The following is an 86,925-nucleotide window of genomic DNA, read 5'->3' on the forward strand; positions in this document are numbered from 1 at the left end:
AGGGCAACGACCGAGGGCAACGATCGTGAGGGCAACGACCGAGGGCAACGATCGTGAGGGCAACGACCGAGGGCAACGATCGTGAGGGCAACGACCGAGGGCAACGATCGTGAGGGCAACGACGGAGGGTAACGATCGTGAGGGCGAGGACCGTGGGGCCGATGACCGCGAGGGCTTCCGAGATTTGCTCACCCCGGTCGCGGCCATGGCGGACGACGGCGCCGACCGGGCGGGCCTGGCCGGTGGACCACCCCGTGGACAACGCCCTTGCCTTGGCGTGCACTTCAACTCCTAGCGTCTGACCCATGGAAACCGACAGCACCACCAGGACCCTGGGACGTTCCGGCATCCGCGTCAGCGCGCTCGGCTTCGGCTGCTGGGCCATCGGCGGCGAGTGGCAGGACGCCGACGGGCAGCCCCTCGGCTGGGGCAGAGTCGACGACGAGGAGTCGGTACGGGCCGTGCGCCGCGCCCTCGACCTCGGCGTCACCTTCTTCGACACCGCCGACACCTACGGCGCCGGGCACAGCGAGCGTGTCCTCGGCCGCGCCCTGGGCAAGCACCGGGACGAGGTGGTCGTCGCCACCAAGTGGGGCAACGTCTTCGACGAGGAGACCCGCACCCTCACCGGCGCCGACGACTCCCCGGCGTACGTCCGCCGCGCCCTCACCGCCTCGCTGCGCCGCCTCGGCACCGACCACGTCGACCTCTACCAGCTGCACCTGTCCGACGCCGACCCGGTGCGTGCCGCCGAACTCCGTGACGTCTGCGAGGAGTTGGTGGGGGAGGGGCTCATCCGCAGCTACGGCTGGAGCACCGACGACCCCGACCGTGCCGCCGTCTTCGCCGAGGGGCCGCACTGCACGGCCGTGCAGCACACCCTCAACGTGCTCCAGGACGCGCCGCGACTGGTGGCCCTGGCCGAGGAGCTGCGGCTCGCCGCGGTCAACCGCAGCCCGCTGGCCATGGGGCTGCTCGGCGGGCGGCGGGCCGCGGCGGGCGCCGGGGACATCCGCAGCAGGCCGCCGGCCTGGCTGCCCGGGTTCGGCGACGGGGCCGGTGCCGACGCCGCCTGGGTGGAGCGGATCGAGGCCGTGCGGTCCGTGCTCACCAGCGAGGGCCGGACCCTGGCCCAGGGTGCCCTCGCCTGGATCTGGGCGCGCAGCCCGCGCACGGTCCCGATCCCGGGCTTCCGGTCCGTCGCCCAGGCCGAGGAGAACGCCGGTGCGCTCGCGAAGGGGCCGCTCACCGAGGCACAGCTGGCCGAGATCGACCGGCTGCTCGGACGGTGAGCGGCCCCGGGGATCGGCCCCGGGGATCGGCCCCGGTGAGCGGCCCCGGGGAAGGCGTCGGCGCGGGCGTCAGCAGCCCTGGCCGCCGCCGTGCTGCCGCACTTAGGGCTGCCGCCCGTGCGTGCCGTGCCGCCCGTGCGTGGCCTGCTGCCCGTGCGTGCCGTGCCGCCCGTGCGTGGCCTGCTGCCCGTACTTGGCCTGCCGCCCGTACGCGGCCTGCCGCCCGTACGCGGCCCCCTGTCCCTACGCGGCCTGCCGCCCGTACGCGGCCCCCTGTCCCTACGCGGCCTGCCGCCCGTACGCGGCCCCCTGTCCCTACGCGGCCTGCCGCCCGTGCGTGGCCTGCTGCCCGTACGCGGGCCTACCGCCCGTACGCGGCCTGCTGCGGCTCGCCGTGCCCCGCATGCCGCCCGTACGTGGCCTGCTGCCTGTACGCGGGCCTACTGCCCGTACGCGGCCTACTGCGGCTCGCCGTGCCCCGCCCCCTGGGGCGCGAGGCGCCGTCCGCCGCTCTGCTCGGTGAGGGTGATCAGGCCGGCCTCGATGGTGGCCAGACGCGGGGCGCGGCGGGCGATGGAGGAGTCGTGGGTGACCATGACGAAGGTCAGTCCGTACTCGTGCCACAGACCCTCCAGCAGGGCCATGATGTCGTCGCGGGTGCCCTCGTCGAGGTTGCCGGTGGGCTCGTCGGCGAGCAGCACCTTCGGCTTCTTCACCAGCGCGCGGGCGATCGCGACGCGCTGCTGCTGGCCGCCGGACAGCTCGGAGGGCGCGTGCCCGAGCCGCTCGCCCAGGCCCACCGAGCGCAGCGCCTCGGCGGCCCGCTCCCGGCGCTCGGCGGGCTTGACGCCGAGCGGTACGAGGGCCGTCTCCACGTTCTCCTGCGCGGTCAGCGTCGGGATGAGGTTGAACGACTGGAAGATGATGCCGATCTTCTCGGCGCGCAGCCGGGTCAGCTTGGTCTCGCTGATCCGGGCGAGGTCCTCGCCGTCCAGTTCGACACTGCCCTCGGTGGGGCGGTCGAGGCCGCCGATCATCTGGAGCAGGGTGGACTTGCCGCCGCCGGTGGGGCCCTGGATGACGAGCTGGTCGCCGTCCTCGATGGTCAGGTCGATGCCGCGCAGCGCCTCGACCGTCTCCTTGCCCCGCGTGTAGCGCTTGGTGACACCGGTGAGTCTGTACATGGGTTCTCCACAGGGTGGTGAGGCCGAGGCCGCAGGTGGTACGGCGCAGGGGGTGAAGGGGGTGGGGCGCCGCGTCCCGGGGGGAACGGAGGCGGCGCCCCGGCTCGGGGGAGTCCCGGTGCTACGAGACGCTGCGCAGGGCGTCGGCCGGGCGCATCCGGGAGGCGCGCCAGCCGCCCATGGCGCCGGCGATCAGGCCGCCGGTGACCGCGAGGCCGACCGCGAGGGCGATGGTGGTGACGGAGACGGGCGCCGTCAGCGCGATCTCCAGAGTGTTCTGCGCGGACTGCCCGCCGGGGCCGCCGCCGCCCGGGCCGCCGCCCATGCCGCCACCGCCGCCGGTGGAGCCCAGCTGAGCGGTGAGCTTCGGGCTGACCGCGGTGACCGCGTAGGCCGCGCCGACGCCGATCGCGATGCCTAGGGCGCCGCCGATCAGGCCGTTCACCATGGACTCGCCGACCACCTGGCGGGTCACCTTCCGGCTCGGCCAGCCGAGGGCCTTCAGGGTGCCGAACTCACGCACCCGGCGGGACACCGCCGAGGAGGTCAGCAGGGCCGCCACCAGGAAGGCCGCCACGAGGACGGCGACGGACAGCCACGTGCCGACGCTGGTGGCGAGGCTGGAGGCGGTGGAGAGGGAACCGGAGACGGTGGACGCCAGGTCGGCGGAGGTGGTGACCGTCGTACCGGAGATGTTCGACTGGATCTCCTTCTTCACGGTGGAGATCTGCTGGGAGTCGGTCGCCTTGACGTAGATCGTGGTGACCTCGTTCTTCGCGTCGCCGAGCGTCTGGGCGAGCTTCAGCGGGATGAACAGGTCGGTGGTGGACTCGCTGCTGTCCGGGGTGGCGATGCCGATGACCGTGAACTTCGTACCGGAGATCGTGAAGGTCGAGCCGACCTTGTACTTCTTCTCCTTGGCGTACGACTTGCTGACCAGCGCGACCTTGGCACCGGTCTGCGCCGAGGTGAAGGTCCTGCCCGACGTGATCTTCATCGAGGCCAGCGGGCCGAGGCCCTGGTGAGCCACGTCGACGCCGACCACCGAGTAGCTGTTGACGTTGAAGTCGGCGCCGCCGCCCTGGACCTGCGGCTGGCCTCCGCCCGAGCCGCCGCTGCCGCCGCCCTGCTGCCCCTGGCCGCCGCTGCCGCCGGTGCTGCTGCCGCTGGTGCCGCTGCCGGTGGTGGTCTTCGCCTTGCCCTGGGTGAAGGAGCCGTCGACCTTGGTGACGTTCAGGGAGAGCGCGCCCACCGCGCTCGCCACGCCCTTCTGCCCGGCGACCTTGGTGACCAGGGCGGACTTCAGGACCTGACCGCCCTGAGTCATCACCCGGTCCGAGCTCTGCTTGGTGCTGCTGCTGGACTTGGCGCCGAACTTGAAGCTGGGGCCGCCCGAGCCACCCGAGGTGGGCGCCGCCTGCGCCTTGGTCACCGTCATGTCGGTGCCGAGGCCGTAGAGCGACTGGAGGACCTTGTCCTGAGCCTTGGACATGCCGGCCGACACGGAGCTGACCGTGATGACCAGCGCGATACCGAGCGCCAGACCCAGTGCGATGACCAGGGCCGCCTTCTTTCTGCGGCCCAGCTCGCGCTTGAGATAGATGCCAAACATCCCGTTCCTCGAAGGTTCTTGGCGCCCGCTGTGGGCGCTGGCTCACGCTAGGGAGGAACCTTTGAGTCGTACTGAGTAAAAGATGTGTCAGGGCTGAGAAAACCGGCACTCTTATCGAACTTTCATAAGACAGCAAATTCCTTTCCGGGCGAGGGGGTCCTCCGGGGAATCCGCTGTTGGACGCGGTGTACGGTCCCGGGATGCGTGATTCCTCTCGGCTGACCCGGCGTGCCGCCCTCGGGCTGACGGCCGCCGCCCTGCCCCTCCTCTCGGCGACCCCCGCCTCCGCCGCCACGGCGATAGGCGGCGAGCGGCTGGCCCGCGGCGGCGTACAGGTGAGCGGCGCCACCGGCTTCCCCAGGAAGATCACCGCACGGGCCTGGCTGCTGGCCGACTGGGAGAGCGGAGAAGTGCTCGCCTCGTACGACGCGCACCGGCGGCTGCCGCCCGCGTCCACCCTGAAGATGCTGTTCGCGGACACCGTGCTGAAGAAGTTCGAGCGCAGCGGGCGCTACCGGGTCAAGGACTCGGACCTCGCCGACGTGCCGTCCGGCTCCAGCCTGGTCGGGATCAAGCCCGGCCTCACCTACACCGTCGATCAGCTGTGGCAGGGCGTCTTCCTGCGCTCCGGCAACGACGCCGTGCACGTCCTCTCCCACATGAACGGCGGGATCGCGAAGACGGTCGCCGAGATGCAGGCCAAGGCGGTCGACCTGCAGGCCCTGGACACCCATGTGGTCAGCCCGGACGGCTTCGACCACCCGGGCCAGCTGTCGTCCGCGTACGACCTGACGCTGTTCGCCCGGCACGGGCTGAAGGACGCCGATTTCCGGGGGTACTGCGGGACGAGGACCGCGAACTTCCCGGCGGGCGGCAAGAAGACCTTCCAGATCCAGAACACCGACCGCCTGCTCACCGGCGCCTGGGGACTGGACGTCTACAAGGGCCTGTTCGGCGTCAAGAACGGCTACACCAGTCACGCCGGGAACACCTTCACCGGCGGTGCCACCCGGGGCGGCCGCACCCTGCTGGTCACCGTCATGCACCCGGCCCCCGGCACCAACGCCGTGTACGAGGAGACCGCGGCGCTCCTCGACTGGGGCTTCGGCCAGGGGAGCGCGGCGCGGTCGGTGGGGGTGCTGGTCGATCCGCTGAGCGAGGGCGGGGCGAGCGCGGGCTCGCCGGCCTCCGGCGGCAACGGGGCCACGGGGGCGGCCGGCACGGGGGCGGCGGCGTCGTCCGGTCCTTCGCCGTGGCGGCTCGCGGAGGGCGGGGCGGTGACGCTGGCGCTGCTGGGCGCCGGGGGCTGGGCGCTGCGCCGACGCCGCGCGACGGCCGCCGCCGGGGCCGATGCGAGCGCCGCGCCCCGCCGGCGCCGGCGCGCGGGGGCCGCCGCCGGGCCCGATGCGAACGTCCGGCCCGATGCGAACGCCCGGCCCGATGCGAACGTCCGGCCCGATGCGAACGCCCGGCCCGATGCGAACGTCCGGCCCGATGCGAACGTCCGGCCCGACTCGGCCGACGTCCAGGGGAGTTGACGTCTCGCGGCAGTCGTCCCACCCGCCGGTGCGTACCCGCGGTCCCACGCGGGTCCACCCCCACCCGGCCCGGTGGAACGACTGCCGCCTCCCCCCTCGGAATGGTCGGCGGAACCCCAGAGCCCCAAGTGTGAAGTTCTGGTGGAGAAGAGTCGAGCATAGGCCCGTTACCGGCCGCAATACCGCGGAGGTGAGTATTCCGCTTGTGTGGATTGCGACGGTCCTGGCTGAACGGCGGTTCAGCCCCGCCCCACGTACGGCATCGTCGTCGCCAGCACCGTCGCGAACTGCACGTTCGCCGCCGGGGGCAGCTCGGCCATGTGCCGCACGGTGCGCGCCACGTCGGCCACGTCCATCACCGGTTCCGGGACGATCTCCCCGTTCGCCTGGAGCGCGCCGGTCTCCATCCGGGCCGTCATCTCGGTGGCCGCGTTGCCGATGTCGATCTGCCCGACCGCGATCCCGTAGGGCCGCCCGTCCAGGGAGAGCGACTTGGTGAGCCCGGTCAGCGCGTGCTTGGTCGCGGTGTAGGCGACGGAGCGCGGGCGGGGCGCGTGCGCCGAGATCGACCCGTTGTTGATGATCCGGCCGCCCTGCGGGTCCTGCTCCTTCATCTGCCGGAAGGCGGCCTGCGCGCACAGGAACGCCCCGTTGAGGTTCGTGTCCACGACGTGCCGCCACGCGTCGTACGACAGGTCCTCGACGGCCACCCCGCCGGGCCCGAACGTCCCGGCGTTGTTGAACAGCAGGTCGACCCGCCCGAACCGCTCCACGGCCGTCGCGAACAGCCCGTCGACGTCCTGCGGCACCGCCACGTCCGTGCGGACGGCGACGGAGGTGCCCTCGGGCACCAGCGCCGCCGTCTCCTCCAGCGGCTGCGGCCGCCGCCCGGCCAGCGCCACCGACCAGCCGGCCCTCAACAGCTCGACGGCGACGGCCCGCCCGATCCCCGAACCGGCACCGGTGACGACCGCGATCCTCGATTGCTTGGCATCCATGGGGCCGCACCCTACGGAGGGCGGCCGGGTCAGGTCACGCTTCCCCGGGGTAGCGCACCCCGATCTGCTCCCGCAGGGTGTCCAGGGTGCGCATGACCGCCAGGGTGCCGGTCAGCGGGACGAGCGGGGACTCCTTCTCGCCGGCCCGCAGGGCCCGCATGACCTCCCGGGCCTCGTGGCGCAGGGTGTTGCGCGGGCCGTCGGCCGGGTCCATCGCGAACTCCTGCGGGTCGCGGCCGTCACGGTGCAGGACGAAGCGCTCGGGGTGGAAGAAGCCGTCCGGGATGTCGATCCGGCCCTGCGAGCCGGTGATCGAGGCGCCGTTGCCGGTACCGCCGACGATGGAGCAGTGCACCATGGCGAGAGCGCCGCTCTCCCAGGAGAGCAGCGCACCCGTCTGGAGATCGACGCCCTCCTCCGAGAGCACCGCTCGCGCCGACATCCCGTCCGGTTCACCGAGCAGCAGGTGCGCGAACGCCACCGGGTACACACCCAGGTCGAGCAGCGCGCCCCCGCCCAGCGCCGGGTCCCGCAGCCGGTGCGCCGGCGGGAACGGGCCCTCCAGGCCGAAGTCCGCCTGCACGGTCCGCACCTGCCCGATCGCACCGTCCGCGACCAGCGCCGTCAGTCGCCGCACCAGCGGGTTGCAGTACGTCCACATCGCCTCCATCAGGAAGCGGTCGTGCTCCTTCGCCAGCGCGACGAGTTCCTCGGCCTCCCGGCTGTTGACCGTGAACGCCTTCTCGCACAGCACGTTGCGCCCCGCCCGCAGGCACAGCCCGGTCGCCGCCCGGTGCGCCGCGTGCGGGGTGGCGACGTACACGACGTCGACGTCCTCGTCCCGGGCGAGCGACTCCCAGTCGCCGTAGGCCCGCTCGATCCCGAACCGCTCCGCGAAGGCCCGCGCCGACTCCGGCGACCGCGAGGCGACCGCCGTGATCTCCGCGTCGGGCAGATCCACCAGGTCCGCCGCGAACGCCGCCGCGATCCCGCCCGTCGCCAGGATCCCCCACCGCACACTCTGCTCAGCCATCCCGGCAGCCCCACCCTCGCTCATGTGTTTCCAGGCAGTCTGTACGAGCTGAGAGCATATGCGGGGGCCGACCGGGTCCAGCAAGAGCGGACCCGTACCGCGAGACCTACGCAGTGGGGGGAACATGCCCGAGCAGCCGACGCCGACGACACCAGGCGCTCAGGACACCGCCGGACCCGGACCCCGAGGCGCCGCGCCGCCCGCCGCCCGCCGCGCCGGACTCCTCCTCGTCCTGGTCCTCGGCGGGCTCACCGCCACGCCCCCGCTGGCGATGGACATGTACCTCCCCTCGCTGCCGGAGGTCACCCGCTCCCTGCACGCCCCCGCCGCCACCGTCCAGCTCACCCTCACCGCCTGCCTCGCCGGCATGGCCCTGGGCCAGCTCGCCGTCGGCCCGATGAGCGACCGCTGGGGGCGCCGCCGCCCGCTGCTGTCAGGCCTCGCCGTCTACCTCGTCGCCACCGCCCTGTGCGCCGTCGCCCCCGACGTCGAGACCCTGGTCGCCTTCCGGCTCGCCCAGGGCCTCGCGGGCGCCGCGGGCATCGTCATCGCCCGGGCCGTCGTACGCGACCTGTACGACGGGGACGCCATGGCCCGCTTCTTCTCCACCCTGATGCTGGTCTCCGGGGCGGCCCCGATCGTCGCCCCGCTGATCGGCGGGCAGATCCTGCGGGTGACGGACTGGCGGGGTGTCTTCGTCGTCCTCACCGTCGTCGGAGCGGCGCTCGCCGCGCTGGTCTGGGTGAAGCTCCCCGAGACCCTGCCGCCCGCCGACCGGCACGCCGGGGGAGCGGCCGGGGCCGCACGCGCGATGCGCGCCCTCCTCGCCGACCTCCCCTTCACCGGTTACATGCTCGCGGGCGGCTTCGCCTTCGCCGCCCTCTTCGCCTACATAAGTGCCTCGCCCTTCGTCATCCAGGAGATCTACGGCGCCTCCCCGCAGACCTTCAGCCTGCTCTTCGGCCTCAACTCCGTCGGGCTGGTGATCGCCGGGCAGGTCAACGGCAAGCTGCTGGTCGGCCGGGTCGGCCTGGACAAGGTGCTCGGCGTGGGCCTGGTGGTGACCGTCCTCGCGGCCACCGCCCTGCTGCTGATGTCCACCGGCGCCCTCGGCCCGGTCGGGCTCGCCCCCGTCGCCGTTGCCCTCTTCGTCCTGATGTCCGCGATGGGCGTCACCCTCCCCAACGCCCAGTCCCTCGCCCTGCTGCGCACCCGGCACGCCGCCGGTTCCGCGTCCGCGCTGCTCGGCACCACGTCGTTCCTGGTCGGCGCGGTCGCCTCGCCGCTGGTCGGGATCGCCGGGGAGAGAACCGCCGTGCCCATGGCGGTCGTCCAACTGGCGGGGGCACTGGTGGCGCTGGCCTGCTTCATGGGAATGTGCCGTCCTTGGAGCGCGCGGGCGAACACCCGTGCGGGAACGGAGAATGGGGGTGTCCCCGTTCGGGCGGAGCCGAGAAAGGCGGAAGAGCGCTGAGCGTGCCGAGACTGCGCGTCGAGACACCGGAACGGGCCGGTCTCGACCCAGCGGAACTCAGACACCTCGTCCGCGAGGTGCGCGACCTGACCACCGGGGAGCGGCCCTGGGCGGCCGGCGCCGTCGTGGTCGCCGGACGCGGCCCGGTGATCGCCGTGCAGCAGGCCGCGGGCTGGGCCGTGCGCTGGTCCCGGTACGACCCCGACACCGACGCCGGTGTCGAACTGCCGCCCGCCGACCGGGTCCCGATGACCGTCGACACCCCCTTCGACGTGGCCTCCCTCACCAAACTCTGCACCGCGGTCGCCGCCGTGCAGCAGCTGGAACGCGGCACCCTCGGCATCGACGCCCGCGTCGGCGCCTACCTCCCCGACTTCCACGCGGCCGCCGCCCACGGCATCACCGTCCGCCAGCTCCTCACCCACACCTCCGGCCTGCGCCCCGAACTCCCGCTGTACGACTGCCCGGACGCCGCCGCCCGCCTCGACCTGCTGCGCGCCGAGGCACCCAGCTCCCCACCCGGTGTCCACCGCTACTCCGACCTGAACATGCTGCTGCTCCAGCACGTCCTGGAGCGCATCACCGGCCGCACCCTCGACGTCCTCGTCCGCGACGGCATCACCCGCCCGCTGGGGATGACGGCCACCGACTTCGGGCCCTGCCCCGGCGCGGCGGCCACCGAGGACCAGCGGCGGCCGTGGGCCAAGACGGACCGGGGAATGCTGCGCGGTGTCGTGCACGACGAGAACGCCTGGGCGCTGGGCGGGGTGGCCGGGCACGCGGGTCTGTTCGCCACCGCGCGCGACCTGGCGGTCTTCTGTCGGGCCCTGCTCGCGGGCGGCGGCTACGGGCCGGCCCGCATCCTCGGTCCCGACTTCGTGGACCTGCTGCTGAGCCCGCCCGGACTGGGGTTCGTGGTCGACCAGCCGTGGTTCATGGGCGAGCTGGCGGGGCGGGGCGCGGCCGGGCACACCGGGTTCACGGGGACGAGCCTGGTCCTCGACCGGGCCACGGACAGTTTCCTGGTCCTGCTGGCCAACACCGTGCACCCGGTGCGGCGGCCCGCGGACAGCGCACCCCGGGCCGCCGCGGCGACCCGCCTCGCCCGGGCAGTCCATACAATCGCCGGGTGAACCACCCCGCAGCCCAGGACCCCGCAGCGAATCGCCCCGCAGCGAACCACCCCGCGGCGAACGACCTCGCGGCCCCGGCCGACCGGCTCCGTGCCACCCTCGGTCACCTCCTCGACGGACTCCCGCCCCGGCAGGCCGCGGGCGCGGTCGAGCGGCTGATCGCCAACTACCGCGGCGCCACCCCGACCGACGCACCGATCCTGCGGGACCGGGCCGACGTGGTGGCCTACGCGGCGTACCGGATGCCGGCGACCTTCGAGGCGGTACGGTCGGCGCTGGCCGAGTTCGCCGAGGCGCTGCCGGAGGGCTGGGCGCCGGACAGCCACGTGGACGTCGGCGGCGGGACGGGCGCGGCCACCTGGGCGGTGACCGACACCTGGGCCGGGGTACGGCCGGTGACGGTCCTCGACTGGGCCGAGCCCGCGCTGGCCCTCGGCAGGGAGATCGCCGCGGCGAACCCGGCGCTGCGCCAGGCGTCGTGGCGCCGCTCCCGGATCGGAGCGGCGCTCACCATCGAGAGCACCGATCTGGTCACGGTGTCGTACGTCCTGAACGAACTCGACGAGGCCGACCGGGCCGCCCTCGTCACCGCCGCCGCGGCCGCCGCGCGGTCCGTGGTGATCGTCGAGGCCGGCACCCCGGCCGGCTACGCCCGGATCATCGAGGCCCGGGACCGCCTGGTCGCGGCCGGTCTCCGGATCGCCGCGCCCTGCCCGCACAGCGCCGCCTGCCCGATCGTCCCCGGCGCGGACTGGTGCCACTTCTCGGCCCGCGTCAGCCGCTCCTCCTTGCACCGCCAGGTCAAGGGCGGCTCACTGCCCTACGAGGACGAGAAGTTCAGCTACGTCGCCGCCACCCGTCTGCCGGCCTCCCCCGCCCCGTCCCGGGTGGTGCGCCGGCCCCAGATCCGCAAGGGCCAGGTCCTCCTCGACCTGTGCGAGCCCGACGAGCACCTGCGCCGGACGACGGTCACCAAACGCCACGGCGACCTGTACAGGGCGGCACGGGACGTGGACTGGGGGGACCCGTGGCCGCCCGGCTGACATCTCCCGTACCCCCCCCTTCACGCCCAGATGGGACCATAAGGCATGCTGTCGGGACCACAGCGAGGCGAGGGCGATAGATGAGCGCGACGTTCGGCGGTCGGGGCGGTCGGCAGGGCAAACTCTCCCAGTGGCTGCTCGGACGCCGCCCGAAGGAGACAGCCGCCGACGACAGCCGTGAGGACCTGCTGCTCGCCGCCGCCGCGGCCGGCCTCCCGCTGGCCCCCGCCGCCCACCCCGCCCCCGGCTACGGCTGCTCCTGCGACCGCGTGGGCTGTCCGACCCCCGCCCGGCACCCGGTGTCGTTCGCCTGGCAGACGCAGTCCACCACCGACCGCGCCCAGATCGAACGCTGGGCCCGGCACCAGCCGCAGGCCAACTTCATCGCCGCGACCGGCATGACCCACGACGTCCTGGACGTCCCGCTGGAAGCCGGCCGGCAGGCGCTGGAGCGGCTGCTCGCGAGCGGCGTGGAGGTCGGCCCGGTCGCCGAGAGCGACGACGGCCGCATGCTGTTCTTCACCCTCACCCGCGGCACTCCCGAGGACGAGGACGAGTGGTGGCCGTGCGAACTGGACTGCCACCCCGAGACCATGGACGAGCACCCCGGTCTGCGCTGGCACTGCCGGGGTTCGTACGTCCTGGTGCCGCCCGCCCGGCTGCCCGGCGACGACGACCGGCGCGTGCACTGGGCACGCGGCCCCGAGCACGCGCTGCCCGACCCGCTGAGCCTGCTGGAGACCCTCACCGACGCCTGCGCCCGGCACGCCGGAGAGGAGCCCGGTCCGGCGGCCGCCGCCTGGCCGCTGCGCCGCTGACCGCGCCTCCCGAGCGGCCCCTCGGGGGAGCTCAGGACCCCTGTGCGGACGTCAGCCCCTGGATGCGCCCGAGGACCGACACCTTCCCGGTGCCCGCCGGGTCCAGGGCGACCTGGTTGGAGACGAACTGCATCGTCAGCGACTGCTTGATCTCCCCCTTGGTGAGGGCCTTGACGTCCTGGTTCTGGACCGGCACGGAGGTGCCCGCGGCGGCGGTCTGCTTGGCGTAGTAGCGGGTGGTGAAGAACACCAGCGCCCCGCCGTCGGCGGTGCGCAGCGCGAGCGGGGCGTAGTCGCCGGCGGTGAGCGGCTCGTCGATGTACTGGGTGGCGAGCCCCGGCTTGGTCGACTTCCGGCGGTCCGTCCGCCAGCCGCTGGTGTGCGCGCCGGCCGCGAAGACCCCGCCGCCGCTCTTCAAGTACGTGACGTAGTCCCGGGCCAGATCGCCCGGCGGGACGGCGAGTTCGGTGCTGTTCGCCGGGACGGCCTCGGCCCAGCCGTCCTTGTCGGTCCGGAACTTCGGCACGTCGCCCGGGGCGACCAGCGTCAGATACGCCACCTGGAACGGTTCGGAGAGGCTGTCGCGGGTGAAGACCAGCAGCCAGCGGTCGTCGCCGCCCTTGTTGCCGTGCGCGTCGGCGACGAACCAGCGCGGCCAGCCCGCCTTCTTGGGGATGGTGTAGGTGACGTCGTCGAACTCCAGCGCGGAGTGGCCGGAGTTGCCGCCGGGGCTGTTGACGTGCCCGGCCTTCAGACGCGCGGAGTCGATGTCGGCGAGGGCGCCGGTCGTGCGGTCCGCGTCCAGGGAACCGTCGTACGCCTTGTCGGCCTTGTTGTACGCGTCCGTGAACTGCCGCAGCGCCTTCGCCGCTTCGGCGCGGGTGGTGGTGGGGAGCACCTCGCGCTCCCCGTGCACCACCACGCAGCCGCTCGCCGTCAGTGACAGGGCGGTCAGCGAGACCGCCAGGAGCGCCTTCCGGTCACGCCCGCGGAGCCGTCGAGGGCCGTGCCCCCTGGTCGTCAGGTGCGTCATGAGGTGCCTTCACCTTCCCCTTCCCGGAGGCGAACCCTACCGGGGCGAAGAAGAGGACGAGCGTGGGGACCAGGTACAGCAGCCACACCGTGACCTGGAGCACGGTCGGGTCCGGCTGGAAGTTGAACACGCCCTTGAGCAGCGTCCCGTACCAGCTGTCCGGCGGGACGGTGCCGCTGATGTCGAAGGCCTGGTTCGTCAGCCCCGGGATCCAGTCGGCCTCCTGGAGGTCGTGGAAGCCGTACGCCAGCACGCCCGCCGCGACCACGACCAGCATGCCGCCGGTCCAGGTGAAGAACTTCGACAGGTTGATCCTCAGGGCGCCCCGGTAGAAGAGCCAGCCGAGGAACACGGCGGTGGCCAGGCCGAGCGCCACGCCGACCAGCGGGCGCGGGGTGCCGTCGCTGGCCGCGTGCACGGACGCCCACACGAACAGCGCGGTCTCCAGGCCCTCCCGGCCGACGGCGAGGAACGCGGTGGCGACCAGTGCGCCGGTGCCCATCGCGAGGGCCGCGTCGAGCTTGCCGTGCAGCTCCGACCTCAGGTGCCGGGCGGTGCGCCGCATCCAGAACACCATCCACGTCACCAGGCCGACCGCGATGACGGACAGCGACCCGCCGAGCGCCTCCTGCGCCTCGAACGTGAGCTCCTGGGAGCCGAATTCGAGCGCGCACCCGAAGCCCATGGCGATGAGCACGGCCACGCCGATACCGATCCAGATCGGCTTCAGGGCGTCCGTCCGCCCGGTCTTGACCAGGTAGGCGATGAGGATGCAGACGACGAGCGAGGCCTCCAGGCCCTCCCGCAGACCGATCAGGTAGTTGGAGAACACGGATCACGCCCCCTTGGCGGAATCGGAGAACAGCGTCCGGCCCCACCAGTCGTCCTCGTCCCGGACGCCGGGCGGAACCGCGAAGACCGCCGAACCCACGTGCTGGATGTAGTCGTTGAGCGCGTCGGAGGCGGACAGCTTGCGTTGCAGCGGGATGAACCCCTTGCGCACGTCACGCATGTAGGCGAGGAAGAACAGTCCGGCGTCCAGCCGCCCGAGCCCGTCGGTGCCGTCGGTGAACGAGTAGCCGCGGCGCAGGATGGTGATCCCGCCGTTGGAGTCGGGGTGCGCGAGGCGCACGTGGGCGTCGGGTTTCATCGCCTTCAGGAACGGCTCGTCGTGCTCCTTGGCCTTGCCGACCGGGGCACCCTCGCCCTTGTCCCGGCCGAACACGTCCTCCTGCTCCTGGAGCGAAGCGCGGTCCCAGGTCTCGATGTTCATGCGGATGCGCCGGGCGACCAGGTACGACCCCCCGGTCATCCAGGCCGGGCCGTCCCCCTCCGCCGCCCAGACGAACTTCTCCAGCCGGTCGGTCTCGGTCCCCGCGATGTTGCGGGTGCCGTCCTTGAACCCCATGAGGTTGCGCGGGGTCTGGGCGTCCGGGGTGGTCGACGAGGTCTTCCCGAAGCCGAGTTGGGACCAGCGGACGGCGACCTTGCCGAAGCCGATCCGGGCGAGGTTGCGGATGGCGTGCACGGCGACCTGCGGATCGTCGGCGCAGGCCTGGACGCACAGATCGCCGCCGGTCCGGGACCTGTCGAGGTTGTCCCCGGGGAACTTCGGCAGGTCCACCAGCGCGGCCGGCCGCTGCCCGGCGAGCCCGAACTTCTCGAACAGGGAGGGGCCGAAGCCGATCGTCAGCGTCAGCCGGGACGGCTGGAGTCCGAGCGCCTCGCCGGTGTCGTCCGGCGGCGCCTCGGCGAGCCCGCCGTACGCCCCCTCGCCGACCGCCTTCCCGGCGGTCATCCGGCGGGCCGCCGCGGTCCAGTCCTTCAGCAGCTGGACGAACGCGGCCCGGTCGTCGGTCTTCACGTCGAACGCGGCGAAGTGCAGCCGGTCCTGGACGGGCGTGGCGATGCCGGCCTGGTGGGCGCCGTGGAAGTCCACCGCGCCCCCGGTCCCGGCGGCCGCCGCCGGCGCTGTGTCCTGGCCGGCGTCGGCCATCGCCACCGCGCCCCCGGCCACCGCCGCGCCGAGCGCGAGCCCGGCACCGCCCCAGCCGATGAGCGCCCGTCGTGAGGGATTCGTCTTCTCGGTCGTCATGTCCGGCCCCTTACTTGACGACGGCCGCGGCGAGCTTGGACAGCGGTTCGGCGAGGGCGTTGACCGCGTCGGACAGCTCCTTGCGCTGGTCCTTGGTGACCTTGTCGTAGGAGACGAAGTCGTAGGACGTCCGGTCGGACCGGTACCTGTCGAGCAGCGCGTCCAGGGCGGCGAACTGCCGGTCGAGTTCGGCGGTCAGCGCCCGGTCGTTCTTCGCGGCGACCGGCTTGAGCAGCTCGTAGGCCTTCTGGGCGCCCTCGACGTTGGCCTTGAAGTCGACCAGGTCGGTGTGGGAGTAACGGTCCTCCTCGCCGGTCACCTTGCCGGTGGCGACCTCGTCGAGGAGCTCCTTGGCGCCGTTGGCCATGGAGGTCGGGGTGATCTCGGCCTTGCCGACCCGCTGCTGCCAGTCCGTCAGGTCGGCGACGAGCTGGTCCGCGAGCGCCGCCTCCGTGGCACCGGCCTTCTTGTCGGCCCACAGGGACTTCTCGAGCCGGTGCCAGCCGGTCCACTTCTGGCCCTCTTCCAGGCCGTCGGCGCGGGTGTCGGTCTTCGGGTCGATGTCACCGAAGGACTCGGCGATCGGTTCGGTGCGCTCCCAGCCGAGCCGCGAGGGGGAGTACGCCTTCCGGGCGGCCGCCAGGTCACCGGCCTTGACGGCGTCGGCGAAGGTCCGCGCGAGCGGCACGGTGGCGTCGGCCTGTTCCTGGGCGTACGCGCGGTAGTCGGCGACGGCCTTGTCGAGCGCCGGGTTGCGCTCGGCGACCGTGCCGGAGCCGGTGACGGTGAGCTTCTGCCGGACGCCGTGCCCCTTCATCCCGGGCCGGCAGGCTATCTCGTAGGACCCGGCCTTCACCTCGGCGGTCAGCGTGTACCTGGTCCCCGGCCCGATGTTCTCCTTCTCGGAGACGATCCGGTCGTCGGGGAAGAGGATCTCGACCTCGGTGGCCTTGGCGCCCTTGTTCTCGATGGCGAGGGTGACGTGCCCGGCGGGCACCGACTTCGCCGAGGTCTCGCACGTGGCGTCGGCGGCGGTCACCCGGATCGCGTCACTGCCCTCGGCGTCGCTCTTCGCCGTGCAGGCCGTGAGGGCGGTCAGAGCCGCCGCGGTGGCGGCGGCGGTGACGGTGAGTCGGACGGCACGCATGCAGGCTCCCGGCGAGGTGGTGTGGTGAGGCTGCCCTAACTTACCTGAGCCTTACCTCACTCATACCCATGCGGGGTGTGATTCACCCGACACAGGAAAATCACCGGCAGAGTTCCGGATGCTTCAATTCCGGAGTGACTGACTACGACGTGCTGCGTGTCTTCTGCGCGGCGAACGGCGGATACGGCAACGAACTCGGCGTCGTCCGCGAGGGCTCGGTGCTGCCCGAGCCGGCGGACCGGCAGGCGCTGGCCGGAAAACTCGGGTTCAGCGAGACCGTGTTCGTGGACGACCCGGAGCGCGGGATCGTCGACATCTACACCCCCACCCTGCGCCTGCCCTTCGCCGGGCACCCGTGCGTCGGCACGGCCTGGCTGCTGGACGTACCCGAACTGGTCACCCCCGCCGGGGTGGTCGGCGCCCGGCTGGACGGGGAGTTCAGCTGGATCGAGGCGCTCCCGGAGTGGGTCCCGCCGCGCACCCTGCGCCAGTACGCCACGGCCGCCGAGGTGGACGCGCTGCCGGTGCCGCCACCGGGGGAGTGGGTCTACGCGTGGGCCTGGGAGGACGAGTCGGCCGGCCGGGTCCGCGCCCGCGGCTTCCCCGGGCGCGACGACGGGATCCAGGAGGACGAGGCGACCGGGGCCGCGGCACTGCTGCTCACCGACCGGCTGGGCCGCGCTCTGAACATCACCCAGGGCAAGGGCTCGCAGATCCTCACGGCACCGCAGCCGTACGGCTGGGTGGAGATCGGCGGGCGGGTCCTCCTGGAGGGCCCGGAGAAGCAGCCGGGGGCTCAGCCGGCGGTCGGCTTCCCGCGCCGGCCGCGCCGCGCGTAGTACCAGGCCATGTTGGACGACACACCCGTCAGCAGCACCCAGACCACACCGACCGGCCAGCTGCCCTGGACGAAGGAGACGACGGCGGCGACGACGGCGAGGACGCAGACGGCCAGGGCGTAGAGGGCGAGGCGGGGCATAGGGTCGCTTTCCTGACGGGCGCGGGATCGGGCGCGGGGACACTGCTGGCGTCCACCAGTGTCCCCCATCCGCTCACACGTCCGTGACGCGGAGCCCGGCGTGTGCCTTGTAGCGGCGGTTGACCGAGATCAGGTTCGCGACCAGCGACTCCACCTGGTGGGCGTTGCGCAGCCGCCCCGCGAAGACGCCCCGCATCCCGGCGATCCGCCCGGCCAGCGCCTGCACGGTCTCCACGTCGGCCCGCGCCTCGCCCAGGACCATCACGTCGGTGTCGATCTCCTCGATCTCCGGGTCCTGGAGCAGCACGGCCGACAGGTGGTGGAAGGCGGCCGTGACCCGCGAGTCGGGCAGCAGCGCCGCCGCCTGCTCGGCCGCGCTGCCCTCCTCCGGCTTGAGCGCGTAGGCGCCCTTCTTGTCGAAGCCGAGCGGGTTGACGCAGTCCACGACCAGCTTCCCGGCCAGTTCCCCGCGCAGCGACTCCAGCGTCTTGCCGTGCCCCTCCCACGGTACGGCGACGATCACGATGTCGCTGCGGCGCGCGCACTCGGCGTTGTCGGCGCCCTCGACGCCGTGCCCGAGCTCCTCGGCGGCGGCCCGCGCGCGCTCGGCGGCCCGGGAACCGATGATCACCTTCTGGCCGGCCCGGGCCAGCCGGTAGGCGAGGCCCTTGCCCTGCGGCCCGGTGCCGCCGAGCACACCCACGACCAGGCCGGAGACGTCGGGCAGGTCCCACGGGTCCTTGGCGGGGGCCGGCTGCTGTGCACTGTCGGAAGAGGTCATGGGGCCGACTCTACGTCCGGGCGGGCGGCCGTACCCGGTCAGGTGAGCCGGTTCACCGGCACCCGGCGGAACGTGATCGTCGTGTACGCGCTGAAGTCACCGGTCTCGTACAGCAGTCCCACGGTGTCCGCGTCGACGCGGGCCAGGTCGGAGTAGGCCGCGGGCAGCCCGTCCACGGTGTACGCGGACCGCCAGGTGGTGCCGCCGTCGGTGGAGGCGCGGATCGTCATCAGGGCGCGGGCGGCCGGATCGGCGGGCCCGGAGTACAGCAGCAGGTCCGGGTCGCGGAGTTGGAGCACACTGGCCTCGCAGACGGGGGCGGTGAGCCCGGCCTGCGGCCGGAACGGCCTGACCAGGGTCCGCCCGCCGTCCTCGGAGTGGGCGTCGGCGCGGTTCCCGGGCGCCGGTGAGTCGTTGCGGGTGTTGACGTAGACGCGGCCGTCGGGGAGTTCGGCGGCGGTGGTCTCGTTCACGTTGATGTACCCGTCGGTGTTCTCGTCGACGTAGCCGAGGTACCAGGTCGCACCGCGGTCGTCGCTGAGCAGGCCGTGCCCGCTGTTGTACTTCGCCTCGGTCCCGTCGTCGCCGCCCGTGGGCGGGACGGTGTGGTTGGCGGGTACGACGACCCGGCCCGACCGTAGTTGGACGGCGTGTCCGGGGGTGGTCGCGTACCACCGCCACCCCGGCTTCTTCACGGACCCGGTGATCTCGACCGGGTCGGACCACGTCAACCCGTCGTCGTCGCTGTGCTGCACCCACACCCGCCGCCCGTCCGCGTCGGACACCTGTCCGCGCAGGACGGCGTCCTCGGTGGCAAAGGCGGCGCTGCGGACGTGCACCAGCAGGATCCGGCCGGTGTCCAGGACGACCGGGGCCGGGTTGCCGGCCAGATCGCTCCCGTTGCGCGCGGCGACCTGGAGCGCTCCCCAGGTACGGCCGCCGTCGCCCGACCTCTTCAGCACGATGTCGATGTGCCCGTGGTCGGCGGCGGAGTCCGCCCGCCCCTCGCAGAAGGCGAGCACCGTACCCGCCCGGGACACCACCACCGCGGGGATCCGGAAACCGGCGTAGCCCTCGGTGCCCGCGCGAAAGGGAATGCTCGCCGCTGCGTCGCTCATGGGGCGCCTCCTCCCCGGGTCGGGCGAACTCGGGGTGAACACCACGTCACGACTGACCGATTGCGGCAGTATGCGGGGACATGGACGCCGTACGGGTCGCGTTGCTGCGCGAAGTGCTCGCCGGAACCGAGTGGTTGCAGGCCACGCGGAGATTCGCGGGGGTGCTGCGCGGCTCGGTGGTGGCCCACGGCGGCGGACTGCTGCTGTCCGGCACCCCCGGTCACGAGCCGTGGCATCTCGCGGCGCACCTGGTGGACGAGGCGGCCTGGTCCGGTACGCCGGAACTGGCGCCGACCCTGGTACGGCACGACGCGCGCCCCACCGACCCCGCGCACCTCGCGGTCGGCCCCGGCCGCATCGAGGCCGCCCGCCGGGGCGAGACGCTGCTGCTGGTGACGCAGGGGGAGACCCAGGCCCTGCTGGAACGGGTCCACACGGCCCGCCGCGCCGGCGTCACGCTCCTGACCCTGTCCACCACCGCCGACGACGCGCTGACCGCGATGGCGCACGAGACCCTCGTCGTCCCCGAGGGCGCGGAGCTGGACCTCGACACGGTCCAGCACCTGGTCAGCGCGGCGACCGGCGAGAACGGGCCGTCCCCACGGGGGCGCCGCCGCTTCCGGGACCGCCTGGCGAGGCTGGCGGAGACGCTGCTGGCCCCGCCGCCGGCGCCCTGAGGTCAGGCCTCGTCCGAGGAGTCACCGGCCGGCGCGTCGTGCCACCGCGGGTCGTTCTCCCACTCGAGGTTGCGTTCGCGGGCGATCTCCATGGCGTGCTCCGCCTCGGCCCTGGTGGTGTAGGGGCCGAACCGGTCCTTCGCGGGGCAGTCCGGCCCCTCCTCGACCTTCTTGTGCTGCAGGCAGTAGTACCACTCGCCCGCCTTAGCGACGGTCCGCTTCTTGAACAAGGCCATGACCGGCTCCTTTCGCCATCCACATGTTCCCGCATGCCCGCTGGTTAGACTCGCTGACATGTCTGGCCAGTCGCTGCTCGTACCAGGGGAGCTCTCTCCCACCCGTTCGGTACCCGGAAACATCCGCCGACCCGAGTACGTCGGCAAACCCGCGCCGACCCCGTACACCGGGTCCGAGGTACAGACCCCGGAGACCGTCGAGGCGATGCGGATCGCCGGTCGTATCGCCGCGCAGGCGATGGAGGAGGCCGCGAAGATCATCGCTCCGGGGGTCACCACCGACGCACTGGACAAGGTCGCGCACGAGTACATGTGCGACCACGGGGCCTACCCCTCCACGCTCGGCTACCGGGGCTTCCCCAAGTCGCTGTGCACCAGCGTCAACGAGGTCATCTGCCACGGCATCCCGGACTCGACCGTGCTCCAGGACGGCGACATCGTCAACCTGGACGTGACGGCGTACATCGGCGGGGTGCACGGCGACAACAACGCGACCTACCTGGTCGGGGACGTCGACGAGGAGAGCCGGCTGCTGGTCGAGCGCACCCGGGAGTCCCTGAACCGGGCGATCAAGGCGGTCCGGCCGGGCCGCCAGATCAACATCATCGGCCGGGTCATCGAGTCCTACGCCAAGCGCTTCGGCTACGGGGTGGTCCGGGACTTCACCGGGCACGGCATCAGCTCGTCGTTCCACTCGGGCCTGATCATCCCGCACTACGACAGCCCGCACGCGACGACCGTGATGCAGCCCGGGATGACCTTCACCATCGAGCCGATGCTGACGCTCGGGACGCACGAGTACGACATGTGGGAGGACGGCTGGACCGTCGTCACCAAGGACCGCAGGCGCACCGCGCAGTTCGAGCACACGCTGGTGGTGACCGACACCGGCGCGGACATCCTCACCCTGCCGTAGCGCCCCTCCCGTCGCACCGCCGCGCCGCGCCGCGCCGCGCCCCGTCCCGCACCGGGGCGGGGTCAGGTCAGCCGGTGGCGGAGCAGTACTCGTTCGTGCCCTGCCAGAACCGGTACAGCTCCTGGCCGCAGTACTGCGAGAAGCCGTCGACGCCCAGGTGGCGCAGCAGCGCGTCGATCACGTCGAAGAACGCGCTGTTGATCGACGGCACCCACAGCAGCGCGAACACGAACAGCAGGCCGAACGGCGCGAACGGCTCCACCTGCCGCTTCACGCCGTACGACAGCCAGGGCTCGATCACGCCGTAACCGTCCAGGCCCGGCACCGGCAGGAAGTTCAGGATCGCGGCGGTGACCTGGAGCAGGGCGAGGAAGGCGAGGGCGTACCGGAAGTCGCGCGGGACGCCGTCCAGGGCGTCCAGCCAGAAGGGGGCGGTGCAGACGGCGGCGAACAGCACATTCGTCAGCGGGCCGGCCGCCGAGACCAGGCTGTGCCGCCAGCGGCCGTGGATCCGGCCGCGCTCGATGAAGACCGCACCGCCGGGCAGACCGATCCCGCCCATGATCACGAACACCACCGGCAGCACGATGCTCAGCAGCGCGTGCGTGTACTTCAGCGGGTTCAGCGTCAGATAGCCCTTCGCGCCCACCGTGACGTCCCCGCTGTGCAGGGCGGTACGGGCGTGCGCGTACTCGTGCAGGCAGAGGGAGACGATCCACGCCGCCGTCACGAAGAGGAACACGGCGACGCCGGGCTGCGCGGCGAAACCGGACCAGGTGGCCCACCCGGTCACCGCGGTGACGGCCAGGATCCCGACGAACACGGGACTGATCCGCCGGTCGCTGGGGCGGGTGGTGGTGGCGGTCATGGCGGGGGACTCCCGGGGCGCGTCGGTGGCAGGGGCGGTGGCGGTGGCGTGCGGGGTCGACCGTACAGGTGACGTGGGAAGAACGTCAGGCGCGGGGCCGCGGGTTCCGGCTCGCCGGTGCCCATCCGAAACCCACGGGCGCCGCGGGGGCGTCCCCAGGGACAATGAACCCCGTGCGCTATCGGATCCTCGGCACCACCCAGGTACTCCGCCCCGACGGTACGGCCGTCCCCGTGGGCGGGGCACGGCTGCGTGCCCTGCTGGCCGTGCTGGCGCTGCGGGCGGGCCGCCCGGCGCCCGCCGGGCTGCTCGTCGACGAGGTCTGGTGCGACGACCCGCCCGCCGACGCGAACGGCGCGCTCCAGGCGCTGGTCGGCCGGCTGCGACGGGCCCTCGGCGCGGACGCGATCGCGTCCGCCGACGGCGGCTACCGCCTCGCCGCCGCCCCCGACGACGTCGACCTGCACCGCTTCGAGAGGCTCACCGGCGACGGCCTGCGCGCCCTCGCCGACGGCGACCCGGCCAAGGCGGCGACCGTCCTCGACGACGCCCTCGCCCTCTGGTACGGTCCGGCCCTCGCCGACCTGCCCGACCGCACCGCCGAGGCCGCCCGGGCCGACGCCCGCCGCCTGGACGCCCTGCGCGCCCGCCACACCGCCGCCCTCGCCCTCGGCCAGGCCGAGCAGTCCCTGCCCGAGCTCACCGCCCTGTGCGACGCCCACCCGCTCGACGAACCGCTCCAGGCCCTGCGCCTGCGCGCCCTGGCCGCCACCGGCCGCACCGCCGAGGCGCTGGCCGCCTACGACGGCGTACGGCGCCTGCTCGCCGACCGCCTCGGCTCCGACCCGGGACCCGAACTGCGCGCCCTGCACGCCGAGTTGCTGGATCCGATACCGGCGCCGACGGCACCGGCGCCGCGCCCGGGCAACCTGCGGGCCCGGCTCACCTCCTTCGTCGGACGCGAGGCCGACATCGAGGCCATCCGCGGCGACCTCCGCGCCGCCCGGCTGGTCACCCTGCTCGGGCCCGGCGGGGCCGGCAAGACCCGGCTGTCGCAGGAGGCCGCCGAGACCGTGCGGTCCGCCGCCCGGGACGGTGTCTGGCTCGCCGAGCTGGCCCCCGTCGACGATCCCGCCGCCGTGCCCGAGGCGGTGCTCAGCGCGCTCGGCGCCCGCGAGACCGTGCTGTACGGCGCCGGTGCCGAGGGCATGCGGGCCGCCGCCGACCGGCACGACGACCCGGTCGAGCGGCTCGTCGAGCACTGCGCCCGGCGCCGGCTGCTGATCATCCTCGACAACTGCGAGCACGTCGTCGACGCGGCGGCCGACCTCGCGGCCCGGCTCCTGGAGCGCTGCCCGGACCTGACCGTGCTGGCCACCAGCCGCGAACCGCTCGGTGTCCCCGGGGAGTTGCTGCGTCCGGTGGAACCACTGCCCGATCCGGTGGCGCTGCGGCTGTTCGCCGACCGGGGCGCCGCGGCCCGCCCGGGCTTCACGGTGGACGCCGACGAGGAGACCGCGGCGGCCTGCGCCGAGATCTGCCGCCGCCTGGACGGACTGCCCCTCGCCATCGAACTGGCCGCCGCCCGGCTCCGGATGCTCACCCCGCGCCAGATCGCCGACCGCCTGGACGACCGCTTCCGGCTGCTCACCTCCGGCAGCCGTACCGTGCTGCCCCGCCAGCAGACCCTGCGCGCGGTCGTGGACTGGTCCTGGGACCTGCTCGACGCCGGTGAACGGGACGTCCTCGGCCGGCTCTCCGTCTTCGCGGGCGGCTGCGACCTGACCGCCGCCGAGGCCGTCTGCGGGCCCGCCGCCCTCGACGCGCTCGGCTCCCTCGTCGACAAGTCCCTGGTGGTGGCGGCCCCTTCGACGGTGGACGGCGGGATGCGCTACCGGCTCCTGGAGACCGTCGCCGAGTACGCGGGCGAACGCCTCGACGAGAGCGGCGAACGGGCCGCCGCCGAACGCGCCCACCTGACGTACTACCGCGAACTGGCCCGCACCACCGATCCGTTGCTGCGCGGCGCCGGCCAGCGCGGCGCGCTGGCGCGGTTCGGGCTGGAGTATGAGAACCTGCGCACCGCCCTGCGCCACGCCGTCGCCGCCCGCGACGAGCAGGAGGCGCTGTGCCTCGCGCACTCCCTGATCTGGTACTGGCAGATGCGCGACCAGCGGATCGAGACCCGCACCTGGTGCGGCGAGATCATGGCCCTCGGCCCCGACCCCTTCGCCGAACCGGTCACCCCCGCCGAACCGGTCTGGCAGCGCCTGACCGCCGCCCCGCCGCCGTACACCGGCGAGGCGCTCACCGAGGCCCGGCGCGGCGTCCACCTGGCGCACATGGCCTGCATGGACACCGAGATGGACGTCTGGCAGACCCCGGCCGCGCAGGCCAAACTGCGCGCCGTCACCCAGGTCTACGAGCCCGGTCTGCCGCAGACCTCCCGCGTCCCCGGCATGTTCTGGTTCTACGCCGTGATGCTGACCGGCGGCATGGAGCGGCTGCGCACCATCGTGGACGACGGGGTCGACGTCTGCCGTCGGACACCCGACTACGAGTGGGAGCTGGCCGCTGCCCTCCAGATGCGGGCCAACGTGCTGGCCAACCGCGCCGCCTGGGCCGGTGACGCCACCCGCGACGCCGACGAGTCGCTGGAGATCTTCCGCCGTCTCGGGGACGACTGGGGCACCGCCGAGGCCTTCTCGGCGCGCGCCGAGTCACAGGAGCGCAGGGGGGAGTTCCAGGCGGCCGCCGCGGACTACCGGTCCGCCGTCGAGCACGCCACCCGGCTCGGCGCCCACGCCCAGGTCAACGTGCTCCAGGCCCGCCTCGGCACCGTGCTGCTGGAGGCGGGCGACGCCGAGGGTGGCGAACGGCTGCTGCGCGAGGTCCTGGAGAGTACCGACAGTCCGACCAGCGAGGCGAGGCCCGCCGCGCGGCTCTTCCTGTCCGGCTGGCTCATGCTGGACGGCCGGCTCACCGAGGCGCGCGAGCAACTCCGGGTTTTGCGCGAGGAGTTCAAGATCGCGCACTTCGTCGTCTTCGACGCCCTGATCCTCACCCAGGAGGGCTGGGTGGACGCCCTGGAGGGCTTCCACGCCGAGTCCCTGGCCCGGCTCCGGCAGGCGTTCCGGCACATCGCGGACCCGCTGACCCAGGCCATCGCCCCGCATCTGCGGTCCGTCTGCCTGACCGCCGCCGCGCTCGCCCTGGCCGGGCTCGACGGTGGTGCCCGCGCCGCGGACGCGGCCCGCTGCCTGGGTGCCGCCGAAGCCCTGCTGCCGCCCGGACACGTGCCGAACGGCAGCGAGCGCACGATGCGCGAGCGGACGGAGGCCCGGGTCCGGGCCGCGGTCGGCGACGAGCGGGTCTACGCGTCGGCGTACGCCGAGGGCGGTGGCCTCTCCCTCGCGGAGGCCACCGCCCTGGTCTGAGGTCCTCCTCTGAGGTCCTCCGACGGGCCTCAGCTCTTCGTGCGGAACTTGTGGATCGCGTAGGGCGCCGCCACCGCGGTGATCCCGACCGACCAGGCCAGCGTCACCCACAGGTCGTGCGCCACCGGGCCGCCGACCATCAGGCCGCGCGCGGCGTCGGCGAGCGTGGACAGCGGGTTGTAGTCGGTGAAGGCCTGCAACCAGCCCGGCATCGAGTGCGTCGGCGCGAAGATCGACGAACCGAACTGGAGCGGGAACAGCACCAGGAACCCCATGGCCTGCACGGACTGGGCGTTCTTCAGGATCACGCCCAGGGTGAGGAACACCCACATGATCGAGGAGGCGAACACCGCCGAGAGCCCCACAGCGGCCAGCAGCCCGGCCCAGTGGTGGATGTGGAACCCGACGAGCACGGCGACGATCATCAGCACGGCGGTCGCGAACAGCATCCGCACCAGCTCCACCGAGATCTTCGCGAACAGCACCGAGCCGCGCCCGATCGGCATCGACCGGAACCGGTCCATCACGCCGGAGTTGAAGTCCTGGCTGAACCCGGTGCCGACGCCCTGCGAGAGCGTCATGCTCATCATCGCGATCATGCCCGGGATGACGTACTGGACGTATCCCTCCTGACCGCCGCCGAGCGCCTGCCCGATCGAGCCGCCGAAGACGTACACGAACAGCAGCGTGAAGACGACCGGCATCAGCAGCGCGTCGAACATCGACTCCGGGTCCTGCCGGATCCACAGCAGGTTGCGGCGGATCAGCGCTCCGGTGTGGCGCAGATGGGCGCGCAGCGGGATGGGGGCGTCGGTGGCGGGGACGGTGGTGGCGCTCATACGGCGACCTCCTGACGGTCGTCGGTGGGCTCGGGGTCCTGCGGGGCACCGGCCCGGTGGCCGGTGAGGGACAGGAACACCTCGTCGAGGCTGGGCAGTTCGGTGGTGATGGAGCTGATGGTGATACCGCGCGCGGTGACGGCGCCGACCACCGCGGTCAGCTGCTCGTCGCTGAGGATCGGCACCAGCAGGGTGCCGTTCTCCGCGTCCACGGTCGTCGAGGCGAGCCCGGTGATGCCCAGCTCGTCGATCATCTCGGCGAGCGGCCGCACCTGCAGCGGGTCGACGGGCCGCACCCGCAGCGTCCGGCCGCCGACCTTCGCCTTCAGCTCCTCCACCCGGCCGTTCGCGATGACCTTCCCGCGGTCCACGACGGTCAGCTCGGAGGCCAGCTGCTCGGCCTCCTCCATGTACTGCGTGGTCAGCAGGACGGTCACGCCGTCGCCGACCATGGTCTTGACCTCGGCCCACACCTCGTTGCGGGTGCGCGGGTCGAGACCGGTGGTGGGCTCGTCCAGGAAGAGCACCTGGGGCCGGCCGATCATCGAGGCGGCGAGGTCGAGGCGGCGCCGCATACCGCCGGAGTAGGTGGCGGCGGGGCGGCGCGCGGCCTCGGTCAGCGAGAACCGCTCCAGCAGTTCGTCGGCCCGGGCCCGCGCGTCCTTGCGGGACAGGTCCAGCAGTCGTCCGATCAGGTACAGGTTCTCCCAGCCCGGCAGCTTCTCGTCCACCGAGGCGTACTGACCGGTCAGCCCGATCACCCGGCGCAGCCGGCGGGGCTGGCGCAGCACGTCGTACCCGGCGACCACCGCCTCCCCGGCGTCGGGCCGCAGCAGCGTGGACAGGATGCGTACGAGGGTCGTCTTGCCGGCCCCGTTCGGCCCGAGCACACCCATCACGGTGCCCTCACGGACGTCCAGATCAACTCCGTCGAGTGCCTTGGTGTCGCCGTAGTGCTTCACCAGCCCCCGTACGGACACGGCGTTGTCGTCGATTCGCGTCATGGGAAGAACGGTGCCAGCCCCCACCGACAAACCGCCGACAGCCCACCGACACCCCCCCGACAGCCCACCGACACGCCACCGACACGCTCCGGCGAACCCGCCCGGCCCCCGCCGCGCACCGCGGGCACCGACAGGACAGCCCGCCGACGGGGGAAGATCGGCGGGCTGTCCTCGGTGTTTCCGCAGTGGCTCTCTAGTGGACGGAGTGCTCCTCCAGGGGGAACGTTCCGCCGACCACGTCCTCGGCGTAGGCACGCGCCGCGTCGCCCATGACCGTGCGCAGGTCCGCGTACTTCTTCACGAACTTCGGCACCCGGCCCGAGGTCAGGCCCAGCATGTCCGTCCACACCAGGACCTGCGCGTCGGTCTCGGGACCCGCGCCGATGCCGACCGTCGGGATGTGCAGCACCCGGGTCACCTCGGCCGCCAGCTCCGCCGGGACCAGTTCGAGGACGACCGCGAACGCGCCCGCGTCCTGCACCGACTTGGCGTCCCGCAGCAGCTGCTGGGCCGCCTCCTCGCCGCGGCCCTGTACCCGGTAGCCCATCGCGTTGACGGACTGCGGGGTCAGGCCGATGTGCGCCATCACCGGGATGCCGGACTCGACGAGCAGCCGGATCTGCTCGTGCGAGCGCTCGCCGCCCTCCAGCTTGACCGCGCCGACGCCCGCCTCCTTCACCAGCCGGGTCGCCGAGCGCAGCGCCTGCACCGGGCCCTCCTGGTAGGAGCCGAAGGGAAGGTCGCCCACGATCAGGGCGCGCTGCGTGCCGCGCACGACGGCCGCCGACAGCATCGTCATCTCGTCGAGGGTGACGGGCACCGTCGACTCGTACCCGAGGTGGCAGTTGCCCGCCGAGTCGCCGACCAGGAGGACCGGGATCCCGGCCTCGTCGAAGACGGAGGCGGTCATCGCGTCGTACGCGGTGAGCATCGGCCACTTCTCGCCGCGTTCCTTGGCGAGGGCGATGTCGCGGACCGTGATGCGGCGGGTGCCCTTACCCCCGTACAGCGTCCTGCTGCCGTCGGAGGAGTGGTGCTGCACAGTCTGGGCAGCCGGAAGCTGCGTCATGACAACGGCTCCTTCAAGTCATCTCGAGGCACCCTGACGGTGTCCCCGGACCGCTTCCATGGTGGCACCTCGTGCCGTCCGCGGCCAGGGGACCGCCGTGTGATCCATCGGGCATCGTGATCCGTCGGGGTCGCCGTGCGCCCGGACCGCACGGTGCGTAAGGCTTGGGTAAAGGAATTGCGATACGAGACGGTACCGTATTGAAATGGGCCTAGGCTCGACCGCATGACAACTCCTGCCGACCACGCTCCACCCGGCCCCCGGATACCCGAGGCCGTGCACCGCCGCCGCTGGGCCATCCTCGGCGTCCTGATGCTCAGCCTGCTGATCGTGGTGCTCGACAACTCGATCCTGAACGTCGCGGTCAAGACCATCTCCACCCCGGCCCCGACCGGCCTCGGCGCCACCCAGAGCCAGCTGGAGTGGGCGATCAACGCCTACACCCTGGTCTTCGCCGGACTCCTGTTCAGCGCCGGTCTCGTCGGCGACCGGCTCGGCCGCAAGAAGGTGCTGATCGGCGGCATCGTCGTGTTCGGCATCGGATCCGCGCTGGCCGCCGAGTCCGGCTCGCCGGGCGAGCTGATCGCCTTCCGCGCACTGATGGCCCTCGGTGCCGCCTTCGTGATGCCCGCCACCCTCGCCGTCCTGATGAACGTCTTCGAGCGTCAGGAGCAGCCCAAGGCCATCGGCATCTGGGCCGGCGGCGTCGGCCTCGCCATCGCCATCGGCCCGATCACCGGCGGTGTGCTGCTCGACCACTTCTGGTGGGGCTCGGTCTTCCTCGTCAACGTGCCCATCGTGATCATCGCGCTCGTCCTGATGGTGTGGCTGGTGCCCGACTCCCGCGACCCGCGGCCGGGGAGGATCGACCCGGTCGGCGTGCTGCTGTCCGTCGTCGGCCTGGTCCTGCTCGTCTACGGCATCATCAAGGGCGGCGAACTCGCCGACTTCACCGACGCCAAGGTGCTCGCCACCATCGCCGCCGGACTCGTGGTCCTCACCGCCTTCGTGGTCTTCGAGAAGCGCAGCGACCACCCGTCCCTGGACGTCACCTACTTCAAGAACAAGGTCTTCTCGGCCGCCATGGCCGCCATCGCGCTGGTCTTCTTCGCGCTGATGGGCGTCACCTTCTTCTCCGTCTTCTACACCCAGAGCGTGCGCGGCTACTCACCGCTGCAGTCCGGCCTGCTGATGCTGCCGCTGGCCGCCGCGCAGATGATCTTCGCGCCGCGGGCCCGGCTGGTCGTCGAGCGACTGGGCAACAAGGTCACCACCGGCGGCGGTCTGGTCCTGCTCGCCGGCACCCTGGCGGCGTTCGCCACCTTCCAGGCCGACACCCCCATCTGGCTCCTCGAAGTCGTCTTCTTCCTGATGGGCCTCGGCATGGCGCACGTCATGACGCCGACCTCGGTCGTCATCATGCAGGCGCTGCCCCGCGAGAAGGCCGGTTCCGCCTCCGCGCTCAGCAACACCTTCCGCCAGGTCGGCGGCGCCCTCGGCATCGCCGTCCTCGGCTCGGTGCTCTCGACGTCGTACCGCAACGGCATCGAGGGCAAGCTCGGCGCGCTGCCGCCCGGGCTGCGCGCGACCGCCGGCGAGTCCATCGAGGCCACCCTGGGCGTCGCCGGGAAGCTCGGGGCGCAGGGCAGGGCCCTGGTCACCCCGGCCAACGACGCCTTCCTGCACGCCATGCACCTCACCGCCCTGTGCGGCGCGGGTGTCGCGCTGATCGGCGCCCTGGTCACGGCCCTGTTCCTGCCGGGCAGGCCGCCGGCCGGTCAGCAGGGCGACCGGGAGCAGGAGTTGGTCGTCGCAGGGGAGTGACGGACCGAACACGACGGAGGGGGAACCACGGGGGGAGGCTTCGGCTGCGGGAGAATTCCCGCAGCCAGTGAGAGGACGGTACGACGTGACACTCGCCGACAGCGGCCCCCGGTCCGCGGGCCCCGGCAGGGGACGCCCCCGCAGCGAAGCGGTGGAGAGCGCCATCCTGGAAGGCGTCATGAAGCTCCTGGAGGACGGCGTTCCGCTCGCCGAGCTGTCCATCGAGCGGATCGCGCGCACCGCGGGCGTCGGCAAGGCCACCATCTACCGCCGCTGGAACGGCAAGGAGGAGCTCTTCGTCGACGTGATGCGGGCCGCCGAGCCCCCCGATCCCGAACTCCCCGGCACCTCCATGCGCGACGACCTCGTGGTCCTGCTCGAATCGGTGCGCCGACGCGGCCTGCGCAACCGTTCGTCGGCGATCCTGCACAACGTGTACGCCCAGATGAAGAGCAGCCCCCGCATCTGGGACGCCTACCACACCAGTGTGGTGCTGCCGCGCCGTGAACTCGGCAAGCAGGTGCTGCGCCGCGGCCAGCGCAACGGCGAACTCCGCGCCGACATCGACATCGAGCTGGCCAACGACATGTTCACCGGCCCCATGCTGCTCAGGGCCGTCTGGCGCCACGACGCGGAACTCCCCGAGGGGCTCGCCGAACAGATCGTCGACCAGGTGCTGGCCGGCCTACGGCCCGTCAGTTCCCCGGAGCCGTAGCGGGAGTGTGCGCGTTCTGTCACAGTGCCCGGCGGGCCCGCGGTGACCGGAACCCCGCACTACGCCACGTTCGTCCTCGTCTTGCGTACGGCCGTCATGTGTACGGCCGTCATGTGACGGCGGGAACGAGGCCGATCATCCCCTAGGGTCGTACGCGGGGGACGACGGTGTGCACGGCAGGTTGTGAGGCAGGCGGTATGGCGCAGCAGGCGTACATGACGGAAACGGACCACGGCGGCTCGGGACCCGAGCGCGGCAGAGACCGGTTCCGGCGCCTGGTGAACCGCCTGCTGTCCGGCTGGCGCGACGATCCGCGGATCTGGCGCCGGGGTCTCGTCCTCGCCGCCGTCGCGCTGCTGCTGGCCGGAGTGATGCTGATGCACTCCCGCATCCCGAACGCCGTCGGCAACCTGGGCAGTCTCACCGAAACCTTCCTGCCCTGGCTGGGTCTGCTGATCCCGGTGCTGGTGCTGCTCGGCCTGGTACGGAAGTCGGCGACCGCGCTGATCGCCGTGGTGCTCCCGGCGATCGTCTGGGTCAACCTGTTCGGTGGGCTGCTCACCGACAAGTCGGGTACCGGCGGCGACTTCACGGTGGCCACCCACAACGTCAACGCCGACAACCCCGATCCGACGGGCACGGCCGCCCGACTGGCCTCCTCGGGCGCCGGGGTGCTCGCCCTGGAGGAGCTGACCGCGTCGGCCGTACCGACGTACGAGAAGGCGCTCGCCCCGACGTACAGGTACCACGCGGTCGAGGGCACGGTCGGGCTGTGGAGCAAGTACCGGCTCACCGGCGTGAAGGCCGTCGACATCAAACTGGGCTGGGTACGGGCGATGCGCGCCACGGTGGCCACCCCACAGGGCCCGGTCGCCGTCTACGTCGCCCATCTGCCGTCCGTCCGCGTGAAGATGAACGCCGGGTTCACCGCCCGGCAGCGGGACAAGAGCGCGGACGCGCTGGGCGAGGCCATCGTCGACGAGAGCCTGCCGCGGGTGATCCTCCTCGGCGACCTCAACGGCACGATGAACGACCGTTCCCTCAACGGCGTCACCTCGCAGATGCGCTCCACCCAGGGCGCGGCGGGCAGCGGCTTCGGGTTCAGCTGGCCCGCCGCGTTCCCGATGGCCCGGATCGACCAGATCATGGTCAAGGGGGTGGAACCGGTGAGTTCGTGGACCCTGCCGCGGACGGGCAGCGACCACCTGCCGATCGCCGCGCGCGTGAACCTGACCACATCGGGTTCCTGAGAGCCTCCGGCGGAAATACCGGGCCCGGGAGACTTTGTTCCGTAACTGAACTTAGTGGTACTCAGTACGTACGGAAACCTGCTCCCCCCGAAAGGCGACGTTCCTCATGCCCCTGGCCCTGCTCGCCCTGGCCGTCGGCGCTTTTGGTATCGGCACCACCGAATTCGTGATGATGGGCCTGCTGCCCGACGTCGCCGGCGACCTGCACGTCTCCCTCCCCACCGCCGGCCACCTGGTCTCGGCGTACGCGCTGGGCGTCGTCATCGGCGCCCCGCTGCTGGCCGCGCTCACCGCGCGCCTGCCCCGCCGCAGGGTCCTCATCTCCCTGATGGCCCTGTTCGTCGCGGGCAACGCGCTCTCGGCCCTGGCCCCCGGCTACGACTCCCTGCTCGCGGCCCGCTTCCTCAGCGGCCTCCCGCACGGCGCGTTCTTCGGCGTGGGCGCGGTCGTCGCCACCGACCTGGTGGCGCCGGAACGCAAGGCCCGCTCGGTCTCCCTGATGTTCATGGGCCTGACCGTCGCCAACATCGCGGGCGTCCCCGTCGCCACCCTGACAGGCCAGCACCTCGGCTGGCGGGCGACCTTCCTGGGCGTGAGCCTGATCGGCGTGGTGGCGATGGCGGCGGTGTTCCTCCTGATCAGCCCCGCGCACACGCCCGCCCCCGCCACCGGCCTGCGCGGCGAACTGACCGCCCTGCGCTCCCTCCCCGTCTGGCTGGCCCTCGGCACGACGGTCGTCGGCTTCGGCGCCCTGTTCTCCGCGTACAGCTACATCACTCCGATGCTCACGGCGTCCGCCGGGTACACCCAGGGCAGCGTGACCCTCCTCCTCGCCCTGTTCGGCGTCGGCGCCACGATCGGCAACCTGGTGGGCGGCCGCCTCGCCGACCACGCGATGCGCGCGACCCTCTTCGGCGGCCTGGTGTCCATGGTGGCGGTGCTGCTCCTCTTCCCGGTCCTGATGCGCACGGAGTGGAGCGCGGCGCTCGCCGTCGTCCTGCTCGGCGTCGCGGCCTTCGTCACCGGCTCCCCGCTCCAGCTGATGGTGATGGAACGCGCGGCCGCGGGCCCCTCCCTCGCCTCCTCCGCCAACCAGGCCGCCTTCAACCTCGCCAACGCGGGCGGCGCCTGGATCGGCGGCGTCGCCCTGGCGGCGGGCTTCGGCGTGACGTCCCCGGCGCTGGCGGGCGCGGCCCTCGCGGTCCTCGGCCTGGGCGTGGCGAGCGTGGCGTACGCGGTGGACCGCCGCCGGGCGGTGCCGCCGACGGGCCGCGAACGCGTGGTCGCCTCGCACGTGCCGGAGCCCGTGGAGCCGGTGCACTCCTCCTGACCGCCTGTGTCCCGGCCGGGACACCACTGTGCGCCACGCGCCGGCGAATCCGCCCGTCAAGGGCGGAGGCGCGGTGTTCACCTTCGGGTGAGGCGCTTCGGACGGGGCGTCGGCGATCGGATCTGCCTACGATGATGTTCTCGACACCAGCCCCTGGGAGGCACGCGATGTCCGCCGCAGCCATCGAGCAGCCCTTCGACGACGAGCCGTTCTCACTCACGGCCATCGCCGACGAGATCATGGAACGGCATCCGGGCTACCGAGTCGAGATCATCGGAGGCCACCTCCTCGTGGCCCCATCACCGGATGCCCCACATGCCCGTGCCCTGACCGGCCTGATGATCCCCTTCATCGCCGCAGGTCTGCACGGAGAGGAAACCGAGGTCCTCCAGAACGTAGGCCTCTGGCTGCCCACCGGAGCCGAGGACTACGCCATCCCCGACCTCGCGATCGTGGACGCCGACATCGACGACCACCTCGTCGAGAACAACGCGTACGACCCCGTCTGCTTCCGTCTCGTCCTGGAGGTCACCTCCAGCAACTGGAAGGACGACCTGAAGACCAAGGCCGTCGCCTACGCCCAGGCCAAGATCCCGGTCTACGTCGTCGTCGACCGCAAGCACCAGCGCGTCCATGTGCTCACCGATCCCAACGGGGAGAAGTACGAGCACCACAGGCCGTACTCGCCCGGCGAGACCGTCACACTGCCCGAGTCGATCGGCGCCCAGGTCACCCTCGACGTCGACCAGATCCTCAAGGCCGCTCAGAAGAAGACCGACTGATCAGCCCGCGTCGGCGGGCTGCGGCGCTTGCAGTGCGTCGTCGAACACCTTGGTGAACAGGCGCAGCTTCTCGTCGTCGCCGGCCAGGACGGCGCGGTCGGTGCGGGTGCGCTGCCAGTACCGACGGCCCTCCTCGTCGGCCAGCAGCCCCGAGGCGTGGGCGCGGAGCCGGCGCTGGGTCAGGGCACCGATGCGCCACCGCAGTTCCCAGGCGGTCACCTGAGCCTCGAAGAACAGGTGCCGACGGACCTCGCCGGGCTCCGAACCGGTGAACTCCGTCCCGGCAGCCGCCCGGACCAGCTCCGGATCGGCCGCGGCGGCCTTCAGCAACTCCACCTGTGCCTGCAAGACGGTGGCCCGCACGGTCTCCCGGTGCTGCTCGCGACGCTGCACCAGGAGCAGCAGCAGGACGGCCACCCCCGCGGCCAACAACAGAGCGAACAGAATCTGCACGGCAACTCCCCCCGGAGCAAAGGCAATTGAGCCAGATGCTCCCCGGGGCCCGCAACGGCGGCAAGGCCACCCCGGCTACCTTCCCCGAACCCTCACAACCCGGCCGGGGCGGCGTCCGCCGAGCCCACGTACCTGACACCGAACGCGAATGCGCGGCTCCCGCCCGGTTCGAGAGCGAGGGCGGCGGCCTGGTCCGGGCGGTTGAAGGCGTCGGTCATCGCCTCGACGGGTTCGAGGGCGACGGAGGCGCGGCGGTCGCGGGCCAGGGTGTCGCCGGTGAAGACGTGCAGGTAGCCGCTGTGCTGCCAGACGCGCAGTTCCTCGCCGGTCGCGGGATCGGCCAGTACCGTCTCGATCCGGCCGCCGGGGCCGGGGGCGAGGTCCGCGTAGCAGGCGTCGATGACCGCGCCGCCCAGTCGTCTCGGCACCCGGAAGTCCAGGTCGGGGCGGTCGTCCAGGGGGACGCGGGCGTCCTCGCCGGGCAGCGGGACGAGGGCGGCGTCGGTGCGGATCAGGGTGTGCGCGGGGATGTGCAGGGTCAGGTCGTCGATGGGGCGGGACAGGCTGAAGTAGGGGTGCCAGCCCGTCGCGTGCGGGGCGGTGGTGTCGCCCACGTTCGTCGCCCGGACGTCGACGCTCAACTCGTCGGCCGTGAGCGTGTACTCGACCGTGAGGTCGATCGCGAAGGGATAGCCGGAGTATGCGCCCGGCCGGATGGCCGTGGTGCGCAGCAGCAGGCGGGCGGAGTCCGGTGTCGTGGTGGCGTGGGCGAGTGCGAAGGCGGCCTCGCGGGCGAAGCCGTGGTAGATCAGCCGGTCGCCGTGGTGGCCCGGGAGCAGGTCGTGGTGGCGGCCGTCGTAGCGGTAGCGGGCATGGGCCACGCGGTTGGGGAAGGGGGCCAGCAGGCCGGCACGGACGCCGTCCTGTGCCAGGAGTTCCTTCTCGTCGCGGTAGCCGTCCGTCAACTCCTTGGGTTCGCCGGTGACGTCGCTGCCGACCTGCCAGCTCAGCAGCGTCGCGCCGCGCAGGGCGAGGACGGCGCGTGCGCGGTCGTCCGGTGCGGTGACGACGAGGGTGGGTTCGCCGCCGAGGCGGCTCTCGGTGATCCGGTACTCGGCGGTCATTCCCGTGCCGTCCCTTTCAGCTCGCTTCGGGGGCGAGCTTCTTCGCGCCCGTCATGATGGCCACCGCGTCCTCCATGGAGTGCGACTCGGGGGTGATGACGCCGGCGCACGCGCCGAGGCGCTGGATGTGGATGCGGTCGGCGACCTCGAAGACGTTGGGCATGTTGTGGCTGATGAGGATCACGCCGAGCCCCTGGTCGCGCAGGTCGCGGACGAGTTTGAGGACCTGCCCGGTCTCGCGGACGCCGAGCGCGGCGGTCGGTTCGTCGAGGATGACCACCCGGCCGCCGAAGGCGGCGGTACGGGCGACGGCCACGGACTGGCGCTGGCCGCCGGAGAGGGTCTCCACGGCCTGGTTGATGTTCTGGAGCGTGCCGATGCCGAGCCGTTTGATGTGGTCGGCGGCCTGCCGCTTCATCTCGCCGGTGTCGAGCATGCGGAACACCGAGCCGAGGACGCCCTTGCGGCGGATCTCACGGGCGAGGAAGAGGTTGCTGGCGATGTCCAGGGCGGGGGCGACGGCGAGGGTCTGGTAGACGGTCTCGATGCCGGCGTCGCGGGCGTCCTGGGGGCGTTTGAAGTGGACCTCCTTGCCGTCGACCAGGATGCTGCCCTGGTCGGGGACGAGGGCTCCGGACAGGCACTTGATCAGGGTGGACTTGCCGGCGCCGTTGTCGCCGATGACGGCGAGGACCTCGCCGGCGTGCAGGGTGAGGTCGACGCTGTTCAGGCCGACGACCCGGCCGAAGAGCTTGACCAGGCCCTTGGCTTCGAGAACGGGGGCGGTGGCGGTCGTCACGACTTCACACTCCGGATCCACTGGTCGACGGAGACAGCCGCGATCACCAGGATGCCGACTGCGAGGACTTGGTAGTTGGGGTCGATGCCGGCCAGCGCGAGGCCGTTGACGAAGACCTGGACGATGAGCGCGCCGATCAGCGAGCCGAAGACCACCCCGCGGCCGCCGAACAGGCTGGTGCCGCCGATCACCACGGCGGTGATGGACTGGAGGTTGGCGTTGAGACCGCTGTTGGGGTCACCGCCGCCGACCCGGCCGACCAGGATCCAGGCGCCCACGGCGATGGCGAAACCGCCCACCATGTAGGCGCTGAGCAGGACCCGGTTGACGGAGATGCCGGCCAGCCGGGCGGCCTCGAGGTCGTCGCCGACGGCGTACAGGTGACGGCCCCAGGCGGTGTAGCGCAGGGCGTAGCCGATCACCGCGTACAGGGCGATCATCAGGAGCACGCCGTACGTGAGGTTCAGCTGTCCGAGGGAGACGGTCTGGCCGCTCCACAGCAGGATGTTGCCCGGTTGCAGGGCGACGGTCTGGCCCTTGGCGTAGATGAGGGTGATGGCGGTGAAGACGCTGAGGGTGCCGAGGGTGACGATGAACGGCGGCAGCTTGATCTTGGTCACCAGCAGGCCGTTGACGGCCTGGGCGGCGATCGCGACGACCGCTCCGGCCAGCAGGGCGAACACGCCGGGCCAGTGGTTGTCCGCGACTAGCTTCGACATCAGCAGCGAGGACAGCACCATCACCGCGCCGATCGACAGGTCGATGCCGGCGGTGAGGATGATGACCGTCTGGCCGACGGCGAGCGAACCGATGACGGCCACCTGCTGGGCGACCAGCGAGAGGTTCTGCAACGCGTAGAAGCGCTCGTTCACCAGGGAGAACACGATCGCGGCGAGCACCAGGACGATGGCCGGGCTGAGGGCCGGCTGGCGGTGCAGCACCGAGTGGATGCGCTGGCTGGGGGTGGCGGGCCTGTTGAGGAACTCCTCCGCCGGTGCCGGTGTGGCTTGGTCCACGTGGGTGGTCACAGGGGGTCCTTCCGGTGTTTTCCCTGGTACGGGCTCATGGGCTCGTGGAGTACGGGTGCGGCGCCGGTGCCTTCGTCACGGTCCCCGGCGCCGCGCCCGGCGGGGTGTCAGCTGCCCCAGCAGGCGGAGGCGGCCTGCGAGGGGGACTGCACGGTCAGTCCGTCCAGGGACTTGGCGGCGACCAGGGCGGTACCGGTGTCGTAGAAGGACTTGCCGTCGGTCACGCTGGGCTTGCTGCCGCCGCGGGCCAGTTTGGCGATCGACGTGACGCCGAGGGCCGCCATCTTGCCCGGGTACTGCACCGCGTCGGCGGCGAACTCACCGCTGGTCACGTTCTTCAGGCCGGAGCAGCTGCCGTCGATCGCGTAGATCGCGGCCTGCTTCACCTTGCCGGCCGCCTTCAGCGCGTTGTACGCGCCCTCGCCCGCGGGCTCGTTGATGGCGTAGACGACGTTGATGTCCGGGTTGGCGGACAGGCAGTTCTCCATCGCGGTGCGGCCGCCGTCGATGGCGCCCTGGGTGGGCTGGTGACAGACGACCTTGTACGTGCCGCCCTTGCCGCCGGTGTACTTGCCGGACTTGGCTTCCTTGCCGTTCTCGGACTTGCTGCCCGGGTCGATGCCCATGCCTTCCAGGAAGCCGTGGTCGCGGTTGATGTCGACCGAGACGACCTGGTTGTTGAACAGGTCGAGCATGGCGATGACGGCCGGCTTGCCGCCGAGGGCCGCCGCCGCGTACTGCCCGATGAGCTTGCCCGCCTGCTCGTTGTCCGTGGCGTAGGTGATGTCCGCGGTGCTGGCCGGGTTCGGCGCGGTGTCCAGGGCGATCACGAACAGGCCGGCCTGCTTGGCCCGGCCGAGGGCGGCGTTCACCGCGTCGCCGTTGGTGGTGATGAGGATGCCCTTGTCGCCCCGGGCTATCGCGTTGTCGATGGCGGTGATCTGGGTCTGGGTGTCGCCGTCGCTGGTGCCCGCCGCCACCGTGAGACCCACGTTGTCCTTGGCGGCCTGGGCCTTGGCGTCCTTCTCCATGCTCACGAAGTACGGGTTGGTGAGGGTCTTCAGGATCAGTGACACACCCACCTTGCCCCCGCCCCCCGAGGCGGACGAGGAGGCGTTCCCGTTCGAGGAACCGCAGGCCGCGAGCGTCGCGCCGAGGCAGACCGTGACGCCGATCGCCATCGCCCGGGTGCGCCGGCCGGAGCGGCTCGACAGGTGACTGGTGGAGAAGTTCATGGCTCGATCCCTTTCGGATCCGTCCCTTGGCCGACGCTGAGACAACGTTGACTGGGCGAGATACTGGGCCTCTATGGACGAGCGCGTCAAGACGCTGATAAACATGCGTCGGCAACGAGTGGGTAACGCGAATCCGGTAGGAGACAACGATGACTCAGGGCGCCGCGCCGCCCCGGTCCACCCGCAGCCGCCCCACCATGCGTGAGGTCGCGGCGCTGGCCGGAGTCGCCATCAAGACGGTCTCGCGCGTGTTCAACGGCGTCCCCACCGTCGATCCCGCGATCGTCGCCCGGGTCCGCGAGGCCGCCGACCAACTGGGCTACCGTCCCAACCTCACCGCGAGCAGTCTGCGCCGCGGCGACGGCCGTACCGCCACCATCGGCATGCTCGTCGAGGACGCCGCGAACCCCTTCTCGGCCGCCCTGACCCGTACCGTGGAGAACGTGGCCCGGGAACGCGGAGTCCTGGTGCTGGTCGGCAGCCTGGACGAGGACCCGGCACGCGAACGGGAACTGGCCCAGGCGCTCGTGGACCGCCGGGTGGACGGGCTGGTGATCGTCCCGGCGGGACGCGACCAGAGCTACCTGATCAGCGACCAGCGCTCCGGCACCCGCATGGTCTTCGTCGACCGCGAGGCCGGACTCCTGGACGCGGACGCCGTCGTCTCCGACAACCGGCAGGGCGCCGTCACCGCCGTCAACCACCTGGTCGAGGCCGGCCACCGCCGTATCGCCTACCTCGGCGACCGGGCCTCCATACCGACCGCCGCGCAGCGCTTCGACGGCTACCGGCACGCGCTGGAGGTCGCGCACCTCCCGTACGACGACGAGATCGTGCGGCACGTGCCGGCCAGCGAGGAGGCCGCCGTCACCGCCACCAAGGAACTGCTGGAGCTGCCGGATCCGCCCACGGCACTGTTCACCAGCCAGAACCTGGTCACCATAGGCGCCCTGCGGGCCCTGCGCGCGCTCGGACTCCAGCACACCGTCGCCCACGTGGGCTTCGACGACTTCCCGCTGGCCGACATCCTCGACCCGGGCATCTCCGTCATCGCCCAGAACGTCGAGGAGGTGGGCAGGACCGCCGCCGAGATGCTCTTCCACCGTCTGGACGGCGACGAGTCGCCCACCCGTACCGTCACCGTGCCGACCCGGCTGATCGAGCGGGGCTCCGGCGAGATCCCGGCCGAAGGACCCCGCCATGACTGAACCCGTACGAGCCGCCGCCCAGCCGCCGGCCGTGACCGTGATCGGCGAAGCCCTCATCGATCTGGTCCAGCTCGACGCCCCCGGCGACTACCGCGCCCGGCCCGGCGGCAGCCCCTTCAACGTCGCCATCGGCCTCGCCCGGCTCGGCCACCGCACCGCGCTCATGGCACGGCTGGCCGACAACACCTTCGGCAGGCTGCTGCGCGCCCACGCCGCAGCCGAGCGCGTCGACCTGACCTGCGCACCGGCGGCCGCCGAACCCACCACGCTCGCCGTGGTCTCCATGGACGCGGAGGGCAGGGCGAGTTACGACTTCTACCTGGACGGCACCGCGGACTGGCAGTGGACCGAGGCGGAGACGGCCCTTGTCCCCCCGGAGACGGCCGTACTGCACTTCGGCTCGGTCGCCTCCTGGACGTCCCCGGCCGACCGGCACATCCACTCCGTGGCCCGCCGCCTGCGCGCCGGGGGTACGACGCTGATCAGCTACGACCCCAACGTCCGCCCCGCCCTCCTCGGCGACCCGGAGCGTGGCAGGCAGGCCGTCGAACGGAGCGTCGGCACCGCCCACCTCGTCAAGGCGAGCCGCGAGGACGTCGAGTGGCTCTACCCCGGCACGCCGATCGAGAAGACCGCCGCCCGCTGGCTGGAGCTCGGCGCACTCCTCGTCGTCATCACCGACGGCCCCGACGGCGCCCATGTCCACTCCGGCGCGGGGAGCCTGAGCCGTCCCGGACGGAAGGCCGCGGTGGTGGACACCGTCGGCGCGGGCGACGCGTTCACCGCGGGGCTGCTCGGCGCGCTGACCCGCCACGGACTGCACGGCCCGCGGACGCTGGCCGCGGCCGACCCGGACACCCTGCGGACCGCCGTGGACGACGCGATCCTCGTCTCCGCGCTCACCTGCGAACGCCTGGGCGCCGACCCACCCACCGCCCTGCCCCGCCCCGCGTCGGCCGCCCGGGCACCTCTGGAGCCGACGGACCTGACGTTCCCCGACGGCAACCGCCCTACGGGCACGGAGGGTTCGGCACCGCGCCCGACACAGCCGACCGCGAGCTTGACGGGGCCGACCGCGAGCTGACCGCGCTGAGCGGGCCGACCGCGAGCTGACCGCGCTGAGCGGGCCGACCGCGAGCTGACCGCGCTGACCGTGTCGCGCGAGCTGACTGTGCCGACCGCGAGCTGACCGCGCTGAGCGGGCCGACCGCGAGCTGACCGCGCTGACCGTGCCGCGCGCGAGCTGACTGTGCCGCGCGCGAGCTCACCTGCCCGCATGCGGGTTCACCTGGCCGCACGCGAGCCTCCCCCTGGTCGTTCACTTCCAGATGGACGCCAGCTGCCATGCCTTCAGTCGGCCGAGCTTCGCGGTGCCGCCGTCGGCGAAGACGTCGACGCCGGTACTGGAGGGATCGGGGAAGACCTGGTCGGTGAGGACGGCCTGTTCGCCGGCGGCGTTCTCGGCGTAGACCTCGACCGAGGACGCGTCGACGAGGACGTGCAGGCTCAGCGGCGGCGAACTGCGCGGGCCCGCCGCCGTGTGACTCGTTCTTGCCGGGCGCTACCTGCATGAGCTCGTGAAGCCGTGGCTGTGAAGGGAGCGGCGCAGCTCCGGCACGGCCTCGGGAGTGGCCACCTGGGCCTCCGGCCACCCCAACCAGCACCACGAAGGGGCGTGAGGTCCGTGAAGGCCCCACGCCCCTTCGTTCAGCGGATCACCGCGTCAGCGGGTCAGTGCTTGCCGTGTGCCCACGGCTGGTACGACTGGACGTATCCGGCCGCCGGCGAACCCACGCCCGTCACGTCGTCGTAGCCCTTCACCGCGGACAGGGAGCTGTCCTTGCCGAGGCTGCGGACCGAGGTCAGCAGGCCCTTGGTGGCGTCGTAGCCGTTGGCGAAGTCGACGCGGGCGACGGCGAGGTCGGAGCCGGTCGGGTTGTCCGTGACGTCGTGGTACGCCTTCGTGCCGTACTTGCAGTAGATCAGCGGATTGGCGAAGCCGATCGCCCGGCCGCGCGCCTCCTGGGCGAGGGCCTGGACCGCCGCGATCACCGGCGCGGCCAGCGAGGTACCGCCGATGCGGTACTCGCTGTACTGCTGCGACCCGTCCGGGAAGGTCTGCGTCAGGCCGATCTCGAAACCGGTGTTGGGGTCGGCGACCGCCGAGATGTCCGGGACGACCCGGTTGCCGGAGGCGTTGTTGGCCTTGGCAAGGGAGTCCGGGACGACACCCTTCTGGTAGTAGGGCTCGGCGACCGTCTTGCTGGTGCCGCCACCCGCGCCCGAGGTGAACGCGCCCGGGAAGTTGGTCCAGCTCGTGCCGTCGGCCGACAGCGTGGCCTTCTCGGTACCCCAGCCGGTCTCCCACAGGTACTTGTCGCGCTTGCCGACGGCCAGGGATGTGCCGCCGACCGCCGTCACCCAGGCCGAGTTGGCGGGGGTGTCGACCTGCTTCGTACCGGTGTTGGCGACCTCGTCGCCGTTGTCACCGGAGGAGAAGTAGAAGCCGATGCCCTGGACCGCGCCGAGCTTGAAGACCTGGTCGTAGGCGGCCGCGAGGTCCGGCGTCTGGCTGGCCTCGGTGTCGCCCCACGAGTTGGAGACGATGTCCGCCAGGTGGTTGTCGACGACCTTGCTGAGCGAGGCGAGCAGGTCGTCGTCGTGGCAGGAGCTGGCGCCCACGTACGTGACGTCGGCGGCCGGCGCGACCGCGTGCACGGCCTCCACGTCGAGGGTCTCCTCGCCGTACCAGCCGGCCGCGGCACACTCGTCGGTGTTCGTGTAGGAGTCCGGCAGCACCTGGTTCAACTGGCCGGCCTTCCAGGCCGCGTCGCCGTGCGCCTTGGCGTAGGTGCCGGCGTCGGCAGCGATGTTCGGCGAGGCGTACGCGTCGGTGATGGCGACGCGCACGTGCTTGCCGGTGTACCTCCCGGCGCCGTAGGCGGCCCGCAACTGCTTGCCGGTGTAGCCCTGGATCGTGTACGGGATCTTCGTGCCGTACGCGTCCGGCAGCGTCGTCGCGATGTTCGAGCCGTAGTACGAGGAGAACGGCCCGGAGTTCTTGAACACGGCTTCCGGCGGAGGCAGCGTGTCGTCGTGGTTCGCCTTGTGCGGCGCGTTGTCCAGGCCGGTGACGGTCAGGACGGCGGAGCTGACGGAGGCCGGTACCGACGCGGTCCTCGTCGGAGCGCGGTAGGTCTTGGAGCCCTTGGAGTAGTTGTGCAGCTGCGTGCCGAACGCCTGCTCCACGGCGGCCACGTCGCCGGAGACGGCGATGTAGTGCTGCGTGACCTCGGTGACCGTCAGACCGGACTCGGTCAGCCAGGCCTTGACGGCCTTCACCTGGGCCGCGGTGGCGCCGTATCGGGCTTGAGCCTGCTTGGCGCTGAGGTACTTGCCGTAAAGCGGCGAGCTGGGGTCGGACACCGCCTTCGCGTAGGCCGCGAGGCCGGCGGAGTTCCGGCCGGCCAGGTACACCCGGGCCCTGACCTGCGCGTCGTTCGAGGTTGCGCCCTTGTCCGCCTTGGCCGTGGCCCAGGCGGGCTTGGTGCCCGCCAGGGTGTCACGGGCCGGGTTGCCCGCGGCGTGCGCCGCGGGTATGCCGAGCGCGAGTGCGCCGGCGATCATCGGCAGTGTCGCTGCCATGCTCACGCTGGCCCGCACCCTGGCACGGTTCGATCTCATACTGCCCCCTGCTATGCGGTTCGTCGCATGGAGTGGTTGGTCGTCCGTGATCACCAGAGGACCTGCGGCGGAACGGCCCACGGAGAGATCAAACGGTGGGTTTCACTCTCGCGATGATCGGTTCATGTCAGGGGAATGAAAAGACCAAGAGGCCTTCAAGTGTGAGCCACGGATGGGGGGTTGGAGGTGATTTGGGCTGCTGCACGTGGCGACCGACGTGTGTGACCGAAGCGGGGCACCGGCAGGGAGCCGGGACTTCGCCGGTCGCCCGTGACGGCGTCCCCGTCTGTACCGCGATCGCGTTGCGGCGCTAGGCTGAGTTGCTCTTCCGCCTGTCCGTTCGTCGCAGTCTCACCTCGAAGCAGGGAGCGCCGTGCAACGTAAAGGTGTCGCAGACCGGATCGACCAGAGTCGTGCGGCTGAATGGGGTTGGTTCCTGGCATGGCTCGCGGTCGGGGGGTGTCTGGCCCTGGGGCTGGCCGCACTGCTGACGGTGGGCATAGCCCTGATCGCCGTGGCCGCCGTGGCCGCGGTGTTCCTCCTGCGGAAGGGGCCCAGGGCTGCTGCCGTCGGAGGTGTGGCGGGTTTGGCTCTGCCGGCCTTCTATCTCGCCTACCTGAACAGGGGAGGTCCGGGGAACGTGTGTCACGTGACGGCCGGAGGGAGCACGTGCACCGACGAGTACGCGCCGCTGCCGTTCCTGGTCGTCGGGGCACTTCTGTTCGTCGCGGGCTTCCTGGTCTTCCTGATGCTCGAACGCCGGGGCCGGGGAGGCTGACCCGCCGCCGCTTCCGGTTTTCCGCGAGCCGGAAGGTCGGCGGAAAACCGGAAGCAGGTGCTTCCCCTCAGTTCAGTCAGGCCCCTCTTGTCCCTGCCGCTTAACGACTGGGTGAGGGCTGGGGAGCGGCACTCGACGTGGATGTCGAGGCAGAGCCCTTGCCTACGGCCTCGTCAAACTTCGGGAAACATACGTACCATTTCCCGGAAGCTCTGCAGACGGCGACCTTGAAGGCGGGATCGGAGCTGTCGTGCGAGTGGTTCTCGACGCATTTCTCGTTCTTGTGCGGGCTGATGGTGGCGGTTTTCGGAGTAACGCCTGAACTGCACATCTTCCCGGTCAGAACGACGGTTCCTGAACTTTTCTTCGTGTGCACGGAACCGATTCCCAGGTTCTGGGCCCGGACCGACGAACTGGTCATGCCGGCGAAAAGGACCTTCAGTACCCCGCGCTCACGGGGCAGGACGAAACTGGACGCACGGTCGAACTGGCTGGCGAAGACGGCTGTCGTGTACTCCACGGCCACCGGGCCCGGGTCTGTCACGGTCGTGTCGGCCGCGGAGCCGGGAGCGCCCGGCGTGCCGGTGCTGCCCGTGCTGCATCCGGTGGCCGCCAGGAGGAGCGCTGTCATGAGGGGGGCGGCGCCCCACGCGCCCGTCCGTCGAGGACGAGGCGAGCGGGACGTCCCGGAGAGCGGACTCATGCGTCAGGAGGTCCATCCGAAGCCGGTGGAGGTGCGGTGGTGCACCAGGTTCGAGCACCCGCCCGCCTTGCTGTCGCTCCAGGTGTGGTGGGCGTCGCCGTTGCGGTAGCCGTAGACGTGCACGTTGTGCTTGAAGACGGCGGTGGAGGAGTCGAAGCCGCAGGCGGCCCAGCCGGCCGGGCCCAGGAGCGTGATCACCAGGTCCTCGAAGTCGTTGTTCTTGAAGGTCTCGGCGCCGCCGGTGCCCCAGCCACCGCTCACGGTGCTGAACTTCGGGGTGGGCGTGCCGGACGTCGACCAGCCGTCGTACTTGAACTTGTAGGCGTTGTTCCGGGCGGTGAGGTTGCCTGTGGCACCGTACAGAGGCCAGCGCAGGTTGGTGGTGAGCGACGTGATGGTGATGTTGATCGGGTCGATCCATGCGGTCTTGGTGTGCGCGTTGCTGTACGAGGTTCCGCTCGCCGTCACGGCGGACCCGTTCTCGTCGAAGGGCTGCGCGGCCGCGGTGACGGCAGCGCTCGCGTCGCCGGTGGAGGACGCGGTCTGCGGCGTCTCCGGCACGTCGTTGGTGTCCGTCGGCGAGACCAGGCTCGCTTCCTGGGTGGGGGTGATGGAGCCGGTGAGGATCCGGTCCTGGCAGGTGCTCGGGTTGTACCCGACCTCCTGCTGGTAGGTCGTGGACGCCGACGACGTGTCGCCGGAGTAGCCGAACGTGCAGTTGCCGTCGGCATCGACCGTTCCGGTGATGGTGGCCACCGTGCCGGTGACGCCGAACCGGGAGGTCGCGTCGTCGGTGTAGGTGATCCACCCGTCGGCGCCGATGGCCACTCCGGGAATACCCGTGGAGGAGGCGGACGGGGAGGGCGAGCCGGTCGGGGTCGGTGTGGGCGAGCCGCAGCCCGGGCTCACGGTGTGCGGTGAATAGACGTTGTTCGCCTTCATCGCGGTGACCGCGTCGGTGCAGATGTCGGGTGCCGCCTTGGCGCTGCCCGCCGGGCCGCCGATGGCGAGCAGAGAGGCGGAGAGCACGAGCGTGACCACCGGGCGAGGTCTGAATCGAGACATGAGGTTCCTTTTTCTGGAAGGAAAAGCCTGGAACCGTGCGAATGATTCAGGGCGGACAACGGCGCCCCGCTGTGCAGCGTCGGCCCCCCCTGAGCCGCCTCAACCGTACGAGTGATCAATTGTGAAGATCAAGTGCGGATTCCATCATTCCTGCAAAGAAAACTTTTCGATGGGCGGTAAGTATTTTTCCTCCTCCTGGTTGCCCGCTCGGCTGTGCCCGGGTTGTTTCGATAGTCGCCCCACCTGTCATGAATGGCGCTTTGCATCTGCTTTGAGGTGGTTTTACGTCACTGCTGAAGCGGCTTCGCGCCCCGCTCCTTCAGCATCTGCTGCATCGTGGCCAGCTCCGACTGCTGCGCGTCCACCATGCCCTGGGCGAGGTTCTTCTCCACCTCGACGGTGCACTTGGCCACACAGCCCTCGGCCATGTGGATCCCGCCCTTGTGATGGGCCGTCATCAGCTGGAGGTAGAAGACCTCCGCCTGCTTGCCGTTCAGCGTCCCGAGCTTCGCCAGCTCCGCGTCGGTCGCCATGCCGGGCATCAGCGAACCGTCCCCGCGCTCCGGCATGTCACCCATGCCCATCCAGGACATCGGCGGCTTCGCCGACACCTTCGGCAGGTCCCACAGGTCCAGCCAGCCCAGCAGCATGCCGCGCTGGTTGGCCTGGGTCTGCGCGATGTCGTAGGCGAGCCGCCGTACGTCCGCGTTCTTCGTGCGGTCGCGGACGATGTACGACATCTCCACGGCCTGCTGGTGATGGACCGCCATGTCCCGCGCGAACCCCGCGTCCGCCCCGTCGGCGCTCGGGACGGCCGGGCCGGAGCCGCCGCCGCCGTCCTCGGCGACCGCGTACGTGATGGCGCCGGCCGCGACGAGCACCGCCGCCGCCGTTCCGGCGATCCAGCCGATGTGCTGCTTCTTCACGTCACATCGTCCCGCCCGTGCACGAGGCACCCGGCTCCGGGGTCTGCTTGCCCTGGACATAGGTCTGGAAGAACGTGCCGACCTTCGGGTCGTCCGCGTTCTTCACGCTCAACTGGTGCCCCCACGCCGACAGTTCGATCGGCGAGGACTGGCCGGCGTACGGGCTCATCAGCGAGTACGGGGTCTGCTTCACCTTCGCCGCCAGCTTGTCCACGTCGGACTTGCTCGCCTTGTCGGTGTACGTCACCCAGACCGCGCCATGCTCCAGGGCGTGCACGGCGTTCTCGTCCTTCACGGGCTTGGTGTAGACGTTGCCGTTGCAGTTGAGCCACACCGGGTTGTGGTTGCCGCCGACTGGCGGGTGCATCGGGTACTTCACGGTCCCGGCGACATGCGTACGGGACAGCTTGCCCGTCCAGGTCCGCACCCCGTCGCTGCCCGTGACGAAGTGCCCGGAGTCCCCGGAGTCCCCGCCCTTGGCGTCGCTCGAGCTGTCGCTCTTGTGCGACTGGGAGTTGACGAGCACCACGCCGCCGACGACCAGACCCACCACGACCACGACACTCGCGCCGATCGTCAGGATCCGGTTGCGTCGCTCGCGCGCCTGCTCCGCGCGCCGCATCTGCTCTATGCGTGCCTTGCGCTCGGCGTTGCCGGCCTTGTTCTTCGCGGAACCCATGAGGTGTGTCCTTCTGGGGGAAAGGGACGTGGAGGGTGGGGCTCGCTGATCGTAGTGGGGGAGATGGGGCCGGACGTAGGTAGGGCACGGGAAAGAGCGGGAAAGTCCCGGGAGCCGACAGCGAACCGATAATTTGAACGGCGGATGCGTATTACCTACGCTGGGCGGTATGCGGCTGTTGCGCTCCACCGATCTCGCCCTGCGGCTCCTGATGCGGCTCGCCGTCGCGGGGGAGTCCAGTCCTACGACCCGTGAGGTCGCCGGGGACATGGAGGTGCCGTACACGCACGCGGCGAAGGTGGTGGCCGAGCTCCAGCACCTCGGGCTGGTCGACGCCCGCCGCGGCCGGGGCGGCGGGCTCACGCTGACCGGGAAGGGGCGGGATGCCTCGGTGGGGGCGCTGGTGCGGCTCTTCGAGGGGGAGGGCGACGTGGTCGACTGCGAGGGGGCGACGCCCTGTCCGCTGAACTCCGGGTGCCGACTCAGGGGCGCCCTGCGCCGGGCCCAGGAGGCGTTCTACGCGGCCCTGGACCCGGTGACGGTGGCGGACATGGTGGGGGAGCCGACGGGGCCGTTGCTGCTCGGTATTTCCAAGGGGCCGAGGGTCGTTTAGAGGCCTACGGGGGTGCCGCGGTCCGTCGTGCGGCGGCTGCGACGCCGTCGTGGTCGCTCGCGCAGTTCCTCGCGCCCCTGTCGGGCGCTGCAGCTCAGGCCGTCGCCCGCCACAGGTCCGGGCCGAAGACCTCGTAGTGGATGTCCGCCGGGGGCACGCCCTTCTCGATCAGCTGGGTGCGGATCGTGCGCATGAAGGGGAGGGGGCCGCACAGGTACGCGCGCGTGCCGGGGGCCACCTCGATGTCGGTGAGGTCGACCAGGCCGGTGCGGGTGCCCGGCTCGGCGTCGCGCTCGTAGAAGAAGTGGACGGCCCTGTCCGGCAGCTTCTGCGCGTACGCGGTGTGGTCGGCGCGCAGGGCGTGGTCCGCGGGGGAGCGGTCGCCGTGCACGACGGTGACCGGGGCGCGGTGGCCGTCGGCCGCGAGCGCGGCGAGCATCGGGACCATCGGGGTGACGCCGATGCCGGCGGAGGCCAGGAGGAGGGGCCGGCCGGCGGTGTCGCCGAGGACGAGGTCACCGTACGGCTCCGACAGCTCCAGGACGTCGCCCTCGCGCACGCGCGCGTGCAGGTGGTTCGAGACCTCGCCGCCGGGCGTCGCGGCGTCACCGGGCACGCGCTTGACGCTGAACTGGCGGACCGACTCGCCCGGGGCGCCGGAGAGGCTGTACTGGCGTATCTGGCGGGCCCCGTCGGGGAGCGTGACGCCCACGGAGACGTACTGTCCGGCACGGAAGCCGCGCACCGCCCCGCCGTCCGCGGGCCGCACCCGGAAGGTCACGACGTCGGCCGTCTCCGCGACCCGTCCGACGACCTCCCAGGGCCGGAGGCCGGTGGCCCCGCTCTCCTCGTACAGCCGCTTCTCGATGGCGGTCAGCGCGTTGGCCATCAGCCAGTAGACCTCGTCCCAGGCGGCCGCGACCTCGGGGGTGACGGCCTCGCCCAGCACCTCGACGATGGCGGCGAACAGGTGTTCGCGGACGACCGTGTACTGCTCGGGCGTGACCCCGAGGGAGGCGTGCTTGTGGGCGATGCGGCCCAGCAGGGCGTCGGGGCGCTGGTCCGGGCGGTCCAGCAGGTGGGTGGCGAACGCGGCGATGGAGCCGGCGAGGGCCTGCCGCTGGGTGCCGGCGGCCTGGTTGCCGCGGTTGAAGAGGTTGCGCAGCAGCTCGGGGTGGGCGGCGAAGAGCCGGGCGTAGAAACGCTCGGTGATCTCGCCGATGGCCGCGCCGACGGCCGGGAGGGTGGCGCGGACGGTGGCGGCTGACGGCTCGGACAGCATCGGGGCTCCTTGGGTTCGCCGAACGGATCGACGCCTCGACGCTATTAAAACTTGCATCTCAGATTCAAATTTAAGGACCGTGGTGTCGGTCACGACCGATCCGGATCCGCCATTACGGATGTCGGTGCGAGCAGGCAAGATGGGCGGGAGCGCAGTACACCTGCGGTACGAGAGCCGTTCAGGCCGAGGACGCCGGCGCGATCAAGGTCCGCAACGCGCATGAAATGCTGTTGTGGTGTGATGCCCGGGTGCCCGACCGCCTCCTGTGGGACCGGGAGCAAGGCGGCCTGACCAGCAAGGATGGGGAAGCGGAAGATGGACAAGCAGCAGGAGTTCGTGCTCCGGACCTTGGAGGAGCGCGACATCCGGTTCGTACGCCTGTGGTTCACGGACGTGCTGGGCTTCCTCAAGTCCGTCGCCGTGGCCCCGGCCGAGCTTGAACAGGCCTTCGACGAGGGCATCGGTTTCGACGGCTCCGCGATCGAGGGCTTCGCCCGGGTCTACGAGTCCGACATGATCGCGAAGCCGGATCCGTCGACCTTCCAGGTCCTGCCGTGGCGCGCGGAGACCCCGGGTACGGCCCGCATGTTCTGCGACATCCTGATGCCGGACGGCTCCCCGTCCTTCGCGGACCCGCGGTACGTGCTCAAGCGCGCCCTGGCCCGCACCTCCGACCTCGGCTTCACCTTCTACACCCACCCCGAGATCGAGTTCTTCCTGCTGAAGGACCGCCCGCTGGACGGCTCCCGCCCCACCCCGGCCGACAACTCGGGCTACTTCGACCACACCCCGACCAGCGTCGGCATGGACTTCCGCCGCCAGGCGATCACCATGCTGGAGTCGATGGGCATCTCGGTGGAGTTCTCCCACCACGAGGGCGCGCCGGGCCAGCAGGAGATCGACCTGCGCTACGCGGACGCGCTCTCCACGGCCGACAACATCATGACGTTCCGGCTGGTCATGAAGCAGGTGGCGCTGGAGCAGGGGGTGCAGGCGACCTTCATGCCGAAGCCGTTCTCCGAGCACCCCGGCTCCGGCATGCACACCCACCTCTCCCTCTTCGAGGGCGACCGCAACGCGTTCTACGAGTCCGGCGCCGAGTACCAGCTCTCCAAGGTGGGCCGCTCCTTCATCGCGGGCCTGCTGCGGCACGCCGCCGAGATCTCCGCGGTCACCAACCAGTGGGTGAACTCCTACAAGCGCATCTGGGGCGGCTCCGAGCGCACGGCGGGCGCCGGCGGCGAGGCGCCCTCGTACATCTGCTGGGGGCACAACAACCGCAGCGCGCTGGTCCGGGTCCCGATGTACAAGCCCGGCAAGACCGGCTCCGCGCGCGTCGAGGTCCGCTCCATCGACTCCGGCGCCAACCCCTACCTGGCCTACGCCCTGCTGCTGGCGGCCGGCCTGAAGGGCATCGAGGAGGGGTACGAGCTGCCGCCGGGCGCCGAGGACGACGTCTGGGCCCTCTCCAACGCCGAGCGCCGCGCCATGGGTATCGAGCCCCTCCCGCAGAACCTCGGCGAGGCCCTGACCCTCATGGAGGGCAGCGACCTGGTCGCCGAGACCCTCGGCGAACACGTCTTCGACTTCTTCCTCCGCAACAAGCGCCAGGAGTGGGAGGAGTACCGCTCCGAGGTGACCGCCTTCGAGCTGCGGAAGAACCTGCCGGTGCTGTAGTGCGCGTCACCCGACGAACGCCGGGGAGACCGCCGAGACGCTGATGCGTCGCGGTTTCCCCGTGCCGTCCGCCGGCATCTCGTAGAGGTCCGCGCCGTAGTCGCCCGGCAGCGCGTACACGATCGTGCGGGCGTCCTTCCACACCGCCTGGTCGTCCACGCTCCGGGACTCCGCGAGCGGGGTCTCGCGCAGCGTCCTCAGGTCGAGGACATACAGGCGCCAGGGGGCGTCCTTCGGGAGGCCCGGCACCCGTTTCTTGTAGGCGACGCGGGTGCCGTCGGGGGAGAGGGACGGGCACTCGACGTTCCGGTGGACGGTGGTGAGCGTGCGGGCGCGCAGGCTGCCCCGGACCAGGTACGTCGAGCCCTGCGTGGCCAGCGTCGCGTAGAAGGTGTCGTCGTCCGGGGCGAAGGTCACGCCCCAGAAGTTGACGTCCGCCGCGTGGTAGGTCCTGCCGTCCTTGACGACGCGGAAGGCCTCCAGGGACGGGATCAGGGTGCCCGTACGGGTGTCCACGATCGCCGTACGGGTGGAGAAGTCCGTGCCCGCGTACGAGTCGCCGCCCACGAACGCCGTCCAGGCCGCGTAGTGGCCCGTCGGGGAGACCCGGGCCCGCGAAGGGATGCCCGGGACGTCGTAGTGCGCCCTCGGGTGCAGGCGGGCGTCCAGGACCAGGGCCCGGTACGTGTCGGAGACCGGGCCGTGGACGGCTTGCAGGCACACGCCGGTGCCCGCCGCGGCGTAGAACCGCAGGCACTTGACGCCGGAGGCGGTACGGGGGCCGGAGGGGGCCGACGCGGGCGTCGTGGTCAGTTCGTCGCGGTGCGGGCCCCAGGCCATGTTGCGGAAGACCATGCGGCCGGGCGCGGTGAGCGTCACCGTCCCGGGCGTGACCTGCGCGGCGCCCGCCCGCGGGTGGTCGCGGCGCTCCGCCCGCGCCGACGCGTGCAGGACGGAGGCCAGGGCTATCGCCCCCAGCACGGCGAGGGCGGACGCCAGGATCAGGACGCGGGATCTCAGGGTCATACGGCTGCCTCCCGGGAGGGGCGGAGGGTGAGGGCGTAGGCGGCGCACACCGCCAGCGCACCCGTGGACGCCAGCAGTGCCGTACGGTCGCCCCACAGCGTCCACGCCGCGCCGAACGCCAGCGAACAGACGAAACGCGCGCCCGCCTGGCCCGTCTGGACCAGCGCCAGGCCGGACGAGCGCAGCTCCTGGGGCACGCGGTCCGACGCGACGGCCATCAGGACCCCGTCCGTCGCGGCGTAGAACGTGCCGTGCAGGGCGAGGACCGCGTAGGGGAGGGCCGTGCCGTGCCAGGACGTGAGCAGCAGGGTGTAGGCGAGCAGCAGGGCCGCGTGGCCCGCGAGGAACACCCGCCAGCGGCCCCAGCGGTCCGCCAGCCGGCCGAGCGGGACGGCCAGCAGGAGGAACGCGGCCGCCGTGCCGAGGGGGAGCAGGGGGAACCAGCGGTCCGGGACGCCGAGGCGCCGTTGCAGCAGCAGGTACACGAACGAGTCGCTCACCGTGGCGAGGCCGAGGAGCAGGGCGCAGACGGTGATCCGCCGCAGGTCACGCAGGCCCAGCAGCCCGACCGCCGCCCGCACCGTGGGACGCGCCCCCACCGCACCGGCCCCACCCCCACCGCCCGGCAGCGGTTCCGGCGTGCCGGCCCCGCGCCCGCCGCCCGGCACCGGCCCGGACGCGCCGGTCCCGCGCCCGATGTCCGCCATCGGTCCGGACGTGCCGGTCACGCGTCGGCCGCCCGGCAGCGGTTCCGGCGTGCCGGTTCCCGGCCCGTTGCCCGGCGTCGGTCCCGGCGTGCCGGTCCTGCCGCTCGGTACGAACAGCGCCAGGACCAGCACGCCCAGGACCGCCACGCAGAAGCTCACCGTGAACACCGCGTCGTAGCCGTCCACCGTCGCCCGCAGGATGAGGAACGCGGCCAGGGGGCCGAGCAGCGCGCCCGCCGTGTCCATCGCGCGGTGCACGCCGAAGGCGCGGCCCCGGGTCTCCGGGGTGCTGGAGAGCGAGATCAGGGCGTCCCGGGGAGCCGTGCGCACCCCCTTGCCGGTGCGGTCCGCCGCCAGGACCAGGCCGATGGGGGTGAGGGTGTGAGCGACCAGCAGGAGGGGCTTGCACAGGGCCGACAGGGCGTAGCCCGCACCCGCCACCCACTTGTGGCGGCCGCCGCCGCGGTCGGCGAGGTGGCCGCCGACCAGGCGGACGACCGCCGAGAAGCCGTTGTAGACGCCGTCGAGGAGGCCGAAGCCCAGGGGCGACAGGCCGAGGCCCGTCACCAGGTACAGCGGGAGGACCGCGGTGACCATCTCGGAGGAGACGTCCGTGATCAGGCTGACGGTGCCCAGGGCGAGGACGGTGGGGGCGATCGTGGCGCGGTACCGCCCGGCCGGCGCGGGCCGGGCGGTACCTTCCACGGACGCCGTCGGGTCGTTCGCGCGGCTGTCCGCTACGTACACGTCAGGACGCCCAGATCCCGGTGATGTCGGAGGAGGACGCCGCGTTGCCCGCGTGCGCGGACAGGCCCTGGCCGTCCTCCAGGGTGCGCAGCAGGTCGTAGTGGTCGTACGTGGTGGACGAGGTGGAGCCCGCGGCCACCGGCTGGCCGTACAGGACGGTCGGGATGCGGTTGCCGGCCAGGCGGTTGTCCTCGTCCATGGTGACGACGAGCAGGCTGTTGTGGGTCTTGGCCCAGGTCGCGTACGCGCCCAGGTTGTTCTTCAGCCAGGTGTCACCGGTGGACACCGAGCAGTCGTGCATGTCGCTGCACAGGTTGGGGGTGACGAAGGACAGCTGGGGGAGGGTGGAGTAGTCGGTCGGGAACTGGGCGAACGTCTTCGCGCTCGACGTCGGCACGTTGCTGAAGCCGAACCACGGGTTGTGCTTCTGCGCGTACTTGCCGCTGCTGCACGTGGTCGAACCCTGGCTGGGCAGGCTCTCGTTGTAGCTGGCCCAGGTGCGGCCGGCCGCGAGCTGCTCGGAGGCCAGGTTGGCGGCCGAGGAGAAGCCGGGCGTGACGCAGCTGTCGTCGGTGATGCCCTGGGTGGAGCCGGAGAACAGGGCGTAGTAGTTGGGCTGGCTCGGGTGGGTCTCGGCGTACATCTGGGTCAGGTTGGCGCCGCCGGTCGCCAGCGAGTTGATGTACGGGGCGCTGGAGGAGCCGATGACCTGGCTGTAGGCGTGGTTCTCGAAGACCACGACGATCACGTGGTCCGGGGTCGGTACGGCACTCGCGGCGTGCGCGGACGTGCCGCCGAGCCCGGTCCACAGGCCGATCGCGGCCGCGGTGAAGGCGGTTGCCGAGGCCACCGCCGTACGGGCTCGGCGCAGCGTCGCCGAACGTGCGGAACTGCCGGACACATCAACCTCCGGGGGAGAGGACGGAGTTGCAGGGCTGGCGGTGCGGACAGAGCATGCACACGCCAAGACTCCCATGGCTCACGGAATTCGACCCCCTGGGTGAAGAGCCGGTGAACGCCGGGTACTTGCGCCCCATGGCACGCATCCTGGTGGGCACCTGTGGCTGGACCGACCGCGCCCTGGTGGCGAGCGGCTGGTACCCGCCCGGCCGACGCGACCCGGAGGGCCGGCTGCGGCACTACGCCGGCCGGTTCCCGGTCGTGGAGGCCGACTCCCCGTACTACGCCCTCCCGTCCGCCCGCACCACCCGGCTCTGGGCGGACCGCACCCCGGACGGCTTCCGCTTCGACGTCAAGGCGTTCTCCCTCCTCACCGGCCACCCCACCCGCCCGGCCGCCCTCCCCGCCGACCTGCGCGGCCACCCCCGTGACGAAGGCCTGCGGGCGGAGGTCTGGGCCCGTTACGCCGAGGCCGTCGACCCGCTGCGCTGCTCCGGCCGCCTGGGCACCCTCCTCTTCCAGTATCCGCCCTCCCTGGCCCCCGGTCCCGACGCGGAGGCGGCCGTGAGGGCCGCCAGGGAACGCGCCCGCGACTGGCCGTTCGCCGTGGAGTTCCGCCACCCCGACTGGTGGCGCAGCGCGCGTACGACGGCCTTCCTGCGGGACCTGGACGCCACCGCCGTCGCCGTGGACACCGCCCGCGGCCTGCCCGGCTCCCTCCCCCCGACGGCCCAGGTCACCACCCCCCGCCTGGCGGTCGTCCGCTTCCACGGACGCAGCCCCCACTGGGGCACCGGCAGCAAGGAGGACCGCTTCCGCCACACCTACACCGCCGCCGAGCTCACCGAGTGGCTGCCGCGCCTGCGCACCCTGGCCGAGCAGGCCGAAGAGGTCCACGTCCTGTTCAACAACTGCTGCGCGGACAGCGCCGCGCGGGCGGCCCGGACGATGACGGAACTGCTCACCGCCCACCTGCCGCACCAGCGCCGCGCCCCGTCCACCCCGCCGTCGGCCCGCCCCGCCGACCGCCCGCCCGAGGCCGGTCCGGGCCGCTCCGGTTAGTCTCGTCTGACCAGGACCGTGATCCCAGGGGAGGCCGCAGATGACGCCGGGGCGCAGGAGCAGTACCTTCACGCGACTGCTGCGGCACGGCTTCACCGATGCCTCGGCCGCCGAGCGGCTGCTGGACAGCGCCGAGCTGGCCGCCGTACGCGACGACCCGGTGCTCCTCGAAGCCCTGGGCGCCACCGCCGACCCCGACCTCGCCCTGCACGGCCTGGTACGGCTCCTGGAGGCCCAGCCGGGGCCCACCGCCCGCCGTGAGCTGCTCGACACCCTGATAGCGGCCAAGCCGCTGCGGGACCGGCTGCTGGGCGTCCTCGGCGCCTCCGCCGCCCTCGCCGACCACCTCGCCCGGCACCCGCGCGACTGGGAGGCCCTGGTCACCTACGAGCCCCGCGACCTGCACCCCGGCGTCGCCGAGTTCGAACGCGGCCTCGCCGAGGCCGGCGACCCCGTCTCCCTCCGGGTCGCCTACCGGCGCTGCCTGCTGTCCATCGCCGCCCGCGACGTCTGCGGCACCACCGACGTCGCCGAGACCGCCGCCGAGCTCGCCGACCTCGCCACCGCCACCCTGCGCGCCGCCCTGGCGCTCGCCGAGAGCGCCGCGCCCGAGGACGCCGCCCGCTGCCGGCTGGCGGTGATCGCCATGGGCAAGTGCGGCGGCCACGAACTGAACTACGTCTCCGACGTCGACGTCATCTTCGTCGGCGAGGCCGCGGGCGAGGCCGACGAGGCCAAGGCGCTGCGCTCCGCCACCAAGCTGGCCTCGCACATGATGCGGATCTGCTCGGAGACGACGGTGGAGGGCTCCATCTGGCCCGTCGACGCCAACCTCCGCCCCGAGGGCCGCAACGGCCCCCTCGTCCGCACCCTCAGCAGCCACCTCGCCTACTACCAGCGCTGGGCCAAGACCTGGGAGTTCCAGGCCCTGCTCAAGGCCCGCCCGGTCGCCGGCGACCTCGACCTCGGCGCGGAGTACGTCGCCGCGCTCGAACCCCTGGTCTGGAAGGCCGCCGAGCGCGAGAACTTCGTCGTCGACGTGCAGAAGATGCGCCGCCGGGTGGTGGAGAACATCCCCGCCGCCGAGATCGACCGCGAGCTGAAACTCGGTCCTGGCGGCCTTCGGGACGTCGAGTTCGCCGTCCAGCTCCTGCAGTTGGTGCACGGCAGGGCGGACGCCTCGCTGCGCTCCGGCACCACCCTGGACGCGCTCCAGGCCCTCGCGTCCGGCGGCTACGTCGGCCGGGACGACGCCGCCCGCCTCGACGAGGCCTACCGCTTCCTGCGCTCCATGGAGCACCGCATCCAGCTCTACCGGCTGCGCCGCACCCACCTGGTCCCCGAGGACGAGGCCGACCTGCGCCGCCTCGGCCGCTCGCTCGGCCTGCGCACCGACCCGGTGACCGAGCTGACCCGCGAGTGGAAGCGGCACGCGGGCGTCGTACGGCGCCTGCACGAGAAGCTCTTCTACCGCCCGCTGCTCGACGCCGTCGCCCAACTCGCGCCCGGTGAGACCAGGTTGAGCGCCGAGGCGGCCCGGGAACGCCTGGTGGCGCTCGGCTACACCGACCCGGCCGCCGCCCTGCGCCACCTGGAGGCGCTCGCCTCCGGCGTCACCCGCAAGGCCGCCATCCAGCGCACCCTGCTGCCCGTCCTGCTGGGCTGGTTCGCCGACTCCGCCGACCCGGACGCGGGCCTGCTGAACTTCCGCAAGGTCTCCGACGCGCTCGGCAAGACACCCTGGTACCTGCGGCTGCTCCGGGACGAGGGGGCCGCCGCGGAGAACCTGGCGCGCGTGCTCTCCGCCGGCCGCCTCGCCCCCGACCTGCTGATGCGCGCCCCGGAGGCGGTGGCCCTGCTCGGCGACGGCGACGGGGGCGGCCTGGAGCCGCGCGGCCGCGGTCCGCTGGAGCAGGAGATCCTGGCCGCCGTCCGCCGCGCGGACAACGCCGAGGACGGCGTGCGGGCCGCGCGCGGGGTGCGCCGCCGGGAGCTGTTCCGCACGGCCGCCGCCGACATCGTCGACTCCTACGGCACCGAGACCAAGCCCGCCGAGGCCGACCAGGGCGCCCTGGTGGACCGGGTCGGCGCGGCGGTCTCCGACCTGACCGCGGCCACCCTCGCCGGCACCCTGCGCGCGGTCGTCCGCGACGGCTGGGGCGACACCCTGCCCACCAGGTTCGCCATGATCGGCATGGGCCGGTTCGGCGGCCACGAACTCGGCTACGGCTCCGACGCGGACGTCGTCTTCGTGCACGAACCGCGGGAGGGCGTGGACGAACGGGAGGCCGCCGACGCCGCCAACAAGGTCGTCGCCGAGATGCGCAGGCTGCTCCAGATCCCCAGCGCCGACCCGCCGTTGCTCATCGACGCGGACCTGCGCCCCGAGGGCAAGTCCGGGCCGCTGGTGCGCACCCTCAAGTCCTACGAGGCGTACTACCGGCGCTGGTCCCTCGGGTGGGAGTCGCAGGCCCTGCTGCGCGCCGAGCCGGTCGCCGGGGACGAGGAGCTGGGGCGCCGGTTCGTCGAGCTGATCGACCCGCTGCGGTACCCGGCGCGGGGGCTCGGCGAGGACGCGGTGCGTGAGATCCGGCGGCTGAAGGCACGCATGGAGTCCGAGCGGCTGCCGCGTGGCGCCGACCCGAAGCTGCACACCAAGCTCGGACCGGGCGGGCTGTCCGACGTCGAGTGGACCGTGCAGCTGCTGCAACTGCGGCACGGCTGGGCCGAGCCGGGGCTGCGGACCACCCGGACCCGGGCGGCGCTGGCCGCGGCCGAGGCGGCGGGGCTGCTGGGGGCCGAGGAGGCCGCGATCCTGGACGAGGCGTGGGTGCTGGCGACCCGGGTGCGCAACGCCGTGATGCTGGTGCGGGGACGGGCGGGGGACACGTTTCCCACCGAGAGCCGGGAGCTGGCCGCGGTCGGGCGGTACCTGGGGTACGGGGACGGGCACGCGGGGGACATGCTGGACGCGTACCGGCGGACCGCGCGCCGGGCGCGGGCGGTCGTGGAGGAGCTCTTCTACGGCGCCTAGGGAGTAGCGGTTTTCGGGTGCGGGTGCGGGTGCGGGTGCGTAGGGGTTGCTCGCGCAGTTCCTCCCCCAGCCTTCGGCCGGGGGTACCCCCAGCGCCCCTTCGGGGCGCGTCAAGGGGACGCACGTCAAGGGCGCAACGCTCTCGCGTGGTTCATGAGGCCCGTCAGACCCACCTCGAAGGCCCGGTCCGCACGGCCTTCGCCCACCGCCGCCAGCGCCTCCGCCAGGTGTGGGGTGGGGGTCCGGGCCGTCAGTTCCCACATCGCCTCCGGGGCCGACAGGTCCAGCGCCGAGCCGAGGACCAGGTTCTCCACGGCGATCAGCAGCGGCATCACGTCCGCCGCGGCGAAGCCCGCCGCCAGCAGCACCGTGACCGCGCGCTCGTACTGCTCCAGGACCCGGGGCGCGCGCACCGGTGACGTCATCAGGAGCGGGATCGCCCTCGGGTGCGCGGCGAACGCGGCCCGGTAGGAGCGGGCCCATGCTTCCAGGGCGGTGTCCCAGGGGGCCAGGTCCAGGGTCGACGGGTCGATCGCGGAGGCGACCCGCTCCCGCAGCAGTTCGACGATGCCGTCCCGGCCGTCCACATGGTGATACAGCGAGCCGGTCTGCGTGCCGAGCCGCTTCGCGATCGCCGGGACGCTGAAGTCGCCCTGCTCGTCCACGAGTTGCAATGCGGTCGTGGTGATCCGCTCCCGGTCGAGGAGCGGGGTGCGCGGCCGTCCCATCAGTCTGCTCTCCCCCGAAGGTGTGAAACGGGTCTTCCCGGATGTCCAGGAGGAGGCTACATTGCCGAAACCGAAAGCCTTTAGATTTACGGGTCCGGGGCAGCCCCTGCCCCGGTAGCGCCGGTCACCCCGCACGCCCGGAACCCTCCCGTCCGCTGCGCTCGAAGGGCTCCCCTCCATGTCCGTCACCGCTCGCGAGGAGACCACGCCGCCTGCCACGGCGACCCTCCGCTCCGGCTCGCTCGGCACCGCCGACATCGCCTTCTTCGTCATCTCCGCCGCCGCCCCGCTCACCGTGATGGCCGGCGTCGCCCCCCTCGCCGTCCTGCTCGGCGGCATCGGGGCCCCGGCCGGCTACCTCGTCGCCGGCATCACCCTCGCCGTCTTCGCCGTCGGCTTCACCACCATGAGCCGGCACATCAGGAGCGGCGGCGCGTTCTACGCGTACATCACCCGCGGCCTCGGCCGCCCGGTCGGCATCGGCGCCGCCCTGCTCGCGCTGATCGGCTACAACGGCATGGAGATCGGCGTCTACGGCCTGCTCGGCAGCGCAGGCCGGGACACCGCCAAGGCCCTCCTCGGCGTCGACGTCCCCTGGCTGCCGATCGCCCTCGCCGGACTGCTCCTCATCGGCTACGGCGGCTACCGGTCCATCGAGTTCGGCGCCAAGGTGCTGGGCGTGCTGCTGGTCGCCGAGACCGGGATCCTCGTCCTGCTCGCGGGCGGGGTGCTGGTCAAGGGCGGCGCGCACGGACTGTCGGCCGCCTCCTTCGCCCCGGACCACGTCTTCGTCTCCGGTACGGCCGTCGTCCTCGCCTTCGCCTTCGCCGCCTTCACCGGCTTCGAGTCCACGGTCATCTACCGGCGCGAGGCCCGCGACCCCGAGCGCACCGTGCCACGCGCCACCTACGTGGCCGTCGCGTTCCTCGGCCTCTTCTACGCCTTCATGGTGTGGATCGTCGTCCAGGCCTTCGGCGACCGGGACGTCATCGCGGCCGCCGCCAAGGACCCCGGCGGCCTCTTCTTCACCGCCATCACCCGCTACGTCGGCGGCTGGGCGGCCGACCTGATGCACGTCTTCATCGTCACCAGCATCATCGCCTCCCTCCTCGCCTTCCACAACGCGATCAACCGGTACGCCCTGGCGCTCGCCGAGGAGGGTGTGCTGCCGCGACGGCTGGGCACGATCCACCCCCGCCACCGCTCCCCGTACTGGGCCGGCGTCGCCCAGACCGTGGTCGGCCTGGTGGTCGTGGTCGGCTTCTGGGCGGCCGGCGCCGACCCGTACGACCAGCTGCTGCTGTGGGTCAACACCCCCGGGATGATCGGCCTGTTCGTGCTCCAGCTGCTCGCCGCGATCGCCGTGCCCTGCTACTTCCGCCGGGTCCGGCACCAGGAGGGCGTGGTGCGCACCGTGCTCGCCCCGACCGTCGCCGCCGTCCTGCTCGCCACCGCCATAGGCCTGGTCATCACCCACATCGACCTGTTCACCGGCGCGTCGGACGCGGTCAACACCCTGCTGATCCTGATCGCGCCCGCCGTGTTCGTCGCCGGTCTCGGCCTCGCATGGTGGCTGCGCCGCCGACGGCCCGCCGTGTACGCGGACTTCGCGGCCGAGCCCGCCGACGCCACCGCATGACCGTACGCAACCAAGGAGCCCAGCCCGCCATGACCACCGCCCCCGACCTGGTCCTCACCGGTGCCGAGGTCCGCACCCTCGACCCCGCCCGGCCCCGCGCCACCGCCGTCGCCGTGCGCGACGGGCTGATCGCCGCCGTCGGCGACGAACGGGACGTGTCCGCCTGGCGGGGGCCCGGCACCGAGGTCGTGGACCTCGACGGCGCCCATCTGGTACCGGGACTGGTGGACGCGCACAGCCACCCCGTGTGGGGCCTGGACATGGCGGCCGGCGCCGACCTGTCGGGGGTGACCGGACTGGCGGCCCTGCGGGCTGCGCTCGCCGGGGCCGAGCGCGTCGACGGCTGGGTGATCGGCTTCGGCCTCGACCACAACGCGTTCGAGGGACGACCGGTGGACCGCGCGCTCGTCGAGGACGTACTCGGCGGCGCCCCCGCCTTCCTGCGGCTGTACGACGGCCACTCGGCGCTCGCCACCGGCGCGGCGCTGACCGCGGCGGGGGTGACCGGCGCGCGGGCCTTCGAGCAGCGGTCGCGGATCGTGTGCGACGCCGACGGCCGCCCCACCGGGCACCTGATCGAGCACGCGGCGATGCAGCTGGTCGAACGGGTGATGCCCCGCCTGTCCCACGCGGCCCGCCGACGGCGGCTCGTGGAGCTGCTGGCCGCCATGGCCGCGACCGGGCTGACCGGGGCGCACGTCATGGACGCGGGGGACGCCGAGCTGGTCGGGGCGGTGGCCGAGGAGACCGTCCTGCCGCTGCGGCTGCGCTTCGCGCCCTGGTGCATGCCGGGCGTCGACGAGGCAGGGCTGGCGGAACTGGTCGCGGCCCAGGGGCGGGGCGGCCGGCACTGGACGGTCGGCGGGGTGAAGTTCTTCATGGACGGCACCGTGGAAGGGGGGACCGCCTGGCTGGAGCACGCGGACTGCCACGGGCAGGGGACGGCGGCCTTCTGGCCCGACCCGAACGCCTACGCGGCCGCCGTACGGCACCTGCACGCGGCCGGGGTGCGCACGGCCACGCACGCGATCGGGGACGCCGCGGTACGGCACGTCCTGGACGTGGTTGCGGGGCTGGGGGCGGGCGCGGCGGGCCGGCACCGCATCGAGCACATCGAGACGGCGCCGGACGACCTGCTGCCCCGGTTCGCGGAGCTGGGGGTGGCCGCGTCCATGCAGCCGCCGCACACCGCATACACCCGGGCCGACGGCACCGACGAGTGGTCCCGCCGGCTGGGCACCGCCCGCGCCCGGCACGCCTGGCGGCTGCGTGACCTGCGCGACGCGGGGGCGACGGTCGCCCTCGGCTCGGACTGGCCGATCGCCCACTACGACGCGCGGGCGGTCCTCGCGACCGCCCGCGCACCCCGCGGAGCGGCGTCGGCACGGGCGGGGCTGACGGCCCTGGAGGCCCTGGAGGGCTGCACGACCCACGCGGCGCGCGCGGCCGGGGAGACGCGGACCGCGGGCCGCATCACACCGGGCTACCGAGCCGACCTGACCGCACTAGGCCTGGACCCCCTGACCACCCCACCGGACGAACTCACCGAGGCACCGGTACGCCTGACGGTGACCGGCGGACACGTGGTACACCGCGACAAGTGACACCCCGGCCCCTGAGAAGCACGAGCCCGAGCAAACGCCTGAGCCGCCGTGGCGGTGGGATTGGGGGGTGGCTGGTGCAGGGGGGATGGTGCTCGGTTCGGGATCGGCGGGCCGAGCAAACTCCGGCTCCGCCGGTGGCCGCCGCCGGTTCGGCCGTGCGCGGTGGCGGTGGGATTGGGGGGCGGCTGGTGCAGGGGGGATGGTGCTCGGTTCGGGATCGGCGGGCCGAGCGGGCTTCGGCACCGCCGGTCGTCGCCGTTTCGGCTGGGCGCCGTCGTGGCGGAGTGCGCGGGGGCGGTGACTTCGCTTCCGGCGGCTGTTGCCGTCTCGGGCGTGCTCCGTCGCGGCGGTCGGAGAGGCCTGCGGGGTTGCGGCCCCTGTTGTCAGCCGTGTGGTTGTTTTCGGGTCTCGGTTGTTCGGGGGCCGTCCGTTCCCCCGTCGGTTCCCTTCTCGCCGCCGCTACGGCGTTCGGCCGCGGCGGTGCATCGCGGCGGGGCCGTGGCGGTCGGCCTTCGGGGCAGTCCGTAGGGCCACGCGCCGTACCACCCGCGGGACAGGGTGAGGCCGAAGGCCAGGCAGAGGGCTCCGCCCACCGCGTCCAGCCAGAAGTGGTTGGCCGTGGACACGATCACCAGCAACGTCGCCGCCGGGTAGAGCAGGCCCAGGACCCGCACCCAGGGCACCGACGCCAGGGCGAAGATCGTCAGGCCGCACCACAGGGACCAGCCGATGTGCATGGACGGCATCGCGGCGTACTGGTTCGACATGTGCTTCAGGTCGCCCGAGGCCATCGAACCCCAGGTGTGGTGGACCGTCACCGTGTCGACGAAGCGGCCGCCGTTCATGAGCCGGGGCGGGGCGAGCGGGAACAGGTAGTAGCCGAGCAGGGCCACACCCGTCGTCGCGAAGAGCGCGAGGCGGGCCGCCGCGTACCGGCCGGGATGGCTGCGGAAGAGCCACACCAGCACCCCGAGCGTCACCACGAAATGCAACGTCGCGTAGTAGTAGTTCATGCCGATGATCAGCCAAGACACCGAGTTCACGGCATGGTTGACCGACTCCTCGACGGCGACCCCCAGCCGGTGCTCGGTACGCCAGATCCAGTCGGCGTTCCGCAGGGCCTGCGCCTTCTGCTCCGGTACCGCGTTGCGGATCAGCGAGTAGGTCCAGTAACTCACCGCGATCAGCAGGATCTCGAACCAGAGCCGGGGCCGCCGCGGACTGCGCAGTCTCCCGAGGAGACGCCGTCCGCCCTCGCTCGTGACGGTCCGCGGAAGGGTCTGTTGTTCGCGACCTTCCGGCTGTGTCACGGTCGAGTCACTCATAGGCACAGAGTCTGCCAGAAAAGACGTCTTCGACAGATCATCCCAAGGTCGGGTGCACGACGCATGTTGTACGGCGTGGCGACTACTGCGCAGGTATCGGAGCCCGGTCAGGCCCGGTGGGCGCGCTCCCCCGGAGCCGACGCGGTGGACCCCCGTACGACCAGTTCCGGCATGAAGACGAACTCGCTGTGCGGGGCGGGCGTACCGCCGATCTCCTCCAGCAGCGTGCGCACCGCCGCCTGCCCCATCGCCGGGACCGGTTTGCGGATGGTGGTGAGGGGCGGATCGGTGAACGCGATCAGCGGGGAGTCGTCGAAGCCGACGACGGAGACGTCCCGGGGGACGTCGAGGCCACGCTGGCGGACCGCCCGTATCGCCCCGAGGGCCATCATGTCGCTGGCGCAGACGATCGCCGTGCAGGAGCGCTCGATCAGCGCCGTGGCGGCCGCCTGACCGCCTTCCAGGGTGTACAGCGAGTGCTGGACGAGATCCCTCTCGACCTCCTCCGCGCCCAGCCCCAGCTGGTCCTGTATCGCCCGTACGAAGCCGTCGATCTTGCGCTGCACGGGCACGAACCGCTTCGGGCCGAGGGCGAGGCCGATCCGGGTGTGGCCAAGGGAGGCGAGGTGGGTGACGGCCAGCGTCATCGCGGCCCGGTCGTCGGGGGAGATGAACGGCGCCTGCACCTTCGGCGAGAAACCGTCCACCAGGACGTACGGCACGCCCTGCGCCCGCAGCCGCTCGTAGCGCTGCATGTCGGCGGTGGTGTCCGCGTGGAGCCCCGAGACGTAGATGATGCCCGCGACCCCGCGGTCCACCAGCATCTCGGTCAGCTCGTCCTCCGTGGACCCGCCGGGGGTCTGGGTGGCGAGCACGGGGGTGTAGCCCTGCCTGGTCAGCGCCTGCCCGATGACCTGGGCCAGGGCCGGGAATATCGGGTTCTCCAGCTCAGGGGTGATCAGGCCCACCAGGCCCTCGCTGCGCTGGCGCAGCCGTACCGGACGCTCGTAGCCGAGGACGTCCAGGGCGGCGAGCACGGACTGGCGGGTGGTGGCGGCGACGCCCGGCTTCCCGTTCAGAACCCGGCTCACCGTCGCCTCGCTCACCCCCGCCTGCGCTGCGATGTCGGCAAGCCGTGTGGTCACGGCACTGGACTGTACCGGCCGTATGTCCCCTTGCACACCGATCGGGCGCCTGATGCGGCCTGGGGGGCGGCCCGTCCTGGGCTGCTGCGTCATCCCACTCCCTACTGAAACGTGACGGCAAGAGCTTGCAGAGTCTTGCACAAGTGGCCGCCGTACCGCTCTACCGCCGTAAACAAGCGTCTCATGGCGGTCGCCGACAGGTCACGCCCGGATAACTTCGGAGATCTCTTGCACTTTTTTGCTGCAAGGTCTTTCGCAAGGCTTACATCGCTGTTACGTTCCCTGACGCCCGGCCGCCGCAGCAACGGCGCAGTCGGCACGACAGCGGGACGGCGGACGGGACCGCCCCCGCATCACTCGGGCTTAACCCTCAAGGAGAACTCATGCGGCGTGGCATAGCGGCCTCCGCACTGGTGGCGTCCCTCGCCCTCACGGCGACGGCGTGCGGCGGGAGCGGAAGCGACAGCAAGTCGGACGGCCCGGTCACCATCACCTGGTGGGACACCTCCAACGCCACCAACGAGTCGCCGACGTACAAGGCCCTGGTCAAGCAGTTCGAAGCCGCGAACAAGGACATCAAGGTCAACTACGTCGACGTCCAGTTCGACCAGGCGCAGAACAAGTTCGACACGGCCGCCCAGTCCGGCAAGGGCGCCCCCGACGTGCTGCGCTCCGAGGTCGGCTGGACGCCCGCCTTCGCCAAGGCCGGCTACTTCCTGCCGCTGGACGGCACCGCCGCCCTCGCCGACAAGGACAAGTTCCAGTCCAGCCTGATCACCCAGGCCCAGTACGAGGGCAAGACCTACGGCGTCCCGCTGGTCACCGACACCCTGGCCCTCGTATACAACAAGGCCCTGCTGAAGAAGGCCGGCATCACCGCGGCCCCCACCAGCTGGGACCAGGTCAAGGCCGACGCCGCCAAGATCCAGGACAAGACCGGGACCACCGGCTACTGGGGCCCCGAGGCCGCGTACTACACGCAGCCCTTCCTCTACGGCGAGGGCACCGACATGGTCGACGCCGCCGCCAAGAAGATCACCATCACCTCGGCGGCGGCCAAGAAGGGCTACCAGACCTGGCTGGGCCTCTACTCCGGCAAGGGCCTGCACAAGGCGGACACCACCGCCGACGCCTACGCCCACCGCCAGGACGCCTTCGTCAACGGCAAGGTCGCCATGACCATCGAGGGTCCCTGGGAGATCACCAACTTCTACAAGGGCTCCGCCTTCGGCGACAAGTCCAACCTCGGCATCGCCACCGTCCCGGCCGGCTCCACCGGCAAGGCGGGCGCCCCGACCGGCGGCCACAACCTGTCCATCTACGCGGGCATCGACAAGGCCCACCAGGCAGCGGCCCAGAAGTTCGTCGCCTTCATGACCTCCGCGAAGACCCAGACGGAGATCGCCCTGAAGAACTCCACCCTGCCGACCCGCGCCGACGCCTACACCGCCGAGGTCAAGGCCGACCCGGGCATCGCCGGCTACCAGGCCGTCCTCTCCTCCGCCCAGCCGCGCCCCGCGCTCGCCGAGTACTCCTCCCTGTGGGGCCCGGTCGGCACCGAGCTGACCAAGGTCGCCGGCGGCAAGGAGTCCCTGGACAAGGGCCTGAGCACCGCCGAACTCGGGATCGAGAAGCTCGTCCCCGACTTCAGCAAGTAAGCCCGCGTGGCCGCCGGAGCGCCCTGTTCAGGGGGGAGTGCTCCGGCGGCCGCCGGCCTGTGCCCAGCCCGCCAGCCCGCCCTCCCCGGATTTTCCAGAAGGTGTCGAACCATGACAGTCGCCATCGACCGCGCGACCGGCAAACGCCACGGTGACCGCGCGCCCCGCCCCGGGCTGGGCCAGCGGATCAGGAACGGCTACCAGAAACACTGGTACGCGTACGTGATGGTCGCCCCCGTGGCCGTCGTGCTCGGGGCGCTCGTCATCTACCCCCTGGTGTACGGCTTCTACCTGACGCTCACCGACGCCGACAGCCTCAACACCGCCCGCACCATCGGCGTCAACCACATCGACGCCACCTACAAGTTCATCGGCCTGGACAACTACAAGGACATCCTGTTCGGCCCGACGTCCTACGACCGCTTCTGGTCCCACTTCCTGTGGACGATCGTGTGGACCGCGCTCTGCGTCACCCTGCACTACACGATCGGCCTGGGCCTCGCCCTCCTCCTCAACGAGAAGTTCCGCGGGCGCACCTTCTACCGCATGGTCCTGGTGCTGCCCTGGGCGGTCCCCACCTTCGTCACCGTCTTCGGCTGGCGGTTCATGCTCGCCGACGGCGGCATCGTCAACAGCGCCCTGCACTTCCTCCACCTGCCACAACCCGACTGGCTGGAGGACACCTTCTGGCAGCGGGCCGCGGCGATCCTGGTCAACACCTGGTGCGGTGTGCCGTTCATGATGCTCTCGCTGCTCGGCGGCCTCCAGGCCATCGACGGCACGCTGTACGAGGCCGCCGAGATGGACGGCGCGAGCGCCTGGCAGCGCTTCCGGTACGTCACCCTGCCGGGCCTGAGGTCCGTCAGCTCCACGGTCGTCCTGCTCGGCATCATCTGGACGTTCAACCAGTTCGCCGTCATCTTCCTGCTCTTCGGCAACACCGCCCCCGACGCCCAGATCCTGGTCACCTGGGCCTACTTCCTCGGCTTCGGACAGCAGCCGCGCGACTTCGCCCAGTCCGCCGCCTACGGCATGCTGCTGCTGGCCATCCTGATCGTCTTCACCTCCTTCTACCGCCGCTGGCTCAACCGCAACGACCAGCAGCTCGCGATCTGAGGCAGGAGTTCTCATGAGTACGACCACTGTCCAGACCTCCGCCCAGGTCGCCGAGGAGACCCCCGTGTCCGGCACCCGCCGCGTCCGCGGCCGCGGCGAGCGCGGCCCGCTCGGCACCGCCGTCACCCACGGCGTCCTGGGCATCGCCGGCCTGGTCGCGTTCTTCCCCGTCGGCTGGCTGATCTTCCTCTCCCTCGGCCCGGACAAGGACGACTACCTGCACCCGAGCGGCATCTGGCACAAGATGACGCTGAGCAACTACTCCTTCGTCCTCCAGCACACCGGCTTCTGGGACTGGTTCAGGACGACGATGATCGTCGTCGGCGGCACCACGGTCATCGGGCTCATCCTCGCCTCGACCACCGGCTACGCGGTCTCCCGCATGCGCTTCCCCGGCTACCGGAAGTTCATGTGGCTGCTGCTGGTCACGCAGATGTTCCCGATCGCCGTCCTCATCGTGCCGATGTACCAGATCCTCTCGGACCTCGGCCTCATCGACAGCTACCTCGGACTGATCCTCGTCTACTGCACCACCGTCGTGCCGTACACGGCCTGGCTGCTCAAGGGCTACTTCGACACGATCCCCTTCGAGATCGACGAGGCCGGCCGCGTCGACGGGCTCTCGCCGTTCGGCACCTTCGCCCGGCTGATCCTGCCGCTGGCCAAGCCAGGGCTCGCGGTCGCCGCGTTCTACAACTTCCTCACCGCGTTCGGCGAGGTCGCCTTCGCCTCCACGTTCATGCTGAGCGACGACAAGTACACGTTCGCGGTGGGGCTGCAGAGCTTCATCAGCGAGCACGACGCGCAGCGGAACCTGATGACGGCGACCGCGGTGCTGATCGCGATACCGGTGGCCGTGTTCTTCTACCTCGTGCAGAAGAACCTGGTGACCGGGCTCACCGCCGGCGGAACCAAGGGATGACCGTCGGCTGAGCCGCGAAGGCCGTCGCTCGTCTGCGGCGCCATTGCGGCTGGTCGCGCAGTTCCCCGCGCCCCTTCGGGCGCTGCGCCTTCGGGGCGCTGCCCCTCGGGCGCGGGGTGGCGGCCGTGGTCTCCATCCGACCCCGCTGTGACCACGGCCGCCCCACCACCCGCACCCACCTCTGACCCGATGACCGTGTTACGACGCCTCAAGGACGCCATGAGCCAGCAGCATTCCGCCGCCGACCCGGCCCCGACCACCACCCTCGCCCGACGCCGTGACTGGTGGCGGGACGCGGTGATCTACCAGGTCTACCCGCGCAGCTTCGCCGACAGCAACGGCGACGGGATGGGGGACCTGGCGGGCGTGCGGTCCAGACTCCCGTACCTGCGTGACCTCGGCGTCGACGCGGTGTGGCTCAGCCCCTTCTACGCCTCCCCGCAGGCCGACGCCGGTTACGACGTCGCCGACTACCGGGCCGTGGACCCGATGTTCGGCAACCTGCTGGACGCGGACGCGCTGATCCGCGACGCCCACGAGCTGGGCCTGAGGATCATCGTCGACCTCGTGCCCAACCACTCCTCGGACCAGCACGAGTGGTTCAAGCGGGCGTTGGCGGAGGGCCCCGGCTCGCCGTCGCGGGACCGCTACCACTTCCGTCCCGGCAAGGGCGAGAACGGCGAACTCCCGCCCAACGACTGGGAGTCCATCTTCGGCGGCCCCGCCTGGACCCGGGTGGCGGACGGCGAGTGGTACCTCCACCTCTTCGCCCCCGAGCAGCCCGACTTCAACTGGGAACACCCCGCCGTCGGCGACGAGTTCCGCTCCATCCTGCGCTTCTGGCTGGACATGGGCGTGGACGGCTTCCGCATCGACGTCGCGCACGGTCTGGTGAAGGCCGAGGGGCTCCCGGACCTCGGCGGGGCCGACCAGCTGAAGCTGCTGGGCAACGATGTCATGCCGTTCTTCGACCAGGACGGCGTGCACGAGGTCTACCGCCAGTGGCGGCTGGTCCTCGACGAGTACGCGGGTGAGCAGATCTTCGTCGCCGAGGCCTGGACCCCGACCGTCGAGCGCACCGCCAACTACGTCCGCCCGGACGAACTGCACCAGGCCTTCAACTTCCAGTACCTGAGCACCGAGTGGGACGCCGCCTCGCTCCGCGAGGTCATCGACCGCACGCTGGAGGCGATGCGCCCGGTCGGCGCCCCCGCCACCTGGGTCCTCTCCAACCACGACGTCACCCGGCACGCCACCCGGTTCGCCAACCCGCCGGGACTGGGCACCCAGATCCGGCTGGCCGGTGACCGGGAGCTGGGTCTGCGCCGGGCGCGGGCGGCCACCCTGCTGATGCTGGCGCTGCCCGGTTCCGCCTACGTCTACCAGGGCGAGGAACTCGGCCTCCCCGACGTCGTGGACCTGCCCGACGAGGTCCGCCAGGACCCCGCGTACTTCCGGGGCGCGGGCCAGGACGGGTTCCGCGACGGCTGCCGGGTGCCGATCCCGTGGACGCGGGACGGGTCGTCGTACGGCTTCGGATCCGGGGGCAGCTGGCTGCCGCAGCCCACCGGCTGGGGCGAGCTGAGCGTGGAGGCGCAGACGGGGGTGGCCGGTTCAACGCTGGAGCTGTACCGCAGCGCGCTGGCGGTCCGCCGTGCCCAGCCCGACCTGGGCGCGGGCGACGCGGTGGAGTGGCTGCGCGCGCCCGAGGGCGTGCTCGCCTTCCGGCGCGGGGAGTTCGTGTGCGTGGCGAACACCGGCGGGGAGTCCGTCACCGTCCCGGCGTACGGCAGGGTGCTGCTCGCCAGCGGCGAGCTGACCGAGGCCGACGGCGAGGCCAAGGTGCCGGCCGACACGACGGTGTGGTGGACGACCGGCTGACGGGTCGTCACACAGTAATTTATTGCGGCAACTTCACAGGGCCCGCTACCCAACTGGGTGGCGGGCCCTTAACATCTGCGCAACCGCAAGGTTTCAGCAAGGTTTCTGCAAGAACCTTCAATGGTGAAGGAACCCCACATGGCACGTAAGACCCTCTCCACCGCACTGGCGCTGGCCGCCTGTAGCGTTGTCATGACCCCGTCCATCGCGTCGGCCTCCCCGCCCGGCACCAAGGACGTCACCGCCGTTCTCTTCGAGTGGAACTACGGCTCCGTCGCCAAGGAGTGCACCAGCACCCTCGGCCCCGCCGGTTACGGATACGTCCAGGTCTCCCCGCCCGCCGAGCACATACAGGGCTCGCAGTGGTGGACGTCGTACCAGCCGGTGTCGTACAAGATCGCCGGCAGGCTCGGTGACCGTGCGTCCTTCCAGAACATGGTGAACACCTGCCACGCGGCCGGCGTGAAGGTGGTCGTCGACACGGTCATCAACCACATGTCGGCGGGCAGCGGCACCGGCACCGGCGGCTCGTCGTACACGAAGTACGACTACCCCGGCCTGTACTCCTCGTACGACTTCGACGACTGCACCTCCCCCGTCTCGAACTACGCCGACCGCTGGAACGTCCAGCACTGCGAACTCGTCGGCCTGGCCGACCTGGACACCGGCGAGGAGTACGTCCGCAAGACCATCGCCGGCTACCTGAACGACCTGCTCGGCCTCGGCGTGGACGGCTTCCGCATCGACGCGGCCAAGCACATCCCGGCCGAGGACCTAGCCAACATCAAGACCCGGCTGACCAACCCCTCCGTGTACTGGAAGCAGGAGGTCATCTACGGCGCGGGCGAGGCGGTCCAGCCCACCGAGTACACCGGCAACGGGGACGTCCAGGAGTTCCGCTACGCCTACGACCTCAAGCGCGTCTTCAACGACGAGAACCTCGCCTACCTGAAGAACTACGGCGAGGGCTGGGGGTACCTGAGCAGCTCGGTGGCCGGCGTCTTCGTCGACAACCACGACACCGAGCGCAACGGCAGCACTTTGAACTACAAGGACGGTGCGAACTACACGCTCGCCAACGTCTTCATGCTCGCCCACCCCTATGGCGCCCCGGACATCAACTCCGGCTACGAGTGGTCGGACGTCGACGCGGGTCCGCCGAACAACGGTGTCGTGAAGGCCTGCTGGCAGGACGGCTGGAAGTGCCAGCACGCCTGGCCGGAGATCATCCGCATGGTCGCCTTCCACAACGCCGTGCGCGGCCAGGCGATGACGAACTGGTGGGACGACGGCGCCGACGCGATCGCCTTCGGGCGCGGCGCGAAGGGGTACGTCGCCATCAACCACGAGCCGAACTCCCTGACCCGGACCTACCAGACGTCACTGCCGGCGGGCACGTACTGCAACGTGCAGAACAACACCGCCGTCACGGTGAACTCGAGCGGTCAGTTCACGGCCACCCTGGGCGCGAACACCGCGCTGGCGATCTACGCCGGGAAGTCGGCCTGCTGAGGATCCATCCGCTGCGTCCCGATCACCGACAGCAGTCGCAGCGCCTCCTCGGAGCGTGACCCCGGGGTGGCGGTGTAGATCACGACCTGCTGGTCGCGGTCGGCGATGTCCAGGGCGTCACAGTTGACGGTGACCGGACCCACCACCGGATGCTGGAAGGTCTTGCACAGGGTGGGCGCCGCCGACACGTCGTGGGACTCCCACAGCCGTCTGAACTCCTCGCTCCCGGCGAGGAGTTCGGACACCAGTCCGGTCACCTCGGGTGAGTCGGGGTAGCGGGTGGCGGCGGCCCGCAGCCGCTGTGCCGAGAGCCTTGCGAAGGTGTCCACGTCCGACACCCCGTACAGCCTGTCGCCCGCGTACGGGCCGCTGCCCGCGTACGGCCCGCTGCCCCTCGGGCGCGGGCCGAGGAAGGCGCGGCGCACGAGGTTGCGTTCCCGTGGGGGCAGCGCGGAGAAGTCCTCCATGAGGGCGGCCGCCAGGTCGTTCCAGGCCAGCACCTCGAAGGTCGCGGACGTCACGAAGGCGGCGGCCTGGGGGAGCCGCCGCAGCAGGTCGAGCAGGCTCTGCCGCACCTCGCGCTCGGGACCGGGCGGCGGCCCCGGCGGAGCCCCGGCGAGATGGTGGAGGTGGGAGCGCTCGGCGTCCGACAACCGCAGGGCCCGCGTCAGCCCGCCCAGCACCTCCCGCGACGGACGTGGCCCCCGTGCCTGTTCGAGCCGCGTGTAGTACTCGGTGGAGATGAACGCCAGCTGCGCCACCTCCTCGCGCCGCAGCCCCGGCGTCCGACGCCGGGGGCCACGGGGCAGCCCCACCTCGGCGGGGGAGATCCGCTCCCGCCGGCTGCGCAGGAACGCCGCCAGTTCTTCCCTGTCCACGCCCTCAGTGTGCGTCACCCGCCCCGCGTCATCCAGGTACTGCCTGTGCCTGGATGCGCCCGGGGGCCGGCCGCAGGCTCGGGGCCATGGACAACACACTCACCACCGGCCTGCTGGCCGGCAAGGTCGCCTTCATCAGCGGCGCGGGACGCGGCATCGGCGCGGCGGCGGCCCGGCTCTTCGCCAGGGAGGGCGCCCGGGTCCTGCTCGCGGCCCGCACCGAGAACGAGTTGAAGACGGTCACGGACGAGATCAGGGCGGCGGGCGGCACCGCCGAGTACACGGTGTGCGACCTGGCGGACGCGGTGAGCGTGCGCGCCGCCGTCGACCGTACGGTGGAGGTCTACGGCCGCCTCGACATCGCCTTCAACAACGGCGCCGTCGGGCAGCCGCCCGGCCCCCTGGACGGACTGCCGGAGGCCGACTTCGACCAGGTCACCGCGGTGAACCTGAAGGGCGTCTGGCTGGCCATGACCGCCCAGGTCGCCGCCGTCAGGGCCACCGCCGGCACCGGTGCCATCGTCAACAACTCCTCCGTGGGCAGCCTGCGCGCCAACCCGGTCCTGCCCGTCTACGGCGCCCTCAAGCGGGCCGTCAACAGCCTCACCGAGTCGGCCGCCGCCACCTACGGCCCCGAGGGCATCCGCGTCAACGCCGTCGCCCCCGGTGGCACCCTCACCGAGATGCTCCGCGACTGGGAGGCGGCCACCCCCGGCGTCCTCGCCCGTATCGAGGCCACCAACCCCCTGGGCCGCATGGCCGACCCCGCCGAGATCGCCGAGGCGGCCGCGTGGCTGCTGAGCGACCGCGCCTCCTTCGTGAACGGCGCGATCCTCCAGGTGGACGGGGGAGCGGGCGCATGAACAAATCCTTCTTAACGAACTTTTGACGATTCTCGCCGCCGCTCAGCGGCTGCGATTCCCGTTGCCACCTGGAACAGGGGGCTGGGTTTCACGCATCCGCCTCCGGACCTGGCCGGGACTCGACGCCGAAGGGCGTCTGCGCGTGCTGTTGATGACCGAGCCACCCGTCCGGCGGGCTCGGGAGTGAATCTCGACTGCGGCGTTGTGGTCGGCGTCGTCCTCGAATCCACAGTGGACGCAGACGAAGACTCGGCCACATCCCGGCCGCGATTTCGGATCGACCCGTCCGCAGTCGGGATTCCCGCAGGTGTTGGAGGTGTGAAAGGCAGGAACCACCCTCAGCTCCGACCCGTACATCCGGCATTTGTAGTCAAGCTGCCGACGGCGCTCACCTGGGCAGTTGTCGAGGACCGAGCGGTTCAGCCCCGCCTTGGCCCTCACCTTGCTGCCCGGCTGTTCGGCAGTTCCCTTGGCACTCTTGGTCATGTTCCGCACGCTCAAGTCCTCGATGCCGACGTATCCGTGGTTCTTGGCGAGGTCGGTGGTGAGCTTGTGCGTGAAGTCTCGTCGACGGTTGGCCTGTCGAGCCTCGATCTTCGCGATCTGCTCGATGGTGCGACGGAGCCGGTTGCTGTAGCGACCTCCTTGGTGCTTCTTGGCGTACGCGATCTGCCGGGCCTTCTTCTGTTCGAGGTGTTTGAGTCGAGCCTGCTCCGATGTAGAGAGCGTCCGAGGCATCAACCTCGGTCGTTCCTCCGTGGATACATACGCCGAGGCCGCGACCCCGAAATCCACTCCGCAGCCGGGCCTGTCGAGCGGCGGCGCCGGCTCGGCTCCCGTGGCAACACCGAACGAGACGTGCCAGCCGGTACCGTTCCTACTGATCGTGATGTTGCGAAGCGTCCCTCCCAGGGCGCGGCGACAGACGAAACCGCACCCAGCCGATCTTGAGAACCTGAACTTCCGCCCAGTGTCGGTTGAGTTTGCGTACCTTGACCGTTTGGCCTGGCAAGGACAAGTTCATGCGGCTGCCGCGCTTCTTGAAGCGCGGATGCCCCGCCGGATGTGCCGGGTTGAAGAAGTTGTCGTAGGCGAGGTCCAACTGGCGCAGTACTTGCTGGCCCGCGGTCGCCGGAAGCTTCCGCAGCCAGTCGACCTCGGCCCGCGCGGCCGTGAGTGAACGGCATTGCTCCGTGGAACGCAGTGTTACACCCCGCTGCCTGTAGACGTATTGACGTTGCTCCAGCGCCACGTTCCACAAGGCCCGTGCCGAGTGCCCCCATGCGGTGAGGACTTCCTCCTGCCCCGGGGTCGGGTACAGACGGTATTTGCGTCCCCTGTCGGCTTTCATGCGACTGGTTCAACGATGCTGATGTGGATCGGTCACGGCTTCGAGAAACGGACGGGCGGACGGGCTCTCATCGACGTACGCCGACGAGAGCCCGTCCGCAACTGTTGAGCTTTCGCGGCTACTTCCAGGTGTCGCTGGTGGTGTAGCCCGACGAGGTGCCGGTCGTGTAGGAGCGGTTGGTGCCCGACTCCCATGTCACCGTCCCGGAGCTGTCCTTTTTGAGAAACTTGTAAGTGAACGTCGTGCTCTTCGGGACGATCACCAGCTTGCGCCACGTCGGGTAGGTCTCCGACGAGAGCGGGATCGCGCCGCCGGTGTTCCAGGAGCCGAGGGAGGCGAGGGAGCCGACGACATAGACGTTGGTGCCGTAGTCGGTCGTGGCGTACTCGTTGAAGGTGACGTCTGTGGCGTCGGTGTTCGCCACGTTCCAGGAGTTGTCGAGGGAGACCGCCGAAGTGGTGGTGGCCGCCGCTCTGTTGGCGTTCGACTCCCAGATCACATTGCCGGAACTGTCTTTCTTTATGTATTTGTACGTGAAGGACGTGTTGATCGGCACGTTCACCGCGCCGGACCAGATCGGGTATCCGGCGGACGAGAGCCGGACCGCCTTCGAGGTGTCCCAGGCGCCCAGGGCGTCGATGGAGCCGACCACGTAGACGTCGGTGCCGCTCGTGGTGGACGCGTACTCGTTGAAGGTCGCGGTCACCGTGGAGGTGGAGCCGCCGCCGCTGCCGCCGCCGGCGCAGCCGACCGTGCAGGTGTAGGAGGAGTTGTAGAAGGCGATCGCGCTCTTCGCCGGGATGGTGAGGGTCGCGCTGCCGCCGGACACGGTGACCTTGGTGGCGCCGCCGTCGACGACGTTCGCGTACGTGCCGTCGGCCATGCCGGTGGTGAAGGTGTAGGTGGCGGACGAGGAGCCGTTGTTGAGGGCGAAGAAGCCCGCGCCGCTGCGCCCGAAGCCGATGACGTTCGAGGACATGGTCTGCCAGTTGGAGACGGCCGCCGTGTCGACCGCGTTGTGCCAGGCGACCATGCCGACGACCCCGGTGTCACGGTCGAGGCAGTACCAGGAACCGCCGGCGCAGTCCGTGTCCGTCACGAAGCCCGACGAGTTCGGCGGGGCCTGGTCGCTCTGGGTCCACTTCCAGCTGGCGTAGACGGTCGGCGTCGACCACTTGTAGGCGAGTTCGAAGAGGTTCGCCAGCTTGTAGGTGTCGCCGTCCTTGTACGACATGTGCAGGCCGTTGCGCTCGGTGTCGTGGTTGGTCACGAAGGACACCGAGTCGGCGGCGGGCAGGATGCCGGACGAGGACAGTGACGCCAGGTCGCTGACGTTGCCCTGGAAGGCCGACTTCAGCTTGCTCGCGTAGGTGAAGTCCAGGACGTCGCCGGAGCCGTAGTAGTCGCCGGGCTGCGGGGTCGAGCCCGGGTAGACCTCGTCGAAGACGTACGGCGTCGCGCCCGACGTGGTGGTGTTCAGCTTGGCGACGACGGCCGCCAGGTCGGTCGCCGGGATGTGCTTCGCCGAGTCCACCCGGAAACCGTCGACACCGAGGGCGATCTGCTTGTTGAGGAAGGCCGCGATCCCCGAACGGACGTTGTCCGCGCCGGTCTTGAGGTCGGGCAGGCCCAGCAGTTCGCAGTTCTGGACCTGGGTGAGGTTGGAGTAGTCCTGGATGGTCAGGTCGGAGGTGGGGCAGTCGGCGGAGGTGTGGTAGTCGCTCGGGTCCCAGTCCGGGGTGTCGTACTTGTCGGTGATCGTGGTGCCGTCGTAGCCGGTGCCGGTCTGGGCGGCGGTGTGGTTGATGACCGCGTCGGTGTAGACCTTCACGCCCGCCGCGTGACAGGTGCTGATCATGGAGGCGAACTGCGTCGCCGTGCCGAAGCGGCTGTTCAGGGAGTACGAGTACGGCTGGTAGACGTCCCACCAGTAGAAGTCGGACTGCTTGAGGGACTCGGAGGGCGGGGCGACCTGGACCGCGCCGTACCCGGCCGGGCCGAGGACGTCGGTGCACTCCTTCGCGACCGAGTTCCAGTTCCATTCCCAGAGGTTGGCGATCACATCGCCCTTGGCCGTGGTGTCGGCCTGCGCGGCCGGGGCCGGCAGGGCGATCAGGCCCGCGAGTGCCAGGGCACCCGCGGCGAGCGCGCCGGCGCTGCGCCGGAAGACACCCGGGGGGCGGTGTCTGGTGGTCATGTGCGGCTCCGAAAGGTTCCAGGACAGCTGGGACAGGTTTCAACAACCCGTGAGAGTGAGGCAGTTGAGACACCGCGTCAATACGCCTCGTGAAAGTTCTTGCTGTGAGTTTCAAGCCTCTTGCTGTAAACCTTTCGTTAGCGATACGGTCGCGCGGGGTCGGACCCAAGAGAGTTGCTATCGCTAGGAGTTCATGCCGGTGATACATGTCAGACGGGTCGCGGCCGTCGCCGTCGCCGCCCTCGCCGCCGCGCTGGTGCAGCCGGTCGCCGCACACGCCGCCGCCCCGCCCGCGCCGCCCTCCGACGCGAGGCTCGCCGCCGAGCCCGCCCGGCACGACGACACCCGCGAGCAGTTCTACTTCGTCATGCCGGACCGTTTCGCCAACGGGGACAGGAGCAACGACAGAGGCGGACTGACCGGCTCCCGGCTCTCCACCGGCTACGACCCCACCGACAAGGGCTTCTACCAGGGCGGCGACCTCAAGGGCCTGACCGAGCGCCTCGACTACATCAAGGGGCTCGGCACCACGGCCATCTGGATGGCGCCGATCTTCAAGAACAAACCCGTGCAGGGCACCGGCAGCAACGCCTCCGCCGGCTACCACGGTTACTGGATCACCGACTTCACCCAGGTCGACCCCCACTTCGGGACCAACAAGGACCTGGCGACCCTGATCTCCAAGGCGCACGCCAAGGGGATGAAGGTCTTCTTCGACGTCATCACCAACCACACCGCCGACGTCGTCGACTACCGGGAGAAGTCCTACGACTACCTCTCCAAGGGCGCCTTCCCCTACCTGACCGAGGACGGGCGGCCCTTCGACGACGCCGACTACGCCGACGGGAAGAAGGAGTTCCCGGCCGTCTCCACCGCCTCCTTCCCGCGCACCCCGGTCGTCACCGGCCGGGAGAAGGTGCCGTCGTGGCTCAACGACCCCACGATGTACCACAACCGGGGCGACTCCACGTTCGCCGGCGAGTCCGCGACCTACGGCGACTTCTCCGGCCTGGACGACCTGTGGACCGAACGGCCCGAGGTCGTGCGCGGCATGGAGAAGATCTACGAGCGGTGGGTGAAGGACTTCGCCATCGACGGCTTCCGGATCGACACCGTGAAGAACGTCGACATGGAGTTCTGGACCCAGTGGGCGACCGCGCTCGACACGTACGCGGCGGCCCACGGCCGTAAGAACTTCTTCATGTTCGGCGAGACCTACTCCGCGGACACGTCCGTCACGTCTCCGTACGTCACCCAGGGGCGCCTGGACGCCACCCTCGACTTCCCCTTCCAGGACGCGGCCCGCTCCTACGCCTCCCAGGGTGGCAGCGCCCAGAAGCTGGCGGGCGTCTTCGGCGACGACTACAAGTACACGACCGACAAGGCCAACGCCTACGAGCAGGTCACCTTCCTCGGCAACCACGACATGGGCCGCATCGGGCACTTCCTCGAGCAGGACAACCCCAAGGCCTCGGACGCCGACCTGCTCGCCAAGGACAGGCTCGCCAACGAGGTGATGTTCCTCAGCCGCGGCAACCCGGTCGTCTACTACGGCGACGAACAGGGCTTCACCGGCTCGGGCGGCGACAAGGACGCCCGGCAGACGATGTTCGCCTCCAAGGTCGCCGACTACCTGGACGACGACGAGATCGGCACCGACCGCACCGCCGCCAGTGACTCCTACGACACCAGGGCACCGCTCTACCAGCAGATCAGCGCTCTCGGGAAGCTCCGCAAGGAGAACCCGGCCCTCGCCGACGGCGTGCAGACCGAGCGCTACGCGGCCGACGGCGCCGGTGTCTACGCGTTCACCCGGACGGACGCGAAGACCGGCCAGGAGTACGTCGTCGCCTTCAACAACGCCGGCACGGCGAAGACCGCGACTTTCACCACCGACTCCGCCGGCATGCGCTACCGCGCGCTCTACGGCACGCACGGCACCCTCACCTCCGGCCAGGACAAGGGCGTCACCGTCACCGTCCCCGCCGAGTCCGCCGTCGTGTACAAGGCCACCGGCGCCCTCGCCGAGCCCGCCACCGCCCCCACCCTGACCCTCACCGCCCCGGCCGCCGGCGCCACCGGCACCGTCGAGCTCACCGCGGACGTCACCGGCGGGCAGCTCGACCGGGTCGTCTTCGCCGCCCAGGTCGGCACCGGGAAGTGGACGGTCCTCGGCTCCGCCGACCACGCCCCCTACAAGGTCACCCAGACCCTCGCCGCGGACGTCCCGGCCGGGACCCCGCTGCGCTACAAGGCGGTCGTCGTGGACTCGGCCGGGCACACGAGCGGCGCGCTCGCCGAGAGCACCTCCGGCACCCCGCCCGTCGCCGGGCCCCCCACCGCCTCCTCCCGCGACTACGCGATCGTCCACTACAGGCGCACCGACGGCGACTACGCCGACTGGGGCCTGTACGCCTGGGGCGACCTCGCCGACGGCGAGGCCACCACCTGGCCCGCGGGGCACCCCTTCACCGGCCGGGACGCCTACGGCGCCTTCGCCTACGTCAAGCTGAAGCCCGGCGCCTCGAACGTCGGCTTCCTCGTCGTCGACAAGGACGGCGACAAGGACGTCTCCGCCGACCGGTCCATCGACGTCACCAAGACCGGCGAGGTCTGGATCGAGCAGGGGAGGACGGACGTGCTCACCGAGAAGCCGACCGCCGACTACCCCCCTCAGGACAGCACCAAGGCCGTCATCCACTACCACCGCGCCGACGGGAACTACGACGGCTGGGGCCTGCACGTCTGGACCGGCGCGGCGAACCCCACCGACTGGTCGAACCCGCTGAAGCCGGTGAAGACTGACGCCTATGGCGCGGTCTTCGAGGTACCGCTCACCAACGGTGCCACCGGTCTCAGCTACATCATCCACCACGGCGACGAGAAGGACCTGCCCGCCGACCAGTCCCTCGACCTCAGGTCCGACGGCTACGAGGTGTGGCTGTTGAACGGCCAGGAGAAGCACCTGCTCCCGCAGCCCGCCGGCAGCGCGGCCGCGCTCGACCTGACCACGTCCAAGGCGGTATGGATCGACCGGGACACGGTCGCCTGGAACGGCGTCGACGGTGCCGCCTCGACCCAGCTCCTGTACTCCCACGACGGTTCGATCGCCGTCAAGGACGGGACGCTCACCAGCGACGACGAGCGCTGGCTGCGGCTGACGAGGACCACCCTCACCGACGCCCAGAAGGCGAAGTTCCCGTACCTGAAGGACTACACGGCCTGGTCGGTCGACCCGCGCGACCGCACCCGGGTGCGCGCGTCGCTCAGCGGGCAGCTCGTCGCCTCCCAGCGGGCCGCGAACGGTGCGGTGCTGGCCGCGACCGGTGTGCAGATCGCCGGTGTCCTGGACGACGTGTACGCGTCGGCGAGCAGGGCGGCCCTCGGCCCGGTCTTCCACCACGGGAAGCCGACCCTCTCGGTGTGGGCGCCGACCGCGCAGAGCGTCGCCCTCGAACTCGACGGCTCGCTGAAGACGATGCACCGCGACCCGGCCACCGGCGTCTGGTCCGTCACCGGACCCGCGTCCTGGAAGAACAAGCCCTACCGGTACGTCGTGCGGGTCTGGGCGCCCGGCGTCCGGAAGATCGTGACCAACAAGGTCACCGACCCCTACTCGGTCGCCCTCACCGCGGACTCCGGGCGCAGCCTCGTCGTCGACCTGGACGACCGGTCCCTCGCGCCGGGCGGCTGGTCGACGTACCCCAAGCCGAAGGCCGTACCCCTGAGGGACGCGCAGATCCAGGAACTGCACGTGCGGGACTTCTCGGTGGCGGACGCCACGGTCCCGGCCGCGCACCGGGGCACCTACCTGGCCTTCACCGACCAGGGCAGCGACGGCGCCAAGCACCTCAGGGCCCTCGCCAGGTCCGGCACGTCGTACGTCCACCTGCTCCCGGTCTTCGACTTCGCCACCGTCCCCGAGAAGAAGGCCGACCAGGCCACCCCGGGCTGCGACCTCGCCTCCTACCCGGCCGACTCCGACCAGCAGCAGGCGTGCGTGGCGAAGACCGCCGCCACCGACGCCTACAACTGGGGTTACGACCCGTACCACTTCACCGTCCCCGAGGGGTCGTACGCCACCGACCCGGACGGCACCGCGCGCACCGTGCAGTTCCGCCGGATGGTGAAGTCCCTCAACCAGGACGGGCTGCGGGTCGTCATGGACGTCGTCTACAACCACACGGCGGCCGCCGGCCAGGCGGACACCTCCGTCCTCGACCGGATCGTGCCCGGCTACTACCAGCGGCTGCTCGCCGACGGCAGCGTCGCCACCAGCACCTGCTGCTCCAACACCGCGCCCGAGAACGCCATGATGGGCAAACTGGTGGTGGACTCGATCGTCACCTGGGCCAAGGAGTACAAGGTCGACGGCTTCCGGTTCGACCTGATGGGCCACCACCCGAAGGCCAACATCCTGGCGGTCCGCAAGGCGCTCGACGCGCTGACCCCGAAGAAGGACGGCGTCGACGGCAAGAAGATCATCCTCTACGGGGAGGGCTGGAACTTCGGCGAGGTCGCCGACGACGCCCGGTTCGTGCAGGCCACCCAGAAGAACATGGCCGGCACCGGCATCGCCACCTTCTCCGACCGCGCCCGCGACGCCGTCCGCGGCGGCAGCCCCTTCGACGGCGACCCCGGCGTCCAGGGCTTCGCCTCCGGGCTGTACACCGACCCCAACTCCTCGACCGCGAACGGCACCGAGGCCGAGCAGAAGGCGCGGCTGCTGCACTACCAGGACCTGATCAAGGTCGGTCTGACCGGCAACCTCGCGAAGTACCGGTTCACCGACGACGACGGCAAGCAGGTCACCGGCGCCGAGGTCGACTACAACGGCTCGCCCGCCGGTTACGCGGACGCGCCGGGCGACGCCCTCGCCTATGTCGACGCGCACGACAACGAGTCGCTGTTCGACGCGCTCACGTACAAGCTGCCGAAGGACACCTCCGCGTCCGACCGGGCCCGGATGCAGGTGCTGGCGATGGCCACGGCCACCCTCTCCCAGGGCCCCTCGCTCTCCCAGGCGGGCACGGACCTGCTGCGCTCCAAGTCCCTGGACCGCAACTCCTTCGACAGCGGCGACTGGTTCAACGCCATCCACTGGAACTGCGCCGACGGCAACGGCTTCGGGCGCGGACTGCCGCCGGCCGCCGACAACGAGTCCAAGTGGCCGTACGCGAAGCCTCTGCTGACTTCCGTGCGGGTCGGCTGCGGTCAGATCCGGGGTACCTCGGCCGCGTACCGCGATCTGCTGAGGATCCGTACGACCGAGAGCGTGTTCTCCCTGGACACCGTCGACCAGGTGCAGTCGAAGCTCTCCTTCCCGCTGTCGGGCAAGGACGAGACCCCCGGGGTGATCACCATGGAACTCGGTGACCTGGTCGTCGTGTTCAACGCGACGCCGGGGCAGCAGGAGCAGCGGGTGGCGGCGCTGGCCGGTACCGGTTACCGGCTGCACCCGGTGCAGGCGTCCGGCGCGGATTTTGTCGTCAAGAACGCTTCCTACGCGCGGAAGACGGGTACCTTCTCCGTTCCGGGACGGACGGTGGCGGTGTTCTCCCGGACCATGTGAGAGTGGCGTTACGTTGGTGGGGCAGGCCCGGCACCGGGCACTGCCCCACCGGTGCATTCCAGGGACTGGGAACATGGACGTCGACGGCAGGCTGACAGACACGACCGTGCTGGTCGTGGACGACGCGTCCGCGAGCCGGTACGCCATCGGCACCGTGCTGCGCCGGGCCGGTCACGAGGTCGTCGCGGTCGCGAGCGGCCGGGAGGCGCTCGGCGAGCTCGACGTACGGCTGCGCAAGGGCACCCTGCCCGACGTGGTCCTCGTGGACGTGCACCTGTCGGACATGAGCGGTGTCGAACTGTGCCGCCGGCTCAAGGAACGGCCGCACATGGCCGCGCTGCCCGTCGTGCACTTCTCCGCCCTCGGCGTCGCCCCGGCGGACCGCTGCCCGGGACTGGACACGGGCACCGAGGCGTACCTGACGGTGCCCGCCGAACCGGCGGTCATCGACGCCGCGGTCCGGACCGTGGTGCGCGCCGCTCGGCTGCGCGCCGACGACCAGGCGCTGGTACGACGGCTCCGGCAGCTCTCGGAGTCGATCGTCACCATCCAGTCGGCCCGCTCGCTCCAGGAACTGGCCGACGCCGCCGCGGACGGCGCCGCCCGGCTCCTCGGCTGCCCCGCCGCCGTCTTCTTCCTCGACCAGAACGAGAAGCTGTACCGCGGCCTGTACCGGGAGCGCACCTCCCTCGCGCTGCCGGACGAGAGCGCCCACCGGGACGTGGCCGAGCTGCTGAAGCGGCTCACCCGGGGCCAGTCCGGGGTCCGGATCACCACCGTGCCGGCGCCGCAGTGGCCCGCCGGGTTCTTCCGGCCCGGGGTGCAGCACGACGCCCGGCTGACGCTGCTGCTCACCCAGGACGGCAAGGTGCCGGTGTGCCTGGCCACGCCCACCCGCGGGCAGCGCCGGATCAGCCCCGAGAACGAGGCGCTGCTCGCCCAGCTGGCCCAGGCCACCGCGCTGGTCGCGGAGCCGCTGCTCATGTACCAGGTGGAGCGGCATGTCGCGCTCACCCTCCAGCACAGCTTCCTGCCCCGCCCGCACCAGCTGCCCGAACTGCCCGGCGTCGACATAGCGGTGCGGTACGAGCCCGCGTCCCGGGAGACGGAGATCGGCGGCGACTTCTACGCGGCCCTGCGGGTCGGCGACCAGGTGCTCACCGCGGTCGGGGACGTGGTGGGGCACTCCCTGGAAGCGGCCACCGTCATGGTCGAACTCCGGCACGCGCTGCGCGCCTACTGCCTCGCGGAGAGCGACCCGGCCGCACTCGCCGAACGGCTCGACCGACTGCTCCAGCACTACCACGCCGACGTCACGGCCACCGTCTGCCTGGCCCTGATCGACCCGGGGACCGGGCGCACCCGCGTCGCCAACGCCGGGCACATCCCGCCGCTGATACTCGGCGACGACGGCAGCGCCGAATACGTCAAGGCGGCCGGTCCGCTGCTCGGGGTGGGCCTGCCGCACCCGCCGCCGACCGAACTGGTGCTCGCCCCCGCCGACCGGCTCCTCATGGTCACCGACGGGCTGATCGAGACCCGTGGCGTCGACATCGCGGTCTCGATGGAACAGCTCAGGGCCGCAGCCTGCGGCGCGCTGCCCGGCCTGGACGCCCTGTGCGACACCCTCCTCACCAGCTTCGGCCACGACCGCGAGGACGACGTCGCCCTGCTCGCGCTGCGCCTCGCCGGCTGAGGCCTTTCACGGCGGATGCGATGAAGGGCAAGAGGAAATAGTACGCTGGTAACTCGTGCTCAATTTACTCGCGTTCAATTCGGCGTGCGCCTCTATTGCGCCGGATTGCGCCGGACATGGCCGTCATAACACCGTGCGCTCGCTGAATCGAGTGAGTTCCGTCGACCGCGTATTGTGCATTTCTTCTTACTGAAGGCATATTCCCCTCAGCGGTTCTCACCGTCGGGAGGGACACGCATGACGAGCCACGCAACCGAAGTCGACCTCGAAAGTCTGCTCGGCCGGGCATTACAGGCCACTGGGACGGGCGCGCGCTGGACGACCGACACGGACGAGATGTGGTGCCGCCTCACCCACCGGACCGGCATACTCCCCCGGCAGGGCTGGAAACTCCACGTCTCCGCCACGGCCGCCTCCGCCCCGGACGTTCTCGTCAAATCCCTGGCCGTGCTGCTGCACGAAGAGGCGACATTCAAATTCGTCCGGTCGCTGAAGCAGGTGAGCGCCCTCAACTCCCGAGCCACCCCGCGGGGAAACTCGGGAAAGTTCATCACCGTCTACCCGCCCTCCGACGGCGACGCCGCCCGAATAGCGCTCGAACTCCACAGGGCCACCGCCGGACTGGCCGGCCCCCGGATCCTGTCCGACCAGCCCTACGCCCCGAACAGCCTGGTGCACTACCGCTACGGCGCCTTCGTCGGCCGGCGGCGGCTCTCGGACCATGGCCTGCTGGTGTGGTTCATCGAGGACCCCGACGGCAATCCCGTGGAGGACAGGCGCACCGGACAGTACTCCCCACCCCCGTGGGCGGCCAGCCCGTTCCCCGCCTCCGTACCGCTGCCGCCGCAGCAGCGGAGGACGGGCAGGCGGCCGGTGCTGCTCGGCGGCCGGTTCTCGGTACGGGAAGCGATCCGGCACACCAACAAGGGCGGCGTCTACCGGGGCACCGACGTCACCACCGGCGCACCCGTGGTGATCAAGGAGGCCCGGCCGCACGTCGAGGGCGACGCGTCCGGCTCCGACGTCCGTGACTGGCTGCGCGCCGAGGCCAGGACGCTGGAGAAGCTCAAGGGCACCGGACTGGCGCCGGAGCCGCTCGCGATGTTCGAGACGGGCGGGCACCTCTTCCTCGCGCAGGAGGAAGTGCCGGGCGTGCCGCTGCGCACCTGGGTCGCCGAGCGCTTCCGTGACGTCGGCGGCGCACGCTACCGCACGGACGCGCTCGCCCAGGCCGGGCGGCTGGTGGAGCTGGTCGCCGCGGCCCACGCCCACGGCTGCGTGCTCAGGGACTTCACCCCCGGCAACGTCATGGTCCGCCCCGACGGGGAACTGCGCCTCATCGACCTGGAGCTCGCCGTCCTGAAGGACGACGCCCCGCTCCCCACCACCGTGGGGACGCCCGGCTTCAGCGCCCCCGAGCGCCTGGTGGGCGCTCCCGTCTCCCCGACGGCCGACTACTACAGCCTCGGCGCCACCGTCTGCTTCGTGCTCGCCGGGAAGGTACCGAACCTGCTGCCGGAGGAACCGGACACCAGGCCCGCCGAGCAGCGGTTCGCCGAGTGGCTGACGACCTGTGACGAAACGCTTCACCTGCCGGACGGCGTGCCGGAGACGATCCTCGGGCTGATGCGCGACGACCCCGGTGAGCGCTGGGACCCCGCCAGGGCACGCGCGGCCCTCGACAGGCCGGAACCGGGACGGTCGGCGCACCCCGCGGCCGCACCGGACTCCTCGGTCGGACCGGCGTGCTCCGCCGCCGGAGCGGGCTTCGCGGCCGGGCCGGAGTCCTCGGTCGGACCGGCGTGCTCCGCCGCCGGAGCGGGCTTCGCGGCCGGGCCGGAGTCCTCGGTCGGACCGGCGTGCTCCGCCGCCGGAGCGGGCCG

Annotated in this window: 70 protein-coding genes and 2 pseudogenes; 33 read left to right on the forward strand and 39 right to left on the reverse strand. The window is 71.4% G+C overall.

Annotated features, from left to right (window positions below; genetic code table 11):
- Positions 1–305: 305 nt before the first annotated feature.
- Positions 306–1,292: an aldo/keto reductase gene (locus AB0958_RS18140; protein ID WP_366891417.1), complete on the forward strand. Its 987-nt coding sequence runs from the start codon at positions 306–308 to the stop codon at positions 1,290–1,292.
- 458 nt (positions 1,293–1,750) lie between these two features.
- On the opposite strand, the gene AB0958_RS18145 is transcribed toward AB0958_RS18140, so the two are convergent.
- Together AB0958_RS18145 and AB0958_RS18150 are read right to left on the reverse strand one after the other, a co-directional pair.
- Positions 1,751–2,476, reverse strand: coding sequence for an ABC transporter ATP-binding protein (locus AB0958_RS18145; protein WP_366891418.1), 726 nt, complete (start codon positions 2,474–2,476; stop codon positions 1,751–1,753).
- Positions 2,477–2,597: 121 nt separating this feature from the next.
- Complete coding sequence (locus tag AB0958_RS18150; protein ID WP_366891419.1) at positions 2,598–4,088, reverse strand: ABC transporter permease; 1,491 nt, start codon at positions 4,086–4,088, stop codon at positions 2,598–2,600.
- Between the two features lie 200 nt (positions 4,089–4,288).
- Between AB0958_RS18150 and AB0958_RS18155 the strand changes: the two genes are divergently transcribed.
- A complete protein-coding gene (locus AB0958_RS18155) occupies positions 4,289–5,626 on the forward strand; it encodes a D-alanyl-D-alanine carboxypeptidase (protein WP_366891420.1) in 1,338 nt (445 codons plus the stop codon).
- Here the strand turns inward: AB0958_RS18155 and AB0958_RS18160 are convergent.
- The 3 genes and pseudogenes from AB0958_RS18160 to AB0958_RS18170 all read right to left on the reverse strand — a co-directional run.
- Positions 5,537–5,806 (reverse strand): annotated as a pseudogene (locus AB0958_RS18160) (hypothetical protein); the annotation flags it as partial. The gene AB0958_RS18155 and the pseudogene AB0958_RS18160 overlap by 90 nt on opposite strands.
- Before the next feature lie 59 nt (positions 5,807–5,865).
- Positions 5,866–6,624, reverse strand: a complete 759-nt coding sequence (locus tag AB0958_RS18165; protein WP_366891421.1) for an SDR family oxidoreductase — start codon at positions 6,622–6,624, stop codon at positions 5,866–5,868.
- 34 nt (positions 6,625–6,658) lie between these two features.
- Positions 6,659–7,657: a Gfo/Idh/MocA family oxidoreductase gene (locus AB0958_RS18170; protein ID WP_366891422.1), complete on the reverse strand. Its 999-nt coding sequence runs from the start codon at positions 7,655–7,657 to the stop codon at positions 6,659–6,661.
- A 124-nt stretch (positions 7,658–7,781) separates the two neighbouring features.
- Between AB0958_RS18170 and AB0958_RS18175 the strand changes: the two genes are divergently transcribed.
- The 4 genes from AB0958_RS18175 (at position 7,782) to AB0958_RS18190 (ending at position 12,125) form a co-directional block, all read left to right on the forward strand.
- Entirely contained in the window at positions 7,782–9,131 is a 1,350-nt protein-coding gene (locus tag AB0958_RS18175) for a multidrug effflux MFS transporter (RefSeq protein WP_366891423.1), read from the forward strand.
- Complete coding sequence (locus AB0958_RS18180; protein ID WP_366891495.1) at positions 9,128–10,264, forward strand: serine hydrolase domain-containing protein; 1,137 nt, start codon at positions 9,128–9,130, stop codon at positions 10,262–10,264. Before AB0958_RS18175 ends, AB0958_RS18180 begins: the two co-directional genes overlap by 4 nt.
- Positions 10,261–11,307 (forward strand): small ribosomal subunit Rsm22 family protein, encoded by a 1,047-nt coding sequence (locus AB0958_RS18185; RefSeq protein ID WP_366891424.1) that lies wholly within the window; start codon positions 10,261–10,263, stop codon positions 11,305–11,307. Before AB0958_RS18180 ends, AB0958_RS18185 begins: the two co-directional genes overlap by 4 nt.
- Positions 11,308–11,387: 80 nt before the next feature.
- A complete protein-coding gene (locus AB0958_RS18190; RefSeq protein WP_366891425.1) occupies positions 11,388–12,125 on the forward strand; it encodes a bifunctional DNA primase/polymerase in 738 nt (245 codons plus the stop codon).
- A gap of 31 nt (positions 12,126–12,156) precedes the next feature.
- Here the strand turns inward: AB0958_RS18190 and AB0958_RS18195 are convergent, their stop codons facing one another.
- From AB0958_RS18195 to efeO, 4 genes are read right to left on the reverse strand one after another with little or no spacing between them, the layout of a single operon-like run.
- Entirely contained in the window at positions 12,157–13,158 is a 1,002-nt protein-coding gene (locus AB0958_RS18195) for a hypothetical protein (protein ID WP_366891426.1), read from the reverse strand.
- A complete protein-coding gene (efeU, locus tag AB0958_RS18200) occupies positions 13,106–13,990 on the reverse strand; it encodes an iron uptake transporter permease EfeU (RefSeq protein ID WP_366891428.1) in 885 nt (294 codons plus the stop codon). Before efeU ends, AB0958_RS18195 begins: the two co-directional genes overlap by 53 nt.
- A gap of 3 nt (positions 13,991–13,993) precedes the next feature.
- Positions 13,994–15,253: an iron uptake transporter deferrochelatase/peroxidase subunit gene (gene efeB / locus AB0958_RS18205; protein WP_366891430.1), complete on the reverse strand. Its 1,260-nt coding sequence runs from the start codon at positions 15,251–15,253 to the stop codon at positions 13,994–13,996.
- Positions 15,254–15,263: 10 nt separating this feature from the next.
- Positions 15,264–16,400: an iron uptake system protein EfeO gene (gene efeO, locus AB0958_RS18210; protein ID WP_366891431.1), complete on the reverse strand. Its 1,137-nt coding sequence runs from the start codon at positions 16,398–16,400 to the stop codon at positions 15,264–15,266.
- A 134-nt stretch (positions 16,401–16,534) separates the two neighbouring features.
- On the opposite strand from efeO, the gene AB0958_RS18215 reads away from it, so the two are divergent.
- Positions 16,535–17,239 (forward strand): PhzF family phenazine biosynthesis protein, encoded by a 705-nt coding sequence (locus AB0958_RS18215; protein WP_366891432.1) that lies wholly within the window; start codon positions 16,535–16,537, stop codon positions 17,237–17,239.
- Here AB0958_RS18215 and AB0958_RS18220 read toward each other — a convergent pair.
- The 3 genes from AB0958_RS18220 to AB0958_RS18230 are packed head-to-tail and all read right to left on the reverse strand — an operon-like array spanning position 17,197 to position 19,278.
- Positions 17,197–17,448 (reverse strand): hypothetical protein, encoded by a 252-nt coding sequence (locus AB0958_RS18220; protein WP_366891433.1) that lies wholly within the window; start codon positions 17,446–17,448, stop codon positions 17,197–17,199. The genes AB0958_RS18215 and AB0958_RS18220 overlap by 43 nt on opposite strands.
- A 4-nt stretch (positions 17,449–17,452) precedes the next feature.
- Positions 17,453–18,160: an NADPH-dependent F420 reductase gene (gene npdG, locus AB0958_RS18225; RefSeq protein ID WP_366891435.1), complete on the reverse strand. Its 708-nt coding sequence runs from the start codon at positions 18,158–18,160 to the stop codon at positions 17,453–17,455.
- Between the two features lie 38 nt (positions 18,161–18,198).
- Positions 18,199–19,278 carry a sialidase family protein gene (locus tag AB0958_RS18230; RefSeq protein ID WP_366891436.1) on the reverse strand — a complete coding sequence of 360 codons (1,080 nt, stop codon included), beginning with the start codon at positions 19,276–19,278 and terminating at the stop codon, positions 18,199–18,201.
- Between the two features lie 80 nt (positions 19,279–19,358).
- On the opposite strand from AB0958_RS18230, the gene AB0958_RS18235 reads away from it, so the two are divergent.
- The gene (locus tag AB0958_RS18235) at positions 19,359–19,955 is read left to right on the forward strand and encodes a hypothetical protein (RefSeq protein ID WP_366891437.1); all 597 of its coding nucleotides are present in this window, start codon (positions 19,359–19,361) and stop codon (positions 19,953–19,955) included.
- A 2-nt stretch (positions 19,956–19,957) separates the two neighbouring features.
- On the opposite strand, the gene AB0958_RS18240 is transcribed toward AB0958_RS18235, so the two are convergent.
- The gene (locus AB0958_RS18240; RefSeq protein WP_366891439.1) at positions 19,958–20,191 is read right to left on the reverse strand and encodes a hypothetical protein; all 234 of its coding nucleotides are present in this window, start codon (positions 20,189–20,191) and stop codon (positions 19,958–19,960) included.
- A 58-nt stretch (positions 20,192–20,249) separates the two neighbouring features.
- Between AB0958_RS18240 and map the strand changes: the two genes are divergently transcribed.
- Positions 20,250–21,107, forward strand: coding sequence for a type I methionyl aminopeptidase (gene map, locus AB0958_RS18245; RefSeq protein WP_366891440.1), 858 nt, complete (start codon positions 20,250–20,252; stop codon positions 21,105–21,107).
- 67 nt (positions 21,108–21,174) lie between these two features.
- Here map and AB0958_RS18250 read toward each other — a convergent pair whose 3' ends face one another.
- Complete coding sequence (locus tag AB0958_RS18250) at positions 21,175–21,975, reverse strand: site-2 protease family protein (RefSeq protein ID WP_366891441.1); 801 nt, start codon at positions 21,973–21,975, stop codon at positions 21,175–21,177.
- A 164-nt stretch (positions 21,976–22,139) separates the two neighbouring features.
- Here AB0958_RS18250 and AB0958_RS18255 point away from each other — a divergent pair, with 164 nt between their 5' ends.
- A complete protein-coding gene (locus AB0958_RS18255; RefSeq protein WP_366891442.1) occupies positions 22,140–25,412 on the forward strand; it encodes a BTAD domain-containing putative transcriptional regulator in 3,273 nt (1,090 codons plus the stop codon).
- A gap of 29 nt (positions 25,413–25,441) precedes the next feature.
- Here AB0958_RS18255 and AB0958_RS18260 read toward each other — a convergent pair whose 3' ends face one another.
- The 3 genes from AB0958_RS18260 to panB form a co-directional block, all read right to left on the reverse strand.
- Positions 25,442–26,251 carry an ABC transporter permease gene (locus AB0958_RS18260; protein WP_366891443.1) on the reverse strand — a complete coding sequence of 270 codons (810 nt, stop codon included), beginning with the start codon at positions 26,249–26,251 and terminating at the stop codon, positions 25,442–25,444.
- Positions 26,248–27,255 carry an ATP-binding cassette domain-containing protein gene (locus AB0958_RS18265; protein WP_366891444.1) on the reverse strand — a complete coding sequence of 336 codons (1,008 nt, stop codon included), beginning with the start codon at positions 27,253–27,255 and terminating at the stop codon, positions 26,248–26,250. Before AB0958_RS18265 ends, AB0958_RS18260 begins: the two co-directional genes overlap by 4 nt.
- A 193-nt stretch (positions 27,256–27,448) precedes the next feature.
- Complete coding sequence (panB, locus tag AB0958_RS18270; protein WP_366891445.1) at positions 27,449–28,324, reverse strand: 3-methyl-2-oxobutanoate hydroxymethyltransferase; 876 nt, start codon at positions 28,322–28,324, stop codon at positions 27,449–27,451.
- A gap of 225 nt (positions 28,325–28,549) precedes the next feature.
- Between panB and AB0958_RS18275 the strand changes: the two genes are divergently transcribed.
- From AB0958_RS18275 to AB0958_RS18295, 5 genes are all read left to right on the forward strand, one after another.
- The gene (locus AB0958_RS18275) at positions 28,550–30,148 is read left to right on the forward strand and encodes an MFS transporter (RefSeq protein WP_366891446.1); all 1,599 of its coding nucleotides are present in this window, start codon (positions 28,550–28,552) and stop codon (positions 30,146–30,148) included.
- Positions 30,149–30,233: 85 nt separating this feature from the next.
- The gene (locus AB0958_RS18280) at positions 30,234–30,863 is read left to right on the forward strand and encodes a TetR/AcrR family transcriptional regulator (RefSeq protein WP_366891447.1); all 630 of its coding nucleotides are present in this window, start codon (positions 30,234–30,236) and stop codon (positions 30,861–30,863) included.
- 197 nt (positions 30,864–31,060) lie between these two features.
- Complete coding sequence (locus tag AB0958_RS18285; protein ID WP_366891448.1) at positions 31,061–32,113, forward strand: endonuclease/exonuclease/phosphatase family protein; 1,053 nt, start codon at positions 31,061–31,063, stop codon at positions 32,111–32,113.
- A gap of 106 nt (positions 32,114–32,219) precedes the next feature.
- A complete protein-coding gene (locus tag AB0958_RS18290; protein WP_366891449.1) occupies positions 32,220–33,443 on the forward strand; it encodes an MFS transporter in 1,224 nt (407 codons plus the stop codon).
- Positions 33,444–33,610: 167 nt separating this feature from the next.
- Entirely contained in the window at positions 33,611–34,225 is a 615-nt protein-coding gene (locus AB0958_RS18295) for a Uma2 family endonuclease (RefSeq protein ID WP_366891450.1), read from the forward strand.
- On the opposite strand, the gene AB0958_RS18300 is transcribed toward AB0958_RS18295, so the two are convergent.
- The 5 genes from AB0958_RS18300 to AB0958_RS18320 all read right to left on the reverse strand — a co-directional run bounded on the left by AB0958_RS18300 (position 34,226) and on the right by AB0958_RS18320 (position 38,864).
- The gene (locus AB0958_RS18300) at positions 34,226–34,678 is read right to left on the reverse strand and encodes a DUF6082 family protein (RefSeq protein ID WP_366891451.1); all 453 of its coding nucleotides are present in this window, start codon (positions 34,676–34,678) and stop codon (positions 34,226–34,228) included.
- Positions 34,679–34,770: 92 nt separating this feature from the next.
- Positions 34,771–35,802 (reverse strand): aldose 1-epimerase, encoded by a 1,032-nt coding sequence (locus AB0958_RS18305; RefSeq protein WP_366891452.1) that lies wholly within the window; start codon positions 35,800–35,802, stop codon positions 34,771–34,773.
- A 16-nt stretch (positions 35,803–35,818) separates the two neighbouring features.
- Positions 35,819–36,601: an ATP-binding cassette domain-containing protein gene (locus AB0958_RS18310; RefSeq protein WP_366891453.1), complete on the reverse strand. Its 783-nt coding sequence runs from the start codon at positions 36,599–36,601 to the stop codon at positions 35,819–35,821.
- Entirely contained in the window at positions 36,598–37,629 is a 1,032-nt protein-coding gene (locus AB0958_RS18315) for an ABC transporter permease (RefSeq protein ID WP_366891454.1), read from the reverse strand. The genes AB0958_RS18310 and AB0958_RS18315 overlap by 4 nt, the downstream gene beginning before the upstream one ends.
- A gap of 107 nt (positions 37,630–37,736) precedes the next feature.
- The gene (locus tag AB0958_RS18320) at positions 37,737–38,864 is read right to left on the reverse strand and encodes a substrate-binding domain-containing protein (protein WP_366891455.1); all 1,128 of its coding nucleotides are present in this window, start codon (positions 38,862–38,864) and stop codon (positions 37,737–37,739) included.
- A gap of 149 nt (positions 38,865–39,013) precedes the next feature.
- On the opposite strand from AB0958_RS18320, the gene AB0958_RS18325 reads away from it, so the two are divergent.
- Positions 39,014–40,072, forward strand: coding sequence for a LacI family DNA-binding transcriptional regulator (locus tag AB0958_RS18325; protein ID WP_366891456.1), 1,059 nt, complete (start codon positions 39,014–39,016; stop codon positions 40,070–40,072).
- Entirely contained in the window at positions 40,065–41,156 is a 1,092-nt protein-coding gene (locus AB0958_RS18330) for a carbohydrate kinase (RefSeq protein WP_366891457.1), read from the forward strand. The genes AB0958_RS18325 and AB0958_RS18330 overlap by 8 nt, the downstream gene beginning before the upstream one ends.
- A 234-nt stretch (positions 41,157–41,390) precedes the next feature.
- Here the strand turns inward: AB0958_RS18330 and AB0958_RS18335 are convergent.
- Positions 41,391–41,600 (reverse strand): annotated as a pseudogene (locus AB0958_RS18335) (GH32 C-terminal domain-containing protein); the annotation flags it as partial.
- A 203-nt stretch (positions 41,601–41,803) separates the two neighbouring features.
- Complete coding sequence (locus AB0958_RS18340) at positions 41,804–43,717, reverse strand: S53 family peptidase (protein WP_366891458.1); 1,914 nt, start codon at positions 43,715–43,717, stop codon at positions 41,804–41,806.
- A gap of 412 nt (positions 43,718–44,129) precedes the next feature.
- Between AB0958_RS18340 and AB0958_RS18345 the strand changes: the two genes are divergently transcribed.
- Positions 44,130–44,534 carry a hypothetical protein gene (locus AB0958_RS18345; protein WP_366891459.1) on the forward strand — a complete coding sequence of 135 codons (405 nt, stop codon included), beginning with the start codon at positions 44,130–44,132 and terminating at the stop codon, positions 44,532–44,534.
- Between the two features lie 100 nt (positions 44,535–44,634).
- On the opposite strand, the gene AB0958_RS18350 is transcribed toward AB0958_RS18345, so the two are convergent.
- The 4 genes from AB0958_RS18350 to AB0958_RS18365 form a co-directional block, all read right to left on the reverse strand.
- Positions 44,635–45,165, reverse strand: a complete 531-nt coding sequence (locus AB0958_RS18350) for a hypothetical protein (RefSeq protein ID WP_366891460.1) — start codon at positions 45,163–45,165, stop codon at positions 44,635–44,637.
- Positions 45,166–45,240: 75 nt separating this feature from the next.
- Entirely contained in the window at positions 45,241–46,302 is a 1,062-nt protein-coding gene (locus tag AB0958_RS18355; RefSeq protein WP_366891461.1) for a hypothetical protein, read from the reverse strand.
- Between the two features lie 287 nt (positions 46,303–46,589).
- On the reverse strand, positions 46,590–47,228 hold the full coding sequence (locus tag AB0958_RS18360; RefSeq protein ID WP_366891462.1) for a DUF305 domain-containing protein: 639 nt from the start codon (positions 47,226–47,228) through the stop codon (positions 46,590–46,592).
- 1 nt (position 47,229) lies between these two features.
- Complete coding sequence (locus AB0958_RS18365) at positions 47,230–47,907, reverse strand: DUF3105 domain-containing protein (protein ID WP_366891463.1); 678 nt, start codon at positions 47,905–47,907, stop codon at positions 47,230–47,232.
- 169 nt (positions 47,908–48,076) lie between these two features.
- Here AB0958_RS18365 and AB0958_RS18370 point away from each other — a divergent pair, with 169 nt between their 5' ends.
- Complete coding sequence (locus tag AB0958_RS18370) at positions 48,077–48,520, forward strand: Rrf2 family transcriptional regulator (RefSeq protein ID WP_366891464.1); 444 nt, start codon at positions 48,077–48,079, stop codon at positions 48,518–48,520.
- Between the two features lie 94 nt (positions 48,521–48,614).
- Here AB0958_RS18370 and AB0958_RS18375 read toward each other — a convergent pair whose 3' ends face one another.
- On the reverse strand, positions 48,615–49,802 hold the full coding sequence (locus AB0958_RS18375; protein ID WP_366891465.1) for a globin domain-containing protein: 1,188 nt from the start codon (positions 49,800–49,802) through the stop codon (positions 48,615–48,617).
- Between the two features lie 315 nt (positions 49,803–50,117).
- On the opposite strand from AB0958_RS18375, the gene AB0958_RS18380 reads away from it, so the two are divergent.
- Complete coding sequence (locus tag AB0958_RS18380; protein WP_366891466.1) at positions 50,118–51,479, forward strand: glutamine synthetase family protein; 1,362 nt, start codon at positions 50,118–50,120, stop codon at positions 51,477–51,479.
- A 6-nt stretch (positions 51,480–51,485) separates the two neighbouring features.
- On the opposite strand, the gene AB0958_RS18385 is transcribed toward AB0958_RS18380, so the two are convergent.
- Genes AB0958_RS18385 through AB0958_RS18395 form a run of 3 tightly spaced genes read right to left on the reverse strand, consistent with a single transcriptional unit; the run spans position 51,486 to position 54,860 of the window.
- Positions 51,486–52,505, reverse strand: a complete 1,020-nt coding sequence (locus tag AB0958_RS18385) for a TolB-like translocation protein (RefSeq protein WP_366891467.1) — start codon at positions 52,503–52,505, stop codon at positions 51,486–51,488.
- Complete coding sequence (locus AB0958_RS18390; RefSeq protein ID WP_366891468.1) at positions 52,502–53,959, reverse strand: MFS transporter; 1,458 nt, start codon at positions 53,957–53,959, stop codon at positions 52,502–52,504. Before AB0958_RS18390 ends, AB0958_RS18385 begins: the two co-directional genes overlap by 4 nt.
- 1 nt (position 53,960) lies before the next feature.
- Positions 53,961–54,860 (reverse strand): alkaline phosphatase family protein, encoded by a 900-nt coding sequence (locus AB0958_RS18395; RefSeq protein ID WP_366891469.1) that lies wholly within the window; start codon positions 54,858–54,860, stop codon positions 53,961–53,963.
- Positions 54,861–54,994: 134 nt separating this feature from the next.
- Between AB0958_RS18395 and AB0958_RS18400 the strand changes: the two genes are divergently transcribed.
- The gene (locus AB0958_RS18400) at positions 54,995–55,921 is read left to right on the forward strand and encodes a DUF72 domain-containing protein (protein WP_366891470.1); all 927 of its coding nucleotides are present in this window, start codon (positions 54,995–54,997) and stop codon (positions 55,919–55,921) included.
- Between the two features lie 40 nt (positions 55,922–55,961).
- Positions 55,962–58,955, forward strand: a complete 2,994-nt coding sequence (locus AB0958_RS18405) for a bifunctional [glutamine synthetase] adenylyltransferase/[glutamine synthetase]-adenylyl-L-tyrosine phosphorylase (RefSeq protein WP_366891471.1) — start codon at positions 55,962–55,964, stop codon at positions 58,953–58,955.
- Positions 58,956–59,080: 125 nt separating this feature from the next.
- Here the strand turns inward: AB0958_RS18405 and AB0958_RS18410 are convergent, their stop codons facing one another.
- Complete coding sequence (locus tag AB0958_RS18410; protein WP_366891472.1) at positions 59,081–59,683, reverse strand: TetR/AcrR family transcriptional regulator C-terminal domain-containing protein; 603 nt, start codon at positions 59,681–59,683, stop codon at positions 59,081–59,083.
- Between the two features lie 178 nt (positions 59,684–59,861).
- Here AB0958_RS18410 and AB0958_RS18415 point away from each other — a divergent pair, with 178 nt between their 5' ends.
- Positions 59,862–61,322, forward strand: a complete 1,461-nt coding sequence (locus tag AB0958_RS18415) for an APC family permease (RefSeq protein ID WP_366891473.1) — start codon at positions 59,862–59,864, stop codon at positions 61,320–61,322.
- A gap of 29 nt (positions 61,323–61,351) precedes the next feature.
- Positions 61,352–62,926 carry an amidohydrolase gene (locus tag AB0958_RS18420; RefSeq protein ID WP_366891474.1) on the forward strand — a complete coding sequence of 525 codons (1,575 nt, stop codon included), beginning with the start codon at positions 61,352–61,354 and terminating at the stop codon, positions 62,924–62,926.
- Positions 62,927–63,309: 383 nt separating this feature from the next.
- Here AB0958_RS18420 and AB0958_RS18425 read toward each other — a convergent pair whose 3' ends face one another.
- On the reverse strand, positions 63,310–64,251 hold the full coding sequence (locus AB0958_RS18425) for a phosphatase PAP2 family protein (RefSeq protein WP_366891475.1): 942 nt from the start codon (positions 64,249–64,251) through the stop codon (positions 63,310–63,312).
- 107 nt (positions 64,252–64,358) lie between these two features.
- Positions 64,359–65,396: a LacI family DNA-binding transcriptional regulator gene (locus AB0958_RS18430; protein WP_366891476.1), complete on the reverse strand. Its 1,038-nt coding sequence runs from the start codon at positions 65,394–65,396 to the stop codon at positions 64,359–64,361.
- A 383-nt stretch (positions 65,397–65,779) separates the two neighbouring features.
- Between AB0958_RS18430 and AB0958_RS18435 the strand changes: the two genes are divergently transcribed.
- The 5 genes from AB0958_RS18435 to AB0958_RS18455 all read left to right on the forward strand — a co-directional run bounded on the left by AB0958_RS18435 (position 65,780) and on the right by AB0958_RS18455 (position 72,485).
- Positions 65,780–67,054: an extracellular solute-binding protein gene (locus AB0958_RS18435; RefSeq protein ID WP_366891477.1), complete on the forward strand. Its 1,275-nt coding sequence runs from the start codon at positions 65,780–65,782 to the stop codon at positions 67,052–67,054.
- Between the two features lie 111 nt (positions 67,055–67,165).
- Complete coding sequence (locus AB0958_RS18440; protein WP_366891478.1) at positions 67,166–68,170, forward strand: sugar ABC transporter permease; 1,005 nt, start codon at positions 67,166–67,168, stop codon at positions 68,168–68,170.
- A gap of 13 nt (positions 68,171–68,183) precedes the next feature.
- Positions 68,184–69,092 (forward strand): carbohydrate ABC transporter permease, encoded by a 909-nt coding sequence (locus AB0958_RS18445; RefSeq protein ID WP_366891479.1) that lies wholly within the window; start codon positions 68,184–68,186, stop codon positions 69,090–69,092.
- Positions 69,093–69,311: 219 nt separating this feature from the next.
- Positions 69,312–70,973 (forward strand): glycoside hydrolase family 13 protein, encoded by a 1,662-nt coding sequence (locus AB0958_RS18450; RefSeq protein WP_366891480.1) that lies wholly within the window; start codon positions 69,312–69,314, stop codon positions 70,971–70,973.
- A 138-nt stretch (positions 70,974–71,111) separates the two neighbouring features.
- A complete protein-coding gene (locus AB0958_RS18455) occupies positions 71,112–72,485 on the forward strand; it encodes an alpha-amylase family protein (RefSeq protein WP_366891481.1) in 1,374 nt (457 codons plus the stop codon).
- Here the strand turns inward: AB0958_RS18455 and AB0958_RS18460 are convergent.
- The gene (locus AB0958_RS18460; protein WP_366891482.1) at positions 72,461–73,363 is read right to left on the reverse strand and encodes a helix-turn-helix transcriptional regulator; all 903 of its coding nucleotides are present in this window, start codon (positions 73,361–73,363) and stop codon (positions 72,461–72,463) included. The genes AB0958_RS18455 and AB0958_RS18460 overlap by 25 nt on opposite strands.
- Positions 73,364–73,449: 86 nt before the next feature.
- Between AB0958_RS18460 and AB0958_RS18465 the strand changes: the two genes are divergently transcribed.
- Positions 73,450–74,226: a glucose 1-dehydrogenase gene (locus tag AB0958_RS18465; protein ID WP_366891484.1), complete on the forward strand. Its 777-nt coding sequence runs from the start codon at positions 73,450–73,452 to the stop codon at positions 74,224–74,226.
- 42 nt (positions 74,227–74,268) lie between these two features.
- Here AB0958_RS18465 and AB0958_RS18470 read toward each other — a convergent pair whose 3' ends face one another.
- The 3 genes from AB0958_RS18470 to AB0958_RS18480 form a co-directional block, all read right to left on the reverse strand.
- Positions 74,269–75,138, reverse strand: coding sequence for a transposase (locus tag AB0958_RS18470; RefSeq protein ID WP_366891496.1), 870 nt, complete (start codon positions 75,136–75,138; stop codon positions 74,269–74,271).
- Positions 75,104–75,577, reverse strand: coding sequence for a transposase (locus AB0958_RS18475; RefSeq protein WP_366891485.1), 474 nt, complete (start codon positions 75,575–75,577; stop codon positions 75,104–75,106). Before AB0958_RS18475 ends, AB0958_RS18470 begins: the two co-directional genes overlap by 35 nt.
- 118 nt (positions 75,578–75,695) lie before the next feature.
- Positions 75,696–77,774, reverse strand: a complete 2,079-nt coding sequence (locus AB0958_RS18480) for a carbohydrate-binding module family 20 domain-containing protein (RefSeq protein WP_366891486.1) — start codon at positions 77,772–77,774, stop codon at positions 75,696–75,698.
- Positions 77,775–77,973: 199 nt separating this feature from the next.
- Here AB0958_RS18480 and pulA point away from each other — a divergent pair, with 199 nt between their 5' ends.
- From pulA to lanL, 3 genes are all read left to right on the forward strand, one after another.
- Positions 77,974–83,346: a pullulanase-type alpha-1,6-glucosidase gene (gene pulA, locus AB0958_RS18485; RefSeq protein WP_366891487.1), complete on the forward strand. Its 5,373-nt coding sequence runs from the start codon at positions 77,974–77,976 to the stop codon at positions 83,344–83,346.
- 73 nt (positions 83,347–83,419) lie between these two features.
- A complete protein-coding gene (locus tag AB0958_RS18490; RefSeq protein ID WP_366891488.1) occupies positions 83,420–85,042 on the forward strand; it encodes a fused response regulator/phosphatase in 1,623 nt (540 codons plus the stop codon).
- A gap of 237 nt (positions 85,043–85,279) precedes the next feature.
- Positions 85,280–86,925, forward strand: a 1,646-nt coding sequence (gene lanL, locus AB0958_RS18495) for a class IV lanthionine synthetase LanL (protein ID WP_366891489.1), incomplete at its 3' end; no start/stop codon positions are given.

The sequence above is a fragment of the Streptomyces sp. NPDC006655 genome (assembly GCF_040703965.1).
Classification (GTDB): Bacteria; Actinomycetota; Actinomycetes; order Streptomycetales; family Streptomycetaceae; genus Streptomyces.

Excerpts from the sequence above, each read along its gene's own strand:
- AB0958_RS18375 (WP_366891465.1), bottom strand. The coding sequence starts at position 49,802 with ATGCTGTCCGAGCCGTCAGCCGCCACCGTCCGCGCCACCCTCCCGGCC.
- AB0958_RS18465 (WP_366891484.1), top strand. The coding sequence starts at position 73,450 with ATGGACAACACACTCACCACCGGCCTGCTGGCCGGCAAGGTCGCCTTC.
- AB0958_RS18425 (WP_366891475.1), bottom strand. The coding sequence starts at position 64,251 with ATGAGTGACTCGACCGTGACACAGCCGGAAGGTCGCGAACAACAGACC.
- AB0958_RS18220 (WP_366891433.1), bottom strand. The coding sequence starts at position 17,448 with ATGGGGGACACTGGTGGACGCCAGCAGTGTCCCCGCGCCCGATCCCGC.
- AB0958_RS18190 (WP_366891425.1), top strand. The coding sequence starts at position 11,388 with ATGAGCGCGACGTTCGGCGGTCGGGGCGGTCGGCAGGGCAAACTCTCC.
- AB0958_RS18480 (WP_366891486.1), bottom strand. The coding sequence starts at position 77,774 with ATGACCACCAGACACCGCCCCCCGGGTGTCTTCCGGCGCAGCGCCGGC.
- AB0958_RS18145 (WP_366891418.1), bottom strand. The coding sequence starts at position 2,476 with ATGTACAGACTCACCGGTGTCACCAAGCGCTACACGCGGGGCAAGGAG.
- AB0958_RS18450 (WP_366891480.1), top strand. The coding sequence starts at position 69,312 with ATGAGCCAGCAGCATTCCGCCGCCGACCCGGCCCCGACCACCACCCTC.
- map (WP_366891440.1), top strand. The coding sequence starts at position 20,250 with ATGTCTGGCCAGTCGCTGCTCGTACCAGGGGAGCTCTCTCCCACCCGT.
- efeO (WP_366891431.1), bottom strand. The coding sequence starts at position 16,400 with ATGCGTGCCGTCCGACTCACCGTCACCGCCGCCGCCACCGCGGCGGCT.
- AB0958_RS18305 (WP_366891452.1), bottom strand. The coding sequence starts at position 35,802 with ATGACCGCCGAGTACCGGATCACCGAGAGCCGCCTCGGCGGCGAACCC.
- AB0958_RS18330 (WP_366891457.1), top strand. The coding sequence starts at position 40,065 with ATGACTGAACCCGTACGAGCCGCCGCCCAGCCGCCGGCCGTGACCGTG.
- AB0958_RS18175 (WP_366891423.1), top strand. The coding sequence starts at position 7,782 with ATGCCCGAGCAGCCGACGCCGACGACACCAGGCGCTCAGGACACCGCC.
- AB0958_RS18170 (WP_366891422.1), bottom strand. The coding sequence starts at position 7,657 with ATGGCTGAGCAGAGTGTGCGGTGGGGGATCCTGGCGACGGGCGGGATC.
- AB0958_RS18490 (WP_366891488.1), top strand. The coding sequence starts at position 83,420 with ATGGACGTCGACGGCAGGCTGACAGACACGACCGTGCTGGTCGTGGAC.
- AB0958_RS18455 (WP_366891481.1), top strand. The coding sequence starts at position 71,112 with ATGGCACGTAAGACCCTCTCCACCGCACTGGCGCTGGCCGCCTGTAGC.
- AB0958_RS18255 (WP_366891442.1), top strand. The coding sequence starts at position 22,140 with ATGAACCCCGTGCGCTATCGGATCCTCGGCACCACCCAGGTACTCCGC.
- efeB (WP_366891430.1), bottom strand. The coding sequence starts at position 15,253 with ATGACGACCGAGAAGACGAATCCCTCACGACGGGCGCTCATCGGCTGG.
- AB0958_RS18325 (WP_366891456.1), top strand. The coding sequence starts at position 39,014 with ATGACTCAGGGCGCCGCGCCGCCCCGGTCCACCCGCAGCCGCCCCACC.
- AB0958_RS18400 (WP_366891470.1), top strand. The coding sequence starts at position 54,995 with ATGGCACGCATCCTGGTGGGCACCTGTGGCTGGACCGACCGCGCCCTG.
- AB0958_RS18230 (WP_366891436.1), bottom strand. The coding sequence starts at position 19,278 with ATGAGCGACGCAGCGGCGAGCATTCCCTTTCGCGCGGGCACCGAGGGC.
- AB0958_RS18440 (WP_366891478.1), top strand. The coding sequence starts at position 67,166 with ATGACAGTCGCCATCGACCGCGCGACCGGCAAACGCCACGGTGACCGC.
- AB0958_RS18155 (WP_366891420.1), top strand. The coding sequence starts at position 4,289 with ATGCGTGATTCCTCTCGGCTGACCCGGCGTGCCGCCCTCGGGCTGACG.
- AB0958_RS18355 (WP_366891461.1), bottom strand. The coding sequence starts at position 46,302 with ATGTCTCGATTCAGACCTCGCCCGGTGGTCACGCTCGTGCTCTCCGCC.
- AB0958_RS18290 (WP_366891449.1), top strand. The coding sequence starts at position 32,220 with ATGCCCCTGGCCCTGCTCGCCCTGGCCGTCGGCGCTTTTGGTATCGGC.
- AB0958_RS18295 (WP_366891450.1), top strand. The coding sequence starts at position 33,611 with ATGTCCGCCGCAGCCATCGAGCAGCCCTTCGACGACGAGCCGTTCTCA.
- AB0958_RS18380 (WP_366891466.1), top strand. The coding sequence starts at position 50,118 with ATGGACAAGCAGCAGGAGTTCGTGCTCCGGACCTTGGAGGAGCGCGAC.
- AB0958_RS18475 (WP_366891485.1), bottom strand. The coding sequence starts at position 75,577 with ATGAAAGCCGACAGGGGACGCAAATACCGTCTGTACCCGACCCCGGGG.
- AB0958_RS18370 (WP_366891464.1), top strand. The coding sequence starts at position 48,077 with ATGCGGCTGTTGCGCTCCACCGATCTCGCCCTGCGGCTCCTGATGCGG.
- AB0958_RS18385 (WP_366891467.1), bottom strand. The coding sequence starts at position 52,505 with ATGACCCTGAGATCCCGCGTCCTGATCCTGGCGTCCGCCCTCGCCGTG.
- AB0958_RS18195 (WP_366891426.1), bottom strand. The coding sequence starts at position 13,158 with ATGACGCACCTGACGACCAGGGGGCACGGCCCTCGACGGCTCCGCGGG.
- AB0958_RS18260 (WP_366891443.1), bottom strand. The coding sequence starts at position 26,251 with ATGAGCGCCACCACCGTCCCCGCCACCGACGCCCCCATCCCGCTGCGC.
- AB0958_RS18410 (WP_366891472.1), bottom strand. The coding sequence starts at position 59,683 with ATGGGACGGCCGCGCACCCCGCTCCTCGACCGGGAGCGGATCACCACG.
- AB0958_RS18340 (WP_366891458.1), bottom strand. The coding sequence starts at position 43,717 with ATGGCAGCGACACTGCCGATGATCGCCGGCGCACTCGCGCTCGGCATA.
- AB0958_RS18445 (WP_366891479.1), top strand. The coding sequence starts at position 68,184 with ATGAGTACGACCACTGTCCAGACCTCCGCCCAGGTCGCCGAGGAGACC.
- AB0958_RS18320 (WP_366891455.1), bottom strand. The coding sequence starts at position 38,864 with ATGAACTTCTCCACCAGTCACCTGTCGAGCCGCTCCGGCCGGCGCACC.
- AB0958_RS18350 (WP_366891460.1), bottom strand. The coding sequence starts at position 45,165 with ATGACAGCGCTCCTCCTGGCGGCCACCGGATGCAGCACGGGCAGCACC.
- AB0958_RS18265 (WP_366891444.1), bottom strand. The coding sequence starts at position 27,255 with ATGACGCGAATCGACGACAACGCCGTGTCCGTACGGGGGCTGGTGAAG.
- AB0958_RS18435 (WP_366891477.1), top strand. The coding sequence starts at position 65,780 with ATGCGGCGTGGCATAGCGGCCTCCGCACTGGTGGCGTCCCTCGCCCTC.
- npdG (WP_366891435.1), bottom strand. The coding sequence starts at position 18,160 with ATGACCTCTTCCGACAGTGCACAGCAGCCGGCCCCCGCCAAGGACCCG.
- AB0958_RS18365 (WP_366891463.1), bottom strand. The coding sequence starts at position 47,907 with ATGGGTTCCGCGAAGAACAAGGCCGGCAACGCCGAGCGCAAGGCACGC.
- AB0958_RS18235 (WP_366891437.1), top strand. The coding sequence starts at position 19,359 with ATGGACGCCGTACGGGTCGCGTTGCTGCGCGAAGTGCTCGCCGGAACC.
- AB0958_RS18250 (WP_366891441.1), bottom strand. The coding sequence starts at position 21,975 with ATGACCGCCACCACCACCCGCCCCAGCGACCGGCGGATCAGTCCCGTG.
- AB0958_RS18240 (WP_366891439.1), bottom strand. The coding sequence starts at position 20,191 with ATGGCCTTGTTCAAGAAGCGGACCGTCGCTAAGGCGGGCGAGTGGTAC.
- panB (WP_366891445.1), bottom strand. The coding sequence starts at position 28,324 with ATGACGCAGCTTCCGGCTGCCCAGACTGTGCAGCACCACTCCTCCGAC.
- AB0958_RS18405 (WP_366891471.1), top strand. The coding sequence starts at position 55,962 with ATGACGCCGGGGCGCAGGAGCAGTACCTTCACGCGACTGCTGCGGCAC.
- AB0958_RS18150 (WP_366891419.1), bottom strand. The coding sequence starts at position 4,088 with ATGTTTGGCATCTATCTCAAGCGCGAGCTGGGCCGCAGAAAGAAGGCG.
- AB0958_RS18275 (WP_366891446.1), top strand. The coding sequence starts at position 28,550 with ATGACAACTCCTGCCGACCACGCTCCACCCGGCCCCCGGATACCCGAG.
- AB0958_RS18415 (WP_366891473.1), top strand. The coding sequence starts at position 59,862 with ATGTCCGTCACCGCTCGCGAGGAGACCACGCCGCCTGCCACGGCGACC.
- AB0958_RS18420 (WP_366891474.1), top strand. The coding sequence starts at position 61,352 with ATGACCACCGCCCCCGACCTGGTCCTCACCGGTGCCGAGGTCCGCACC.
- AB0958_RS18285 (WP_366891448.1), top strand. The coding sequence starts at position 31,061 with ATGGCGCAGCAGGCGTACATGACGGAAACGGACCACGGCGGCTCGGGA.
- AB0958_RS18165 (WP_366891421.1), bottom strand. The coding sequence starts at position 6,624 with ATGGATGCCAAGCAATCGAGGATCGCGGTCGTCACCGGTGCCGGTTCG.
- AB0958_RS18140 (WP_366891417.1), top strand. The coding sequence starts at position 306 with ATGGAAACCGACAGCACCACCAGGACCCTGGGACGTTCCGGCATCCGC.